This window comes from Maribacter ulvicola (assembly GCF_900155985.1).
Taxonomy (GTDB): Bacteria; Bacteroidota; Bacteroidia; order Flavobacteriales; family Flavobacteriaceae; genus Maribacter; species Maribacter ulvicola.
Window position 1 is genome coordinate 230687 of the sequence record NZ_FTMA01000001.1, and the last position, 115343, is coordinate 346029.

Here is a 115343-nt window from a genome sequence, read left to right on the forward strand (position 1 = left end):
ATTAGTTCCTCGGTAGACCCAAGGGATCTAGAACAGGTTAAAAATTATGAGCAAGTTGATACTTATATTTTAAAACCCATTACCCCAGATGATTTAACTAAAATATTAGGAGCTCCAGTAGAAAGTTAATCTAAAAACTATATTTTTAACAATGTCATTGTTAATAAAAATGAGTGTAACTTATTTTTATTAAATATTTGTTTTTAATAATTTATATACCTTAGTCATTTACAGATTTAGGCATCTAAAATCTAATTTAGATTTACTTTTGAAATAATTAAAAATGAGCATATTTTCTAGTTGTTGTATTATTGATGACGACGAATTTTTTTCGATTAGCAGTAAGAATATCCTAAAGCAGCTTAACTTTAGTGACAACATTTTATATTATTCTGGAGGTCAAGAAGCTCTTGATGGTTTAATTGGTTTACTTGTAGAAAACATCAATTTACCAGAGGTCATCTTTTTAGATTTGAATATGCCTAATAGAGACGGATGGTCTTTTTTAGAGGAATTTGAAGAACTACCTGAAGATAAAATAGGGCATATTAAAATTTATATCACCAGTTCTTTCATTAGCCCTAAGTACATGAAAAAAGCCAAAGATTACAAATTGGTCAAAGACTATATTGTAAAGCCTTTAACCCAAAATACCGTTCAAAAAATTATCGATTCGAAAGACATAACGTAATTTTATCTGACACCCGGATTAAAATCTAACGGAGCATTTTGAGGCTGGTTTATGGTACCCTCGGCACCAGTATCATTATAAATTAACCATTCAGCTGAATTAAAATCGGCATTGTTAATAGCTATTTCTAGTTTTCTTACAGCTCTACCATCTTCAAATTCGTGGTTGGTACTGCTACCATCTTCACCAATAACCCCAAAAATATCTACAACAGAATAAAAAGGGTCTACTAATACAATGGTATCATCGCCATTAGAATCTGCCGGTGAATTTGTGCCTACAGAAACATCAGGATCAAAGCCGTAAACATTTTTAAATTCTTCTACATTGGGAGAAATTATTAAGAACCCCCTGCCAGATATTTCATATTCAGACAAGTCTATTTTTGAACTTACTTCAATATTATCATTGGTGTAACGTTCCAAATTCCAACCTTTTAAAGATAAGCTTTCTTCTGATGCGTTATAAAGCTCTACAAACCGTGCGCCTGCATTATTGTCAGGGTCGGCAATCTCAGATATTAAAATTGATGAAGAAGTAAATTCGTCTATAAAATCTTCACATCGTTCTTGTTCAAATTCAAGATCATTTACACTACGAATGATTAGCTGATATTGATTATTATCTTTTGTCAATAATCCGGTAGCAGTTCCCTTTTTATCCGGTAGAATCTTAGATTGAAAATCAGCATATCCACTGTTTACCATCATCAATTCGTTATCAAAACAATCTACAAGGGTTCTTATCGTCTCCTCTTCTTTAATAGCGAAAGTCTCCCCAAGTTCTTCTTGTTTAATTTCTACATTATTTATGACGATCAAGGTATTTAACATAGCATTGCTTAATTCTGAGATAACAGCTGAAGTAGGTTCTATACCAATATTTGCTTCACAAGAGATCAACACATGGTCAAAAACAACATTTTTAGGCAGCCTACCCACACTACGGTTTCCAAAAGAGGTAAATACACCACCAATTTTATACCCCTCATTAGACTGTCCTAAATACAATCCTTTTAGTTTTATGATGATTTGTTGACCAACATCAAAGAACAAATGAGCATCTCTTAATTCCAATTCTATCTGCATACCTTCCGTAGGATTTTTTGACTCATCCTGAAAATGAATGGTATTAAAAAAATTACCTGCTTTATCTGATGATATTACATAGCCCTTAACTACTAAATCTTCATGAATCTGCCTAGTCTCGCCAGCATATAAACCTTTTAATTCCGATATACTGATGAATGTAAAATCAGAATCTGAACAACCTGTCTCCGGTGTGTCAAATTCTCTGTTCTTCACACATGAGAAAAACATGGTGATTACAGTAATTATTATAACATATTTATTTAAACTAAGATTCATACAAATTTCTTGATGCCTAAAAACTAAAGGCAAAATTTAAAAAATAGGTTCTTCCGAAACCATACCAATATTTAGGTGCAAAAGACGGATTGCCACTTAAGTTATCTTGCTTTAGCTGACCATAATTTCCATTTCTACTTTGCTCGTAGCCACCAGTTCTAAACGTGGTATCAAAAACATTATTAATACTGGCAAATACACTTATGTACTTCCCTTTCTTAAGCCAAGACTTACCGCCCACCATATTCAATGAATAAAAATTATCAAGTAGTTTTTGTCTCAAAAGCTTCTGTACATTTTCATCTGTTGCATCTGGGAATTTTAGTTGTGTCTCCGGATCAATTAAAAAACTTTGGGTTCTAGTAATTGTAGAAATATTGGCATAATTATTAGCCAAGTAATTGGCTGAAGCACTTACCCACCAATATTTAGGATCCCTATATGCTATACCTACTGCAATGGCCTTTTGCGGACCTTGCGCTAGCTTGTATCTCTTTACGGCAGACTGACCTAAAAATTTAGAACCAGATATATCTATCAAATCTTCTGCTGCACCCGCAGTGTCAAAATTAATAGTCACAAAAGGATTACTGGCATATTCATGTTTTGCCACTGAAGCAACTAATGATAAATTAACAGCGCTAGATAACTGATATTCCAAACCAAGTTCAACACCCATATGTAATTTGTCTAAATCAGTGATTACTTCTTGCACAAAATCTGAACCCACCCCAGAATCAACGAAAAAGAAATTTACATCTGTCGTATTTTGAAAACGTGTATAAAACCCAGTTAATCTACCCGTCAACTTTGGCATTCTAAGAAAATAATTAGCATCTATACTGGTAATAGTTTCGCTCTGCAAATTGGGAACAATAGCATTGTTTTCTCTAGGATTTATAAATACATTTTGTAAAACAGGTGCTTTATTGATCATGGCCGCATTAACAGCAGCCCAATGCCTACCAGTTATAGAATACAATGCACCTGATTTTACTGACCAATTTAAAAACTTAACCTGTTCGCTCTTTCCTAAAGAATTATCTACAAAGCGTTCATTCTTAAACAAGCCTTCTCTTTGATAATTAGCCATAGCATACTTTCCTGACACAAATGCCTTTACCTTATTAAAGTGGGCATTTAATTGGGTGTACATATCTGTATGGCTTCCGTTTAAATCATAATTATAATTGAAAATTTCACCTTCTAGTTTATGTACATCAGTTGAGACATCATTTAATGTTTCTGAAAACACATCTATATCTTTATGATACTCTGCCCCTACGAGGTCATCTATTTGAGCATAGTTATTAGAGTTTAGTTGGCGGTGTGTTAAACCAATGTCAATTTTTAAATGACTATCAATATTTATATTGGCCGTCGCCCTTACCGTTAATTGATTGTCTTTAGTGGTATCGTCATATAACACATAAGCCGCTTCCCCGTTCTGACTTATACTTGTATTCGCTTTATAAATGGTATTCCAGTCAAACTGTGGATGTTCAAGGAAACCTTCTTCCGCCTGTATGGCACTTTCATAATTTGCGCCAATAGGGCTGTTCAAATAAAAACTGGGTAAATATCGGTAATACGTAGGGTCTGGGTTAGGAGCATTATAATACCCTAGGCGGCTCCTTTTATATACACCGGTTTGGTAACCAATACCTGCCTTAATTTGAAGTTTGTTAGATTCGTGGTGGTAATTAATTAAGAACAATGGCTCTCTAATGTGCCTTTCCCTAGAATTTCTAATTTTTCCGTTTTGAATACCAACATAAGGGTTATACCTATTTCCTTGTATTCCTTGTACCTCTTCTGTTATTGCAGACGAGCGTCCTCTTCTATTAGACGCCATTATTACAGTTCCCAAAATTGTATTCTTTTCATTTAATAGATACTCCATTGAACCGTAGACAGAATAAGAATCATACAAGGTACCATCCATATACCCTTCTTTTGCCCACCGCCTAGAAGCAGAAATAATGTAGGCGAGTTTTTCATCTTTAACTCCAGAATTATAGGTTGCCATTAGTCTGCCCCTATACGTTCTGTTAGACAAAGAAGATGATAATCTTGTGCCAGACCGTAATCCTGATGGTCGTAAATCTATATTCGTATTTCCTAAAATGCCTCCAAAAGTAAAATCTGAAGCTTCTAAACCGTTCGCATATTGTTGATTTCTTATAACATCGTTCAATCCTCCCCAGTTATTCCATTGCGGTCTGCCGTCATACATTTTATTCATGGGCAACCCGTTCAAATGAACTTCTCCATATTGAGAATCATAACCTCTTACCCTAAAAAATGCCTGACCAAAATCAAACGCAGCTCTATTTAAAAAAATATCTCTCGTTGATTGTAATAAAGCCAGCGCATTAGAATTTATCTCATCATCTAATAACTCATCATCAGTTATATTAATTAGGTTAATTGATTTCTCTATGGTTATATCTCGATCTAAAAATATTACCCCTAAATCAATGCTGTTATTATTGAGAAATACGGGTATCCTTTTAATGTTATAATCAGTAAAAGAAATTTGAAGTATAAATTCTCCTTTATGTGAAGTGACAAGTTGAAACTCTCCTAACTCATTCGTCTTTGTGGTTATTGATTCGCCTTCCAAAACAACCATTACGCTTGTAATCAATTCCTTACCAATATTTTCTTTTACTACCCCAGATATTGTAATGGGACTTTGAGGATAAAGCAAACATATTTTAAAAAATAGGAATAAAAACAAGAAATACTTGACCATGCTATACGTAAAAGCTTATTAATGAGCTATTAAGATACTGTTTAAGAAATAATTAACGTGAAAATTCCGTATACTCGTACATTATTAAGTTAAAATGCTCTCTATAATGCGATTATTAGTCTCCATTCTCTTACTCTTTCCTATAGGTACGTTTTCACAAAACGCTAACACTTATCAAATTAGAACAGTGGCATTTTACAATCTTGAAAACTTATTTGATACTAAAAATGATTCTTTAATTTATGATGATGATAGAACTCCAGAAGGAAAAGACAACTGGACAGAAGAACGCTATTTGAAAAAAATAGAACATATGTCTAAGGTTATTTCTGAAATTGGTTCAGCGGATAATAAAACCGCACCTGACATTATTGGCGTTTGTGAAGTAGAAAACTTAGGCGTTTTAGAAGATTTAGTTCTTCATAAAAACATCGTAAAATTTAACTACGGAATTATACATTTCCAATCTCCCGATGAACGCGGTATTGATGTTGCCCTACTTTATAAGAAAAATGCATTTGTTCCTGTAAACTTCAATAGCCATAGATTACTACTTTATAACTTAGATGGGAAACGAGACTACACCAGAGACCAACTTATAGTTGAGGGACTATTAGATACTGAAAAAATATACTTTATGGTGAATCATTGGCCCTCTAGAAGTGGTGGCGAAGCAAGAAGTAGACCCTTTAGACTAGAAGCCGCTAAATTAAATAAGCGCATTATTGATTCTATTCAAAGGTTAGATATAGAAGCTAAAATTATAAGCATGGGAGATTTCAATGATGACCCCATTGATCCTAGTTTCAAAAAAATATTACAAGTTGAAAAAAATTATAAGAATTTGGACTCTTTAAGTCTTTACGGACCTATGGAAAAACTTTATAAGAAAGGAAGAGGCTCGTTAGCCTATAGAGACAAGTGGAATTTGTTTGACCAATTTTACATGACATCAACCCTTATCAACAAAGAAAAAGAAAGTTATAATTATTGGAAGGTAGGGATATTTACTTCCTCTTATTTAATAGACCCAAAAGGAAAATATAAAGGCTATCCGTTACGAACATATGCAGGAGGGAGTTATATAGGTGGTTATAGTGACCACTTTCCAGTATACCTACACCTCATTAAAAAGCAAAAGTAAAAAACCAACCAACTAAATATTTGGTTAGTTTTTTACTGCTCTTACTTTATTTAATTAAACCACTGACCCCACGGAATTCTACTTAATATTAGAAGTAGACCTATGGTGTAAAAAATGGCAATACTTTTAAACTTTTTAGCCCCATCAACAAATTTCTTATGTCTTGACCAGCCAACCGTTATTGATGCAATTGCCAATATATTAATAAACGGATGCTCAACTGCTAATAAACGCGCAGCCGAGGTTAAACCACCCATACCAAACTCTTGTATTGCGCTTAATCCGCTTGGAGAAACAAAATATAATATTAGACCCACCAAAAGTTGAATATGGCATAAAATAAGTGCAAAAAGACTTAATCTAAGGTCTTTTCCCATATTAAAGATTCGCTTACCTACAAGCCCTGAAATAGCATTAATAACAGCTAAGATCAATACAGCCAATGCTATATAAGCCAAGTATGAATGTAGCATGTGAATAGTTTCGTACATAGTTCTAATTTTAAGTTTTAAATGTACTGAATTTTAAGCATAAAAAAACCCTGACTTTGCAGTCAGGGTTTTTATTTATTATAATTAAACTCTTAGAAACTGTAACGAGCACTTACGTTAAATGTTCTTCCAAATCCAAAGAATACTTTGTTATTAGTAGAAATTCCTTCGTAAGTAGATCCATTACCATCTGCAAAAGTATTTGTCAAAGATTCAGCAATATACTCTGTATCAAAAAGGTTGTTTACGTTAGCTGCAATACTTAGTTTATTGTTCCCTCCAAATCCAAAAGTATAGTATGCACCTAAGTCAAAAAGTGTATAACTTGGTAAACGCAATGAACCTTGGTTATCAGCAGAATCAAAATCTTCAGCATTTAAGAATGCATATAATCTTGACGCATTGTAAAGATTTGCACTAATTTTAAGATCTTCAATAGGTCTAATGATCATTTCTAAGTTCGTTGTGAACTGAGCCGCATCTCCTACTTTTACACCATCTAAGAACAATGTAACATCTGGATCAATAACATTTCTGTCATCATCTAAGGCTTGACCAAATGCATTACCTGCATATTCCCAATCACCTAAAGATAACATACCTCTAAACTGTACAACATCTGATGCACGGTAATCTGCTTCAATTTCAATACCTTGGTGAATTTGCTCTACACCATTAATGTTCGCATTACCTTCATCTCCTGTTGGAGTTTCAACACCAATTCTAACGAATCTATCTTTCCAAGTAGTTCTATAAATGTTAACCTTAGCTCTAAAATCACCAAGATTAAGACCGTAACCCATTTCTAAACCTAATACTTTTTCATTAGTCAAATCAGGATTTAATTCGTTCTGAAAGTTGATATAAACTGCATCGAATTGAGGTTGTTTTGAATAATAACCAGCGTTAAAGAATACGTTGTTAGCTTCATTCAAGTTAAAGTTAGCACCACCTTTAATGTTACCACCTAAAATATTCTCCCAATCTGTTTCTTGTAATGGATCAGAATCTAAATAATTAAAATAATCGATTCTCTTAAATCCTTGATTTGAAATACCACCTTGCACAAATGCAGATACTACACCATCTGTATATTCTACTTGACCGAATGCCCCAGTCCATCTTACTAGACCGTCATTGTAATAGTCAATTTTCTCTTCATCATCAATGCTCTTAAACACATTTACAATAGAACTAAAATCAGAATCTATAGTATCACCATCACGAATAACATGAGTTGGGTTATTGATATCATCATCATCAAAATATCCGTCAGCACCTAATAGGTTATCCATTCTTCTATAGTGAATTCCTTTGTAACTTCTTAAATCCACACCAACATCATAACTCCATTTCTCATCAATCTGAGTATTTAAGTTAGCTATAACACCAAACCAGTTATGAGAGTTGATAGATGCTCTTCTAGCCAAACCATCACCAAAACTTGTTGTAATATATTCGCCATCACCATTTGGAGATAATTGGTAGTCGTTACCATCATAAAATGTAACTGCTTCTCCACCATTAAAACGAGAAATTAAATCGTAATCAACTTGTCCTGTTTCAGGTATTCTATATCTGCTAGAACTTGCAAAACCAAAGCTTGGTCCTGAACCAATATCACCAGTACCACCACCACGACCAAAAGATGCGTAAGCAGAAGTAGATAATGTTGATTTCTCAGATGCTTTCCACTCCCAAGTTAAAGAAGTAATTGGCTTGTGATAGAAATTTCTTCTCCATCCAAATTCTTCTCCGTTTAAAGTACCACCGTTGTAGTTGTATTTAGCACCATATTCTAAGTGATCAGCCAAAGTTGCTACGTTAAAGAAACTTGATGTTCTTTGATTGTGAACTTGTGGTGCACCTGTTAATACAAATTGGAAATTATGCTTTTCATTTGGTTCGTAACCTAAACCAATAAAATAATTGTAACCATCACCTGCAGTTCTACCTAATAAAACCGATGCAGCAAAACCTTTATCAGACTTACCAGTATTATAAGCAACAGTAGTTTTTAAGTAGCCGTCATTACCACCGCCTAAGGTTACTGTACCACCTTCTTCTTTTTCAGTAGACTTTGTAATTACATTAATAGTACCACCAACAGAAGAAATTGCTAATTTAGAAGAACCTAAACCTCTTTGAACTTGCATAGCAGTAGTTACATCTCCTAAACCTGCCCAGTTACTCCAGTATACAGCACCGTTTTCCATATCATTTACGGGAATACCGTTAACCATAACAGCAGTGTTTCTAGAATCAAAACCCCTTACGTTAACTCTACCATCACCAAAACCACCACCTGTTTTGGTAGCGTATATAGAAGGAGTAGATTTAAGTAACTCAGGTAATTCTTGAGAACCTAATTTTTCTTGTATCTCCGCAGCTCTAATAGTTGAGACAGCAACAGGAGTTTCTCTATCCTTTGCTATATCTAAAATTCCAGTTACAACAACACCTTCTAATTCTTCAGCATTAGGTTCTAAAACAACAGAACCAATATTACCTGAAGCAGTAAAAGCAATTTGCTTTGAATTAAAACCGATGTAAGAAACTACTAAAGTTCCAGACTCGGCACTTGTGTTAATTGTAAAATTACCATCAAAATCAGTTGATGTTCCATTAGTAGTCCCTTTTACCATTACTGTAGCACCTGGCAATGGAGTATTGGTATCGCCATCTAATACAGTACCAGTAATTGGTCCTTGTGAAAAAGCAGTTACGGTCATTAAAAATGCCGCTAATGCAAAATACATTTTTTTCATTTTCTTAGAGTATTTGTTAGTTTTTTAACTTGCTGCAAAATTCAATTATTTTTATACCTCCAACGTTAAGAGAACGTTAAATCAGCAAGACAAAAATACTTAAAAACTAAACACGATTTATGTGAAAATGAATTAGTTACCCTTTTAATAGTAACTTTAAAGTATTGAAATTTATTTCTTAAAATATTGCAAAAGTCTCAATGTTGAGCTGTCATGATCAGACATTTCTGAATTGTTAATATCATCAAGAATTGTCCCTGCAAGTTGTTTACCTAATTCTACACCCCATTGATCATAACTAAATATGTTCCAAATCACTCCTTGCACAAAAATCTTATGCTCGTACAAAGCAATTAAAGAGCCTAAACTTTTTGGAGTCAGCTTATTCATTAAAATAGTATTGGTAGGTTTATTACCTGCAAATACCTTGAATGGAGCTTGTTTATTAATTTCAGATTCTGATAAATCTTTAGCCCTTAATTCTGCGACTACTTCTTCTTTAGTTTTACCATTCATTAAAGCCTCGGTCTGTGCGAAATAATTTGCCATCAATTTATCATGATGATCTTTATCTCCATGTAAAGAATGCTTAAAACCTATGAAGTCTGTCGGTATTAATTTCGTTCCTTGGTGTATTAATTGAAAAAAGGCATGTTGCGAATTTGTACCTGGTTCTCCCCAAATAATAGTCCCTGTTTCATAACCAACAGTATTACCGGCTCTATCTACACTCTTACCATTACTTTCCATAATACCTTGCTGTAAATAAGCAGAGAATCTACTTAAATATTGTGCGTAAGGGATTATAGCTTCTGTTTCAGCGCCATAAAAATTATTGTACCAAACACTTACCAAAGCCATAATTACAGGAATGTTTTCTGAAAAATCAGTTTCCTGAAAATGTATATCGGTTTCATTGGCTCCTTCCAACAAAGCATCAAAGTTATCATAACCTACCGCCAAGGCAATTGTTAAACCTACTGCACTCCATAATGAGAATCTACCACCTACCCAGTCCCACATGGGGAATACGTTCGCAGCATCAATACCGAACTCGGCTATTTTTTCACTGTTAGTTGATACTGCGGCAAAATGCTTTGCAATATCTTCTTGCGAACCGTGTTTTAAAAACCACTTCTTTATCGTAGTGGCATTACTTAACGTTTCTTGCGTAGTAAAGGTTTTAGAAACTACTACGAATAAAGTGGTCTCTGGATCCAAAGTCTTTAAAACTTCATGTACATGATCACCATCTACATTACTAACAAAATGAACGGCTAAATGATTTTTGTAGAACTTTAATGCTTCGGTTACCATTGCCGGACCTAAATCTGATCCACCAATACCTATATTGACTACATCTGTAAAAGCTTTACCTGTATATCCTTTTAAATCTCCGTTGATTACCGAATCTGTAAATTCTTTTATATGCGCTTTTACTTCATAGATTTCTGGCATTACATTTTCGCCATCAACCAAAACTACATCATCTTTCTTAGCACGTAAAGCAGTATGAAGTACCGCCCTACCTTCTGTTTCGTTAATTAAATCTCCACCAAAATAATCTTTGATAGCTCCTTTTAAATTCACCTCATCCGCTAACTTAAACAACATTTGCATAGTCTCTTCAGAGATTCTGTTCTTGGAATAATCAAATAAAAAATCATTCCACTGTAGCGTAAATTTTTCAGCCCTTTTTACATCCGAAGAAAACAAACTTCTAAGATGCTCGCTCTTAGTTTCGTTGTAATGTGCCGTTAACTTATTCCAAATATCTGTTTGCTGTGGGTTTATTTTATCTAGTGCCATTTTCTTGATTAAGTGTTATTAAATCCTCGTCTTCTTCTTCAATTAAAACTTTGGGGTAGATTATACAATCTAACTGTTCTTTATATGTAGAAATATATGCGAAATATTCTTCCTTTAACGAATCGTGTAAAGGTTCTGCTTGTGGCAATTCTTCTTTTAAAGGGTCAACCTGCCTTCCATTTTTCCAGAAGCGATAACATACATGAGGTCCTCCTGTATTACCGGTCATACCGATCCAACCTATGACATCTCCTTGCCTAACAAATTCACCTTTTTTCACCTTTTGAGCCTTCATATGAAGATACTGGGTAGAATACGTGCCGTTGTGCCTAATTTTAACATATTTACCATTACCGCCTCTCCTTGTAGATTCTACCACAGTCCCGTCTGCAGTGGCCATAATAGGTGTTCCAATAGGTGCGGCATAGTCGGTACCTTTATGAGGTCGTAATTTATAGCCGTAATATTTTATTCTTCGTTTCAGATTATACCTAGATGATAACCTGCCATACGCTACGGGCATCCTTAAAAATGTCCTTCTTAGGTTATTTGCATTTTCGTCAAAATAATCAACCAAACTGCGCAAGGAATCGTTTTCATAGGCAAAAGCATAAATAGGCTTGCCATTATGTTCAAAATACGCTGCTTCAATAGACTCAGCCCCTGCATATACCGTATCATTTATAAATTTCTCATTATAGATAATCTTAAACTTATCATTCTTTTGTAATCTAGAAAAATCAATGGTCCATGCATATACGTTTGCTAAGTTATGCGTAACATTATAATCTACACCTTGTTCCAGTATGGCCTCAGACAAACTAGATTCTATCACCCCAGAAACCTCTCGTTGAACAAATTTAACCTTGTTCTTATCCTTATACACTTTTACACTATCTCGTAAGTCAATTACCGTATAGTTAATGGGATCGTTCTCATAAATAAACACATGAACTTGTGCGGTAGTATCTTTTGATTGTAAAATAGCATATGGTTTACCTACACGAATTTTACGTACATCAAAAGTATCTTTAAAATTTTCTGAAACCGCAAGAACTTTTGGATACTCTACTTTATTATCCTGCATTAATTCACCAAAACTATCTCCGTATCTAACAGTATCTAATTTAACATTGAATTCATCTAAATTAAAACCAAACCTCTCATTGACTTCTGGCACTTCTACCACCTTAATATCTTGAGCTATGTCTTTCTTCTCATTATCGGCGTCTTTGCATGATGCAATTACTGTTAGTGCCAATAATATCCCCCAATACTTCTGCATTATTCTACTCTTGATTTATCTGGATTCAACATATGGTCTACCCATTGCTTACCCCAATTATTTAATTCTTGTTCTGTGTACAATTCTGGAAAAAATACAATTTTCTGAAAACTAGGCGGTAAATATTCTTTCCAATTGGTACCACCTGTTGCCTCAATATCACCTGTATCTTTTCTTAGATATCTATGAGCTGAACCCATGTGCATCAATTGCCAATTTATATTAGCATTTGCATCTAAAGTCTTCAAGGCATCCACTAGTGTTGAATCTTCTCTCTGCTCTTTGGGTAAACTTAAGTATTTATGATATATTGTAGCGTTCTCTACCTGTTTTGCTATTCTTATAAGCCTAGGCGTATAACGATACTCGAACTGTTTTAAAGTCAAGGTTTTTTCTCCTGTAGCCACATCTGTAGCCCCTTTTTTCCAATAGATATGTTCGTATAATTCTTCTATTGTAGCATCTGAAGATAAGTGAGTTCTATCTGAAACATGCACCAAATTTTCTAAGGGTGTAGCATATAATTCAATCATTCTAAATTGAGCTGATTGAAAACCACTTGCCGGCAACAGCGCCATACGAAACTGCAGAAATTGTTCTTTTTCCATTCCTTTGATCATGACACCAAAAGATGATATCAAAACTTTATAGTAACTGTTGATCCGCCTAACCTTTTCTATAAAAAAATCTAGGTTGCCACTTTTATCATCTACCAATTGTTTTTGCTCATGCAAAATTAATTTAAAATACAGCTCGGTAATTTGATGATACATGATGAAAATCTCTTCATCTGGAAAATGTGTTCTTGGAACTTGTAAACTTAATAAGGTATCTAGTTGTATATAATCCCAAAAGGTAAGATACCGTTGGTGCAATAGACCATCTAAATAAGAGCTTAGATCTTGTCCTGAATCTTTGTATTTTTCTTCTAATTTAGAGATTTGGGATTTTATCCTCTCTTTATCTTCCATCTATAACTTAATCCATTATAATTTTAAACTGATGCTTAAGACCATTATACCCGTCTAAATCTGCTTTTATAGCCCCTACAGCTAAATCTGCCTTAATTCTAATTGGAATTCGATTATCATCATTCGAAACCCATAATGACAAACTTTCTTGCTCTTTGAATACACGCCCTGACTGTACCAAGGGCCTAAATTTCAAGCATTCTACCTTACCATATTTTGTATTTAAAACTTCTAAACCCAAATACCTAAGCTTAAAGTTAAAAATACCATCATCGTCATATAGCATTTTCAAGGTAATTGCTTTTCCAACTTCAAGGTCTTCTGTTTTATAATTATTCCTTAGAAAATAAAAAGCGGATATTAAATCCTGTATATTGTTCTCTAATGTAAAATTAAGCTTTTTCTTGTTTTTCTTATCATTAAGCTCTGCATTAAACGCATTATAGTCGAAGTTTATTTCAACATCTTTGGTGTAACCACCTTCATTAATTTTACGAACAAACCTATAAGGTTTGCCATCATGTTTGTCAAAATAACTTTCATAGGTATCGTCTACCTTAAAAAACCAACTTGCCACACCGGTTGTTTCTCCATGACCAACAACATGATATACAGATTTATTATCTAAAGTGGCAGAATTTACTTGAAGGGTTGCATAACTTGCGTTTAAAAACCCATAATGCATTCTAAACTTTAACCATTCTCCTGTCTTAAAAGCAGACTGAGAACTTTGACCTTGGACTCCAAAATAAGTTAAGATAAGGGCAAGTAAAAATATTTTTTTCATAGTCCGTAGTTTACCGTAAAAATAGTAATAGATAGTTCTCTATTTCTTTCATTACAATATCTTAAACAAATTTTATTCCAAAGTATTGTTGTATAAAAAAAGCCCAGCTTAAAAACTGGGCTTTTCCTAAATAACCAACCAAACTTTAAATTATGAAAAACCACTACTTAAAGTTGTAAGGGAACCACCCCTTAGCTGATGTAAATTTAAGGCTCATTATTCTACCCACAGTACGGTTTAACTTACTTTAATGATAACCTTAACAGTTATTCACACTTCCTATTGATAATTGGGAAACTATTAAGAAACCGCCTCTACTTTTAGCCACTTACCTCCCTTATTAAGCCTGTAATTATTAGAACCAGTAGCCTATACTTACAAAAAATTGAGACTCCCCCTCTTCAGGAGTCCAAGAGTACATAATATTCACAGGTCCTAAAAATGACTCTAATCCGTACCCCACTCCGTAACCTGAATATGTAGGTGCTTTGAACCAATCTCCTGTTCTAAAAAGATCATCTTCGATATTGGCAACATTTGCACTGAACATCACATGATTTTTTGGAATAAATTCATAATCTAACCTAGCATATGCCTTTACAAAACTGTTCCCGGGCAAACTAATAAAGTCATACCCAACAAACGGTACAAAGTTGTTTATGAAATCTGTTCCATAGCCTCCAAGAAGAAAATCGAACGAGGTAACATTAGATGTCCCCAATTTAAAACCCCCTTCTGTTTCTACATTTATAGAAAGATTATTAAACAAAGGTATTGCCATACCCAAACGAGCTTTAGAAACAGAAAAATCTTTAAAATTATTATTATAGTCCGACGACAACACATAATAATGCATATCACCATTAAAATACAAGCCTCTTGACGGAAAATATTTGTCGTCATAGGTATCTAACTTTAATGAACCAAAGGCGCTTATAAAATTACTACGCTCAAAATATGTTCTACCACTACCAGACCTTGTTCTAGGAACTGTATTATTTGGATTATCACCTAATGTTCTTGTACTATATTGCAAATGCTTAAATTCACCGCCAAGGGTAAACGCAAACTCTTCTTTTACTACGGTCTGTATATAAAGTTGGTTTGTAAAATCAGATACGTTTAAATTAATTCGATTTAGTGATGTTCCTGTTCCCACTTCAAAATTATCCGCTATCAATTGGAAGTCTACTTCTTGTTCAAAATCGCTGAACCTAGAATTAATCCCAAAACTCCAATAAGTACCCTTATCTACATAATATTCAAAATTATAACGAATATTATCTCCCAATATAAAATCAAAAGAGGCTACATCGTCTTTTGATAATACTCTTTTTTTTGTAATATTTATTAGTGCTGCACTTTTATATAAATCATCAAAATGAGCACCTAAACGTAAAAAGGAAGTATTCTTGGTTTCATTTAAAGGCAATATTAAGTCTTCCCCTCCATTTAAATTATCCAATAATTTATATTTGATAGTTCTAAAATTACCCGTGGCAGATAAATTACCGATTCCTTGTTGTAACTTTTTAAAATTAATAGGATCATTAGGATTAAATCTCAATTTACCTTTTACATAACCTCTGGTATGATCAGTATTACCCTCTATCAACAACCTATTTACAGTTAATTGTTTGTCTGGTTCAACAACAGAAAATGTATTTTCAATCCTTTTAACATCAGTAGCCAACGCTCTTAACTCATCAATTTTTAACTTAGCCGCATCTTCTCCCGTCTTAACTATCTCTGAAGATCTATTAAAATCTATAACCGAGTATTCCTCTATTTTCGGTTTTATATAAATATCTGTTTTAGCTGACTTCATTTTCATGTCTGCCACCGTTCTATAATTATTGATCTGCAACAAAATTTCTGTGGCAGATAATAATGCATCTCGATCAGACAAACCATGCTGCACATCTACACCTATTATAACATCGGCCCCCATTGCCCTTACTTCCTCTATGGGGTAATTATTGACCACCCCGCCATCTATTAAGACTTTATCATTGATGACCGTAGGCTCAAATAAAGACGGCAATGTTCCACTGGCCAAAATAGCTTCTGGCAAGTAGCCAGAATTTAAAATCACCTGCTTACCTGTCTCTATATCGGTTGCAATACACACAAAAGGAGTAGGCAACTTATTAAAATCATCAATATCTTTTACATGATATAATAGCCTAACAAATTCATTATATATATTTTGACCTCCAGAAATTGCAGGGGGCACAGCCACTTTAAAGTTTTTAAACGGTAATGTTAAAGCATAGCGTTCAGAATCTTCTTTCTCATAAAAAGTTTTCGCACTTCTAGGCAAATTATCCTGAATTAAAGATCCAATATTAGTAGCTTTAAACAAAGAATCCAAGGCATTGGCCCTATAACCAGCAGCATATAAAGCTCCAACAATAGCCCCCATACTTGACCCTCCAATATAATCGATTTCAACACCGGCCTCTTCAATAATTTTTAACGCACCTATATGCGCCATACCTTTTGCTCCGCCACCACTTAACACCAGCCCAATCTTAGGTCTTTTGTTTTGCTCTTTATTTTGAGCAATCAAAGAACCGGCACTTAATAAAAGTACCGACAACACCATTGACATGCTTCCCAAATTACTCTTTACGAAAAGATTCATATATCTTTTTTGCTTTAGAAACACCTATTTCTTCACTTAAGCTTTCTAAGGTTGCTTCTTTTATACGCTTTACGGATTTAAACTTTTTCAACAACTGTTGCGCCGTCTTTTCTCCTACCCCATTAATACCCACTAACTCTGAACTAATAGCTCCTTTACTCCTCTTGTTTCTGTGAAATGTAATTCCAAATCTATGAGCTTCATTTCTTAAATATTGAATTATTTTAAGACTTTCAGACTTCTTGTCCAGGTATAAAGGTATAGGGTCTTCTGGAAAGTAAATTTCCTCTAACCTTTTTGCTATTCCAATAATGGCAATTTTTCCACGCAACCCCAAAAGGTCTAAACTTTTCAAAGCCGAAGATAATTGTCCCTTACCACCATCAATGACAATTAACTGTGGTAATGGTTGCATTTCTTCTTGTAATCTTTTATACCTACGGTACACAACCTCTTCCATTGATGCAAAATCATCTGGACCAGTTACCGTCTTTATATTATAGTGTCTATATTCTTTCTTAGAAGGTTTTCCATCTCTAAATACTACACATGCCGCTACAGGATTGCTACCTTGTATATTACTGTTATCAAAACACTCTATATGTCTAGGCTCTGCAGATAAGCGAATGTCTTTTTTCATTTGTGCCATTATCCTATTCGTATGGCGATCTGGATCTATGATTTTAATTTGATTAAAACGCTCTTGCCTAAAGAATTTTGCATTACGCTCAGACAAATCTAAAATTCGTTTTTTATCTCCTAATTTTGGAACCGTAACTTTCAACCCCGGCGAAACGGCTACGTTAAAAGGTACGTAAAGTTCTTTTGAATCCGATTTAAATCTGTTTCTAATTTCAACTATTGCCAACTCTAACAAATCTTCATCTTTCTCTTCAAGCTTCTTCTTGATTTCCATAGTATGAGACCTAATTATTGAGCCATGTGCCAACTGAAGAAAATTCACATAAGCCAAAGCATTATCTGATATTATACTGAACACATCTACGTTACTGATCTTAGGATTAACAATAGTAGATTTCACCTGATAATTCTCTAAAACATCTATCTTATCTTTTATCTCTTGAGCTTCTTCAAACTTCATTTCTTGAGCCAGAGCCTTCATCTGACTTTTAAAATAAGTGATAGACGATTTAAAATTACCTTTTACAATTTCACGTATATCCGCTATTTGCCTATCATATTCCACAATAGATTGATAACCCTCACACGGTCCTTTACAGTTCCCTAAATGGTATTCTAAGCACACCTTATATTTACCTGAATTTATTTTATCGGCAGATAAATCATAATTACAAGTTCTTAACGGATAAACACTTTTAATCAAATCTAAAAGCACCCGCACCGTTTTCATACTTGTATAGGGACCAAAATATTCCGATCCATCTTTAATTACTCTTCTGGTAGGAAAAAATCTTGGAAAACGCTCGTTCTTTAAACATAACCAAGGATAAGATTTATCATCCTTTAACAGTACATTATACCGAGGTTTTAATTCCTTGATTAAATTATTTTCTAATAAAAGGGCATCTGACTCTGTTGGAACAACAATATGCTTTATAGTCCTAATCTTTTTGACCAAAACCCGCGTTTTGCCATACTCATGATTCTTATTAAAGTACGATGAAACCCGCTTTTTTAAATTCTTTGCTTTACCTACATATAATATACTATTAGTGCTGTCATAGAACTGATATACCCCCGGACTGGTAGGCAAGGCACTTAACTGTATGTTTAAAGGAATTTCTCTCATAATTTAATACTACTAAAATAGTGCATAAAAGCCACTTCTAATTAACTAACACTAGCAAACTCTTCTTATACTATTTTATGAATATCATAATCTAATGCATTATTTTTTTCATATAAATAATAGTATCATCCATAAATTACGGTATTAGCAACGCTCCAACACAAGCTAAACTTTATATACTTGATTTTCAGGTGATTATTGTTATATAATATTCATTATATCAATTAAATTGTTAATTTTATGGTAAATAAGTGCATTTCAACGATAAAAATGTGCACTTCGCAGAGGTTAAATTAATTTTTTTACCTATTTTTAACTCAACAACAACAATTATTGGCTCATTTACAAATTTAGGAACATGGATAGTTATATCATCACATTAGGTACTTACCTTATTTTAATGTTATTTTTTAAAGTATTTTTTGCCGTTGCAGGTAAAGAATAAATTAATTAATAACTGTGGTATAATCACTTCACTATGTTGAAGAAAGATTTACGCTCTAAATATTCAAAATTACGCAGCTCGCTTACACCTGATCTATTAACACGACACAGTATAGCCATTGCGAATTCAGTTTTGCAGTTACCTATATGGAGCTATCATTATTTCCATATTTTTTTACCCATAGAAAAGAAAACCGAGATAGATACCGAAGGTATCATCTCTATACTTTTAGGACTAGATAAAAACGTTGTTGTACCTAAAATTATATCCCCAACAGAGCTAGAGCATTTCCTATTAACCGATAACACAAAATTCACTAAAAACGCTCTTAATATACCAGAACCTGTAGACGGCATTTCCATTGACCCCATTAAATTAGATGTTGTGTTTATACCACTACTTGCCTTTGATGAATTGGGAAATAGAACAGGCTACGGAAAAGGCTATTACGATAGATTTCTTAACAAATGCAAAGATGACGTTATAAAAATTGGATTATCATTTTTTGAAGCTGAGTCCACTATTGACGATATAGAAGTTACAGATATACCTTTAGATTATTGTGTGACCCCATCAAAAATCTATTCTTTTACCACTTCTTGATCCTACACATTTTCTTTTACCCCTGTAGCCATCTCTTCTTCCTTACTAAATGCTCTTTTATTAAATACCAGCAGAATACCCACACCTGTGCTTATTGCAGTATCCGCAATATTGAATACAGGTTCAAAAAATCTAAAGTTTTGCCCGCCTACCATTGGCATCCATGTAGGCCAGGTAGAGTCTACCATTGGAAAATAAAGCATATCTACTACTTTACCATAAAACAATTGACCATAAGGTTCGTCAGAAAATAATGTTGCCACTTCATTATAGCTTTCATTGAAAATAGCACCATAGAAAACAGAATCTAAAATATTACCCAATGCTCCCGCAAAAATTAGAGATACCGCCCATATTAATGTATTTGATGCTTTCTTTTTAATTACATCAAAAAGCCAATACCCAATACCCAATATGGCAAATAGCCTAAAAATGGTTAGCACCAATTTTCCAACATTATCAGAAATGGGCAACACGTCGCTAAGCTTGGCTCCCCAAGCCGCACCTTCATTTTCAATAAATAAAATTTTAAACCAATTGAATACCTCAACAGATTCTCCTAGTACAAAATGGGTTTTAATATATATTTTACTCCATTGATCAATTATTAATATCAATAAAATAAATAGTACGGATTTTTTAATGTTCATGGGCTTTCTTCGTCAATGAGCGCAAAAATATAAATATTATTCGGTTTTACTAAGATCAATATTTCCAGTAATTGTTTCTAATTGATAAGTAGCTACTCCTGGGGGAATTGGATTGGAAGAAACCGTTCCAAATTTGCTGACTGCACTAATTCTTGCGGATTTTGAAATCACTTTAATATTACCGCTTTGAGACTTTATGGTAGCATTAGACCTTACATTTTTTAACAAACATGCGCCATCTGCTAAAACAACTTGTAAATCCTGATAACCTCCTTCAATTTCCACTCTAGAGTTGGTTCCAAAAACTATTAATCTTTTGTAGTTGGGCATTTTCAATTTTAACAAAATAGAAACAACCTTATGTGCGCTTAATTTATCATTAGGTTTACTGAAATTGGGAGCAAAATCGGTTTCTACAAAAAGTGTTGCTCCCTTTGTTGACACCCCTAACTCTAAATTTTGACTGTACTCTCCCTCCATTACCGCCTCAATATGTATTTCATTTCCTTTGTGTGATTGCACTTCTACATGAAAACAATTAGCGGCATCTACCTGTACAAGATCAATATGATCCGCCATAAGACTTTTAAACACCTTCTTTTGAGCAGTAAGCCCAAAGGAAAGCAGCAATAGAAAATAAGGTAAGCTTCGCATTCAAAATATCAGTTATTAAAAAACGCCCCTAAAGGCGTTTTAATTATGATTGCATATTTTTAGCTTCAATACTTAATGTAGCGTGCGGCACTAGTTTTAATCGTTCTTTATTGATCAATTTTCCCGTAACACGACATATGCCATATGTTTTGTTTTCTATACGTAAAATTGCATTTTTAAGGTCACGAATAAACTTTTCTTGTCTGATGGCTAACTGCGTGTTTGCCTCTTTACTCATGGTCTCAGAACCTTCTTCAAAAGCTTTAAAGGTAGGTGATGTGTCATCTGTACCGTTGTTACCATCGTTCATATAGGCACTTTTTAAGAGCTCCAAATGATTTTTAGCCTTTTCTATTTTATCTTCGATCAATACTTTGAATTCTGCCAAATCTTTGTCAGAATACCTCACTTTTAAATCTTCTGCCATCTCTTAATGTTTTTCTATAAACAATTTAGTATTCACCTCGTCAAAAGCAATTTCTATGCCTTTGTCCAATTCTTCAACAAAAATTAATTCAGCTGTTAAAGTCTCCGTTTTAATATACTCCAAATTATTCTTTACAGCAACTTCAACAAATCCATCTTTCACTATTTTAACCGCAATCTTATCAGTTACCTCAAAACCAGAATCTTTTCTAATGTTCTGAATTCTATTCACTAACTCTCTTGCCACTCCTTCATTTCTCAGTTCCTCATTGATTGTTACGTCTAGAGCAACGGTTAATTTACCCGATGTTGCCACCATCCATCCTTCAATATCCTGGGAAGAGATATCTACATCCTGTAACTGTAAAGTAATGCTTTTATTTTCTAACTGTACTGTTAATTCGCCATCTTGCTCAATTTTTTGGATATCTTCTTGCTCAAATTTATTCACAGCTTGAGCAATCTGCTTCATATCCTTACCAAATCTTGGACCTAAAGTCTTGAAATTAGGCTTAATACGTTTAACCAATACCCCTGAAGCATCATCTAACAGTTGAATTTCCTTAACGTTAACTTCAGATTTTATTAATTCTGAAACTGCTTCAATTTCTTCCCTATCCTTGATATCAAGTACAGGAATCATTATTTTCTGCAGTGGTTGACGCACTTTTATCTTCTCTTTTTGACGAATAGACAAAACCAAAGATGATATTACTTGCGCTTTATGCATCTTTACTTCTAAGCTTTGGTCTATAAGCGATTCATCTGCTACAGGGAAATCTGCCAAATGCACACTTTCAAACCCATCTTTTACGGTTGCTTTATTTAAATCTAAATATAAACGATCCATAAAAAACGGCGCAATTGGCGCAGAAAGCTTAGCTATTATATCTAAACAGGTATATAGGGTTTGATATGCTGCAATTTTATCAGTAGCATACTCGCCTTTCCAAAAACGCCTTCTACATAAACGAACATACCAATTGCTTAAATTTTCTTGAACAAACTCAGATATTGCTCTTGCCGCGCGGGTTGGCTCATACTCGGCATATGCGGTATCTACTACCTTTATCAATGAATTTAATTCAGAAAGGATCCAACGGTCTATTTCTGTACGTTCTGCCATTGGCACATCATTTTCAGCATACGTAAACTTATCTAAGTTCGCATATAGCCCAAAAAATGAATAGGTATTATATAAGGTCCCAAAGAATTTGCGCTTTACTTCTGCTATACCTTCTGTATCAAATTTTAGGTTATCCCAAGGGTTGGCATTACTGATCATATACCAACGTGTGGCATCTGCACCATGCTCGTTCATCGTTTCAAAAGGATCAACGGCATTGCCTAATCGCTTAGACATTTTCTTACCCTCTTTATCTAACACTAAACCGTTAGACACTACATTTTTATACGCGACAGAATCAAAGACCATGGTTGCAATTGCATGCAAGGTATAGAACCAGCCACGTGTTTGATCCACACCTTCCGCTATGAAATCTGCAGGAAATGTTGTTCCTTTATCTATCAAATCCTTATTCTCAAAAGGATAATGCCATTGTGCATATGGCATAGAACCACTGTCAAACCAAACATCTATTAAATCGCTCTCGCGCTTCATTGGTTTTCCCGATTCAGATATCAATGTAATTTGATCAACTATATTCTTATGTAAATCTATTTTATCATAGTTTTCATCAGACATATCATCAACTACGAAGTCAGCGTAGATATCTTTTTCCAAGACACCCGCTTCAACGGCCTTAGCCATTTCTGACTTTAGTTCTGCCACTGAACCTATGATTATTTCCTCTTTACCGTTTTCTGTTCTCCAGATCGGCAATGGAATACCCCAATAACGAGACCTAGAAAGATTCCAGTCATTTGCATTTGCCAACCAATTACCAAATCTACCCTCACCCGTTGCTTTTGGTTTCCAGTTGATGGTTTGGTTCAACTCAAACATTTGATCCTTTACATCCGTTACCTTAATGAACCAAGAATCTAACGGATAATATAATATTGGCTTATCTGTACGCCAACAGTTAGGATAACTGTGTACATATTTCTCTACCTTAAATGCTTTATTCTCTTCTTTTAATTTAATGGCGATTTCAACATCTATAGAACGTTCTGGCGCTTCACCATCTTCATAATATTCGTTCTTTACATACTTACCACCCAGTTCTTTTAATTCTGGTCTAAACTTACCCTGCAAATCTACAAGAGGAACCAAGTTTGCATTTTCATCTAACACCAACATTGGTGGAATTTCAGGAACTGCCTGCTTTGCTACAAGGGCATCATCTGCACCAAAAGTTGGCGCGGTATGTACAATACCAGTACCATCTTCTGTAGTTACAAAATCACCTGCAATTATTCTAAATGCATTTTCAGCATTTTCATACGGAAGTACATAATCCATTAATTGCTCATAACGAACACCCAATAAATCTTTCCCTTTAAATTCCTTTACAACATAGAATGGAATTTTTTTATCGCCGGACTTGTACTCTAACAACTCTGACTTCTCTGATACTTCTTTGAATTTACCTGAGAATTGTTTCCCTACCAAATTCTTGGCAAGCACTACATTCATAGGCTCAAAAGTGTACTGATTGTACGATTCAACCAATACATAATCAATTTTAGAACCTACGGTCAATGCCGTATTCGACGGCAATGTCCAAGGTGTTGTCGTCCAAGCCAAAAAGTATACGGTGCCCTCATTCTGTAAGCACTCTGGCAGGGTTTCTTCTACCGCTTTAAATTGAGCAGTTACCGTTGTATCAGTTACATCTTGGTATGTGCCCGGTTGATTTAGCTCATGAGAGCTCAATCCTGTACCAGCTTTTGGGGAATAAGGCTGTATGGTATACCCTTTATAAATTAAATCTTTAGAATAGATTTGTTTTAGCAACCACCATACCGTCTCCATGTATTTGGATTTGTATGTGATATAAGGGTCCTCCATATCTACCCAATACCCAACTTGCTCGGTCATTGCATTCCAAACATCGGTATATCTCATTACCGCTTTTTTACAAGCAGCATTATATTCTTCGACCGAAATCTTAACTCCAATATCTTCTTTGGTAATTCCCAATTCTTTTTCTATACCCAGTTCAATAGGAAGACCATGAGTATCCCATCCGGCTTTACGCTTTACCTGAAAACCTTTCATAGTTTTGTACCTCGGAAAGATATCTTTTATGGTACGAGCCATTACATGATGAATCCCCGGCATACCGTTTGCCGATGGCGGACCTTCATAAAAAACATAACTATCCTTACCCTCTCGAGTAGATATACTTTTTTCAAAAATGGCATTCTTTGACCAGTAGTCAAGTATTTCTTCTGCGACCTTTGGTAAATTCAATCCTTGATATTCTGTGAACTTCATACAAAATGCTTATAGTACTGGGGTTAAAAGGCTGCAAAATTATAAAATTTTGCTCAAAAATGAGTGTTAAGACCGCACTGAAATACCTATTACTCATGTATTAATGGTTTTATTGACACCTTAGAGATCTAAAAGTTAAATTTCCACGTATATTCTTGTGAACAATTAACCATTAAACCTTTTTACAAATGAAAAAAGTACTTTTAGGATTATTAACAATCTTAGCACTTAGCCTGTCTATCTCTTGTAGAGATACAGCTGATAAAGCTAAATCTGCAACAGAAGAAGCAGGAGCTGCTTTAGAAAATGCTGGTGAAGAATTAAAAGAAGCTGGACAAGATTTAGAAAAAGCAGGCGAAGCTGCAATGGATGCCGCTGAAGAAGCCAGTGAAAATGCAATGGATGCTGCAGAAGATGCTGTTAAAACAGTAAAAGAAGCTGGACAAGATGGTATGGATGCCGCCAAGAAAGCTGGTCAAGATACAATGGATGCTGCGAAAGAAGCAGGAAATGAAGCAAAAGACGCTGCTAATGACGCAGCTGACAAAGCAGCTAAAAAATCTGAAGATGTAAAAAATGCGGTTAAACACTAACCATTTTTTATAATATTAAAAGACCCGTTATTAACGGGTCTTTTTTATTTAGAAATAACACCCTATACCAAGAATTACATTCACCCCAGGCGCTACTATACCAGAAGAATATGTTCTATAACGCTGATCGGTTAAATTCTCTAAACTCGCAGTAACTTTAAAACGATTGGTAACATCAAATTGAGAACGAAAATTCAATGTATACCAAGATGGTGCAAATGGTTTACCGTGCTCATCTATTGCATATATATATTCTTTAGATCGTTCTGACATTGCAAGATCATCATATGCAATTTCACCATTGTAGTTCACAAATAAATCTGTACGTAGGCGCTGATTTTTCCACTTCACATGAAAATCTCCAAATGTTGGTGCCGCATGACGTGCGGGTGTTTCAGAACCATCATCCTCCTCTTCTACCCCCTCAGTAAATGTTAAACTAGATGATAACGACCACTGTCCTGTTAAATAAGCTTCCAGCCCAAATTCAAAACCATAGACATAGGCTCTTGCCGCATTTTGAATTGCCTGTACATTACTCAATTCTCCTCCATATTCTATTTCAGAAATACCATTATAACTAAAGTCTCTTCTCACCAACGCATCTACCAAATAGGTGTAATAAGCCGCTCCCTTTAAAATAATCTTATCATTAATATTACGTTGAATGCCTATTTCGGCATTATAGGCATATTCAGGTTCTAAATCAGGATTTGGCACTACGACCGATCCCGGTTCCGAATCAAAAATCTTACCTACATCATCTATGTTAGGAGCTCTAAACCCTGTAGAACCATTTAAGGTGACTTGAAAATTTGCTCTTGGAAACCAACTTAAACCAATACTACCCGTTAGCGCTCCCGTGCTTAAATCCGCAGACTCAAATGGGAAATCATAAAAAGTACCATCAAATACCGCATTTACCCAAACATGGCTATATCGCAAACCTGACATAAACGTTAAATTAGGTTTTGCCTTGTATTCACCATTTGCATAACCCGCCAAACTTTGCCAAGTAGCTCCATCTGGATACCTTGATGCCGCCTGTGTCTTTTCATCAGAATTGATGTTCAAGTCAACCCCGTTTGACCCCACCTTATTATAGATAAATTCTGCACCATAATAGAGCCTAAAATCGCCAATTTTCCTATTCTCTAAATCAATGTTAAAATTTACTGCATCTACTTTTTCCTTAGTGGTATTTCTTATATCATCTTGAAAATCCCTATTTATTCTACTCTCTTCAAAATGCTGATATGCCAACCCTAATTTTAAACCATCATATACTTTTCCATTGCCTTTTTTCTGTACTTGGGCATTTCCCATAAACCACTTTTGCGGACCGTAGTACCATTCTGCCGAACGTAGTCCTAAACCATTACCAGTTGGCCTGACCAACCTATCATATCTAGCATAATCTGAGGTTTCGGTATAGTACGCTCCCAAATTCAAATCCCATTTGGCATTAGGTTTATATAAGAATTTTTGCATGAAATTGATTTGATCATAACCCGTTGGCACCTGCTTTTTAGGCGAATCATTTTCTACCAATTTATCAACACTATTTACGGTTTTTACGTAAGTATTTCTTAAATAGGACTCTGGACCGTGAGACCCCATTCTTAAATCTTGAAAATTATTATATGTCAAACTCGTTAATGACGACCATCTTCTTTTACCCATATTAACATCTGCATGAACCGTATTTTCCATATTTGCCGATGCAAACCTATAATTCACATTACCGTGCACTAAAAGACTATCATTCTCAGACAACATTGGTTTTTTAGTATAAAAATTCATTACCCCGCCAATTGCATCACTGCCATAGATAACAGAACCCGGACCAAATATAACCTCTGTGTTTTTTATGGTGAAGGGATCAATAGATATTACATTTTGAACATTCCCGCCTCTAAATATGGCATTATTCATTCGTACCCCATCTACCGACAACAACAATCTATTGGTTGCAAAACCACGAATCATTGGGCTACCACCACCCATCTGACTTTTTTGAACAAAGACCTTACCACTATTTTGAAGTAAATCTGCAGCAGTCTGGGGTGTTGAAAAGGCTATAGACCTAGCATCTAGAGAAATTATTCTATTTGGAATATCTCTTTTTTGCTGCTCCCATTTAGAAACCGACATAACCACCTCATCTAATTGTTGCGCTTTCATGATTAAATAAGCTTTGTGACCTTGTTTTTGCAATAGCGATTTTGTGGTTTTAAATTCTTCATACCCCATATGTTTTAAGGTGATGCGCTCCTTACTTATAAATATCGAGGCATCAAAAACACCATTGAAGTTTGATAATGCTATCTTAGATTTGTCTTTGTTATATACCGCAACATTGGAAATCTCTTCTCCACTATCGGCATCTAAAACGATAATTTCTTGAGCGTTGCCAAAACAACAACATAATAAAAGTGTTACAAATAAATACTTATACATCTGTATTGAAAACTTCATTTAAAACGGCAAGCGACTTCGGTTTCCTAAATCCCTGTAAATGCAATTCAAAATATAGTATTAAGGATTTTAGTAATTCTTGACGATTGTTTTTTTTCATCTTTATGGTATGCATTGCATCAAAATTTGTGCCCAATAAGGTCTTGAAATAATAAATATTTTCACCCCTAAGCATAGGATTTAAAGATTCTACCGCTGCAAATTCACCCTCTAACAAATCAAAATACGGCCTATCTATCTGATATACATCAGGGTAAAAACCTAAAAAACGTGTCAGCGAAAGCAAAAAGTAAAGATGAAAATTGGCAATTTCTTTATGTATATCCAACCATTGCAATGAAGCTTCAAGAAAATGAAATAATGCTTCGTTCTTTTCCTCTTCGCGTATACTATTGCCCAATAGCTCCGCTAAAAATAAGGTCATGGCATTTTTAGCCATATCTGCATATAAAGTTTGATAATGATAGAACACCTTTGCTTCTTTCAGTGTTTCTAACGTGCCTTTGTTTTTATGATTAGCAACAATTTCTAATTGTGTTAAGGGCTGAAAATAAGCCGTCTTCAATTTTCCTTTTTTAGATGCCAAAACACCTCTTAACAGATATGATTTAATTCCGTCAGATGCGGTAAAGGCTTTAACAATTAGACTTGTATCGCCATATTTTATCGCAGAAAATACTATTGCCTTTGTTGTTACCTGCATATTAAAACCTCTATGCTAACAAATATAGTCGATTGAAACTAGGCAACGAAAGAACATAAAAAAATGCGAGGTCCTTTTCAGGACCTCGCATTACATTCTATATCTGCCAAGGCTAATTAATTTCCTAAATTACGCCTTGCGCTAGCATTGCATCGGCAACTTTTACGAAACCGGCAATATTTGCTCCTTTTACGTAGTTACAAAAACCATCTTCTTCTGTACCGTATTCAATACAAGAATCATGAATATCTTCCATAATATCCTTTAAACGCTCATCTACCTCTTCACGGGTCCAGCTAATTCTTAATGAATTCTGAGACATTTCCAATCCTGATGTTGCTACACCACCAGCATTAGAAGCTTTACCTGGTGCAAATAATATTTTCGCATTATTGAATTCATGGACAGCATCTGTATTACAAGGCATATTAGCACCTTCTGCAACACATATACAACCGTTATTCAACAGATTTTTAGCGTCTTGTTTATCTAGCTCGTTTTGGGTTGCACATGGTAATGCAACATCACATTTTACTTCCCAAGGTGTTTTACCTTTATGAAATTCTGCAGAAGAATATGTTTCTACATATTCAGAAATACGCCCTCTTCTTTTATTTTTAAGATCCATTACAAAAGCAAGTTTATCACTATCTATACCCTCCTTGTCATAGATGTATCCGCTAGAATCTGAAAGTGTTACCACTTTAGCTCCTAATGAAATTGCTTTTTCTGCGGCGTATTGTGCAACGTTACCTGATCCAGAAATTACCACAGTCTTACCTTCAAAAGTTTCTTTCTTGGTCTTCAACATACTTTGTGCAAAATACACAGTACCATAGCCTGTAGCTTCTGGTCTAATTTTAGAACCTCCCCAAGAAAGACCCTTACCTGTCAATACACCAGTAAATTCATTTTTAATCTTTTTATACATACCAAAAAGAAAACCGATCTCTCGTGCACCCACACCTATATCACCAGCAGGTACATCTGTATTAGGACCAATATGCCTGTTTAGCTCTAACATGAAGGCATGGCAAAAACGCATTACTTCATCATCAGATTTTCCTTTTGGATCAAAATCGGAACCACCTTTACCACCACCCATAGGCAATGTCGTTAGACTATTCTTAAATACTTGTTCAAAAGCTAAAAATTTAAGAATACTTGCATTTACCGTAGGGTGAAAGCGCAAGCCACCTTTATACGGTCCTATTGCAGAATTCATTTGTATTCTATATCCCCGGTTAACATGAATAATGCCATTATCGTCTACCCATGCCACTCTAAATGAAATTAATCGCTCTGGCTCAACCATTCTTAAAAGGATGCTTTTACCTTTATATATGTCGTGTTTTGCAATATATGGTATAACTGTTTCTGCAACTTCTTGCACCGCTTGAATGAATTCTGGCTCATGACCATTTCTGGCTGTAACCTCGTCCATAAATGCTTGTATTCTATTCTCCATAAAGCTATTTAAACTTATTTAATTTATTGATTTCAAAATATAACGCCAAAATTATGCTATTTATGTAATTTAAAGGTTTAATTTTTAAAAAAACGATAATCATTGTTGTTTTGACAACAGTTTACCTCCATTTACTGCATATAATTTAACATTTAAGCAATTATTCTATCGCCTGCTCTAAATCTGCTATTAAATCATCAACATCTTCAATGCCAACACTTAACCTGATAAGGGCATCTACCACTCCGATCCTAAGTCGTTCTTCCTTTGGAATACTTTCATGGGTCATACTTGCAGGGTGACCTACTAAACTCTCTACGCCCCCTAAAGATTCTGCTAAGGTAAATACCTGTAACTTCTCTACTATCTTTATTGCATTGTCATAACTACCACCTTTAGGTACAAATGAAATCATACCTCCAAAATCTTTCATCTGTTCTTTTGCGACAACATGATTAGGATGATCCCCAAAACCAGGCCAATATACCTTTTCTATTTTAGGGTTGGTTTTCAGGTATTCTGCAATTGCCTTTCCATTCTCACAATGACGTTGCATACGCACATGCAAGGTCTTTATTCCCCTTAACACCAAAAAACTATCCATAGGTCCGCAGACAGCGCCACTGGCTTTTTGTATAAAATAAAGCTTATCTGCCAATTCTTTATCTTTCACCACTAAAGCACCCACCACAGTATCACTATGACCCCCAAGATACTTAGTCGCGGAATGCATAACAATATCCGCACCCAGTTCTAAAGGCTTTTGTAGATACGGAGTAGCAAAAGTATTATCTACCGCTAACAAAATATCTGTTCCTTTAGTAAGGGCAACAACCGCTTTTATGTTTATAATATTCATCATTGGGTTCGTAGGCGTTTCTACCCAAATCAACTTTGTTTTTGAATTTATTTGCTCGCGTACAGCCTCTACCCCTTGCATACCCACAAAATGAAAGACAATACCATACTTTTCAAAAATGGTTTTAAATATTCTATACGTACCACCATAAAGGTCATTCGTTGAAATCACTTCATCACCTGGCTCTAATAGTTTAATGATAGCATCTATTGCAGCAAGACCACTACCAAAAGCCAAACCAAATTCACCGCCTTCTATACTTGCCAATGAATTTTCTAAAGCTGTTCTTGTTGGGTTGGCGCTTCTAGAATATTGATACCCTTTATGACCACCAGGTGTAGTTTGCGCGTAAGTAGACGTCTGATAGATTGGAGGTATAACCGCCCCATAGGCCTTGTCTGGTCGCTGACCACCATGTATGGTTTTGGTATTAAATTTTATATTTTTAGTAGCCATAGCAAAGTAATTATTACACAAATGTATCGTTATCTTTCGGGGAATACAATGAAGCTGTATTTTTACACCAAATCTATTTTCTCCATGAAGCTTAAGCTTACTTACATACTCTCATGTTTTTTATTTCTTGCTTGTAACGATAAAAACTCCGTTTCTTTTGAACCACTGCTAATTACTACAGATTCTTGCGAAAATTGTACTTTGGTGCGCATTGAAATTCCACAAGCTGTCCAAAAAACAAAACTTGGCAAAACTATCAACGCCGCCTTAGAAGGCGAAATTATAGCGTTATTGAATTTTGATGAAGAAAGTAATGCAGAAAACTTGGCAGAAGCTAAAGAGGCTTTTCTGTTTGATTACGAAGAACTAGCCGGAAAGTTCCCTGAAGAATCTACACCTTGGGAGGCAACTGTTGAAGGAACCATTACTTTTGAGAACAATCGTATTATCACTATTAAATTAGAATCATATATCTATACCGGCGGCGCACATGGCTACGGTACCAATAGGTTTTTAAATTTTGACAAACTTAGCGGTAAAGAATTATACCAAGAAGACTTGTTCAACAATTTGATTGAATTTAAAGGGTATGCCGAAACTGTTTTTAGAAAGCAAGAAAACATACCCATAACAGGCTCAATTAACAAAACTGGGTTTATGTTTGAAACGGAACGTTTTTATTTACCCGACAATATTGGATATACAGAGAATGGCCTACTTCTTTTTTATGAACCATACGAAATAGCGTCTTTTGCAGATGGTCCAATTATCTTGACCATACCTTACACAAAAGCAAATTCCTTTTTAAAATACCCTTCAAAGCCTTAACCCAATTGCTTTAACAATAAAGCGATCTGGCCAATATGAAGTCCTTCATGAAATAAATTAAAGGCTATAGCGTCATCTACGTTTTTAAGCGTTACATGTGCACTAGTGGTATACTCGTTAAAGGTCTTAAAAAGTGATGCTTCATAATCTTCCTTTAACCATTCTACCGTTGAGATTAAAAAATCTGCCACCATCATTATTTCTTCATCGGTAGCAGTACCCTCTGGTATAGTTCCTTTTTTGAATTTGGTCACCAAATTATCAGGCACTCGCATTTGAAGTCCGCTGAATTTATAAACTAATAGCTGTTGCGTTATTACTGTATGTGCAATATTCCAGTAGATATTATTATTAAAACCTGACGGAATTTTAAGTAATTTTTCTTTTGGTGTATTAGTTAATATTGCATGTAGGTTTTTACGGTTTTGCAACATTACTTCATATATATTGTCTGTCATCATTTTACATTTAAAGCTTTGTAAAAATAGTACAATTAATGATATTTAAGTTTCTTTGTACTCCTAAACCAAACATTCAATATTGTTCTTTTATCAATAGTTGAGTAAAAGAACAAAACATTCCTATTCATACTTATGAAAAAAATATATCATTTAAGTACTTGCTCTACTTGTCAACGTATTATCAAAGAATTACAACCGCTTACGGATTTTGAATTGCAAGACATAAAAACGGTCCCTATAACCACTTCTCAACTAGAAGAAATGCATCAACTTTCTAATAGCTTTGAAGCGCTGTTCAGCAAAAGAGCTGTTTTGTACCGAGAGCGTAACCTTAAAGCACAAAATCTTTCTGAAACTAATTTTAAGGAATTAATTCTTGAACAATACACGTTTTTAAAACGCCCTGTAATCATTGTTGATAATCAAATATTTATAGGAAATAGCAAAAAAGTGGTAGAAGCCGCTAAAATGGCCATTCACCCGTGAACAAAAGACTACTAGCTATACTTGCCGCTATAGGGGCAACTAGTATATATGCGGTAAACCATACCATTGCAAAAGGGGCTATGCCACATTATGTGCAACCTTTTGGGTTTATTCTTTTAAGAGTTTTAGGTGCCGCCATTCTTTTTTGGCTCATTTCCCCTTTAGGACCAAAAGAACGTATAGATCCTAAAGATTATCTACGATTGTTCTTTTGTGCAGTATTAGGAATGGCTTTTAACATGCTGGTCTTTTTTAAAGGCCTATCACTTTCTACACCAATAAATAGTGCCGTATTAATTACCACTACACCAATTATAGTACTTATTTTATCTGCCGTCATATTAAAGGAAAAGATTTCAGTAAGAAAAATTTTAGGTATTGCAATTGGTCTACTAGGCGCCTTGGGTTTAATATTATTTAGCACTGAAATTAGACAAGATGCCGCTAATATTCCGCTTGGTAATTTCCTGATTTTTATGAACTCCATGTTTTACGGGTCCTATTTAGTACTTGTAAAGGTGATGATCAGCAAATATCATCCGTTCACATTTATGAAATGGCTATTCTCTTTAGGTGTGCTCATATGTCTTCCGTTTGGGTATCAAGAACTTATGGAAATTTCATGGGCTACATTGCCTTTAGATGCTTATTTGAAAATTGGCTTTGTTGTCATTGGGACCACTTTTTGCACCTACCTATTCAACATTTTTGCACTAACACAACTCAAAGCTTCTACACTAAGCGCTTTTGTATATGTTCAACCCTTATTAGGCATAACCTATGCTGTTCTTACGGGAGAAGATATTATCACAACAGTAAAAATTGTTGCGGCCTGTTTTGTTCTAATAGGCGTCTACTTATCTAGCAAAAGACCTAAGAAGCAACTTCAAGAAAACTAAACATGAGACTTTTTGGTATTTTCTAAATGAAACGATATCATTTTTACCGCTTCTGCTTCATCTCTTTGGTGTATTGCTGAAATTAAATTAAGATGTTCTTGCATTATAGATTTTAACGGTCTATTTAACCCTATAAGGTCCATAAAAGGTAAAATATTAGCAGATTTAAATAGTTGGTATATGGTTCTATTTCCGCAGTTTTTTGCAATATACTCATGAAAATAGCGGTCTATTTTATAGAAAACATATCTATTTTCAGGTCCTTTCTCAAAAGGTACTAGTAAATTTCTTAAATCGTCAATTTTTGATTGAGATGCATTACGGGTAAATAGTTTTACCGTCATATTTTCAATTGCCATTCTACAATCAAACATCTCTGCTATTTCTTGGTCACACAGCTCCCTAACTGAAAGACCGTTTTCAAAATTTCCAACTAACAGATTTTCTTGTCTTAGCTGTAACAAGACTAAAGGTAAGGTGTCATCATTAATATTCAATATATGTGATAACCTACGCTCAGTGACTATTTGCCCTGGCACCAATTTTTTGGTGACAATCAATTTTTTTACCTTGCCATATGTTTCTTGAAATATTTCTTCTGGTAGGCTAACCATAAAGCGAATATGTAATTAGTGGTTATTATAAAAGTCAACGTTACCGTCTACTTTAAGTGGTTTGTTCAAAGAATTAAAAATAAACTATTTAACATTAACAATCTTATAAATTTTTAGGAACTTTCAAAAACCGTCTGGAGTCTTCCTTAGTGAGCACTTTAAAGTCGTCTCCTTTATCTATATCATTAAATTTAATAAGCAATTCATCAGGCAACCCGGTTAGCTTTCTTGCCTTTAGATCAATCCAAGCTCCCATCATCTCACACCTTGCTATATTCTCACCTTTGTGATTATAAAAATTATGATGAAATTCAAAAAATTTTCCATCTTCACTTAATCCCATAATTTCTAGAGAAACTTTAACAGGTTTTCCAAGAAAGGCTTCTTTAAAATAATATACATGCTCATAAAACACTACTGGTCCTATGTTATGAATTTCCATTGTTTTATGGTCAAAACCCCGCTCAATTAAAAAAGCCATACGGGTATGGCTCATAAAATTAATATATGCAGCGTTAGCCAGATGTCTATTAGCATCTATATCACTCCATCTAATTTCAAATTCTTTAAAGTACATATCTCTTTTTTTGCTATGCGTGCATAATACATGATAAAAATAACATAGTTTTGATATCTAAGAAACACGGAACACTGTTTTTTCTAGTTATTTTTAAATCACGTTGAATATACACACCCTTATGTCAAACAAACCTAGATTCATAAAAGAGCTATCATTGCCAGTAGTTGCCGCCCCAATGTTCTTAATTTCTGGACCAGAAATGGTAATAGCATGTTGTAAAAACGGCATTGTAGGTACATTTCCGGCACTGAACCAACGTACAAGTGAAGGTTTTGAAGAATGGCTTATTGAAATAAAGACAGCTTTAAAAATATATGAAGAAGAGACCGGTAAAAAAGCCGCTCCTTTTGGCGTTAACCTAATTGTTCACCAAACAAACCCTAGGTTAGAGGCAGATTTAAAACTCTGCGTTAAACATAAAGTACCATTGATTATTACTTCTCTAGGTGCTGTTTCGCAAGTTGTAGATGCCATACACAGCTATGGCGGATTGGTTTTTCACGACATTATAAAAAAGCGACATGCCGAGAAAGCGGTCGAAGCTGGTGTAGACGGTTTAATCCTAGTTGCTGCCGGCGCCGGTGGTCATGCAGGAACCATCAACCCTATGACCCTGGTCGCTGAAATAAAGAAATTTTTTCATAAAACTATTCTTCTCTCCGGGTGTATCAGCACCGGTAGAGATATTGCTTCTGCACTTCAAATGGGTGCAGATTTAGCGTATATGGGTACCCGTTTTATTAATACCGATGAAAGTAAAGCTACACCTGAATATCGCCAAATGATTATTGATGCCGGTGCAAGCGATGTCATTTATACGGCAGCTATTTCTGGCGTACATGCCAACTTCTTAGGCGCTAGTTTAAAGGCGGCAGGTATTACAGAAGAGGACTTGAAGAAAGATGTAAAAATAGATTTTGGTAAAGAAATGAATACCGAAACCAAAGCTTGGAAAACAATTTGGTCTGCGGGTCAAGGTGCTGCACTCATTGACGACTCTACATCTGTTACTGAATTGGTATCACACTTAAAATCTGAATTTAAAGAAGCAATTAAAGCCCAAATTAAAGCTCTAGAAACGTACCCAAAATAAACTTCTGGCTAGCCCGCAAGACAATGAATTGAAAATAAAATTAACATATCAACACCAGCGACATAACTTTAAAACACTGATTATCCATTAATTACGATTTTATAAATACATGCCTTTAGTTGACTCTACATATGATCCACCATTATTTTTTAAGAACGGACACCTTTCTACCATATATTCTGGGATAGTTAGAAAAGTAGAAGATGTTGAGCAAACACGCATACGTATTACCTTACCTGATTCTGATTTTTTAGATACCGACTGGAGCTATACTACATCTCCCTCCAGAAAATTGGTCATCATCATACATGGGCTTGAAGGAAGTTCCAAAAGGGCTTACATGAAAGGTAGCGCTAAGATTTTAATACAATCTGGCTATAACGTCTGCGCTATTAATCTAAGAGGATGCAGTGGTACTGCTAATAAATTATTTAGATCTTATCATTCTGGAGCGACAGAAGATCTGCACGCTGTAATTGAACATGTTTTGCATTTAGGTGAATACACAAGTATTTACTTACATGGTTTTAGTCTTGGTGGTAATCTTCTTTTAAAATACCTTGGCGAAGAAAGAGATCTAGTTAAGGAAATTAAAGGTGCAGTTGCCATTTCGGTGCCTTGCCAACTAGCAGATTCACTTCACCAATTACTTCAGTTCAAGAACGCATTATACGCCAAACGATTTAAGGGAAACCTCATTAAAAAATTGAAACTAAAACAAGAATTATTTCCTGACCTTGTATCCGACACTGATATCAAGAATATTAAAACCCTTAAAGATTTTGATGATTTTTATACCAGCAGAGCACACGGTTTTAACAATGCGATGGATTATTATGCAAAAAGTAGCAGTCTTCAATTTTTAAACAACATTAAAGTACCTACATTAATCATAAATGCTCTAAACGATTCTTTTTTAGGTTCTGAATGTTACCCTACGGAAATAGCAAAAGACCACAGTAACCTATTTCTAGAAATGCCTAAATATGGTGGTCATGTTGGTTTTTACGGAAACGATAACTTTACCTATACAGAGAGGCGTACCTTGGAGTTTTTAGAAAATCTTTAGATTATATTATTTAACAAATACCAAAACCTTCACCTAATTTGTTACTTCCTTTAAATTATTAGTTAAAAACTAAAATGGATACTTATTTAAATATACTTTGACCCGTAAAAATTCATATATTAGTCGCTTAATTTACTGACAACATTTAAAAGAGAGTAACGTATGCGCAAATTATTCACCTTATTAGCTCTAAGCACAATGATTATTAGTTGTGGCGAGAAGAAGGAAGAAAAAAAAGATGGTTTTGAAATGAACAGAACCAAAAAAGAGGCTAAAACAGAAAAGGCAAGTGAAGGCGTGCCTGTTGATTTAGATAATAAAGGAGTTGGTCCAATTACCAGTGTTTCTTTTGATGATGCCGTTAATGAGGAGATGGCAGCTGCAGGTAAAGAAAAATTCCAAGCAATTTGTACGGCTTGTCATATGGCTGAACAACGTATGATCGGACCGGCATTAAAGGGTGTTTACGAACGTAGAAGTCCAGAATGGGTAATGAACATGATTATCAATCCTGATAAAATGTTGAAAGAAGATCCTATAGCAAAGGCATTATTGAAAGAATATAACAATGCCATAATGCTAAATCAAAATTTAAACGAAGAAGAAGCTCGTAACTTAGCAGAGTACTTAAGAACGTTATAAGTTTAAACGCCAACCTAATACCGAAAACCCTTTCATTTATAAATGAAAGGGTTTTCTTTTTTAAATACTTTTGCATTCATATTAAATGTATGTTTTCCGTACTTTTCACGACCAATTAATAGTTAAATGATCATATATGCAAAACGATAAAATAAAAATAGATATAGTTTCTGACGTAGCTTGCCCATGGTGTTATGTAGGTAAAAAAAGGTTAGAAAAAGCAATAAAGGAGTGGGATGGGGCCGAGATAGAAATTGAATGGCATCCGTTTCAGTTAGACCCGGATATCTCTAAAGAAGGCTTGGATAGGGACACCTACCTCACCAACAAATTTGGAAACTTGGAAGGACCTCTTGAAATGACCAAACGTTTAGAAGAAAGCGGTAAGGAAGAAGGAATCAATTTTAATTTTGGCAAGAAATGGTTAGTCGTAAACACATTACCATTACATCAACTTTTACACGTAGCTGGCCAAGAAGGTTTTAAAGCCGTCCTAAAAGAGCGCCTAATGAAAGCCTACTTTGATGAAAACCTTCATTTAAACGATGTTGCCGTTCTAAGTGCTATTATGTCTGAATTTGATTGGTCCACAGAAAAAACAGAGAACATTCTAAATGACGATGCTATTGCCTATGCTGTAAAACAAGAAATTGCACATTACCAGCAACGCGGAGTCAATAGTGTGCCTTTCTTTATCATCAATGATAAATTTGGTATTAGTGGAGCACAACCACCAGCTGCATTTTTAGAAGCTTTTCAACAAGTAGCTCCATTAAAAATAATAGCTACAGGAGACAGTTGTGATCCTTCAACAGGAATTTGCTAATTTACTATTAGCTTAAAATCAGTATTCATTTAAAACATAAGATATGAAAGCTTCATTTTCAGAAATCATAAAAGGCGACACTCCGGTATTGGTAAACTTTTTTGCCGACTGGTGTGGTCCATGTAAATCGTTTGCTCCAACCTTAAAAGATGTCAAGGGAGATTTAGACGACGGTGTTAAAGTCGTTAAAATTGATGTTGATAAAAATCAAACTTTGGCAGCTCAATACCAAGTTAAGGGTGTGCCTACAACCATTCTTTTTAAAGATGGAAAACAAGTTTGGAGACAATCTGGAGTACTACCAAAGCACGAACTAATACAGATTATAAAATCTCATTAATAGAATTTTAAACATACTGGACTAGACAAATCAACTTGGCTTACAAAACTTAGAGTTCCATTCTTTGCATCTCTATTAAAAACAACAATATTGTTGCTACGTTGATTTGCCACCAGTACATACTTTCCTGTAGGATCAATGGTAAAGTTTCTTGGCCAATCTCCTTTTACGGACTCCCTACCTACTAATTCTAATTTTCCAGTAGTTTCACTTACTTTAAATATGACTACAGTATTCTCTCCCCTATTAGTGCCATATAGAAATTTACCATCTGGCGATAAATGAAGGTCGGCGCAATAACTTTCCCCTTTAAAATCTGAAGCTACCGTTTCATAGGTTGTACCAATATTATACCTGCCTTCTTCTTTCTGAAACATGGTTATGGTTGAATTCAATTCATTGATTACATAAAGAAATTCTTCATTCTTAGATGTTACAAAATGCCTAGGACCGGCACCCTCGGCAACAACCAATTCTTTTTGTTCGCTTGGAACAAAATTGCCATCAGACACTTTATATTTTTTTATTCTGTCCAGACCTAAATCAGAAACGATCAATTCTCCATTTAAGAAAGAAGACATATGCGCATGGGCGTTTCTAGTGGTATCTAAAACCTTGTGATCTATGATTTGCGGAGCCGGTTTAAGATTTCCATTTTCCAACGTATGATACACTGCCACATTACCTCCGGTGTAGTTTGCCGCAGCCACTAGCTTTCCATCATCACTAACGCCAACAAAACAGGGATGTGCACCATACGTAGATTGCTCCTCCACGTAAACCAAAGAAGTATCCTTTACGCTAAATGTGGTAATTGAACCATCGTTCTCTTTGTAATTATCAACCTCACTTACGGCATATAACGAATTTCTATCCGGAGAAAATGCTATATAAGAAGGATTTTTAATTTTCGCTGCTAATGATTTATTTGTCAATTCGCCCGTATCAAGGTTTAAATTAAATCTATATATGCCCTCGCTACCATTATCGGTATACGTTCCTACAAAAAGAACTTCTTCGTTTTTTGACTCTTCCACCTTACAACTGTTTAAAATGACCAACCCAACAATTAGAGTAAATAAACCTATTTTATTCTTCATATGTTATATGCAATATTCAAAAAATAAATCCTCAAAATTGAATAAAGGAGAATTTGTATTTTATTGATAAAAATATAAAATTATCATTCAAAAACTACGATCAATCCAACTTCTTGGAACAAAACGGTCGTTATACCTACATCTAAGAAACAAAGAACGATGGGATACGGAGGACAACCAATGAAAGTAATGAAGGCAAATAGGGCATTACTAAAAAAAGTAGAAGCATTAGAGAGCTACGTAAAGACTATTTAGATTATTCGCAAGAAACCAAATTACACTTTAAAGAACTCACCAGTGTTGAGTATAAAATTATCCGCAATACAATTAAAGCACAAGCTAAAAAAGACAGCCTACAAGAAATAGGAATCTATATTATTTCTATAGCTATAGTCTTAGGAGATTTCTACGCTATATATACCTTTGCATCATTATAAAGCCTAAAATACAAGCTGTTATAAACCCCACAATTTAAAAGGATTTTTAGTTTCTGGATCTTTATCTTTTGACTTAGAAAAAGGCTTATCTACCATAACTTTGTACGTAGGGTCTTCCATTACGTTAACATCTATAATGTCATCCGCAGCTGCCAATAAACGTATACAATCATTACTTAAATGACGTAAATGAACCTTTTTACCAACCTGGGCGTAGCGTTCTGTAATCTTGTTTAAAGCTTCTATACCGCTCATATCAGAAACACGGCTTTCTCTAAAGTCTATAATGACTTCGCTGGGATCACCTTGCACATCAAATTTTTCATTAAAAAGCGTGGTAGACCCAAAAAATAAAGGTCCGTAGATTTCATAATGCTTCACCCCATTCTCATCTATATACTTTCTAGCTCTAATTCTCTTGGCACTTTCCCAAGCAAAAACCAAAGCAGAAATTATTACCCCAATCAATACCGCTAATGCCAAATTGTGTAAGACCACAGTAATCAAAGTAACCAATATCATTACAAAAATATCTGATCTAGGCATTCTTCTTAAGGCTTTAAAACTTGCCCACTCAAATGTACCAACGGACACCATGACCATAACACCTACCAACGCAGCTATAGGCACCAACTCTATTACCGGCGCTCCAAATAAAATTATTACCAATATGGTTAACGCAGCAATAATACCCGATAAGCGTGCCCTTGAACCGGCAGACAGGTTAACCAAGGTTTGTGCAATCATTGGGCAACCGCCCATACCACCAAAGAAACCGTTCAATATATTTGCACCACCTTGCGCCAAACACTCTCTATTACTATTCCCTTTTGTATTGGTAATCTCATCTACTAAGTTTAGGGTAAGTAAACCTTCTGTTAGCCCTACCGCAGCCATTATTAACCCGTAAGGTAAAATAATTTTGAAGGCCTCTAATGTAAAAGGAATGCTTGGTATATGAAACGAAGGCAAAGACCCACTAAGCGACTTCAACTCTTCTCCAGGTAACGTATCTTGATTAATAATATCTACTACTTGTTTGGTGTCTATATTTAGAAAATAAACAACTAGAAACACTACAATAATTCCTATTAACGAAGCAGGGACCGCTTTAGTTAGTTTAGGAACAAATACAATTACGACAATGGTGAAGAGTACCAAACCTACCATCGTATATAATGTTGTTCCTGTTAACCACACTGCAGCATCTCCTACACCAATTTTAAATTGATCCATTTGCGCCATAAAAATGATAATGGCCAAACCGTTTACAAAACCGAACATTACGGGCTGAGGCACTAAACGGATAAATTTACCCAACTTTAAAAGACCTACCACCAATTGAAACACGCCCGCCAAGGCAACTGCCGCAAAAACATATTCTAAACCGTGAGAGTTCATTAATGCCATTAGCACAACAACTGTTGCTCCTGCTCCACCAGAAATCAGTCCAGGCCTTCCCCCAAATATTGCTGTCACCAAGCCCATGATAAAAGCACCATATAAACCCACTAGCGGTGAAAATCCTGCAAGAATAGCAAACATCAATGATTCTGGAATCATTGTCATTGCAACCGTTAATCCCGCTAAAATTTCATTTTTATAATCTACCTTCTGATTGAAATCGAATATATTGAGGTACTTCTGCATGTACTTAAATTTAAAGGGCGCAAAAATAAGTCATATTTACCGGCCTTACCACAAACAAGCTAATTATTACCAATTTATCTGTTTTCCAGAGCATTAATCCTAATAATTTCTCTCCTAGCGGTTATAATTTAGCAGTATCATATTGGACTTGGAACCATTTAGGCGAATTACCCTGAAATACGTAATCTCCTGGTGCAATTCTATTCTTCTAAGCGTTAAATCTCCACTTGTAGTTTCTCAATTTCCCGGCTCCGCTGACATCATTGAAATGTGCTGAACCCTACTAACCTTGCCCCTTTACGTATTACACCTAATACCGTGTGCTTCTCTGATAATAAAAATCAACAAATCACCAGCCTTCTTTTTACCATTAGTTTTTTTGTATGCGTTATCGTAAAAATAAATTAAGTCCTAGTTGTTTATAAAACTCCTGAGCGCTAGTAATTTGTACTGCCGTAACATTAACTAAAATTTGAACAATATTGATTATAATTAATCCTTAAACTAAAATTATACGCAATTTTGTTACATTTAGCTTATGAAAATTGAGTTAGAAACTATTGAACCAGCTAGCAAAAGTCCGTTTCGTTTACTTCACGACCCCAAGCTTAGTCATCTCTTTTATTGGCATTTTCACCCGGAATATGAAATTGTTTATATTGAAGGAGCAAACGGCACCAGACATGTTGGTGATCATATTTCTGAATATGAAGAATCTGATTTGGTTCTTATAGGTGCTAACATACCACATCTAAATTTTGACTACGGTGTAAAAACGACGTACCGTGAAGAAGTCTTGCATATTAAACCTTCTTTTAAAAGTACTTTTGTAGACCCTATTCCAGAATTGAAAAACTTAAATAGATTATTAGATCTATCAAGATACGGAATTGCTTTTCATGGGGAAACTAAAAAAGTGGTGGGTCAATTATTAAAAGAGCTCCACACCCTAAAACCTTTTGAGTATTTTATGGCGATTATGAATATTCTTAAAAGACTTTCTCAAAGCAACGAGTTTAAATTGCTGCATAAAAAACCCTATAAAAATAGATACAGTAAAAAGGAGCAAAGTAGAATTCGTGATATTTATGCCTTAATAGATAAACGCTACCAAGGAAAAATCTCAGTTGATGAAGTTGCTCAATTTTGCAACCTGACCAAACCCGCTTTTTGCCGTTACTTTAAAAAAGCAACGGGCAGTACTTTTGTTGAGTTCTTAAATCAATATCGCATCAGTCAATCTAAAAGATTACTACTGTCCGGAAAGAACGTTAGCGAAACCTGTTTTGAATGCGGATTTGAAAGTCTGTCGTACTTCAACAGAACATTTAAGAAAGTAACGGGAGAAAATCCTTCGGCATTTAAGAAAAGGTTACAGAGCAATTAAATGAACAAGCATTCTACGCAAAAGAGGAAACAAGTAAAGTAAGTCCCTGTTATTTTTAGAAAAAATACATTACTACCCTATATTCTTATTATAAAAGGGTGAAGTATAAATTCTAAAACTTAACTATGGAAATATTTGACCCACTATCACTTAAAACCGTTTTGCAAATATGTGTTGCTGCGATCTTCATCTATTTATATATGATGTTCATTACTCGTGTAACCGGTAAAAGAACGTTTGCCAAAATGACCAGTTTTGATTTTGCCGTAACTATAGCTATGGGTTCTATTTTAGCCGATGCGGTCAACAAACCTGTTTCAAGTTTAATGCCCGCTATGGTGTCTATAGCTTTGCTTGCAGGTTTACAGGCTTTATTTGCCAAGCTATTATCATCTTCTGATGCCGCCCAGAAGGTAATGACAAATACTCCTATTTTATTAATGGAAAATGGAACTATCCTTAAAGAGAACTTGAAAAAAGCATTGGTAAGCCAGGCAGATTTAATGGGTAAATTACGTGAAGCAAATGTTTTACAGCTATCTCAAGTAAAAGCTGTCATATTTGAAACCACAGGGGATATCTCTGTTCTACATACCAATGAACAATTGGATATAGATTCCATAATCATGGAAGACATTAAAACTGAAGCATAAAAAATGCCCCAATCTTAACGGTTAGGGCACTCTTGAGACAATCAACCTAAAAACTATTTTGCCTTCTTCCGTTCTACATTCATCGTAGGATTAGAAGCTTTAATTCTTTTCTTACTTTCAGAACCTTTACTAGATTTTAAATACTCTTGGTATCCCCTACCTCTAAACTCATATGTTGTTCCACTATCTGGATGATACAATTCTATGGTACTATCATTAATTACGTATAACTCAAAGTAATCATCACCCATAAAATCATAGTCTAACGTCAAAGTTTTTAAAGAATTATCACCCGGAATATCATACACTTGATAATCACCTTCAAAATCCCACTGTAAATTGGCATAGCTTGTATTTGGTGCATCTATAGAAGACCTGAAGAAATTTGGCAAAAACTGCAGGTAATTTTCATTATCAAAGTCATTTAACGCTCCAGCTTCACTGGTATAGATCTTCTCCCAAGCATCATATTCTTGTATGAAGTAGTTGATATTGTCATAGAATACGGTATCATAATCAAAATTATTAATCTGATATCCTTTCAAATAATATGAAGTATCTGAACCGGCATCATACAACTCTATGGTATTATTGTTTACCGCATACACTTCTAAATACCAAGATCCATCCACATCATGATCAATATCTACCGTTCCGCTTAGCGTTCCGTAAGTACCTACATCAATACCATAACCACCACCTGTTTTACCAATGCCAACAATATTGTTATTGGCTAATAATACTCCACGATCAAAAGAAACCGTAAATGCTCTCTGTAAAAAGGGCACTTCACCATTACCACGCGTTGCATTAATATCCACATACCATAGATCATAACTCTGTAAAACTTGATCGGTATTGAAAGCCGACTCTTCTATAAAATCATCTTCAATAATTACTTCTGCATAACAAGAAACCATCAAAGTGGCCAATAAGAAATATCCTGTAAGTAGTTTAATTGTTTTCATATGATTTTATTTAATTGATGATTAACCAATAAACAATCTCTATGCCAAAAATTATTAAAGACTGATACTAATCATATTATGAGCATATAAATTATTGGTAAATTTACACCATGAACAAGGATGCGAAATTTGCGGTTTTAGGAGGAGGAAGTTGGGCTACGGCTATTGTAAAAATGCTAACCAACAATCAAGAAGAAATTGGTTGGTATATGCGCAATACTGATGCTATTGCCCATATTAAAACCCAAAAACACAACCCAAACTATCTTACTTCGGTAGAATTTAAACCTGAGCAATTATTCTTGACTGCTGACATTAACGAGGCTGTTAATTATGCCGATGTTTTAATTTTTGCAATTCCTTCTGCTTTTTTGGTGGGAGAGTTGGAAAAACTAACGGTTTCGTTAGAGAATAAAATTATCTTTTCAGCCATAAAAGGTATCGTACCAGAATCTGGATTAATAGTGGGCGAGCATTTTCATAATACCTATGAAATACCTTTTGAAAATATTGGTGTTATTACCGGTCCTTGCCATGCAGAAGAAGTAGCCATGGAGCGCCTTTCATATTTAACCATTGCCTGCGCAGATACAGAAAAGGCAGAATTGATAGCTAACAATTTATCTAGTAATTACATTAAGACTAGCATAAGTAAAGATATTATTGGCACTGAATATGCCGCCATGCTTAAGAATATTTACGCCATTGCAGCGGGTATTGCCCACGGATTGGGTTATGGTGACAATTTTCAGAGTGTATTAATGAGTAATGCCATTCGTGAAATGAAAAGGTATACTAAGCGTATTCACAAATTAGACCGTAACATTAACAAGTCTGCTTATTTAGGTGATTTATTGGTTACCGGTTATTCTATTTTTAGCCGCAATAGAATGTTTGGTAATATGATCGGAAAAGGGTACACCGTTAAAAGTGCACAAATGGAAATGAGCATGATTGCCGAAGGATATTACGCTGCTAAAAGCGCTTATAACATAAAAGAGAACTTTACAAAAAAGGTCAAAACTCCAATTATTGACGCTGTTTATAAAGTTCTATATGAGAATAAAAATCCTAAAAAGGTATTTCTTGATTTGACTGATAAGCTAGATTAACGTCTCTCTAATGAAAAATCTGAATGCTCTTTCAATTCCGCATTTAAGATTGTTCTCCATTCTTCAACTACGGCATCTGTAACCTTAAACCTCATTTGAAATTCTTTCATCAAAGGCTCCATTAAAGTTCTAATACTATCAATATTAAAATATAGCCTACCAGTTCTTCTAATGAAGAAATCCATAGGGGTCTGTACCATTTCAAAATCAATGCCGAAAGCTAATTCTGCCTTGGCCATACGTACATATTTATCCGCTTCTACAATACCTTTATAATTTTCAAGAATAGTCTCTGTTTGCTTACCATAGTTGGTTACTAAAAACCAAGCATCATGTTTTGTAAAACCATCTTCCTTGATTTTACCATATACCTCATCTATGTATTTTTTTACATGCTTAAATTTCTTGAAATTCACATTTCCACATAAAAATATTTTCTCTGTGTAACATTCTTTTAATTCAGTATCATGTTCTTCTTCCATTTTCTTGGCAATACGATCCACCACTCTTTCTGCCATTTTTCTATAGCCAGTTAGCTTACCGCCCGCAATACTGATCAAGCCGGTATCCGAAACAAAAATTTCATCTTTTCTAGATAGTTCTGAAGCAGATTTACCTTCTTCATGAATTAACGGACGCAGACCAGCCCACGAAGAAACAATATCTTCTAATTCAAGATTAATATCAGGAAACATATTATTAACCGCAGAAATTAAATAAATAGCATCTGCTAAATCTGTTCTTACATTGTCTTTGTTATCATTAAAGTTGGTATCTGTTGTACCTACATAAGTTATTTTACCTCTTGGAATGGCAAACATCATTCTGCCATCTGGTATATCAAAATAACACGATTGCTTCACAGGTAATTTCTCATACGGAAAAACTAGGTGTACCCCTTTGGTCAAATGAAGCTGTTTTCCTTTTTTAGAATTATTAAGGCTTCTCAACTCATCTACCCACGGACCAGCTGCACTGATCACATATTTAGACTTAATGGCAAATTCTTTACCGGTAACCGTATCTACCGCTTTAACACCGGCAATCTTTTCATTATCGTAAATAAACGCATTCACCTTGGCATAGTTCAATGCCCTAGCACCGAACAAAAGGCTAGTCTTTATATTTTCAATGGTTAAACGAGCATCATCCGTTCTATATTCCGCATAATACCCTGCTCCGTTCAAAATCTTTTTTGGTAGTAAAGGCTCCAATTTCATGGCTTCCTTTTTTTCTAGCATTTTTCGCTTATCATCTCCTGAAACCTGAGCTAGAATATCATATACTTTAAGACCAATAGATGTTAACCACTTACCGTAAGACCCATTTTCTATTAATGGTAACAACATCTTTTCTGGCAATACTAAATGAGGTGCCAATTTATGTACGATTGCACGCTCGGACCCTACTTCTTTCACCAACCAAAAATCGAACTGTTTTAAGTAACGGAGTCCGCCATGTATCAGTTTGGTTGATTTACTACTGGTCCCAGAAGCAAAATCTCCTTTTTCCAATACGGCTACTTTTAACCCACGTGATGCTGCATCTAAAGCAATACCGCCTCCGGTAATTCCTCCTCCTATAACCACTAAATCAAAATCTTCAGATTCTAAATGATCTATCGTTTTTTGACGTTCTAAATTGGTGAATTTTATATTTTTCATGGTAGATATCTATTTGATTTACAAATTAGTGCATAGCATTGATTATCAACAAAACACAACTATATAGGTCAAAGATAGCGTTAGCCATATGCTCTTCTATGCTCTAAAAAATTAATTAATTGTAAAATTGTCGCTTATTTACTCTTCATCTTCCCATCCTTTTGATCGTTCTACCGCTTTTTGCCATTTTTTGTACAAACGTTTTCTCTTTACACGATCAAATGTGGGCTTAAAAATTCGGTCCATCGGTCTACTTTCCTGAATGTCTGATTGTTTCCAAAAACCCACTTGTATTCCTGCAAGAAATGCAGCACCCATAGCTGTAGATTCAATAATCTCTGGACGATGTACTTCTGAATCTAGAATATCGGCCTGAAACTGCATCAAATGATTGTTTGCACATGCACCACCATCTACTCTTAAGTTCTTTAATTGAATACCGGAGTCATCTTCCATTGCCTTTAAAATATCTTTGGTTTGATATGCCAACGCCTCTAAAGTTGCCTTGGCCAAATGAGCTTTACCGGTGTCTCTGGTTAAACCAAATACTGCACCCCTAGCATACATATCCCAATAGGGTGCACCCAAACCTGCAAAAGCTGGAACCACATAAACAGGATTTTCACCTTCAATAGAATTGGCTAATTCTTCAGTTTCTTTTGCATCTTCTATTAACTCCAAACCATCTCTTAACCATTGTATGGCGGCACCTGCTATAAAAATGCTGCCTTCCAATGCGTAATGCACTTTGCCATCTAAACCATAAGCTATTGTAGTTAACAGGCCGTTTTTAGAAAATTGCGGCTTTTCTCCTGTATTCATTAACATAAAACAACCGGTACCGTAGGTGTTTTTTGCCGAACCTTTCTTAAAACAGGCCTGCCCAAATAATGCCGCTTGCTGATCACCGGCAATACCCGAAATAGGAATTTTAATCCCATCTATCTCATAATCGCCAAAATGGGCGGATGATGGTTTTACTTCTGGTAACATGGTTTTAGGTATACCTAAGGCATTTAACATTTTGTCATCCCATTTTAGATCTACAATATCATAAATCATAGTCCTTGATGCGTTGGTATAATCGGTTACATGATTATGTTTATTGGTCAAATTCCAAACCAACCACGTATCAATTGTTCCCATCAGTAAATCTCCATTTTGGGCTTTCTTTTTGGCACCCGGGACATTATCCAATATCCATTTTACTTTAGTACCAGAAAAATAAGAGTCTATAACCAAGCCGGTAGTTTTCTTTACGTGTTCTGTGAGCCCAATTTTCTTTAGGTGTTCGCAAATATCTGCCGTACGTTTATCTTGCCAAACAATGGCGTTATATACCGGCTCTCCTGTTTTCTTATCCCAAACCACAGTGGTTTCCCTTTGGTTGGTAATTCCAATACCAACAATCTCATTTGGTTTTACTTTTTCCTTTTCAAGCAGCTCTTTTAAAACAGCCATTTGTGAAGATAAAATTTCTTTAGGGTCATGTTCTACCCAACCCGATTTAGGAAAGATCTGTTTAAATTCTTTCTGAACCATACCTTGTATGGCACCATCATGGTCTACCAACAAAGCCCTAGAGCTTGTTGTTCCCTGATCTAATGATATGATATATTTCCTAGACATATGCTTAAAGTTATTTCCTTAAATATAGCGGAATTAAAGCTGATGCCAAAGTGAAGAAGATATAGGAACTTGGGGTTTATGTGTTTTTATTAAAATTATATTCTCGTTCTACCAAGCAAATACGAACGGTGTAAGAATTGTACCAGTCGGTAATACCTTTTTTTTGGGCCAATACATGATCAGCCTGTTGTTTCCAATCATGAATTGCACTTAAGCTTTCCCAATAGCTTACCGTAATTCCTGTTTTTTCTCGTGCACTTTCAATACCTATAAACCCGGGTTGCTTTTTAGCCAATAGCTCCATAAACTCAGCCATTTTACCATACCCTTTATCACCTGTTGTTCTAGTAGACGTAAAAATAACAGCGTAATAGGGCTTGTGCATCAACTTACTGAATAAATTCTTTTTCTATAAAATATGTTACAATCGCTTCTTTCATCAGTACCGTTTGTTCCCCGGCTTTTAAAGAAGGTAATTCTTCTAACACCTTGTAATGTGGCCAACCATCTTCATCAAAGAAACTAAATTCATAGAATCCGTAAGGTTCCAAAAGACGACAAATAGCTATATGCATTAAATCTAATTTATCGTCTTTCTTATATTTTCTGTGGTACTGTCCTAATTCTTGAATGCCCACCAAATAAATGATTGCATCCAACTCTAATGGATCTCCGTCAGAAAACTTTGTTGAAAGCTTTTCTACCAAATAATCCCATCGTTCTTTTAATTGTATATCTCTAGCCATATATCTTCTTTCAACTGTAGTACAATACAGACCTTGCAAAGGTACAAATCAAAGTTCTATATTTGTTAAAACACTTTACGAATGGGGCTTTTAGATATTTTACTTGGACTACCCTTAATATGGGGTCTATGGAAGGGTTATAAAAATGGACTTTTCATGGAAATAGCTTCTATTGTTGCACTTGTTGCCGGTATTTTCGGAGCCATTCATTTTTCATACATTACAGGTGCATATTTATCTGAGCACTTAAATTGGGATGAACGCAATATGAGCATCATTGCTTTTATAATAACATTCGTACTTATTATTATTATCGTTAATTTAGTTGGAAAGCTATTGACTAAGGTTGCCAATTTTGCCATGCTTGGTTCTTTGAACAAAATTGCAGGTGGTATTTTCGGTTTATTAAAGGTTGCTATTCTACTTGGTGCCGCTTTTGTATTTTTTGACCGAATAGACACTACCTTAAATTTAATTACCGATGAAACCAAAGAGAAATCCATTTTATATCAGCCTATTAAAGATATTGGTGCTTTAATTTTTGATACGGTCCTTATAAATAAAGATTCACCCGGTCAGGTATCTGATGATTCTATCAGTATTTAAATACATTGTCTGCTAGTCTTACTTTTTAAACACTTTATCGAATAAGCATTCTTGCCACCTCTCTACATTTAATTTTTCTATAATATTACGTCATCGATACCCCAAATCGATATAGAGAATTTTAAAAATTCTCGTTTTTCTTACCTACTTCGCTACGCCGAGAGGCTATTTAATTAAAAGACACTTATTATGAAAATGAGATTGCTTTATGCGGTCACTGTCTTTTTATTACTTTTTCTTGGTTCTTGCACAAGCGACTCTATTGACGATACGCCTGTACTTGAAGCTGAAAATGTTTTAACTATAGAGCAGGACCTTCTAGACCTTATTAATGCGCACAGATTAAGTCTACACACTAATACATTGGACTTTAGTGACGTGGCCTATAAATACGCCAACCTTCATACAGACTACATGATTTCAAAAGGTAGCATTAGTCATGATAACTTTAGCTCAAGAGCATCGAACATTAACTCTGAAATTGCAGTGGAAATGGTTGCCGAAAATGTAGCCAAAGATTATCAAACAGCTTTAGAGGCTTTTGAAGGATGGTACACTAGTCGCAACCACAAAAAAACAATGGAGGGAGATTTTACCCATACCGGCATCAGTGTTAAGAAAGATGAGTTAGGCAACTACTATTTTACACAACTTTTTTACAAGCAATAACCCACAAACCCTACTTGGATTTAACTCAAATAGGTTGACTTGTCCCCTTATGTAGATAAAGTAGGAAAAATCATATTAAATGCATTTTTTATCGATGTAATTATCTGTGTATTTTATCGATGAGCATCCATATTATAAATAGGTGTAGCTGAACGAGTTTTTTATCCTATCCATAGATGTTTTTCTTTTTATCATAGCCACCAGAACTACTTTTGACACTCATTAGAAACAAAATAGCACCTCCACTATGAAAGTAATTTTACCTTATTTAATGTTAATAGTTATCTTAATTACATCATGTTCAAAATATGAAAATTTTGCAGGTTATGAAGATACTTCTGAAGATGAACTTTCTCCACTTACTTTAGCTTCATCTAAAACGCATAGCACAATAGAAGCAGATCTTTTTGAAATTATAAATGATCACAGGGCTAGTATAGGTTTAAATAAAATGAAATTTGAAGATACCTCCTATTATTATGCAAATCTTCATACATCTTATATGATATCTCAAGAAAATATCAGTCATGATAAATTTACCAACCGTGCAGAAAATATAGTCAAAAGAACTGGCGCCCTTTTTGTAGCTGAAAATGTAGCAAGAAACTATGAAACCATTAATGACGCTTTCAATGGTTGGATGAATAGTTCAGGACATAAAAAAAATATAGAAGGAGATTTTAATTATTCAGCTATAAGCATTATTGAAAATGCCAATGGTGATTTATACTTTACCCAGATATTTGTAAAATCATAAAAACATCAAATTATATTACACCAAAGCCTTTGTTATCAAGGGCTTTTTTTATGCGTAACTTTTAGGTGAGTAATAACAGTTTCTTTAACTTTCACTTAAATTTACACAAATGAGTATACAAGCACCTTTTAACCTCAATAATTGGATAGAAGAAAACAGAGCTTTACTTAAGCCGCCTGTTGGAAATAAGAACTTATACAAAGACGCAGGCGATTACATAGTAATGATCGTTGCTGGACCAAATGCCAGAAAAGATTATCATTACAACGAAACCGAAGAGTTGTTTTATCAACTTGAAGGACATATAGAAGTTCATATTCAGGACGAAGGTAAAAAACGAACCATGCAATTAGGTCCTGGAGACATGTATTTGCACCCTGCCAAAGTACCGCATTCCCCTGTGCGTAAAGAAGGTTCTATTGGTCTAGTTATAGAACGTAAGCGTGACCAAATGAACATAGACGACGGTCTATTATGGTTCTGCGATAATTGCAACCACAAATTGTATGAAGCCTATTTTACCCTTCATGATATAGAAAAAGATTTCTTATCTCACTTTAAGCATTTCTATAGCTCGGAAAAATTAAGAACTTGTGATAATTGCGGAACTGTTATGCCAGTTGATAAACGTTTTATAGCAAAAGAATAATGATAGTCGCAGCAAAGATTATTACTGCTTTTATAGCCCTCATCCACCTCTATATTCTTTGGCTAGAAATGTTTGCTTGGACAACAACAGGAAGAAAGGTTTTTAGAAAATTTCCAAAAGATTTATTTGAACCCACCAAAGCAATGGCGGCCAACCAAGGGCTATATAATGGTTTTTTAGCCGCAGGTTTGATTTGGTCATTTTTCATCACCAACGTACTATGGTCTGCAAACGTCGCACTCTTCTTCTTAAGCTGTGTTGCAATTGCCGGTATTTACGGTGCTATTTCCGTTAGTAAAAAGATTTTCATAATTCAAAGTATACCTGCATTAATTGGAATCATTTTTTGGTCTATCCTTAAATTCTCATAACTAGTATTTGTTCTTTCTAAGGATAAAATTCTTTGTATTTTTGAAATACATCTAACATTAATTACGCAAAAAGTTATAAAATGTCAAAAATAGCAGCAGATTTCGGAATACAGGATGCTCTCAAAGCATTAGGAATTAAAGATGTTAATGAGGGAACCTCTACCGGATCAATTCATTTTTCATCAGGGGAGCTAATTTCATCATACTCTCCAGTAGACGGTTCATTAATTGCCAAGGTCAAAACCACGACTAAAACAGATTATGAAAAAGTATTGACCACTGCAACGACAGCTTTTAAGGAATGGAGAACAAAACCCGCACCACAACGTGGAGAAATTGTTAGGCAGTTCGGTGACAAGCTTAGGGAACTTAAAGAACCGTTAGGTAAACTTGTTTCCTTTGAAATGGGCAAGAGCTATCAAGAGGGTCTAGGAGAAGTTCAAGAAATGATAGATATTTGCGATTTTGCAGTTGGGTTATCCCGTCAGTTACACGGTTTAACTATGCACTCTGAAAGACCTGGCCATAGAATGTATGAGCAATATCATTCTTTAGGTGTTGTGGGTATTATCTCTGCTTTTAACTTTCCGGTTGCCGTTTGGGCCTGGAACACGGCACTTGCCTGGATCTGTGGTGATGTTTGCGTTTGGAAACCATCTGAAAAAACTCCTTTGTGCGGTATAGCATGTCAAAACATAGCTGCCGCGGTAATGAAAGATAACAATCTACCTGAAGGTATTTCTTGCTTAATAAATGGCGATTATAAGATAGGTGAATTAATGACCCAAGATAATAGAATTCCTTTAGTATCTGCAACGGGATCTATTAGAATGGGAAAAATTGTGGCTCAAGCTGTAGCAGCCAGACTTGGTAAATCTTTACTTGAACTTGGAGGAAACAACGCTATTATTGTTACGCCAGACGCTGATTTAAAAATGACGGTAATTGGTGCCGTATTCGGTGCTGTGGGTACTGCCGGGCAACGTTGCACTTCTACTAGAAGATTGATCATTCATGAATCTATGTACGATAAGGTTAAAGATGCTATTGTTGCGGCATATCAACAATTAAGAATTGGCAACCCTCTAGATGAAAAAAACCATGTTGGTCCATTGATCGATACAGATGCGGTAGCCAACTACAACAAGGCTTTAGAAAAAGTTGTTAAAGAAGGTGGTAAATTAATTGTAGAAGGAGGCGTATTAGAAGGCGAAGGTTACGAAAGTGGTTGCTATGTTAAGCCTGCAATCGCAGAGGCTGAAAACAGTTTTGAAATTGTACAACATGAAACTTTTGCACCCGTTCTTTACCTATTAAAGTATTCTGGAGACGTTGATAATGCCATTGCTATTCAAAACGGTGTTGTACAAGGTCTATCTTCAGCAATTATGACAAACAATTTACGTGAAGCTGAACACTTTCTTTCTGCTTGGGGTAGTGATTGTGGTATTGCCAATGTAAATATAGGCACCTCTGGTGCTGAAATAGGTGGCGCCTTTGGTGGTGAAAAAGAAACTGGTGGTGGCCGTGAAAGTGGCTCCGATGCATGGAAAATATATATGAGAAGGCAAACCAATACCATTAATTATACCACGGAACTACCATTAGCACAGGGGATAAAATTTGATTTATAATCAAATTAACTCATAATTTCCTTTGCATGTTAACTACAAGGTTTGGCTGCTTTTGAATTGGTTGGCTCATTTGACCAACTACCATGAAGTAAAGCTTGTATACCCAGAACAACAAACATGCAAAGGAAATTTATAATACCTTTTATTTTTTTCTTCATTTTATAGTGAAATTAGCTTTGCAATAATCTAATAACTTACCATTTTCAATTCAACAACTTCTGTACCGGTTTATACAAATATTGTATAAATGGATTTTAGATTTCTATATTTTAAGTCGTAGATAAAACTATCCACCATGGACAACTAGTTTTATTTAACCTATTCATTCAAAACTCAAATAAGTATATTCAATGACCAATCTTCATTGAAATATACACCTATTAAATACGGACCTAAACTATAGCTCGTATTCCTATTGCCCCACACTATTTCTTTTTCTAAATCTTAGATGCTAAATACTACAAAACATTATACCCCTCACCTCACATAATCATTGATTATTAGGTAATTAGACCTACCTCTTTTAACATTTTTAAGATTTTTTTAATAAATTGTGCGCTAAACACTAAACATTATTTACAATGACAAAAACAACCACGTATTTATTATGGATGTTGATTACCATTGTAGTTGGTACTTTCATCTTTTATAACTACTGTAGCGAATGCGCTACTAATGTTGCAAATACAGAGCCCGCTACTGAAAAGGTAATCGTAAAAGAGCCCACGGCAACATCGTACCCATTCGCAATTGACCAAAACGGATTTGCTTACAACACCAATGACAATTATAATTTTAACATTTCATCTCAAGACATTCTTATGCCTTTGAGCGCTGAATTGATTAAGGGAGTTTCTAGCCTACAAAGTCACTTAGAAGCCAATGACAATAATGTTATTAATGTAACAGGATACTACACCATTGAAGAGGAGAACCATACAGCCTTCCCTAATTTAGGTCTTGCCAGAGCAAATTCCATTAAAAACGATTTAGCTTTTAAAGGGTACTCTACCGCTCAAATTAACACAGAGGGGAAACTTATGAACGAAATGATTCCAAAAGAGGGTACTTATTGGGGTGCAGCTTCATTTGTACTGGTAGAAAAATCTGCTACTGCAGAAGAGGATCTTAAAGCTTTGTATGACAAAATAAATACTGATCCGTTAATTCTTTACTTCAACACTGCAGAAGCATCAATTCACTTAGATGCCGCGCAAAGACAAAAAGTTGCTGATATCTCTAGATATTTAGATAAGGTTTCTGATGCTACCGCAAGCGTTGTTGGGCATACAGACGCAACTGGGCAAGCAAATATAAATATAAACCTAGGTCAAGACAGGGCAGAATTTGCTAAGAATTACTTAATGCAAAACGGAATAGCGGCAGATAAAATAGTTGCTACATCTAAAGGACAAACGCAACCAATTGCAGATAATACCACTGAAGAAGGCAGAGTAAAAAATAGACGAACAGTTATTACATTAAATTAAAACATACACTAATCTTATAAATAAGTAAAATCATGAATTTTGAAAATATGAATATTTGGTGCTGGCTAATTCCAGCTTTAGTGGGTCTTATTTGCGGTATATTAGGTTACCTTCTAGGAAAAGGTTCTGCCAAGGAAATAGACAACTCTGCTGAAATCAATAGTCTTACCGCTAGTAATACAAAGCTTAAAGGCGAATTGTCAGATTTAAATAACCTTAAAGCCAGCCACAGCAAATTAAAAGCAGATCTTGATGCATGTAACCAAAAGGTAATCGCTGCAAGTAAGGTTGCAAAATCTTCTACTGCGGCGCCAAGTGCTCCAAACACTAACTTAGATGCTTCTGCTGCCTCATTTGCTACCGGTGCCGCTACAAATAGCGCTATAGCTTTTGATGGCGCCGCTGCTAAGGCAGCATTTGGAAAAACCATTAAGCAAGACGATTTAAAACTTGTGGAAGGTATTGGTCCAAAAATTGAAGGTATGTTCAAAGACCACGGCATTAAGACTTGGAAAGAGCTTTCTGAAGCTAGTTTAGAAGCCTGCCAAAAAATATTGGATACCGGCGGTACACGATACAAGATTCACGACCCAGCTTCTTGGCCGTTACAAGCAAAAATGTGCTATGAAGGTAAATGGGCAGCACTTGTTAAATGGCAAGAAGAACACAAACACGGTAAACTATAATTTACCGTTCAATAAAGGCAAAAAAAAATCCCGATCAATACTGATCGGGATTTTTGATTTTATAATGCTCCGTTTGCCTCTACCCACTTAAAGTGATATTGATCTTGCGGAAATTTCATACGTTCCGCAATTCTTTCTAATCTAGAAGGTAACTTAATTAAGTAGTCACGCGCCTTTTCAGCTTCTTCATTTAAAGAACGAACAGAGTCCAGTTCCCAATACGCATTTAGCTTACTTAGAATGTCTACATAATCTTGTGCGGTGTAAACACCTAAACGTTGTGCACAGTTAGAGAAGTTCTCAAAAGCCGAACCTATTGTACCACCAGACTCACGTAAAAAGTGTGCCGGCATTACAATCTTCTTTTTCATCATATCGGCAAAGGCTATCATCATCCCAGATGGGTCTTCTCCTAAAATAGTTTTCACGAATTCTCTGTACGCCAAATGGTGTCTCATTTCATCACCGGCAATGATTGTACACATTTTACCCAACAACGCATTTCCTTTTTTCTTTGCCATTTGCCCAACACGCTTATGAGAAATATTGGTAGCTAATTCTTGAAATGAGGTATATACAAAATTTTTATATGGATCGCGATCAGTACCAATATCAAAACCATCAGAAATTAAATGTTGGGTAGTAATTTCTATCTCTTTCATATTGACTCTGCCGGATAAATAAAGATATTTATTCAATACATCTCCGTGTCTATTTTCTTCAGCCGTCCAAGCACGGACCCATTTTGCCCAACCATTTGTTTTATGATCACCATGTTGATCAACACCAACTACATCCATTAACCACGATTCATAAGTTGGTAAGGCTTCTTCGGTTATGGTATCTGCCACCATAGTTACCCAAAAATCATATCCTAAATCTTTAGATTCTTCACGAATATCCTTTACCTCTTCCAAGAAAGTATCTTTTTGAGAATCTGGTAAAAAATCTGTTGGTTGCCATATATCCTCCGGTTTTATAAGGAAAGAATCCATGAAACTTTCTACTTTAGGCTCTAAAGCCTGCATCACTTCTAATCTTATATTTTTAGTAGACATTTTTTAATTTTTAATGAAGATCGTTAATTAAACAATCATATTTTTAGTAAAGTTAACGGTTTTCTTAGTTTCTGCCCGTTTCATTAGGATAAAAGGTATATACAGGGTCGCTCTGCCAATATTCTTTTGTATCCGTATTAAATATAGTCAATGGTCCTTTAAAGGCTGCACCCGTATCAATATTCCAAACATTTGCTGCTTTCTGCGGAGTAGTTTTCCCAATACGTGTAACCGGAGTATGACCAATGTAAATTTCGGAATAATTCTTTAATCGCTGCGGATAATGAAGATGATCTTCATCTAAATCTGTATTCAACGAAAGTGCCAATTCCCATAAAGTACGATCCCAATAAAGCGTCTTATTAAAATATTCATGCGCTATACCCTTTAAGTTAGTGAAACCTGCATGTAAGAACAATCTGTTTTCTGAATCTAAATAATAGTTCTCCAAGCTTTCATAAAACTCTAGATGAATATCTTTAGTTTCTTTAGAAGCATTACCATACGAAATTGTAGTTGCTTCTCCTCCATGCATAAACCACGTTGGGTTGTCTGCCTTACAGGTCAACCATTCATAACAAAGCTCATCATGATTTCCTCTAAGGTATATACAATTATACTTTTCTTTTAATTTCAAAAGGTAATTTACGGTTTCTACAGCCTCGCTCCATCCATCAATATAATCTCCTAAAAAGATTATAGTATCTTCTTTAGTTATAGCTGCTTTCTCAAGTACCTGCTTTAATGCTTGTAATCCTGAATGAATATCACCTACAACCAGTGTTCGTTTTGTATTCATTTAGCAAAAATCGCAATTATGGTTATTATAGCAAGGATAAAAATTACTAAAAAAAATATTTTCCAAAATGAATAGGGTCTATTTCCACTTAGTACCCCTGTTTGGCCATTTATGTAAAAGTTAAAATCTTTTCCATCATACCTATATGAACTTAGGTAAATAGGCAATAATATATGCTTAAACTTTTCATCTGTCAACCTAATATCTGCATTTGCTATTCTTTGCGTATCACCTCCCATATCTCGTCTGATCCAGTTGTAAGCAATGGATTTAGCTTCTTGAAATGACTTGCGATGCCCTTCCTTTAGAGAAACCGTATACTTTTCCGTTACAAAACCAGATAAGTACTTAGAGTTAAAAACCACTAGATCTTTCAAATTCCAAAAAGCGACTGTAGACGGAATCTCTATGCGTTTCTTTTCTGATGCACTTATTAAAATATCATCTACAAAACCATTTACTTTACCTGAAGCATATGTCCATCTTGTTTTGCGTACTCTTCTAGTTCTTTTTCCTTTATTACTATTATAGGTTTGGGTTTCATAATAGTAATCTCCCCTTTGCCCTTGGTACGATGCAAAAAGATTGGCATCAAAAGTCCAATACGGCATATATAATCCATGCAGCCCTTCTGGAACTAGAGCCGCTTTTTTCAGCTTATTAGGTGCAAACCAAATTTTACCTACCCATTCTTTAAATATTGCTTGCGCCCTATTAGCATCCAATTGAAATGGCACCAAAGCACCAGGTAATATCCAGCCTTCTTTCTCTATATCTTCTCGTATAAGAGGTTCACTACAATACACGCAGTTGAGTGATTTATAGTTTTCCTCTACATGTTGGTTGGCTCCGCAGTTTTTACAATGTAACAGCTCAATAGTTTCGGTATAGGCATTTTCACCAACAATTTTTAAGTAGTGTTCCAGCTCTAACTCTTCAAAACTAGTTTTAGATGCCTCAATAAACTCCTCATACCCGCAGTACTCACATGCCAGTTGATGTGAACCCGGCTTAAACTTTAACTCTGCTCCACAATTGGCACATGCTTTTTTATATTCCGATTGTTGAATATCATCCATAGAAAGTATCCCTTATCTTAAAAAGATAATGCTTAAAAATTATGCAGTTGGCAATGGTGGTGGCGTATTACCGCCCAAAAAAGATTTTAATTCCTCTACCTCTTTTAACGCAGTCCAACTGGGCATACCTTGTTTCCAGATCAATGAATCTCTATTTATGGTTCTGCTCGCAAATAATTCTTTGAGCTTATCAAAACCAACAGGACCTAATTGCTGCCCACTTACCGCATAGAAATATGTTATTTGTGCAGGTATTGGTGGTGGCGCTTGTGGCTGCTGTACAGTTTGCCCCCCTAAAGGTTGCACTGCAGGCTGCCCCATTAAGCCTCCCATTTGTTGTGCCAAAACAAACCCCATGCCCATGCCCATACCGGCACCGGCTGTTCCGCCTTCATTTTTAGCAGCCAATTCCATTGCTTTGGCCGCTTTGAACTGTGCCAACTTGCCCATGTCCAATTTATCCAATCGGCTGTATTCGAAAATTTCTTTCTTAAGTTCTTCTGGCATGGATACATTTTCAATATAGAATTTCTCTAGCTCTATACCTACCCTATTAAATTCTGGCTGCATTACTTCTTGGCAAGTTTCAGATAGTTCACTTGTATTTGCCGCGTATAACTCTATTGGCAAATTGGCTTCACCTACCGTATCTGTAAAACGGGTTACAATTAAGCTTTTTAAATGCTCATTTACCTCATAGCTGGTAAAATTACCATCGGTACCTACCACATCTACAACAAACTTACCTGGATCATTGATTCTAAAACTATAGGTACCAAAAGCACGTATTTCTACCAATCCAAATCTGTCATCACTTAACATGAACGGGTTTTTAGTACCCCATTTTTCATCTGTGAACAAACGGGTATTCACAAAATAGACCTCAGCTTTGAACGGACTATCAAATCCATATTTCCAACCTTTCAAGGTCGTTAAAATTGGCAGGTTCTGCGTATTTAAAGTATATGTGCCCGGTTTAAACACATCTGCCAATTGGCCTTCATTGATAAAAACTGCTGTTTGCCCTTCTCTAACGATCAATTGTGCATTGTTCTTAATTTCATTTTGGTAACGCTCAAAACGATAAACTATAGTATCGTTCGTAGTATCTAGCCATTCAACAATGTCAATAAACTCGTGGCTCAGCTTTTTCTTAATTTCATCAAATATGCTCATGGCTAGAATGTGTTTTTAAAATGGATAATTCAAGATATGCAATTCAGGAATAGACCCAAAATACGAAAGGAATTAAATTCATAAAATGACCTATAAATCACCGTATATTATTATTTACTTAGCTATTTTTAGGGAATAGGTGGTTTTTCTAACTAACTTAGACTTCCTAATTTTCTTTTTAGACGTATGAAAAAGGTATTCTGTATTGGAGAATTGCTTATAGATTTTGTTGCCGAAAACCAAGGTAAAGATTTATCAAAAGCAAAAGAGTTTTCTAAAAAAGCAGGTGGTGCACCAGCTAATGTTGCTTGTACAATAAGTAAACTTGGCGGCAACAGTTTTTTTATTGGTGCCGTTGGTGATGACCCCTTTGGTACCTTTTTACTGCGCATTCTTGAAAATGAAAAAGTAGATATCTCTTTGGCACAGAAATGTGAAACATTTACCACCTTGGCCTTTGTTTCTATTGATGCCGATGGTGAGCGCGATTTTGTTTTTAACCGTGGCGCCGATAAAGAACTGACTTATGACGCTACGCTAAAATCTAAATTTGAAGGTAACATCTTACACTTTGGTGCCGCGACCGCTTTACTGGGTGGTTCTTTAGAAGAGACCTATAGCAGATACTTGTTTGACGGGTTAACAAAAAATGCTTTTATTAGTTTTGACCCTAATTTCAGGATTGATCTATGGAAAAACAAAGAAGATATTTTTATACGCAAGTGCCATACTTTCATTGAAAAGTCTCATTTATGCAAATTTAGTCTAGAGGAAGCGCAACTTCTTTCTGGCAAAGATAACCTTAAGGAGGCCTGCCAGTTTTTTCATGACATGGGAACCCAAATTATAGTGGTCACCTTAGGAAGCGAAGGTACACTACTTAGCACTAAAGATATTTACAAAACGATACCGAGTATAAAAGTGACACCTAAAGATACTACTGGTGCCGGAGATGCTTTTATTGGCTGCCTTTTACAGCAGCTTGCCGAACATTCCAAAATAGAAGATGTTCTAACAAACGATTATCTACTTTCAAATATGGTTTCCAGAGCTAATAAAGCTGGGGCCATTACAACAGAAAATTTTGGGGCTATACAATCGTTACCTACATCACAACAATTAGACGCCTAAATGAACCAAGCTGAATTACACCGGTTATTGGCCTTAAAAAGTCAAAAGAAAAAAGGCGGAGTACCGTTAACGGTCTTATTTGAACAAAGATTAGCCACCAATCTTTCTCTCATAAAAACACAGTTTTTTTCATTATACCAAGAAAAGGAACACCGCCCATATTTTTTTACTCTTTTAGATAAGCTTGAGTGGTTATTTAAGAACAGACCAACAGAATTAAAAAAACAAGATTTGGCTCGTTTAAATTCCGGTAACTGGTACCAAAGTGAGCAAATGGTGGGGATGCAATTGTATGTTGACCGTTTTAACAAAGACATAAACGGACTCAAAGAAAAGCTTCCTTATTTTGAAGACCTAGGTATTAATTTTCTTCACCTTATGCCCATTACCACAAGACCGGCAGGTGAAAACGATGGTGGGTATGCCGTAAACAGCTATCATGAAATTGACCCTAAATACGGTACAAAAGCCGATTTTATGGCTTTCAGCAAAAAGGCACGTGAGAATAATATGTTCTTAATGCTTGATTTTGTTGTTAATCACACATCAGACGAATTTGAATGGGCGAAGAAAGCAAAAGAAGGCGACCTTCATTATCAAAATTATTACTACACCTATTCTGACCGTCATATCCCTGATGAGTTTGAAAAGACACTACCAGAAATATTTCCGCAGTCGGCTCCAGGAAACTTTACTTATAATGCAGAAATGGAAAAATGGGTCATGACCTGTTTTAATAATTACCAGTGGGATTTGAATTATAGAAATCCTGAGGTATTCATTGAAATGCTAGGTAATTTAATAGCACTTGCAAATTTAGGTGTTGATGTTATCCGTTTTGATGCATTGGCTTTTCTGTGGAAAAAACTAGGAACGCTATCTCAAAACCTGCCCGAAGCACACACACTTATTTCTCTTTTTAGAATGTGCCTGCAAGTAATTGCACCTGGTGTAATTCTATTGGCGGAAGCTATTGTTGCGCCTAGAAATATCATTAAATATTTTGGCGAAGATACTGCCGAAGGTAATGAGTGCGAAGTGGCATATAATGCTTCGTTAATGGCATTGCTATGGAATTCAATTGCCACTAAAAAGGCATCGTTAATGGTGAAGAGCGTTACAGAAGTTCCGTCTAAACCTAATGATGCTACATGGATCAATTACATACGCTGCCATGATGATATTGGTCTTGGCTATGACGATGATTTTGTACGTGCCATGAGCTACGACCCTACTGCCCACAAACAGTTTATTTTGAATTATTACTGTGGAAAATTAGCTTGGTCGCCAGCAAAAGGATTGATGTTCATGTATAATCCTAAGAATGGCGATGGTAGAATTACCGGTAGCGCCGCTTCTTTATTAGGTTTAGAAACTGCCTTGCAGCAAAATAATAAGAACATTATAAATTACGCCATAACTAAAATTTTGATGATGCATGGCATTATTTTGACCTACGGTGGTATTCCTATGATATATGCCGGAGATGAAATTGCTACCTTAAACGATTACTCTTACGAACAAAACAAAGATCATGTAAATGATAATAGATGGGTAAACAGACCAATGCAGAATTGGGATGCCGTATCTAAATTGAAAAAAGAAAAAGACAGCCCATCTACCATTATATATAACGGATTAAAAAATATGATTCGTTTACGAAAAGAGCACAACGTATTTGCCGACACAAACAATATTACGGTTCATGGCTGCCCCAATGAGCATATATTTGTTTATCAAAGAACGCATGAAAGTGGAAGTATTTGGGTGTTGTCTAATTTTAATGAGGTTACAGAAACATTAAATATTGGCTGGCTGCTTTCCATTGGTATTTATGCTGGCAAAAACGCTGTTGATTTACTTAGCGGAAATTCTTTAGAACTCATCCATAATGAAATGCCATTGAAGCCTTACGAGCAACTGTGGATTAAGAATATTTAACCTTTCTGATTACACGAAGCGCTTCTTTCAGCGAATCATTTATCCCTGGGTACTTAGGCTTTAAAATTTGTCTAGCTCTTTCCATGCGCTCTTTTGCTTCTTCAAAACCGTTGAGAAAGCATATTAAATATGAATCTGCCAAGTATTTCAATTGCTTCACTTCGGCAATACTCAATTCTGCATTTATTTTTACCTTTGCTACCAAAGCATTATTGTTTTTATATATCCTGTCTAGCTCTTCTTTATCATGTATAGGTGGATCAAAAAGTAGATCGCTCGTAATTTGATAGGTACCATTTTCACTGAAATTGATGACCACTTTTTCTAACGGATAATACCTTTGTTTGAATCCCAAACCTAGCTGAACAAACTCAATGGTAGTAAATGAATCATTGTTATAGGTAATGGTTACCTCATCTAAATTAGAGTAGAACAATTTTACCTGCTCATTGATCAATTCAATATCTACCCTGTAGAAATATGTTTCTCCATTGACCATTTTCTTATTACCGGCCCAGCAGACTACAAACTGTTCTTTAAAAACTTTATAATCACTTTCTAAATCTTTATGTCGGTGATTTAAAAAATCAATAACCCCATCAAGTGTAAGCTCTATATTATTCTTGGCATGTTGTTCAATGGTAGCCACAGCTTCTGAATTGACATCTTTTAACTCAATATCAAATACTTTTGGCAAGCTAATACTGCCTTCCCTAAAAAAAACGGACCCTCCATAATACTTCCAAATGTTCTTTCTCAACGAACATATTTTTCCAATAGATTTTATGGTCACTAAACCTACAACCTTACCTTCTGGCAAATGTGGAAAAGGTATGTTCTCGTATGAAATTAAAGGCGGATTGTCTAAATAGGCATTCACCAAGTTCTGTATCTTACTATCATCAAAGAAATCAACTCCTACAATCTTGTTATCCTCATCTTCAACCCCAATTACAATAAAAGAATTATTAGCCGGATTGCTATTTGCCAATGCACAAACGTGTTTTAAAAACTTACCCTTGCCTTCTTTTTCACCAATAGCAATAAATCGCTTTTTATCGTAAAAACTGTTCTCGTCATTATGTGCGAGCAAGTTTTTTACCAATAGGCGTTTATTGATCATAAGTTATAATTTTGACTTTTGACTTTTGGCTTTAAAGATTTTATACTAAAACCTTTTCATAGTATCAATTTTTATCTACAATTGTTGAAGAAGCTTGTGCTGTTGGCATGACCACCAAATCTGCAATATTTACATGATACGGTCTAGTTACTACAAAGTGAATAATATCTGCAATATCTTCTGATTTCAAAGGCTGAAAGCCTTTGTATACATCATCAGCCCTATTCTCATCTCCCTTAAAACGTACATTACTAAACTCTGTCTCTACCAATCCGGGATTCACCGCACCTACGCGAACACCTGTTCCATTTAAATCTATGCGCATTCCTTGGTTAATGGCATCAACAGCATGTTTACTGGCACAATATACGTTGCCCTTTGGGTACACTTCTTTACCTGCAGTAGACCCTATGTTAATAATATGGCCAGATTTTCGTGCTACCATCTGAGGTATTATCGCCTTAGAAACATAAAGCAATCCTTTGACATTAATATCCAACATAGCATCCCAATCATCTACATTACCCTCTTGTATCGTATCTAGACCGTGGGCATTACCGGCATTGTTAATTAAAATATCTATTTCAGAAAACTCTTTAGGCAAAGAAGCTATTGCAACTTGCACGGCTTCTTTACTACGAATATCAAAATTTAAAGTGTGTACTTGTACTTCTTTTCCCAGTTCCTTTTGTAAGGCGTCCAAACGGTCTTGTCTTCTACCACACAACACCAAATTTATTCCCTTAAGTGCAAAATGAATTGCCGTAGATTTCCCTATTCCGCTTGTAGCGCCTGTAATAAATGCTGTTTTTGTCATCTCTTTATTGTTATGCAACTTCGTGCCCCTCGTTAGCCTCAAGTAAAATAAACCAATCTTGCAGTTCCAAATCAATAGCAACGGCCTCCATTCCCAATTTCAAACGCTTTGGCGTTGCTGTACCCACTACCGGATGAATTTTAGATGGATGCTTTAAAATCCAAGCCAATAATAACTGGTCTTCTGTTGCACCATACTTTTTAGCAAGATCGCCCAACACTGTTTTTATTCTTGTGTTTGCCTTAGATTCTTCTCTAAAATAATTACCTAAAGGACTCCAGCTCATTGCAAGTCTATTATACGTAATGCAATCATCTAAAGTGCCGTCGTTCATTACTCCGTTTGAAGAAAGCGAAAACTCTACCTGATTTGCTTCTACCTGTATATCTTTTTCTATGAGTTGAATTTGAGAAGGCGTAAAATTCGATACTCCAAATTGTCTGATTTTTCCGGACTTCTTAAGCTCATCTATTGCCTCAGCAATTTCTGAAGGATCCATTAAAGGACTAGGTCTATGCAACAGCAATACATCTAAATATTCTGTTTGCAGCATTTTCAATGATCGTTCTACAGATGAAATAATATAGTCTTTGCCGTAATCATAATGCTTTACCCTATTGGATCGTTCCTTAACATTAAACTGTATTCCGCATTTGCTAATGAACTGAATATCTTCTCTTTTTATACCACTTTTTCCAAAAGCTTTACCAAAATCAGCTTCGGTAGTATAGTCGCCATAAATATCGGCATGATCAAATGTGGTAATATTATTTTCCACACAATGATTCATAAGTGCTATCATTTCATTGGTAGCAAGTTGTTTTCCCCATTTGCCCCAGGTCATAGTTCCTGCAATTATTCTCGAATATTTCAATATATTGTAATTTGATTAATGAAATTAAAAAGAAATCCCTTAAAACCTTCATAAAAATAAGGGGTTTTCCAATTTTTTAACCTATCATTAACAGCGACTGAGTGAATAAATTTTCAATTTGCGTAAGTGTTAAAAGTAGAAGCCTTAACAATCAATAATATATAGTTTTAAATGGAAGAAAATACTTCAATTGACATTAGTGCTGTTAATGAAAAAATAGCAAAAGAAAGCGCTTTTATCGATTTACTGATGCTTGAAATGAATAAAGTAATCGTTGGCCAAAAATATATGGTAGAACGGTTATTAATCGGACTTTTAGGACAAGGTCATATATTACTGGAAGGTGTACCTGGCTTGGCAAAAACTTTAGCAATTAACACCCTTTCAAAAGCTGTTAAAGGTAGTTTTAGCAGAATTCAGTTTACACCAGATTTATTACCTGCAGATGTTGTAGGTACGTTGATCTATAACATGAAGCTAAACGATTTTTCTATTAAGAAGGGTCCTATTTTCGCAAACTTTGTTCTTGCAGATGAGATTAACCGTGCTCCCGCCAAAGTACAGTCGGCACTTTTAGAGGCCATGCAGGAAAAGCAAGTGACCATTGGTGACGAAACTTTTATTCTTGACAAACCTTTCTTGGTCATGGCAACGCAAAACCCGGTTGAGCAAGAAGGAACCTACCCATTACCTGAAGCACAAGTGGATCGTTTTATGTTGAAAACGGTTATCGACTATCCAAAAATAAACGAAGAGCAGTTGATCATGCGCCAAAATTTAAAGGGTAGCTATGAAACTGTAAACGCCGTTGTATCCATAGAACAAATACTAAGTGCACAGAAAGCCGTTCGTGAAGTTTATATGGACGAAAAAATTGAGAAATATATTCTTGATCTTGTATTTGCTACAAGATATCCTGAAAAATATAACCTAGAAAGCTTAAAACCTTTGATCAGTTTTGGTGCATCTCCAAGGGGTAGTATTAACTTAGGTACCGCTGCCAAATGTTATGCTTTCATAAAAAGAAGAGGTTATGTTGTGCCAGAAGATGTACGTGCCGTTGTACTTGATGTGCTAAGACACAGAATTGGTATTACATACGAGGCAGAAGCAGAGAATATTACTTCTGTTGATATCATCAACAAAATTGTAAACGAGATAGAAGTGCCATAACCCAGTTATTACTATTCAGCAACCTGAAATTATTGTTTTGATTACTTGATTGTAGAATACCTAATACTGAAAAGGATACTGTAAACTGTTTACTTAAAAATGGATACCAAAGAGCTACTCAAAAAAGTACGGAAAATTGAAATAAAGACTAGACGTCTTTCTGACCATATATTTGGTGGGGAATACCACTCTACCTTTAAAGGTCGTGGTATGACGTTTAGCGAAGTTCGGCAGTATCAATTTGGCGATGATGTAAGAAATATTGACTGGAACGTTACCGCACGCTACAATGAACCATACATAAAGGTTTTTGAAGAGGAACGAGAATTGACCATGATGCTCATGGTAGATATTAGTGGGTCAGAATTATTTGGAACCACCAATCAATTTAAAAATGAAATCGTAACAGAAATATCGGCCACGTTAGCATTTAGCGCACTTCAGAACAACGACAAAGTTGGTATTATTTTATTCTCTGATCAAATAGAGCTTTTTATTCCTCCTAAAAAAGGAAAGACCCATGTTCTGCGTATAATTAGAGAATTATTAGAATTTAAACCAAAAAGTAATAAGACAGATATTGCCCAAGCTTTGAAATTCTTGAGTAGTGTTATGAAGAAGAAAGCCATTGTTTTTGTGCTTTCTGATTTTATGGATGACGGATATGATAAAACTTTAAAAATCACTGGTAGCAAGCATGATTTAACCGGAATTCGTGTTTATGACGAACGTGAAGAATCTATACCAAATATTGGAATGGTACAGGTAGAAGATGCTGAGACCGGAAAATTACAATTGGTGAATACCAAGTCTAAGAAAGTACGTAACGCCTATGCTGAATTTCATAGCAATCGTGTAACCTACTTTAAAGAGTCTTTCACAAAATCTGGTTGTGGTGTTCTTGATTGTAGGGTTGATGAAAGCTATGTAAAAAAATTATTGGGCTATTTTAAAAGAAGAGGTTGATACAGATGATTATAACAAATAGAACTTTTATAAACGGTGTTTCGCGGTTAAAGCGAATCTCCCCTTTATTTGTATGCCTACTGTTCATATATGAGCTATCTGCTCAAGAACCCCCTACCATTAAAACAGAAGTAGATACTACTTTTATAAAAATTGGAGAGCAGGTGCAATGGAAAGTTACCATAGATATCGACTCTACAGATTTTGTAATATTCCCTGAGGGACAAACATTTTCTCCCTTAGAAACCGTAGAAGCTTTTGCAACAGATACCACTAGAAAAAAAGACAGACTAACACTTCAAAAAATATACGCCCTAACCCAATTTGATTCAGGCGCTTACAAATTACCTGCCCAACGAATTGATATTAACGGCGTTGGTTTTATGACCGATTCTTCCCTGATTAATGTCGCTACTATTCCCGTAGACACCTTAAATCAGAAAATGTACGATATTAAACCACTAATCAATGTTGAAAAGAGCAACTACGCTTTTTGGAAATACTTGCTGATTGGTTTACTTGTATTATTGATCTTAGGCGGATTATTGTATTGGTTCGTATTCCGTAAAAAACCACTGACTGAAGAAGAAAAAGTGGCACTTTTACCTCCATATGACAGAGCCTTACTTGAACTTAAACAGTTAGAAAATTCTAAGTATTTAATACAAGATGAATATAAAGAGTACTATTCTGAATTAACCACAATTGTGCGCTCTTACCTAGAAGAAGATGCCCATGTCACGGCCATGGAAAGTACAACGGGACAATTAATTGAAAAACTAGAGCTTTTAAGAGATGCCGGTGAATTGAATTTGGAAGACGATACCATCAAACAATTTAAACAAATATTACAAACGGCAGATTTAGTAAAATTCGCCAAGAACAAACCTTCTACATCGGTTGCCGAGCAAGATAGAAAACTTGTAGAGCAAATTGTCGTAAAAACACATGATGCACTGCCAGAACCTACAGAAGAAGAATTATTAGAGCAGGCAGAATACCAAGAAGAACTGGAACGCAGGGCTAAAAAGAAAAAAATAAAGATTGCGGCAATTTCAGCTGTTGCAGTAATTTTAATTGGCATTACCGTTGCTGGGGTAAAATTTGGATTCGGCTATTTAAAAGACACCGTTTTAGGCCACCCTACTAAAGAACTTTTAGAGGGAGAATGGGTACGCAGTAGCTATGGTTTTCCACCAATAGAATTAGAGACTCCACAAGTTCTTGTACGCCAAAAAATAAAATTACCTGCAGAAGCAAAAGCTGAAATCGCAGATATTCAAGCTTTTGAGTTTAGTAATCCTGCCGGGTTATTTACCGTAGGTACAACCTCGGTCACCTTGGCACAACAGGATGTAGAGCCCGATTTTGAAAAAACAATTGAACAAATTTTAGCCAATTTTGAAAGTCAGGGCGCCAAGAACATCATTACCAAACAAGAAGCTTTCTACACCATAAGTGGCGTAAAGGGCTTAAAAGTATTTGGCAACGGCGAGTTCACCGTACCTGGTTCAGATGAATTAATAGAAGGTGAATATAGCGTTATACTTTTTGGAGGCAAAGGCTTTCAACAATACATCATACTAACTTGGCTGGAGGATGATACGTACGCACAAGAAACAGTAGACCGCATTTTAGCATCGGTAGAAGTAAAAACAGAAGTATAAATGTTAGAGAATATATCATTTGCAAATCCTGATTTCTTTTGGCTGTTCCTATTACTGCCATTAGCAATTGTGTGGTATATATTTAAACAAAAAGAGCAAACCGCATCATTACGCATATCTAGTATAAAAGGGTTTAGTTATCGTAGTATTTTACCTAAATTAAAACCTGCGTTGTTTATGCTACGCTTATTGGCATTAAGTGCAATCATCGTAGCCCTGGCAAGACCACAGACAGAAGATATTTCTACACGTTCAAAAACCACAAAGGGTATAGATATCGTCATGGCAATAGATGTTTCATCTAGTATGTTGGCAAGAGATTTAAAACCAAATAGGCTTTCTGCACTTAAAGATGTAGCAGCAGATTTTATTAAAAATAGGCCTAATGACCGTATCGGTATTGTTGCATATGCCGGGGAAGGATATACTAAAACACCTATAACTACAGACAAGGCCATTGTACTTAACGCACTTTCAGAAATTTCATACGGGCAATTAGAAGACGGTACCGCTATAGGTATGGGGCTTGCAACTTCTGTAAACCGTTTAAAGGATAGTAAGGCAAAAAGTAAAATTATCATCTTATTGACCGATGGTGTCAATAACTCTGGTTTTATTGAACCACAAACTGCATCTGACCTAGCGCTAGAATTCGGAATTAAAACGTACACCATTGGCCTTGGCACTAATGGTAACGCCCTGACACCGGTTTCTTACAATGCGGATGGTTCTTTCAGATTTGGCATGCGCCAGGTAGAAATAGACGAAGATTTGTTAAAAAGTATTGCAACTACAACCGGCGGTAGGTATTTTAGAGCAACGGACAACGAATCTCTAGAAGAAATCTATGATGAAATCAACAAACTAGAAAAAACCGAAGTAGAGGAATTTAAATACTACCGCTACGAAGAGAAATTTAGATTTTGGGTATTATTGGCTGGAGGATTGCTTTTACTTGAATGGATTTTAAGAAACACGCTTTTTAGAAGCTTTGTATAATATGATACAGTACGACGAAAAAATATATTTTTATTTACTCTTTATCATTCCGGTGATAATAGTGCTGTTCCTTTTGTTATTGGTATGGAAAAAGAGAACACAAAAGAAATTTGCAGATGCTGAACTTTTAAAAAGGCTAACACCCAACCGTTCTTATAATAAAGGAGGGCTGAAATTGGTGGTTTTTATACTAGCCCTGGCTTTTTTGATTATAGGTTTGGTCAACCCAAAAATTGGAACAAAATTAGAAACGGTAAAGCGAGAAGGAGTTGATATCGTATTTGCGGTAGATGTTAGCAAGAGTATGCTAGCGGAAGACATTGCACCTAATAGAATTGAGAAAGCTAAAAGATTGGTTTCTGAAATCATTAATCAATTGGCAAGTGACCGCATTGGTATTATTGCCTACGCAGGTCAAGCATATCCACAATTACCTATTACTACAGATTACGGTGCTGCAAAAATGTTCTTACAAGGTATGAATACAGACATGCTTACGTCTCAAGGTACCGCTATTGATCAAGCCATTGAATTGGCTTCTACATATTATGACGATGTAGATCAGACCAACCGTGTGCTGTTCATAATCTCTGACGGCGAAGATCATTCTGAAGGTTCTACGCTAGACGCTGTAGAAGATGCCGTTGATGAAGGTATCATTATTTATACAATTGGTGTTGGTAAAGAAAAAGGCGCCCCTATACCGATCAAAAGAAACGGAATTTTAGAAAGTCTGAAAAAAGACAGCCAAGGTGAAACCGTTATCACAAAATTAAACGAGAGTGTTCTGGTAGATATTGCAAGTGAGGGTAATGGGCAATATATAGATGGTTCTAACACAGATAACGCCGTAGAATTTATAAAAGAAGAATTGTTGAAAATGGACAAAAAGGAATTTGAAGCCAAACAATTCGCTGAATATAAAGATCAGTTTCAGTGGTTTATTGGAGCAGCATTGTTGCTTCTCTTTTTAGATATTTTTATCTTGGACCGCAAGACCAGCTGGTTAAAAAAACTCAATTTGTTCAATGAGAAAAGAAATGAATAAAATAAGCACAGTAGCACTATTGTTTTTTGTTTGCTTGTCATCTTTTGCTCAAGAAGTTGATAAAAAAGAAAAAGAAAAGGCATTAAGGTCTTCTACAAACTATACTTGGGATGCCAATAAAGCATTATCAGAAGATAATTTTATTGCTGCAGAGGTAGATTATAGAAAGGCAATTTCTAAAAGCTCGGATAATAGCGCGGCACCTTATAATTTAGGTAACGCCTATTACAAAAATGAAACCTATAACGAAGCTTTTGGTAGGTTTAAAGAAGCAGGAGAAGTTTCTACCTCTAAAGCTGACAAGCATAAAGCTTACCACAATATGGGTAATGTTTTTATGAAGCGTAAAGATTATGCAAAAGCGGTTGAAACTTATAAAGAAGCTCTACGTAATGATCCTTCCGATGAAGAAACCCGTTATAATTTAGCTTTGGCCAAAGAACTTTTGAAAAAAGATCAAGACGAGAACAAGCAAGACCAAGACGATAAGGACAAGGACAAAGACGACAAGGAAGAAAACAAAGACCAAGATCAAAAGGACGAAGGCGACAACGAGGACAAGAAAGATCAAGGCGAAGACGGTGATAAAGGCGACGAAGGCGATAAGGACGAAGAAAAGAAGGATCAAAACAAGGATGGCGAAGGGGACAATGAAGCTGATCAAAAGAAAAAACCGGAACAAGGAGAAGGTGATAACGAGCAGAATCAGCAACAACCTAAACCAAATCAGCTTTCTAAGCAACAGGTAGAAAATCTATTAAGAGCTATGCAAAATGCAGAGAAGAAAGTTCAAGATAAAATAGATGCCAAAAAGGTAAAAGGCGCTAAAATTAAAACCGAAAAAGATTGGTAGACTTTAAATCCATAACAAAGCTTGGGTTCTTATTAACCGTTTTTCTCTCATCGTTATTGATGCTGGGGCAGGATGATAATGCTGTTACTTTTGAAATGAAGCTGAGCAAACCAAAGCTTGGTCTAAACGAAAGGTTACGAGTAGATTTTATCATGAACCGAGATGGCGATAATTTTAACCCACCAGATTTTGCCGGATTTAAAGTGATAATGGGCCCTTCTCAATCTATTAGTTCTTCTTGGATCAACGGTGTTAGAAGCTATTCCAAATCTTATTCATATACATTATCACCTACTGCAAAGGGTACATTTACCATAAAACAAGCTTCCATAGTTATTAACGGTGAAACGTATAAATCAATAGCACAAGATATTGAAGTTACGTCCGCTGTAGATAAACCTAGCGATCAAATGACCGCAGATGATGTGGCAGATGAAAATTTACATTTAGTTGCCGAGATTTCAAAAACAAATCCGTATTTAAACGAGGCTATAACCGTAATTTACAAGTTATATGTTAGTCCTAATATTAGCGTATCCAACTATCAACCTTTAGACAATCCTACCTACAATAACTTCTGGAGTCAAGATATTAAGGTAAACGGACTAAGTGCACAAAATGGCACATATAAAGGCAAGCCTTACCGTTATGCTATTTTAAAACGTGTTGTCCTTTACCCTCAAAAATCAGGAAAATTAGATATTGAGCCTCTTTCTCTTGATGTTACCGTAGATGTACCTACTGGCAGACGAGATTTTTTTGGCCAGAGAATGTATGCCCAAACAAACAAAACAGTATCTGCAGGTAAAAGAACAATCCATGTAAAACCTTTACCACTAGATAATCAACCTGCTAATTTTAATGGTGCCGTTGGAGATTTTGATTTTACCGTTACTACGAGCAAGACTAGCTTGAACGCATCAGAATCTTTACAAGCCACTATAGAGGTCAGTGGCAAAGGAAATTTAAAACTCTTTAAACTTCCTGAACTTGAATTACCTAGTGCGTTAGAAGTTTATGAACCGGAGTTTACAGAAGGTGTAAGAACTACTTTAGCTGGTATGCAAGGTAAGGTTAGCAATCAATACACCATTGTACCTTCGTTCAGGGGTAAATACCCAATAGCCCCTATCAGCTTTAGTTATTTTAACCCATCCACCGGAAAATATACCACTGTAACATCCAATGAAATAGTGATCAATGTTTTAGAAGGCCCATTGAGTGCATCATCCAACGCTAATACAACTCTAAATAGCAACAAACAATCTGTAGTAAGTAGCGGTAACGAATTTAATTTTTTAAAACTGAACCCTAACTTAACAAACAAATCTGTTTCTTATTTTTTTGGTTCCACATCATTTTACTTGTGGTTATTATGTCCGCTTTTGTTAATTCCTTTAGCTATTGTTTTTAGAAAGAAGAGAGATGCAATTGCTGGTGATATTGTTGGTAATAAAATTAGAAAAGCCAATAAACTTGCCCGTAAATATTTATCTGCTGCAAGAAAACAACTTGGTAACAAAGAGTCTTTCTATGTTGCTCTTGAACGAGCACTTCATAACTATTTAAAAGCAAAATTAAAGATCGAGACTTCTGAATTTAGCAAGGATAAAATTACAGAACTGCTAAAAGAAAGAGCAATTGACGATAGTACCATAGATAACTTTATAGCACTTCTTAAGAACTGTGAAGCAGCACGATACAGCCCATTCTCTGACGTACAAATGCAGACCGATTATGATAAAGCGAGTGAGGTAATTTCTATAATGGATAAACAATTATAAGTATGTTCAAAAAGCTAGCAACCATAATTAGCCTTTTTACGGTTCTTACTAGTACCGCTCAGAACACCAAATTGTTTGAGCAGGCCACAGTAGCCTATAATGCCGGTGAATATGATAAAGCAATTACCTTTTATAATGATATACTTGACAAAGGAGAACATTCTTCCGCTTTGTATTATAACTTAGGTAATTCTTACTACAAGATTAATAAAATTGCCGAAAGCATTTACTTTTACGAAAAGGCATTATTACTATCGCCTAACGATAAAGAAATTAAAACAAACCTTAGCTATGCTCAGAATATGACCATAGATGCCATTGATATTATGCCAGAAACGGGTTTATCAAAATTATACAAAAACATAACGGGTAAATTAACTTTTGATGAATGGGCATATGTAGCCATTGGTTTTATGTTACTTTTTGTTCTTTTGTATATCTTATTTTATAATTCTAACTATGCTACAAGAAAACGATTATCTTTCATAGGAAGTCTATTAGCTTTGTTCTTTTCTGTAATATCTTTACTATTTGCATACATTCAACGTAAAGATTTTATTGAACACCAACCCGCAATAATCTTTGCAGAGGAAAGCAGTATTAAATCTGAACCTAACAATACCGGCGCCGAAGCTTTTATCATACATGCAGGTACTAAAGTAAATGTACTTGATCACCTTAATCAATGGAATAAAATTAAATTAGCAGATGGAAAAACAGGTTGGATTAAAAAAAATGACCTGAAACTGTTAAAAGATTTTTAGCCATTTGTTAACAGTTTTTTACCGTATCCATAGTATCTTTATCGGCAGATTTCAATTTATGAAAATTTTGACACGTATTATTTTATTGTTGTTATGGCTTTTTGCAGTGACTGCACCTAGCATTATAACCTTATGCGATGTCGATAACCCTATTGTTATTTCCAATTTAAATGAAGAGGAGCAAGAATCTGGAAAAAAATCAATTGGAGAGGAAAAATTTGTTAGAGAAAAAACTTTAGACTTTTCTCTTGTTGCAATCTTTGAAAATTCTATGGCCAATAAATTCAATATGGTAGGTTATCAAAACTTAACATTAGATGTCTTATCTCCGCCGCCTGATTTATTCAGTTAATTTATTTCTTCTTGAAAATTGTTTTCTATATCTAGAACAATATTTAAGATAATTACCATAGAAGATAAATAAAGCTATAATACCAACAGAGTTGTTGAACTTAACTAGCTACACCGTATCTCGTTCACGTCACCTATTCGTTACTTGATAGCTTAATATTTTATGAATATTTCTGCTATCGTTTTAAGAATTACAAGAGCTATAGCGTAGTAGATTTTATAATTTTCAACTAGCAATCCTATTATTTTTTAAAATGACCCCACATTCAAATACCCTAATCATTTTTTACCATGAACCAATAAATCTGAAATGAATAAAAATGTAAAACTCTTAGGGTGTATTATTTGTTCAAGGTTTTAGAATTCTAGTTCCTAATTCTTACGCTATACGTAGCAAGTAAATATAAATTAACAACTCTATATCAAAAATCGCAATAACTCTTTATACGTCGTTCAACACAACCTTTCTATGAATTTTTTAGATGAAACACTAGATACTATTACGCCTAAATCATAAAGAAATACAAGTAACATATCGATTAAAAAAACATAAATCACTAACACTACATATTAATAAGAAAATTTATGAAAGCACATACAAAAGAAACCCAAGCAACAATGACTCCTTCAAAATCATTAGATTTTTTAAAGGAAGGAAATCAAAGATTTCAAAATAACCTAAAAGCCAATAGAAACCTTTTAGAACAAGTTAACGATACCAGTGAAGGTCAATTTCCATTTGCAACCATCCTAAGCTGTATTGACTCTAGAGTATCTGCTGAATTAGTTTTTGACCAAGGTCTTGGCGATATTTTCAGTATTAGAATTGCTGGTAACTTCGTAAATGAAGATATCTTGGGCAGTATGGAATTTGGATGTAAACTTGCAGGCACAAAACTTATTGTCGTTTTAGGCCATACCAGTTGTGGTGCCATTAAAGGTGCGTGCGACCATGCAAGATTAGGAAACTTAACGGCTCTAATTAATAAAATAGAACCAGCTGTAGATGCAGTGAAAGAACCTAAAGATGAGAGTCTAAGAAATTCTAAAAACTTAGAATTCGTTGATAATGTATCTGCTGAAAATGTACTATTGACCATTGCCAATATTAGAGCTCAAAGCCCTGTATTGGCTGAAATGGAAAATAATGGAGAGGTAATGATAGTAGGTGCCATGTACGACATATCAACAGGTTCTGTTGAGTTTTATAATTAAAATTACCTAAGAATAGTTAATAAAACCGATGGTTAACCATCGGTTTTACATAAAATTAAATGCATTAACTATTCTTGACCAACAAACAAGTTAATTCAGCGCGAATAGCATCAATAAATAACAATTGATTTTATAACGTAGTAAATAAGTATTTTAAGAGTATGAAGAATCTATTTTCAAATTTTAGGGGAGATTTATTTGGCGGTATTACTGCCGGTATTGTTGCTTTACCTTTAGCACTAGCTTTTGGTGTTAGCTCTGGCATGGGTCCAAGTGCCGGATTGTATGGTGCCATTTTTATTAGTTTTTTCGCTGCACTTTTTGGTGGAACAAATACACAGATCTCTGGACCAACTGCACCAATGACAGCCGTAAGTATGGTCGTCATAGCCGGTATAGTTGCAATGAACGATGGCAGCATGGAAAAAGCACTACCTGCAATATTAATAGTTTTCCTTTTAGCAGGATTAATGCAGATCGGGCTGGGCCTAATAGGAATAGGCAAGTATATTAGATACATTCCCTACCCTGTAGTATCTGGCTTTATGACCGCAATTGGTGTTATTATCCTTGTAACCCAAATTTTACCAGCAATAGGTTATTATCCAAAAGAGGACACAGAGTTTGTCAATAATTTCAAACCTATGGCAGAAGAAATTATATTGGATAATATCTTAAAAGAAGAGGCTGGCGAAGGCATTCTAGTTCTGGAAAACTTCAAGGAAACCATATCGCGGGCAGAAAAAATCACTGAGGCAGATATGATGAAAGAGGCACAAACCTTGGCAAAATCTGAAGCATCAGGAGTAATTGGTGCCATTAAAGTTTTACCGAGAGCCTTAAAAAATATTAATTGGCTAGAGCTTATTCTAGCACTCTCTACCATTATAATCATATATGGTTTCAAAAAAATTACGACCACAATTCCAAGTGCGCTAGTAGCTCTAATTGCCGTGTCTGGTGTTGCCTATGGTTTCGGTTTAGATTATAGACCTATTGAACAAATACCTAGTGGTTTTCCTATGCCTAATCTTGGGATTTTCACCCAATTTGAACTTGGCTCTGTAACACCTTATGTTTTTACCGCACTTACACTAGCATTACTAGGTGCCATAGATTCACTCTTAACATCTGTTGTTGCAGACAATATGACCAAAACAAAACATAAACCCAATAAAGAATTAGTAGGTCAAGGTATTGGTAATAGTATTGCTGCCATTTTTGGTGGTATACCAGGTGCAGGTGCTACCATACGTACCGTTGTCAATATTAATGCCGGTGGTAAAACAAAATTATCTGGTATGGTTGCCGGTATTCTTCTTCTAGTAATACTTTTAGCTCTTGGCCCTGTGGCATCTCAAATACCAGCGGCAGTTTTAGCAGGTATATTAGTAACCGTAGGTATTGGGGTTATGGACTACAAAGGATTAAAAGCTATTCCTAGTTTACCAAAAGATATGAGTTTAGGTCCTATAAAATTCAGTTCAGAAGTTATCATTATGATAGTAGTTCTTGTACTTTCTTCTGTATGGAATTTGGTATATGCAGTAGGTGTAGGTCTCGTAATTGCCTCATTAATGTTCATGAAAAAAATGGGTGACTTAACCGCCGAAAGATCAGATGTAAAATCTTTGGAGAAAGAAGTTAATTGGCCTGATGAAGCCGATTTTCCTTTGACTTTACAGGAAGAGGTATTTATCAAGCACTTAAAAGGGCCTTTATTCTTTGGCTCTACAAGTGAGTTTCAACAAATGGCAGACCAAATTCCAGAAACAGCATCTACCGTAATCATCAGAATGGGTAGAATGCAATATATGGATCAATCTGGTTTGTACACCTTAGAAGATGTTTTAATCGGACTTAGAAAATCGGGTATAAACATTCTCTTTGTTGAAGTATTGAAACAACCTAGATATATGATGGAACGCGTTGGTGTTATACCAGACTTAATCCCTAATGAGCATATTTTCGATTCTTTTGATGAGTGTTTAACTTGGGTAAAGTCTAATGTGAAAGACAAATTCCCTACTATCTAAGCTATCAAAACCTAGAAAAACATAACATACCTCTTTTAAAAGTTTTAACTTTGCCACTTTAATCAACATTCATGATTGATAAGATAAAAGTAGAAATTTCTGAAGTAGCATCTTTTACAGCTGACAATATAGAAGCTGTTGAAGCGTTTCGTATTAAATATTTAGGTAAGAAAGGCATTCTTAACGACTTCTTTGCGGAGTTTAAGAATATACCTAATGATCAGAAAAAAGAGTTCGGTCAAACCATTAACGAACTTAAACAAGCTGCTACGGCAAAGGTAGAATCTTTAAAAGAGGTTTTAGAAAGTAAACAAACAGACCAACAGGTGTATGGCGATTTGACAAGACCTGGAAATCCAATAGAAATAGGTGCACGGCATCCTATTTCAATAGTTAAAAATAAAATTATTGATATTTTCTCTAGAATTGGTTTCAATGTTTCTGAAGGTCCTGAAATTGAGGATGATTGGCACAATTTTACTGCATTAAACTTACCAGAATACCATCCGGCAAGAGATATGCAAGATACGTTCTTCATACAAACCGATCCAGACATCCTTTTACGTACACATACCTCATCGGTACAAGTACGTTATATGGAAAACAACCAACCCCCTATACGTACAATATCTCCGGGTAGAGTATATAGAAACGAAGCTATTTCAGCACGATCTCACTGTTTTTTTCACCAAATAGAAGGTTTATATATTGATAAAGATGTTTCTTTTGCAGATTTAAAGCAAACTCTACAGTACTTTACTACCGAGCTTTTTGGAAAGTCTAAAATAAGGTTAAGACCTTCTTATTTTCCGTTTACCGAACCAAGCGCAGAAGTTGATGTATATTGGGGACTAGAAACTGAATCTGATTATAAAATTACAAAAGGTACCGGTTGGTTAGAAATTGGTGGCTGTGGTATGGTAGATCCTAACGTACTTACAAACTGCGGGCTTGATCCTGAAATTTATTCTGGTTTCGCTTTTGGTGTTGGTATAGATCGCATTGCTATGCTGCTACACCAAATAACAGATATCCGCTTATTAAGCGAGAATGATTTACGTTTTTTAGAGCAATTTAGAAGCGCCTTATAAAATCATTTCGTGAAAAAAGATATTGAAATACCTGTTGTTAAAGATGTTTATGTTGCCATTATCTGTGAATGGAACGAAGAATTCTTAAACAAGGATTGGAATGTTTATCTAATAAATGACCAAGATACTGCTATTGAAATGACCATGGCCGTATCTAAAGGCTATGACGGTGATCGCAAAACTTCAATTATGAGACATGGTATCGGCATGCTGGCCGCTAAGTCATTTAAGAAAATTGAAGTAGTTCAAGAAGATGTCTTAAGCTTGAACAATGAATTTTTTGTCACCTTCTATACAGATAGTAAGTTATACGAGAAACGTTTTGTCTTCGAAAAAAATACAGTAACAGAAACTAATCTCACCATGATACCTCTAATAGAAAAAGAGGGTATTTACGCAAAATAATCTGTTTCTCTAATTGACAGACAGCATTACAGGTTAGGCTTTAGAGTTTCTTTAAAAAGTGATACATTCACCTAATGCACATACCCTATATATTGTGCTATTTATCATATTTTGGGTTTGTTATTCTATTTTAACTAGTCTTTTCAACTTTTTAACAAATTTTAAGTTCTTTTAGTTTGCTTACTACCGAACTAACCTTAAATTTGTGCCTTGAAATTAAGTTTCTATGAATAAAGAAGAAAGCAAACAAGTATTAATAGAAGAGCTTGGCGTTTATTTTGAAACGGAATACGATTTACCGCCACTGGCTGCTAGAATCTTTGCAAACTTGGTAGTAACCGATGAAGACGGATTGACGTTTGAGGACTGTCTTGAAAAAAGAGGTGCCAGTAAAAGTTCCATTTCAACATCTTTGAATCTATTACAACAGATTGGTTTTATAAATTATTTCACTAAAGCTGGTGATCGTAAACGTTACTTCAAAGTATCTGAAAAAGATGCTTTTTTTATTAACAAACTAAAACAATCCTTAAAAAAGCTAGAAGCAGAATGCAAAATAATAGATAAAGTAGGAGAATATAATGCCCTTCACAACCCCGCTAAATATATAGAAAACAAAGAAAAGAAAGAAGTGTATTTAAAATGTTTAGAACAAACTAGAGATATTTATAAAAAGACAATTAATAATCTCAAAAATCTACACGAGTAATTTTTTTGAATCACAAGTTCGTTTTATACCGAACTTACTGAATTAACAAAACCTTAACAAGCATACAACAATTACTAAAAAAGTAAACATCCAATTAAAATGAAAAAGTTATCCATCATAGGTATATTAAGTGCAACACTTGTTTTGAGTTCCTGTTTTGGAACATCAGAAAATCCAGCACCAGGCGCATCCGCTCCACCACCACCAAGTTTAGAGGTTGGTACACTTAAACCTGAAACAATTACCATTTACAATGAATTTTCTACTACACTAGAAGGTAAGCAAAATGTTGAAATTAGACCAAAAGTTTCTGGCTTTGTACAAGAGGTTTACGTTGAAGAAGGACAGAAAATAAAAAAAGGACAACTTCTTTTTAAATTAGAAACCCAAACATTAACACAAGATGCCAATGCTGCCAAAGCTTCAGTAAACGTTGCGCAGGTTGAAGTAAACAAACTTAAACCACTGGTTGATAAAGGAATAATAAGTAAAGTTCAATTAGAAACAGCCAAAGCCCAGTTAGCACAAGCCAAGGCAGGATACGAAAGTGTAGCTTCTAACATTGGTTATTCTCGTATTACGAGTCCGGTTGATGGTTATATTGGTGAAATACCTTTTAAGGTGGGTGCATTAGTAAGTTCAAATATGACCATGCCCCTAACCACAGTATCAGATATTAGTGAAGTACGTGCATACTTTTCTTTAAACGAAAAAGAGCTCCTAAAGTTCAAAGAGTCCATGCCTAGAAATGAAAATAACCAAATGGACTTAGAGAAAGCACCAAAAGTAACTCTTGTTATGATCAACGGCGAAGAATACGATAAGCCGGGTAAAATTGCCATGATCAACACAATAATCAACAGTTCTACCGGCAGTGTTACGGCAAGAGCAGATTTTGAGAATAAGAACAATTTGCTCAGCAGCGGTAGTACTGGAAAAATAAAATTACCCACAGTTTACGAAAATGTATTTGAAATACCACAAACTGCTACTATTGATCTACAAGGAAAAAAACTGGTGTACATCTTAAAACCCGATAACACAGTAAGTACTATACCTATTAAAATTACTGCAAATACACAGAAAGGATTTCTTGTACAAAATGGACTAGAGCCAGGAACATCTATTGTTCTCGAAGGGGTATCTAAACTTAAAGACGGAATGACCATAAATCCGGTAAAAAAGTAATCCAAAATTCAAAATAACATATAAATAAAGAACAATGTTTCAAAGATTTATAGATCGTCCCGTACTTTCTACGGTTATTTCGATCATTATAGTTATACTCGGTATTTTAGGCTTAACAACCTTACCGGTAGAAGAATATCCAGAAATTGCACCACCAACCGTACAGGTCACCAGTACCTATACCGGTGCAAACGCAGAAACCGTACTTAACAGCGTTGTAATCCCATTAGAGGAACAAATAAATGGTGTTGAAGACATGTTGTACATGACTTCAAGCGCAAGTAATGATGGCGCATCTACCATAAATGTATTTTTTAAACTTGGCACGGATCCAGATATTGCTACCGTAAACGTACAGAACAGAGTTGCAAGAGCAAACAGTGTACTACCACAAACGGTAGTACAAACTGGTGTAATTACACAAAAATCCCAAACCAGTGCTTTATTATTCTTCTCTTTGTTTTCAGATAATGATGAATATGATGCAACCTTTGTAGAAAACTATGCTAGAATTAACATAGTTCCCAAGTTACAACGTATTGAGGGTGTAGGTAACGTAACTGTTTTTGGTGCCAAGGATTATTCTATGCGTATTTGGCTGAACCCAGAAAAAATGGCAGCATATAAACTAATGCCTTCTGATATACAAGCCGCTCTTAGAGAACAAAACCTGGAAGCTGCAACTGGAAAAATTGGTGAAAATGCGGACGGAGTTTATGAATATGTATTGAAGTATAAAGGCCGTTTATCTGAAGAGGCAGAGTATGAAGATATCATTATTAGAGCTCAAGAAAATGGTCAGTTTTTACGTCTTAAAGATGTTGCCGAAGTAGAATTAGGAGCTTTTAATTATGGTACCAAAAACGAAGGTATGGGTAAACCCGGTACTGCAGTTGGTATTTTTCAAACTTCGGGCTCTAATGCAAATGCTATAATTGATGAAATACAAGTTATCCTTGACGAAAGTAAAGCCGATTTCCCTAAAGGATTAGACTACGTAATTCCTTACAACACTAAAGATTTCTTAAGTGCATCTATTGACCACGTTATACAGACTTTAATAGAGGCTTTCTTATTGGTTTTCTTAGTGGTATTTATCTTTTTACAAGATTTACGATCAACCTTAATTCCTGCTATTGCAGTTCCAGTGGCAATTATCGGTACCTTTTTCTTTCTATCATTATTTGGGTACTCTATAAACATGCTTACTTTATTTGCAATGATCCTTGCCATAGGTATTGTTGTTGATGATGCCATTGTGGTCGTTGAAGCGGTTCATGCAAAAATGGAAGAAGGTGCCACCAATGCCAAGAAAGCTACGAAATCTGCTATGTCAGAAATATCTGGGGCTATTATTTCTATTACCTTGGTCATGTCTGCTGTATTTATACCAGTATCATTCATTAGCGGGTCGTCTGGTGTATTCTATCAACAATTTGGTATAACATTGGCAATCGCCATTCTTATTTCTGCGGTTAACGCTTTAACCTTGAGTCCGGCATTGGCAGCTCTTCTACTGAAACCCCATAATGCATCGGAAGAACATAAAAAAAGCATTACAAAACGTTTCTTTTCTGCCTTTAACACTGGTTTTGATGCAGTAACAGATAAATATATTGGTTCGGTAAAATTCATTGCAAAAAGAAAATGGATCACATGGGTTTCTCTTGCCGTATTTGGCGTGATTACCTTCTTTTTATTTAAGTCCACACCAACCGGATTTATTCCCAATGAAGACAAAGCAATTGTGTTTGCCGATGTTACTATGCCTCCCGGCACTACTTTGGAGCAGACGCAGAAAACGGTCAAAAAATTAGACTCTATTTATCAATCTATGGATATTATAGAAGCTAGGATGAATGTTACAGGTTTTAGTATTTTAAATAGTGTAAATGGTGGGTCTTACGGTTTTTCCGTACTTCGCCTTAAAGATTGGAGCGAACGTAAAGGTGAAGGGCAGTCAGTACAAGAAGTAGTTGGCAGCTTGTTTGCACAAACAGCAGGACTTAAAGATGCAAAAATATTCTTCTTTACTCCTCCAAGTGTTCGTGGTTTTGGTAACTCTACCGGTTTTGAAATGAACTTACAGAGTAAAGATGCTGATGATTGGCAAACGGTGAATAAAGTAACCAACAACTTCTTGGCCGCTATAAATGCTAGACCTGAAGTAAAATATGCCATTACAAACTTCAATGCTAATTTTCCTCAATATGAATTAGAAGTAGATGCGGAAAAAACAAAAATGGCAGGCTTAGCGGTAACCGACATATTCAGCGCAATGCAAGGTTATTATGGTGGGCTATATACTACTGACTTCAATAAGTTTGGTAAACAATACCGTGTTATGATCCAAGCAAAACCTGAAGATAGAGCCGATGAAAACTCTTTAAATCATATTTTTGTAACCAATGCAAAAGGGGAATCTGTTGCCGTATCTCAATTTGTATCATTGAATAAAATTTATGGTCCTGAGGTAGTGAGTAGATTTAACCTGTTGAGTTCCGTAAAAATTAATGGTGCTATGAACCCCGGGTATTCTACAGGTAACGCCATTAAAGCTATAGAAGAAGTAGCCGCAGAGGTATTACCTAACAATTACACTTATGAATACTCTGGTTTAACCAAAGAGGAAAATAGTGCAGGTAGCCAAACCATCATCATTTTTATTTTGAGTTTGGTATTTGTGTACTTCCTGTTAAGTGCACAATATGAATCTTATATTTTACCATTATCGATATTATTATCATTACCGGTTGGTATCGCTGGTGCCATAGGCTTTGTAACTTTAGCAGGATTGGAAAATAACATCTATTTCCAAATTGCATTGATCATGCTTATTGGCCTGTTGTCTAAAAATGCCATTCTTATTGTAGAGTTTGCACTGCAACGTAGAAAGCAGGGGATGACTATTATAGACTCTGCAATTGACGGTGCAAAAGCCAGACTTAGACCTATTTTAATGACTTCTTTTGCCTTTATCCTTGGTCTTATGCCCTTGGCGTTATCTTCCGGAATTGGCGCAGTAGGTAATAGATCTATTGGTATGAGTGCCGTTGGTGGTATGTTAATAGGTACCATATTCGGGGTATTCGTTATTCCGGCATTGTATGTCATTTTCCAAACCATTCAAGAGCGTATTACTGGTGCTCCACAAGAAGTTATTGAAGAATAAAAGAACTATAAAATCATGAATAAATTAATCACTAATAAACTTATACTGGTAGCAATACTTCCGCTCTTGCTGCAGTCTTGTTTTACGGCAAAAACGTATGAACGCCCCAGTGTAGCAACAGAAAATCTGTATAGAACGGATCACCTACCAAAAGACAGTATCTCTTTTGGGTCGGTTTCCTATAAAGATCTTTTTACAGATGCTTACTTAAAAACTTATATTGAAAGAGGGTTGCAAAACAATCTGGATATAAGAATTGCATTACAAAATATTGCTGCTGCAGAAGCATATGTAAAACAAGGTAAGGCAGGTTATCTGCCTACTTTGAACGCTGCAGCTAACGCAACAAGAACGGCAAGAAATAGCGAAAACGGACAGTTTGGTGCACTTTTTACACAACCTTACAATCAATTTGAAATGTCTGGCACCGTTTCTTGGGAAGCTGATATTTGGGGCAAAATAAGAAGTACGAAACGTGCAAGTGATGCCAGCTACTTACAAACGGTAGCTGCACATAGAGCGGTAAAAACAAGTTTAGTTGCACAAATTGCCACTACCTATTATCAATTGTTGGCTTTAGATAAACAGATTGCCGTAACCAAAGAAACTATTGAAACCCGTTCTAAAAGTTTAGAGACCATTACGGCTCTTAAAGAAGCAGGTCAAGAAAACCAAGTTGGTGTAGATCAAACTGCAGCACAATTATATAGTGCTCAAAGTCAATTATTAGATCTTAATAATTTACAATATCAGGCTGAAAACACCTTAAGTATTCTGTTAAGCGAAGCACCACAAAATTATGCCCGTAGCTCATTGGATGAGCAATCATTATCTAGTAAGATGCAACTTGGTGTTCCCGCACTTTTATTACGCAACAGACCAGATATTATGCAAGCGGAATATGGCTTAGTAAACAATTTTGAGCTGACCAACGTGGCAAGAAGTAACTTTTATCCTTCTATTACGCTATCTGCCAAAGGTGGTCTGCAGAGTTTAGAAATTGATAACTGGATAGATTCTAGTTCTATTTTTGCAAACCTGATCGGCGGACTTACACAACCTATATTCAACGGCAGAAAAATTAGAACAGCTTATGAGGTTGCCAAAGCACAACAAGAACAATCATTATTAAACTTTAAACAAGCACTTTTAACCGCCGGAAAGGAAGTTTCGGAAGCTTTGTACGATTACAATATAGCTGTTGAAAAAGAGGTATTTGTTAGCAAGCAGGTAGTTGCTCTAAAAAGAGCTGAAACCAATTCTGAAGAATTATTGAATAGCGGATACCTCACCTATTTAGACCTGTTAACGGCAAGAGAAAATTCATTGAACGCAGAACTAAATTTAGTCAACAACAAGTTTGCACAACTATCTGCCACCGTAGAGCTATATCGTTCTCTTGGTGGTGGATGGCAGTAGGTTGATGCTCATTTAAAATGAAGAAAAAAAATGAATATATAGAGCAAGCACTTGAGCTTTTCTCTAATTATGGATGCAAAAGGGTCGGAATGGACGATGTGGCTGAGACCCTTGGCATCTCTAAAAAAACATTATACGGGTTATTTATAAACAAGGACACTTTAGTGCAAGAAAGTGTTTCCCTGTTACTTCAGCGTACGCATGAGAAAATGAGTAATTTTTTTCAAACCTCTAAAGTAGCATCGAATCCTTTTGATAGAATTATACACATTTACCGTGTTGGTCTTAAAGAATTAAGAAACTTGAGTCCTACTTTTTTATTTGGTCTAAAAAAGTACTACCCTGAAGCTTATAAATTATATGATAATTTTGTCCAAACCCTGGTCTGGACCTATGTGTTAGATTTACTCAACGAGGCAAAAAGACAGAATTTATTAAAAGAGCATATCAACATTAAGCTTATCTGTGAGTTGTTCCTACTAAGAATTGATAAAATAATACTACCCAATAGAGAGTTCTTCGATGGTTACAGCACTGATGAATTGTTAGAACATTTAATAATAGTGCCGTTACATGGAATTAGGAAAATGCCTTAATCACTCCATTCTTTAAACGGATTTTTACTTAATTGAGAATTATAATACTTCACGGCTCCAGTAACCTCAATACCTAACCAAGCAGGTTTTTGAAAAGATTCATTTTCATCGTCCAGTTCTATTTCTGCAATGGTCAAACCTTCATTCTGATCAAAAAATTCATCAACTTCAAAGACATGTTTTCCTTTAGGAATTTCATATCTGCATTTATCTAAAATACCTTTTTCGCATAATTTTAAAAGAGCATCGGCTTCTTCTACAGTAATTTTCTTCTCCCATTCAAATCTAGAAATACCAGATGTGTTAGATTTACCTTTTACGGTAATGTAGCCTGTATCACCCTTAATCCTTACTCTAACTGTCCTGTTGGGGTCCGTATTTAAAAATCCCTGAACAATTCTTGTTTTAGACCTTGCCTCTGATTTGTATTTATCATTTTTTACTAAAAACTTACGCTCTATTTCTATCATATAAGTGGTTAAAACTACTATCCAAAAAACTAAGATAAGTCTTAAATTTGCTTATGTCCAATGAAATAACTCATCGAAAAATTATTCATGTTGATATGGATGCTTTTTATGCATCCGTAGAAGAATTGGACAACCCTGATCTAAAGGGAAAACCATTGGCTGTGGGTGGAAGCGAAAAAAGAGGCGTAGTTTCTGCCGCCAACTATGAAGCCCGAAAATTTGGTGTACGCAGCGCTATGAGCGGATTTCAAGCAAGAAAAAACTGCCCGCAGCTAACCTTTGTAAAACCACGTTTTGAACGATACAAAGAAATCTCAAAACAAATACGGGCCATTTTCTTTGAATATACAGATTTGGTAGAACCGCTGTCCCTTGATGAAGCATATTTGGATGTAACGATTAATAAAAAAGGGAATCCCTCTGCAACAATGCTTGCCACTGAAATACGACAACGCATATTAGCGAAAACTGGTTTAAATGCATCTGCAGGAATATCAATCAATAAATTTATTGCTAAAGTTGCCAGCGATATTAACAAGCCTAACGGTCAAAAAACGGTTAATCCAGAAGCTGTTATTCCATTTTTAGAAGAATTAGATATTCGAAAATTTTACGGTGTAGGCAAAGTAACCGCAGAGAAAATGTACAAACTGGGTATTTTTACAGGGAAGGACCTAAAGAACAAATCTATTGAGTTTCTCGCAGAGCACTTTGGCAAAAGCGGACCTTATTATTACCACGTAGTTCGTGGCATTCATAATAGCGAAGTAAAGCCGCACCGTATACCTAAATCCGTAGGTGCAGAACGTACGTTCAATGAAAACCTAAGTAGTGAGGTTTTTATGTTAGAACGTTTAGATCATATTGCTCAAGAACTAGAAAGAAGGTTGACGAAATCTAAAATTGCTGGTAAAACTATTACCCTGAAAATAAAATACAGTGATTTTACGTTAAACACAAGAAGTAAAACAATGCCCTATTTTATTGCCGACAAGGACCTTATCTTAGAAACCGCTAAAGACCTTTTGTACCAAACCGAGCTACAAAACTCGGTCCGTCTTCTTGGTATCTCACTATCTAATTTAAATACAGAAGATAAGAAGACGACAGAAGTCTTAGACAAATCAATTTTAGTGCAATTAAAATTCGATTTCTAAATATTGTTTTCGCAAAACATAAATGAGACGTGGTTTCTTTTGTACTGTTTTTTGAAATTAAATTGATTAAATCTTTCACCTAAACTTAATACAAAACAACAATGTCAAGCTATTTTCTTCTACATATTTATCCTCATATTTACAACTTATCAAGTTAAAATTTAGGTACTCAATCACTCTTTCATTTCTCGTATTTACTTTTAACTATTATATTTTCAATGAAACTATGTTTATTAATGTTCAACCTTTTTAATGCCTTTTTCACATATAAGCACGGAACAGTTAAACACTACTACAAATCCTTTATTAAAATTATAACGATTATCAATATTTTTATAGCTTTATAGCAAATTGCTATGAAAAATAAATTTTAATTACCGCTCTAAACTACACATAATGACAGACTTAAAGGATTACGATAATGCCGTAATCAAGTTTAGAAAAAGCTTGAACTTTACTATGTTACCTGTTCTTTCTTGGGACTTTTATGCTTCTAATTATGAAGAAATAAAAAAAACCGAAGAAGATACCGTTGCACTCTTAAGTTTGGTTTCTGCCAATTCTTGGAACATTGACACCAACCTTTTAGATGAAAAGTTAAAAGCACAGAAGAATGTTGTTGTAGTTACCGATACTCAATTGAACATTGTTTTTGCCACAAAGAATATGTGGAACATGAGTCAGTATCATCCGGAAGAAATTATAGGCAAAACTCCTAAAATGTTTCAAGGTAATTTGACAAATGCTTCTACCTTGAAAATTGTTTCTAATGCCGTAAAAGAAAAAGAATCTTTTGAGGTTACCGTAGTCAATTACAAAAAAGATGGATCTACCTATAACTGTTGTATTCAAGGTCTACCTGTTTTTGACCACAAAGGTGCTCTAGTTAATTTTATAGCCTTTGAGAAAGAGGTTGCTTAACTATGACAGTGTAGACATAAAAAAAAGGGTCGCAAAATAGCGACCCTTTTTTGTAAAATGTATACTGAAACCTGACTATATATCGCCTGACTCTATTTCGCTTACTCTTAACGTATTTACCATGCCTTTAGCTTTAATAGGCATTGCTGCAAGGCTAATGATCATATCACCTACCTGAAGAAATCCTTTATTGAATGCAATACGGTTTACATCATCAACAGTATCATCTGTTGAGACAAATTTATCATAGTAAAAAGCTTTTACACCCCACAAGAGGTTTAACTGTGTAAGTATTCTTCTATTTGATGTAAACACAAGAATATGAGCACTAGGTCTCCAAGCAGAAATTTGAAAAGCGGTATATCCACTATTTGTTAAAGTAGAAATTGCTTTTGCTTTAATATCGGTGGCCATTGTAGCTGCATGGTAACAAATAGATTTAGTGATAAATCTCTTGGTACGAATATGTGGTGGATCATGAGGTACATGAATTAAATCTGAACCTTCTACACTTTCCAAAATGCTTGACATTTTTTCAATAACCTGAACAGGGTAATTACCAACAGAAGTTTCTCCAGATAACATAACCGCATCTGCACCATCCATAACAGAGTTGGCAACATCGTTTACCTCAGCTCTAGTAGGGGTTAAACTTGTAATCATGGTCTCCATCATTTGAGTTGCAATAATTACAGGTATTCTAGCTTTCTTAGCTCTTAAAACTAATTGCTTTTGAATTAATGGTACCTCATGTGCCGGAACTTCAACACCTAAATCTCCACGAGCAACCATTAACCCGTCACAGTAGGCTACAATTTTATCAATATTCTCAACAGCTTCTGGCTTTTCAATTTTTGCAATGATTGGAATTTTATGCTCAGAATGTTTATTGATGATGTTCTGAAGATCAATTAAATCTTGGCTAAAACGAACAAAAGAAAGTGCGATCCAATCTACTTCTAAAGAAATAGCGAATTCAGCATCTTTAATATCCTTTGTTGTAAGTGCCGGTAAAGAGATATTCGTATTCGGTAAATTAACGCCTTTCTTAGACTTTAGTGGTCCACCTTGTATAACCTTGGCTAAAACCTCATCATTACCATTGGTCTTGACAACCTCGAACATTAATTTACCATCATCTAAAAGAATACGCTCCCCAGCTTTTACATCTCTAGGAAATTCTTTGTAGTTCATGTAAACGCGTTCAGCAGAACCTTCAAAAGGCTCACCTGTTACAAAGGTAATTTCATCACCTGGGCTTACTACAACATCGCCTGCCATTACGCCTACACGTAATTTAGGTCCTTGTAAATCTGCTAAAATAGATGTATTGGTATCCATTTCATCATTTAACTCACGTATCATGTCTACGCGTTCTTTTACATCATTGTAATCTGCATGAGAAAAATTTATTCTGAATACATCTACTCCTGCATCAATCATGCTCCTGAGTACCTCTTTCTTGCTAGTTGCAGGCCCTAGGGTCGCTACAATTTTCGTCTTTTTTACAGTTGGCATATTTAAAAAATTAGATTGTTCTTTGATTTTAGTTTGTCTGTACTTATTTCGTATGCTGCCATAACTTTGGGCAACATTAATATCTTCTTAATTAAAGCGTTTATATCAAAACCCTTTTCTGTTTCTATTTTTAATAGATAATCAACATCTTTATACTCAGGCAAAAGCCTAGGCATCTTATATGTTGTTTCATCCTTAAACAAATCGTCATGTACTATGAGTTCTTTTTCAGTACTATGATTGGCAATTAACACCCAAAACATATCGTTATATTCATCTTCCCATTCAAAAATAGGAAACGATTTATTTTGATCAAGAATAAAATTCTTTCTTGCTCTTACAAATTTTGCCTTAATACTTTCATTTAAGCCGTAGGCTAATGCAAAATCTTCTAAGGTAGTGTGTAAAGCGATAAGGCTAAAAGATTCATCATAAAAATCATCATTTATTTTATAAGTCGTAGCCATATTTCAACAAAACGGTAAATATAGAACTTCTAAGCTATAAAGCCTAGTGAGATAAATTGATAAAAACACATTAAAAGTTATTAAAACGTTAGCTTTCTATCTTTAGAATAAATGATTAATTCTCCATCTTATCTTGCAAAGCAAAAAAAGCTCTTTTCGAGGCTCTTTCTTCAGCCTTCTTTTTTGATGTAGCCCTAGCCTTGGCCACGACATTACCTCCTATTGAAAGTTTAACCGCAAAATGTTTTAAAGGATCATTGCCCGTATCTTCATAAACGTCAAAATCAAAAGATTTCTTTTTCTTCTGACACCATTCTATTACTAGACTCTTATAACTTATGACCCTACCTTCTAATTGTTCAATATCAACATAGGGTTCTATAACCTGCTTATAAATAAACTTTTCACAATATTTATAACCACGATCCAGATAAATTGCTCCCACAAGTGCTTCAAACACATTACCGTGTATATTTTGACCAAAGTGCGATTTTGGTATTCTACTTTCTACAAAATTAATTAGTCCAAAATCTTTCCCTAACTCATTTAAATGCTCCCTGCTAACAATTTTTGATCGCATTTTGGTTAGGTAACCTTCATCCCCTTCTGGTACTTCTCTATAAAGATGCTTAGAAATTATGGTTCCTAACATGGAATCTCCTAAGAATTCTAGCCGTTCATAATTCATGGCATTACCCTTATCATCCTTCAAATTCATTGATCTGTGAAGAAATGCTTTTTTATATAATGATAATGTTTTAGGCTTAAAACCTAGAATTTTAGTTATTCCCCAAAAAAAATCCCCATCCTCTTTTGGATGGGAATTAAATAAGTTTGTGGGAAACGACATAAAAACTAATTAATCGATTTTTTTAAAAACCACACATGCATTATGGCCTCCAAAACCAAATGTGTTACTCATGGCAACTTTTACATCTCGTTTTTGAGCTTTGTTCAATGTAAGGTTTAAACTAGGATCTATATTCTCATCTACCGTAGTATGGTTTATGGTTGGCGGTACTACGCCATGCTCCATGGCCAATATTGAAGCAATTGCTTCAATGGCCCCTGCCGCTCCTAATAAGTGACCGGTCATGGACTTGGTAGAATTGATATTTATAGCTTTGGCATGTTCTCCAAATACTTGAGTTATTGCCTTAAGCTCTGCTACATCACCTAAGGGAGTAGAAGTACCATGTGTATTTATGGCATCTACATCTTCAATAGATAATCCCGCATCTCTCAAACAATTTTCCATTACCCTTACAACACCTATACCATCTGGATGCGGTGCGGTCATATGGTAAGCATCACTGGACATTCCGCCACCAGCTACTTCTGCATATATTTTTGCACCTCTAGCCACTGCATGTTCATATTCTTCAAGAACCAAAGCTCCCGCTCCTTCTCCTAGAACAAAACCATCACGGGTTGCATCAAAAGGTCTTGAAGCCGTTTCTGGATCATCGTTCCTTGTTGACAATGCGTGCATTGCTCCAAAACCACCCATACCTGCAATAGTTACGGCCGCCTCGCTACCACCTGTTACAATAACGTCACAATGGCCCAAACGTATATAGTTCAAGGCATCTATCATAGCGTTTGCCGATGAGGCACAAGCAGAAACTGTTGTATAATTAGGCCCCATAAAACCATGTTTTATAGATATGTTTCCCGGTGCTATGTCAGCAATCATCTTTGGTATAAAGAATGGATTGAATCTTGGCGTACCATCACCATTGGCAAAATTCATGACTTCGTTCTGAAAAGTTTCCAATCCACCAATTCCTGCTCCCCAAATTACGCCAACGCGAAATTTATCGATTTTTTCCAAATCTAATTTAGAATCAAGAATGGCTTCGTCAGAAGAGACTAGCGCATACTGCGCAAACCTATCTAACTTACGTCCTTCTTTTCTTTCAAAGTAATCCTCTGTGCTGTAATTCTTTAGCTCACATGCAAATTTTACTTTAAATTTTTCTGTATCGTAATAAGTTATTGGTGCTGATCCACTTTTTCCGTTGACCAAGGAATTCCAATACTCTTCTATATTATTACCTATTGGGGTAAGCGCCCCCAAACCTGTAACTACAACTCGCTTTAACTGCATTTAACTTTTTATTTGTTTAAATCTAAACCAAGCGTAAATTAAAAAAAATTATCCATGCGGAGCATTTACCACATGGATAATTTGAATTCTATTTAAGAAAACATCTTTACTTCGCTTCTTCTATATAGCTGATCGCTTGACCAACAGTTGCGATATTCTCAGCTTGATCGTCTGGAATTTGGATATCAAATTCTTTTTCGAACTCCATTATCAACTCTACTGTGTCTAATGAATCTGCGCCTAAATCGTTAGTAAAGCTAGCCTCGGTTACCACTTCGTTTTCATCAACTCCTAATTTATCAACGATGATAGCTTTAACTCTTGATGCAATGTCTGACATAATAATATTTGTTTTAAAAATTTAAATTGAAGGCAAAAATAAAAAACTTTGGTTTAATTACACTAATTGTCATTAAAATGTATGGTAATTTAATAAAATTAAAGACATGTGATGTAATTTTACCGTATTAATATTTTGTTTCAGTAACGGTAATTAAAGGTATTAAAAAGTAGTAAGGAAATTAGAACGGTAATTGTTATTCGTTTTTCTAAATTCTGACATGCTTTAAATTTACTCTATTTGCCAATTTTAAATTCATTGTTCGCTCTCTTAAAAAGACCACTTATATTGAAAACCAAAAAAATCATTCTTTTTGCCTCAGGCTCCGGATCTAATGTTGAAAACATTGCCAACTATTTTAAACTCCGCAAAGACGTTACTATATGCTGTGTTCTAACCAACAAAAGAGATGCCAAAGTCATAGACAGATGTAACAGACTTGAAATAACTGCTTTGTCTTTTAACAGACAAGCGTTCTCTAAAAGCGATTTTATTCTTAACATGCTACAGTCTTTAGAACCTGACCTTATAGTATTAGCCGGCTTTTTATGGAAGATTCCTGAAACCATAACCAATGCATTCCCAAAACAAATTGTAAACATTCACCCCGCACTGCTACCAAAATATGGCGGTAAAGGTATGTACGGCATGAACGTGCATAACGCAGTAAAAAAGCACAAAGAAACCGAAACCGGTATAACCATACACTACGTAAATGCGCATTATGACGAAGGGACAATTATTAAACAGGCAAAAGCGCAATTGACCAAAGTAGATTCTGCTGAAGACATTGCTGCAAAAGTGCACCAATTAGAATATGAATACTTCCCAAAAGTAATTGACGAAATTTTACTGAAACAATAATGGCTAATAAGGAAAAGTTCTATGTTGTCTGGAAAGGTAAAAAACCGGGCATTTACAATTCTTGGAAGGAATGTAAGAAGTCTATTGCCAACTATGCCGGTGCAGAATATAAATCTTTTGAGTCTTTTGATACCGCAAAAAAAGCCTACAATGGCAATTATGCCGATTTTAAAGGGAAGAAAAAAACAACGCCTTCCTTATCTAAAGCAGAATTAGCACGAATAGGCCAGCCAAATTATCATTCTATCTCTGTTGATGCGGCTTCTAGCGGAAATCCCGGTGTTATGGAATACCAAGGCGTAGACACTAAAACAGGTAAAAAACTATTTAGACAAGGTCCTTTTCCGCAGGGCACCAATAATATTGGAGAATTCTTAGCCCTGGTTCACGGACTAGCGTTTTTAAAAGAGCGCAATAGCGACCGTGTTATCTATACAGATTCCAGAACCGCCATGAGTTGGGTACGTAAAAAGAAATGCAACACCAAACTAACCGTGTCTGGCAAAAACAAAAATCTCTTCGACCTCATAGACAGAGCTGAAGACTGGTTGAAAAAAAATAAATACCATACTATTATCGTAAAATGGGAAACAAAGGCCTGGGGAGAAATTCCCGCAGACTTTGGCAGAAAATAATTATCACCCCCCTGCCTCAAATTATAGTTGACAACTATTACCATTTGTATTTAATAAACCCTTTTTAATTAGCCCTCCAAAATCGTATATTTGCAGCTTAAATTTTTACAATTTTATGGGCAAGCTCTTAATAGTAGGTACTGTCGCTTTTGACGCCATCGAAACTCCTTTTGGCAAAACAGATAAGATTTTAGGCGGTGCAGCTACCTATATTGGTTTAGCAGCATCTCAATTTGATGTTGATTCAGCCATCATATCTATAGTTGGCGATGATTTACCACAAGAATATTTAGACCTATTAACAAACAGAAAAATCGACATTTCTGCTTTAGAGATCGTTAAAGGTGGTAAAACTTTTTTCTGGAAAGGTAAATACCACAATGATTTAAACTCTAGAGATACTTTAGCTACAGAACTAAACACTTTAGAAGACTTCAACCCCGTTGTTCCTGAAAATTACAATGATGCCGATGTAGTAATGCTTGGTAATCTTCACCCAATTGTTCAATTAGGTGTAATTAATCAAATGAAAAAGCGACCAAAGTTAATCATATTGGACACCATGAATTTTTGGATGGACAATGCGCTGAACGATTTAACGGAAGTTATTAAACATATAGATGTCTTAACAATTAATGACGAGGAAGCCAGACAATTAACTAACGAATACTCATTGGTAAAAGCAGCACAAAAAATATTTACCATGGGCCCTAAATATGTGGTAATCAAAAAAGGAGAACACGGTGCTTTATTATTTCATGAAGAGCAAATTTTCTTTGCCCCCGCATTACCTTTAGAAGAAGTATTTGACCCAACGGGAGCTGGTGATACCTTTGCCGGTGGATTTTCAGGATTCTTGGCGGCCACCAATGACCATTCCTTTGAAAACATGAAAAAAGCTATTATTCATGGATCCAACTTAGCTTCATTTAGCGTTGAGAAATTTGGCACAGAAAGAATGATCCAACTAGAACGTAAAGAAATTAGAGAAAGACTGCAACAGTTCAAAAGACTGACCCAGTTTGATATAGAATTACAATAATCCCCCTAGCCCCAAAATATTTTGGGGTTTTTTTAATTCCAAAAACAATGAGTGACGCAATTAAGCATGAGTGCGGTATTTCGGTAATACGGTTGTTAAAACCCTTAGAGTATTACAAAGAAAAGTATGGAACAGCATTTTATGGTGTAAATAAAATGTACCTAATGATGGAAAAACAGCATAACCGCGGTCAAGACGGTGCTGGTTTTGCTAGTATAAAATTAGATGTAAAAGCAGGGGAACGCTACATGAGTCGCGTGCGTTCTTGCCAACAACAACCCATACAAGATATTTTTGCCCAAATCAACGACCGTATAAATTCAGAACTTAAAGAGCATCCAGAATATGAGGATGATGTGGCATTGCAAAAAAAGCATATACCTTATATAGGTGAATTGCTTTTAGGGCATGTGCGTTACGGAACTTTCGGCAAAAACAGTATTGAAAGTGTACATCCCTTCCTAAGACAGAATAACTGGATGCACCGTAACCTTATTGTTGCAGGTAATTTCAACATGACCAATGTCCATGAACTTTTTGACAACCTTATTCAGCTAGGCCAACACCCAAAAGAAATGGCAGATACGGTTACCGTTATGGAAAAAATAGGTCATTTTCTTGATGATGCGGTAGCTAAATTATACAAGCAAATTAAAAAGGAAGGCTACACAAAGCAAGAAGCCTCTCCGCTTATCGCTGAACGTTTAAAAGTGTACAAAATATTAAGAAGGGCCGCTAAAAATTTTGATGGAGGATATGCCATGGCCGGCTTATTAGGACATGGTGACGCCTTTGTTCTAAGAGATCCCAGCGGAATAAGACCTGCCTATTACTATAGAGATGACGAAGTTGTTGTAGTAGCATCGGAGAGACCGGCAATACAAACGGTATTCAATGTACCTTATGACGAAGTAAAAGAATTAGACCCAGGCGCCGCTATCATTATTAAAAAGAACGGCACCAGCGCTATTAAGCAAATACAAGAACCAAAAGAACGTAAAGCATGTTCTTTTGAACGCATCTATTTCTCTAGAGGTAGCGACAAAGAAATCTACCAAGAGCGTAAAGCTTTAGGTAAGCTGGTATTCCCTCAGATATTGGAATCTATCAATGAGGATATTAAGAATACTGTTTTCTCATATATACCTAATACGGCCGAAACTTCTTTCTATGGTATGGTGAAAGAAGCGCAAAATTATCTGAACAAGAAAAAAGAAGAACAGATACTAGCTTTAGGCACTGGTATTACCGGGGAACAACTACATGAAATTTTAGATGTACGCCCAAGAATAGAAAAAGTTGCCATTAAAGATGCAAAGCTTAGAACATTCATTACCCAAGATAGTAGTAGAGATGATCTTGTAGCACATGTTTATGACATCTCATACGGTTCTGTAAAGAAGGGAGACAATCTTGTCATTATAGACGATAGTATTGTTCGCGGTACTACACTTAAAAAGAGTATCCTTAGAATTTTAGACAGGTTATCACCAAAGAAAATTGTAGTAGTATCCTCTGCACCTCAAATAAGATACCCTGATTGTTATGGTATTGATATGGCAAAATTAGAGGATTTTATTGCATTCAAAGCAGCATTAGCATTGCATCAAGATAATAACTCTATGCACGTTGTAGATGATATTTATCAAAAATGTTTAGCACAGGTTGACAGTCATGATAGTGAAGTAATTAATTACGTTAAAGAGTTCTATGCTCCATTTACAGCAAAGCAGATTTCAAAGAAAACAGGAGAATTGCTAAGTCCTGATGGAATAAACGCAGAGGTTTCTATCATATACCAGAATATAGAAAACCTACATGAAGCTTGCCCTAAGAATTTAGGTGATTGGTATTTTACAGGAAACTACCCAACACCTGGTGGAAATAGGGTTGTAAATAGAGCATTTATAAACTTTTACGAAGGAAACAACCAACGTGCTTATTAAATAATATTTCGATGAAATACACTTAATTTATGTACTTCACCGACGAATAAAGCATTTGAACGACTGAATAACCTTATTGACGTAACCAGTTTTACTTTTAAAGCTACCATAGCATAAGTAGGTTAAGTTCATGGTAAGATTTGGGGCAAAAAAGGTGGGGTTTTCTCCACCTTTTTTATTTACCATTATGTACTACGTTAAACTCTTGTCATCCATTTCTTCATAATATACCCTTTAACGTTTTTACGAGACGTTTAGCCAATACCTTTAATATTCATTAAGAAGCCTATTATCTTTACAGCACCATAGCATAAGTAGGTTAAGTTCATGGTAAGATTTGGGGAAAAAGGCGGAGCAATGCTCCGCCTTTTTATTTTTTACCATTCTAGCCTACACTATATAAAAACCATTTAAATCTTTAATTTCAGCAATACAACCTAACTATATGAAGTACAACGAATAGCTTTTATAACATTTGTATCTATTTATATCTTTACAGCACCATAGCATAAGTAGGTTAAGTTCATGGTAAGATTTGGGGAAAAGGCGGAGCAATGCTCCGCCTTTTTATTTTGCGTCAATTTCACTATAAACCAACCAGTTACACCGTACTAATTACCCATTAACAAGTGTCTTTAGCTAAAGAAAAGATAATTTTTTTCTTAAAAATCCTTTTTTTATTTACTCAATACCAGTAATTTAGTATCGCCATAGCATAAGTAGGTTAAGTTTATGGTAAGATTTGGGACGAAAAGGGTGGAGACTTCTCCGCCCTTTTCTATTTTAAAACCAAAAAAAACCACTCATGAAAATTTCATAAGTGGTTTCTTACAAGATAGTTAAGACTATTTCTACTCTTACTTATTTATTACTTGCGTATCTTTTTGATACCTCTTCCCAGTTAATGATATTAAAAAATGCTTCAATATATTCCGGTCTCTTGTTTTGATAATTTAAATAATATGCATGCTCCCATACATCCAATCCTAAAATTGGTTGACCTCCACATTCCACTCCTGGCATTAATGGGTTGTCTTGGTTTGGTGTAGAACATACTTCCACTTTGCCACCTTCATGAACACATAACCATGCCCAACCAGAACCAAATCTAGTACCTGCAGCTGTTGTGAACTTATTTTTGAATTCTTCAAAAGAACCAAAGGCGCTATCAATTGCATCTGCTAATTCACCACTTGGCTTTCCGCCACCATTTGGCGACAAGATTGTCCAGAACAAAGAGTGATTGTAAAATCCGCCACCATTATTTCTAACAGCACCGTTGCTCATATCCAATCCGGTTAAAATATCTTCTATAGATTTTCCATCAAGGTCAGTGCCTTCTATAGCAGCATTTAATTTAGTTGTATATCCGTTATGATGTTTTGTATGATGTATTTCCATTGTCCTTGCATCAATATGAGGCTCAAGAGCATCATAAGCGTAAGGCAATTTAGGTAGTTCAAAAGCCATAATTTATGTATTTTAAGGTTAATATTAATTCTATTCCAAAGTTACGGATTTTAACATTTATATTCACGTAATTATTTGTTAAGAACTGTACAGGAATCCTTAATTTGCAGTAAAAATCCGTGTCTAGTAATTCCTTTACCATATACAACGCTTCTGCAGGATCTGGCAAAACCTATGCCCTTGCCAAGGTATACTTAAAAATTATACTGGCTTCGCCACAAAATTTCAGAAAAATATTGGCCATCACATTTACCAACAAAGCGGTAAATGAAATGAAACACAGAATATTGAACAGCTTGTTCGATTTTTCAAAAACCACTTCGCTTGAAGATGCCAATCCGTTATTCCAGGACATACTAAATGAAACTAGTTACACTTTTGAAGAATTACCGGCATTAAGCAAGCTTCGATTAAAACAAATTTTACATAACTACGCTTTTTTTGATATTTCTACCATAGATAAGTTTACACACAGACTTATAAGAACTTTTGCCAAAGATTTAAAGATTCCACAAAACTTTGAAGTTGTTCTAGATGTAGACCTACTTTTACAAGAAGCCGTGGAACGCGTAATCAGTAAAGCAGGCGAAGATCCTGAATTCACCAAAGTACTGCTAGATTTTGCCCTGGAAAAAATTGAAGATGACCGTAGTTGGGATATTGGCTTTGACCTATTAAAAATTGGCAAACTAATATTCGACGAAAATAATGCCGAACATTTAAAGCAGTTAAAATCTGTTGAACTTGGCGACTTCTTAAAATTACAAAGCCATCTTAAAAAACAGACCAAAAATCTAGAGAAGCATATTATTGAACTTGGCTCTGCCGCTATAGAAACTATCACCGCATCAGGATTAGACCTTAAAGATTTCCCTAGGGAAACATTGCCTAATCACTTTAAAAAAATAATTGCCGGCAACTTTACGCCCACCCAGCTATACAATAATAAACTAGAGGATAACTTAATTGAGGGCAAAATTGTAAAAGCTACCGTTAAAAATACACCAGAGGATCTAGCCCCCCAATTACTTCATCATTATCAAGCTATAAAACAGCTTATTTACAAAAGGGGATTGTATGCCAATATCAATAGAAACATAATTCCTTTTGCGCTTCTAAATGCCATACAAAAAGAGCTAAAGATCATTCAAGAAGAAAAAGACCAATTGTCTATTTCAGAATTCAATACCTTAATTGCCAAAGAGGTCAAAGACCAACCTGCTCCGTTTATTTATGAAAGACTTGGGGAAAAATACCGTCATTACTTTATTGACGAATTTCAAGATACTTCACAAATGCAATGGGAAAACCTCATTCCATTAATTGGTAGCGCTATGGAAGGTGAAGATGAACTGGGAAGTACAGGGTCTTTATTTTTGGTGGGCGACCCTAAGCAAGCTATTTACAGATGGCGCGGTGGTAAAGCAGAACAGTTTCTAGAATTGGCAACGCACCAAACGCATCCGTTCACCATACAGTCTGATCTGGTTACCTTACCTAAAAACTACAGAAGTTACGCAGAAGTCATCAACTTCAACAATAACTTCTTTCAAAGTATTAGTCCGTTCTTAGAAAATGATATTTACCAAGAATTCTTTAAAATGGGCAATACACAAGAAACCAATCATAAAGAAGGTGGCTATGTTCATATCTCATTATTAGAAGAAGATACCGATGAGGAATATGCAGCCAATACATTGACAACTATTCAACAATGTTTGGATCAAGGGTATACGTATAGTGATATTTGTATTATCATCAGAAAGAAAAAACATGGTCTGCTACTGGCAGATTTTTTAATGCAACATAAAATACCCGTTGTTTCTTCAGACTCCTTACTTCTTAGTGAGAGTGCCAAAGCTATTTTCTTGGTACAACTTATTAGATATATGGTACAGCCTACGGAACAAGAGATACAATATGAGCTTTTAAATTTTCTGTCCGAAGGAAAAAATGATAAACACGCCTATATCTATGAGAATTTAGGAAAGCTAGATGCCCATCTTTTAGAAACCTATGGTTTTGATGCTTCTCAACTTAGACAGACATCCGTGTTTGACGGATTGGCTTATGCCATAAGAACATTCGACTTAATACCTACTTCAGACGCTCACCTATCTGCCTTTATGGACCTTGTTTTTGATGTAGAGCAGAAATACGGCTCAGATATGCAGTCCTTTTTAGATTATTGGGACAAGAAAGGAACTTCAGCGAGCATTAGCACACCAGAAAATATGGAATCTGTGCAGATCATGACCATTCATAAATCTAAAGGGCTAGAGTTTCCTGTTGTTATTTTCCCTTATGCCGATTCTAATGTTTTTGAAGAAATTGACCCAAAATTATGGCTTCCGGTAAACAAAGAGGAATTCCTTGGTTTTTCAGAAGTACTCATCAATAAAAAGCAAGAAGTACAAGAATACGGTGAATTAGAATCTCTGCTCTATAAAGTAGACCATCAAAAATTACAGCTAGATGCCTTCAACCTTTTATACGTAGTACTTACCAGAGCGGTAAATGCCCTATTTATTATAAGCGCCAACAAACTAGATAAAAAAGGAGAACACAATACCAATTACTATTCTGGGCTATTCATTCACTTTTTAAAGAACATTGGTGCATATCAACCAGATAAACTATCGTACCATTTTGGCGAATTGTTACCACAATCCTCTAAAAAAAACACCAGTACCGATCAACTAACCATACCTTATATATATACCAATAAAAACAGACCTGATTTCAAGATACTTGCCTTGGCCGGAACTTTGTGGGATGAAGGTTTAGATGTTGCCATTAATCAAGGAAATGTTATACATTATATATTAGGGTCCATCTTTACAACATCAGATCTAAACAGAGCCGTACAAATGGCAGTACAAAAAGGCCTGATCAAAGAGCAAGAAGTAAATGAAATAAAGGAAATTGTAAAAAAGGTCATCTTTCACAAAGATTTGATGCAATTTTACCAAAATGACGTAGAAGTACTTAATGAACGGGACCTGTTACTAGCAGACGGCACTATTCAAAGACCAGACAGGGTAGTGTTAAAAGGAAGGCACGCTACGATCATTGATTATAAAACAGGAGAACAAAACCCCAAATATCATCATCAAATAAACACCTATGCCCAAAGTTTTTCTAACATGGGCTACACAATAGACAATAAGATTATTGTGTACATTAATACAGAAATAGAATTAGATTATATATAAAGACGTATGTACGGAAAAATTAAAGAACACTTACAGCAAGAAATTGAGAACATTAAAAATGACGGACTCTTTAAAGAGGAAAGAATTATTGTTTCTCCACAAGATGCAGTCATAAAAATTAACACCGGACAAGAGGTGATAAATTTTTGTGCCAATAATTATCTAGGGCTTTCTTCTCACCCAGAGGTTATACAAGCCGCTAAAGACGCTATGGATACACATGGTTTTGGAATGTCATCTGTACGCTTTATTTGTGGTACACAAGATATTCATAAAACCTTAGAGCAAAAGATAGCACATTTTTATGGCACAGAAGACACTATATTATACGCCGCTGCTTTTGATGCGAATGGCGGGGTGTTTGAACCCTTACTTACGGCAGAAGATGCTATCATCTCTGATTCCCTAAACCACGCCTCTATTATTGACGGAGTTCGTTTATGTAAAGCAAAGCGCTACCGCTATGCGAATAGTGACATGGCCGATCTAGAAACGCAACTTATAAAAGCGAACGAAGACGGAGCTCGTTTTAAGATTATTGTTACGGATGGCGTGTTCTCTATGGATGGTATTGTAGCTCCGTTAGATAAAATATGTGACCTAGCCGACAAGTACGATGCATTAGTAATGATCGATGAATGCCATGCCACCGGGTTTATAGGTGAAAAAGGTAAAGGAACGCTAGAGGAAAAGGGGGTTATGGGCAGAATTGACATAATTACCGGAACCTTAGGCAAGGCACTAGGTGGCGCCATGGGCGGTTATACCACCGGTAAAAAAGAAATTATCACCTTATTAAGGCAACGCTCCAGACCTTATCTGTTTTCAAATTCTTTAGCACCTGCAATTGTAGGCGCATCTATTAAGGTGTTTGATATGCTAGAAAACGACACTTCTTTACGAGATAAATTGCAAGAAAATACGGCATACTTTAAAAAAGGTATTAAAGACGCAGGTTTTGACATAATAGATGGCGATTCTGCTATTGTGCCCGTCATGTTATATGATGCAAAATTATCCCAAGACATGGCCAATAAATTATTGGAAAGAGGTATTTATGTCATAGGCTTTTTCTACCCGGTAGTACCAAAGGGCAAGGCAAGGATTAGGGTTCAATTATCGGCAGCACATACCAAAGAACATTTAGACGCCGCAATCAAAGCATTTACGGAGGTCGGAAAAGAAATGAAAATCGTTTAAATGCAGCATTTTATCTATTAAATGCGCTAAAAAAAATAGGAAATTGATTTTGTTAATAACCTTTAACAAGTTACATTTGCAGCTAATAAACACTTAAACTTAAAATTTAATACATGAAACATCTTAGCAAATTATTGGCGGTTGCCCTACTTGTAGTAGGTATCAACAGCATACAAGCGCAAGACGAGAATAACCCTTGGCAAGTGCAATTTGGGGTTAATGCCATTGACGTATATCCAACTTCGGATGTAAGTTCTTTCGGTAACGAATTCTTCAATGTGAACGATCACTGGAATATTTTACCTTCTATCTCTTATGTAGGAGTATCTAAGTCAATTGGAGATGGTTTCTCTATTGGTGCAAGAGGTTCTCTTAACAAAATTAGCAAATTAGGTGATACTAGCGTTGACGATTTGTCTCACTACGCTATAGATGGTACAATAAAATATGATATCATAAAAAGACAAACTGTTCTTGATCCGTTCATCGAAATAGGTGGTGGTTATACTTGGATCGATGAAATTGGTGCTGGTACTGCAAATGGTGGTATTGGTGTTAATATCTGGTTTACTGAAAACCTAGGTCTTACATTACAATCTTCTTATAAGCATGCTTTCGAAGATTACTTAGCTCCACATTTTCAACACTTAGCTGGTATCTCAGTTAAATTTGGTGGTACTGATACTGATGGTGATGGTGTCTATGATAAAGATGATGCTTGTCCAGAAGTTGCTGGTCTTGAAGCATTCAACGGTTGTCCTGATGCTGATGGCGATGGAATTGAAGACAGCAAAGATGCTTGTCCTAACGAAGCTGGTTCTAAAGAAATGAACGGATGTCCTGATGCTGACGGTGACGGTGTTGCTGATAAAGATGATGCTTGTCCTAACGAAGCTGGTCTTCCTGCTTTAGCTGGTTGTCCTGATGCTGATGGTGACGGTGTTGCTGATAAAGATGATGCTTGTCCTTCTGAAGCTGGTCCTGCTGAAAACAAAGGTTGTCCTTGGCCTGATACTGACGGTGACGGTGTATTAGACAAAGATGATCAATGTCCTGAGATTGCTGGTACAGTAGCTAACGCTGGTTGTCCTGAAGTAACTGAAGAAGTTCAAAAGCAATTGAACGATTACGCTAGAACTATCTTATTTGATACTGGTAAATCTTCTATCAAAGCTGAGTCTACTTCTGTAATGGTTGACATTATCACAATCCTTAAAGAATATCCTAACGCTAAGTTTACTGTTGAAGGTCATACTGACAGTGTAGGTAGCGAAAAATTAAATCAAAGCCTTTCTGAGTCAAGAGCTCTTTCTGTAAAAGAATTCTTAGTAGACAAAGGAATCGAAGAGTTTAGATTATCTGCTGTAGGTTACGGTGAGTCTAAGCCAATGGCTACAAACAATACAAGAGCTGGTAGAGCTCAAAACAGAAGGGTAGAAATTAACTTAGTAAAATAAGTTTAATAAAAACCTAAGTGTTTTAATAACTAAAAGCTCCGCAATATTGCGGAGCTTTTTTATTTTTACACTATGCAGAGCTTTATAAAAGATATAGTACAAGAAGTAGTAAAGAATAATCCAGATACTGGTAACGTAGTTTTTATTCTACCCAGTAAACGTGCCGGTGTTTTTCTAAAAAAAATACTATCACAATCTCTTACACAAACAGTACTTGCACCAGAAATCTATAGTATAGAAGATTTCATTGAAAAGGTTTCAAATCTAGTTACCGCAAATACTACCACACAATTATTTGAACTTTATAACGCCTATTTGAAAGTGGGTGATTATGAAAAGGAATCTTTCGATGCTTTCTTGAAATGGGGACAAATACTCTTACAAGATTTTAATGAGGTAGATCGTTACTTAGTTGACGCTTCTACCCTATACCAAAATGTTGCCGCTATACAAGAGGTCAATCATTGGTCCTTGAATCCTGATAATTCTGAGATGATTGAAAACTACCTTCATTTCTGGAGGTACCTAGAAGATATATACCACCAATTTAATAACCGATTGCTTGAACAAGGACTTGGCCACCAGGGACTTATTTACAAAACATCGGTATCTCAATTGCCTAACTACCTCAGTAACACCAAGAAAAAACATATCTTTTTGGGCTTTAACGCCCTCAATACCGCAGAGAGCATACTAATACAAACAATTCTTGAAAAAACAGATGCCTCCATATATTGGGACATTGATCCTTATTTTCTTCAAGATAATATACACGATGCAGGTTTTTTTATACGGAATTATAAAAGCACCTGGAATGTGTTAAAAGACAAACCCCTTACGGGACTCACCAATTACTACAATACTAAAAAGAACATTGAGATTATTGGTGTTCCTAAAAACATCTCTCAGGTAAATTATGTGGGCGATCTGTTGTATAAAATTCAGAATAAATCTCCAGAGGCTTTACGCAATGCTGCCATTGTTCTTGGTAATGAAGAGTTATTGAATCCGTTGCTGAATTCTATTCCTGACAATATTCCTGCAACGAACATTACTATGGGGCAAAAGCTAGAATCTACAACATTGGCTAGCTTTTTCACCAACCTCATTGAGTTCCATGAACAAAAGACCGAAAAAGGATGGTTCTATAAGCATTTATTGAATCTATTGACACATTCCTATTCCGTACTATTATTTGATGCTAACGAAGTCTCTACAGAACGATTGGTTTCAAAAATTAAAACAAATAACTGGTCTTATATCACCAGTACACAATTACATGAACTGCTGCCTGAAAATCCAGCAGTTCATTTACTTTTTGAAGATGTAAAGAACAACCCAAATGGATTAATAGAAAATTTCTTGGCACTTATTAATGCCATTAGAACCATTGAAACGGTAAAGGAGAATTCTCTATTGCTAGAGCAACTCTACAAGTTCTTTACCTTATTTAATCAGCTAAAAGATCTTTGTACCAGTTTTACTTACATCAATAATCTTAAAAGTTTAAAACATCTCTTTAGCCAATTATTAAGTTCAGAAACTTTACATTTTCAAGGAAACCCAATTGAAGGTATTCAGATAATGGGGATGCTAGAAAGTAGATTGTTAGATTTTGAAACTATTATTATTACTTCTGTAAACGAGGGTGTACTACCTTCCGGGAAATCTAATAATTCATTTATTCCGTTCGATTTAAAAATTAAAAACGGATTACCTACCTATAAAGAAAAAGATGCGGTCTACACCTATCACTTTTACCGCTTATTGCAACGTGCCAAAAATGTGTATATACTTTACAACACTGAACCCGATGCTCTTGAAGGCGGAGAACGAAGCAGATTAATTACCCAGCTATTGACCGACGATAACAGAACCGATATTACATCTTTTATAGCTACACCAACTATTCAACCTACAACCAAACCAATAGAACAGGTAGAAAAGACAAAAAGCTTAATGGATCTAATACGTGAGAAAGCCAGAAAGGGCTTCTCTCCCAGTTCATTGAGTAATTACATTAGAAATCCAATAGATTTTTACAAGCAAAATTTATTGAATATTAACGAGGTAATGCAGGTTGAAGAAACATTGGCTCCCAACACCTTTGGTACCATTGTACATGACAGTTTAGAGGAACTATACACTCCCCTCATTGGCAAAACCCTAACTGAAGAATCACTGAACGGCATTCGTAAAGACATATCTTCATCCGTAGCCCGAAATTTTGAGAAAACGTATAAAGAAGGAAATATTAGCTCAGGTAAAAACTATATTTCCTTTCATGTCATTCTAAAATACATACAAACGTTTATAGATGCTGAAATAACGGCTATAAAAGATCATAGCATCAAAATTATTGCGTTAGAACAAGCATTATCAGTACCAATTACGGTACCCGGTTTAGATTTCCCCATTATTTTAAAAGGAAAATTAGACCGCGTAGATGAATATGATGGCATAACACGCATCATAGATTACAAAACAGGAAAAGTAGAACGCCGTAATGTAGAACTAATGGATTGGGAAATACTGACCGATGAGTATCAGTTCAGTAAAGCTTTTCAATTGTTATGCTACGGATTGATGTTTTTTAAAACCCATCCCGCAGAAAATCTAACTATACAAGCAGGTATTATTTCGCTGAAAAACTTTGCAGCAGGAACCTTGCTATTCGCACAAAAAGAATCTGCCCGAGGCGCCAAAAATCACATCATAAACAATGAAGTAATTTCCGATTTCGAGCAGATACTTGGTCAGTTGATAACAGAAATCTGTAACGCTGACATTCCGTTTACTGAAAAAGAAATATAAACTATTTCTTGTCAGGTCTTGTAGGCCTTACCTCAATTTTACTAGGTAAGGTTCTTTCGTTCATTTGCAAAAGATCCAATACCAATTCACCAATATCCTCTGGCTGAATTTTCCATGCGTCTTTTTCATTTGGCTCGTTGTTATTAAAATGTGTAGACACCGATCCTGGCATAATGGTAGACACCTTAATATCATACTGTCTTAAATCTAACATTGCCGCCTGGGTAAAACCGACAACTCCAAATTTAGAGGCATTATACCCTGCTCCTTTTGCAAAGAAATTAGTTCCTGCTAAGCTCGCTAATGTTATATAATACCCTTTAGATTTCTTTAAGGCTTCAACAGATGCTTTTAAAGAGTGAAACGCTCCACTTAAGTTGGTATCTATCATTTGATGCCATTGCTCATCTGTCATCTCGTCTACAGGAGCAAAATTACCAACACCCGCGTTCGCCAACACAACATCTACCTGACCCCATTTATCCATAATTTTAGCTACAGCATCTTTCTCATCAGACATTTTGGCTACGTTAGATACAATACCCAAAACCGCATCATTGTCAAAATCCTTCAAAGCTTTATCAACACTTTCTTGTGATCGACCGCTAACGGCAACTTTCATCCCCTGATCTAATAATGTTTGTGCAACTGCAAACCCAATACCTTTGGTGCCTCCTGTTATATAAGCTACTTTATTCTTTAAATCTTTCATAGTTCAATTTTTAAATTATCACAAGTTACCAATTCTTTGATTTTTTTCTTGTCCTTATAGATTAAGATTTAACGGTTTTCATTTGTTATATTTAACTACAACTTAATACTCCACAATGAACAGGATTATCGTTTGGTCTATCACCGTAGCACTTGCAGGATTTTTATTTGGGTTTGATACCGTAGTTATATCAGGTGCTAACGAACCCATAAAACAATTGTGGAACACCTCGCCTCTATTTCACGGTACTTTTATCATGAGCATGGCACTTTGGGGAACGGTAATAGGCTCTCTATTTGGAGGGATACCCACCAAAAATCTAGGGCGAAAGAAAACCCTGTTATGGGTGGGTATTTTATTTTTAGTGTCCGCTTTAGGTTCTGCTTTGGCACAAGACCCTTATTCATTCTCTGTATTTCGTTTTATTGGCGGAGTTGGTGTTGGCATTTCTTCGGTTGCCGCTCCTATTTATATATCTGAAATTACTTCCAAAGAAAATCGTGGTAAGCTAGGCGGACTCTATCAGTTCTGGTTAGTATTCGGTATTTTAATGGCCTTTGTTTCTAATTGGTTATTGAAAGGTTTTGATGGTGTGAATGACTGGCGCTGGATGTTGGGCGTTGAAGCCATACCTGCATTTATATATACTGCTATGGTACTTACCGTACCAGAAAGCCCACGATGGTTGGCACTACACAAAAAAGACGATGCCGGTGCTTTAAAAATATTGGAGATTATACACCCCAAAGAAAAAGCAGCACAGCAATTACTAGAGATAAAGACCGATTTACAACATAGCAAAAAAAGTGAAAGCCTTTTTCAAAGAAAATATTCTAAAGTACTTTGGCTTGCGTTCTTTATAGCATTCTTTAATCAATTATCAGGTATTAACTTTGTGCTGTACTATGCTCCTGAAATTTTAGAACAAGCAGGTTTAGGCGGTAAAGAATCGCTATTTAACTCTATTGCCATTGGTATCGTAAATCTTGTTTTCACCTTCATTGGTATTCGTTTATTGGATAAACTTGGTAGACGACAACTGATCATCATTGGTTCTATAGGCTATATTATTAGTTTAATTATGGTGGGACTTTGTTTTCAGATGGATTTAGGATCTACACTTACCATTACCTTCATCTGTACCTTTGTTGCCTCTCATGCCATTGGGCAAGGTGCAGTAATTTGGGTATTTATCTCAGAAATATTCCCTAACAGTGTTCGTGCATATGGGCAATCTTGGGGCGTTAGCGTACATTGGGTATTTGCTGCAATCATTACCTTGATTACGCCGTTTTTCTTAGATGCTTCTGAAGGAATCTTTAAAGACCAAGTTTGGTTTATCTACTATTTCTTCTGTGCTATGATGATATTACAGCTCATTTGGGCTATCACAAAAATGCCGGAAACCAAAGGGATTTCTTTAGAGGAATTGAGCAAGGAGTTGGTGAAGGAGTAATTTTAGGCAAAAGCTATTTATACTTTTTTTGGGTTACTATTGCAGGCTATTAATCTTTCATTTCCTAATGATTAATTTTTTCATTTCCAGTAACTTAACAAGGTAGTTTTGCTTTAGAATTTCTTCTTATACAATTCTCCGATGGGTACAACCTAACAAATCAAAATTCAATTTTATGACCAGTAGTTAGAGAATGATTTAATTATTTCTGATGTTATTTACTTAATGCCTTCAAAATGCGCTCTTCATTAATTATAATATCTCTAAATAACACATGGGGAAACTCCGTGTAATTTGACCCTTTAAAAGATTCCAATATGTTAGACAATGTTGATGCGGTTAAAAGCGATAAGTTCATTTCTGTATCCATTTCGCAATCTGTGACAAAATCGTCACTGAATTCTGGCGCTACCAATAAAATCTTTATTATACGAAGATTATTTTTTAAAGCTAATTTTTGATACGATTTTAATTGTCTTGAAACCGTACTGAATTTATTATAACCTCTTTCTTTACTCGTCTTACATTCAACAATAATAATCTCATCGTTTCCTAAATTTAAAAGAATATCTATCATATCCTTTTGGGTATTTATTATACCCTTCAGTGTTTCATCTACATTAAAACCTAATCCTTTAAAAATCACTTTAGTTAATTCCTCAAACTTAGTCCCTAATTCACTTTCTTTTATAGTGATGCCATTTTCCTTCAAAAGATTTAAATCCCTATAAGCAACATTTGAATAATTTTCCAAGTAAAGATTTTCAACATCCTTGTAGTGTTCCAAAATATTTAAAATATCATCCCCTCTTTGTTTTATTCCATTGTCCTTAATGAATTTGGTTAAATCGGACTTAATAATTAAGTCAAGAATATCTCTGGGTTTAATGTTATAGTCCAATAAGTAATCCCCCTTTAAAACAAATTCATCTTGAAACTCAAATTGAACCCTAATCTCCTTATTCAATTTTGGTAGCGATTGATTTAGTTCCACTAGTAGCTTATCAAAGCCATCTAATGATATTCCTACTTTTTCATCACGTTCAACATTCTCAAAATGTTGAATTAAACTACCTATTTTATCTTCTAACACACTTCCTTTAAGGTTTTCAATATTTAATCCTTTCTCACATAATTCATTCAGAGTTTTTTTCTTTTCTGTTAATGTACTTCCTGGTTTATATATATCTTCCATTAGTAAATTGGTGAAAGAAACACCCTCTTTTATTATTTCTTCCACTTTTTGTGAAGAAGATAGCTTCCTATCAATATTATGATCTCTTGCAATTTGATTTATTATAGGATCTCTAAGTAATTTTAAAGTTCTTCTATAGAACTTGGTAGCAACTTCTTTTTTCCTAACAGTTCTTAATAATCGAACCATTTCATCTGCTACATAAATTGTATTCTCTTTATTTGAATAGAATATTACACCGATATTTTTTAGACTTTTAATTACCTCTTGTATGTCCAATTTCTTTATTGGAATAATAGAGTAATTTATAAGTTTAACCTCTTCTTGAGAAAGCCCCAATTGCCTTCCAAGAGTTAAAATTATAGAAAGTTCATCTGAAGTAATTTTTGCATCTCTATTATTCTCGATATCATTTTGATAGGCCGTATGTAAACAGGATTTATATATTTTATAGTCTCTTTTTCTAACTGCGCTTAAGTCAGATTTCTCTTCTTCAAAATCAGCATTGAGACCTTTAATTTTACTATTTAGATTTTTTATTTCTATTTCATACAATCTTGAGAACCAGTCTTGCTTCATTATACAGTTACCATCACGTATGATTATATCTATTAAAATATCTAACTGTGATGTTATTTCTTGAAACTCACATCTTATATAACTTTTAAATTCATCGGATATTAAGTTGAATATTCTGGAAATATTTTGATTATCGACTGATTTTAAACCTTTATCTGACGAACTTAGGATGTTGTCAATCTCTTTAGCACTTTTTGTTTTTTTTGATATGATATTATCTATAATCTTAATAAATGAATTCTTTTCAATGGACCCTAACCTATCAAGTATATTCTCTAGTTTCATATGATTACTTACTTTGTGTTGTTAATCCTAAATAGAAAATTCTAGCAATATAATATTGCCTCTAAAACGGCAGGGGAGAGTAGTGTTTTAGAATCAACTAGAAAGGTAGTATTTTTCTTTAATGTAGCATTACGGTAATCCGTAAAAGAGATGGAAAAAAGCACGAGACACAAATCATAAGATGTTAATTATTAAGCATTAAGAGTTAATTAAAAAGTGATTGGCTGCTTGTATCTTAACTTCCAATGCACGGGATACTACTTCTTTTCCGCCTCAATGAGTCTGTCAATTTTTTAATTTTCTATTTGCAATTGTATCGTTATGGCTCTTGATGATGGCGGACTCATGCATTTGCCTTGCTGTATTTAAAAGGTAGTTTTCTTCTACATAGTAATGCGGGGAACCGTAAAAAAATGGGTATGGGCTGTACAGTTCATAAAAGATAAAAAGATAAACCCAGAAAAAGCTTCTGGGTTTAATATTAATACTAAAGGTTTATCTATTATTCCGTAGGAGGTTGTAGCGTGTAGCCCATAGACGTCATTACGTTTAATTGATCGTAATAATGTGCCATCATCGTAATTTTACCATCTTTAACAACACACGTAACTTGTGCAGGAATAGCAATTTCTTGACCGGTTTTCTTATTTGAAATGGTGTCTGTAGTCCAAACCATGACCCACTCTCCCTCATTTATGCCACCAGTTACTTTTATGGGTGCATAAGACGTATTTGAGTCAATTGAATGTGTAGCAGTTTCAAAACTATCTTTATAATATTCGG

Annotated in this window: 100 protein-coding genes (2 of these 100 running past the window's edge); 55 read left to right on the top strand and 45 right to left on the bottom strand. The window is 35.3% G+C overall.

The features are described from left to right. Nucleotides 1-129 carry the 3' portion of a response regulator gene (locus tag BW936_RS00995; RefSeq protein ID WP_076546462.1) on the top strand. It extends 279 nt beyond the left edge of the window, so only the last 129 of its 408 coding nucleotides appear in the window; the start codon falls outside the window, past its left edge; it ends in the stop codon at nucleotides 127-129. Between the two features lie 154 nt (nucleotides 130-283). Then, on the top strand, nucleotides 284-691 hold the full coding sequence (locus BW936_RS01000; RefSeq protein ID WP_076546463.1) for a response regulator: 408 nt from the start codon (nucleotides 284-286) through the stop codon (nucleotides 689-691). A 2-nt stretch (nucleotides 692-693) separates the two neighbouring features. Here BW936_RS01000 and BW936_RS01005 read toward each other — a convergent pair whose 3' ends face one another. Both BW936_RS01005 and BW936_RS01010 read right to left on the bottom strand, forming a co-directional pair. Then, nucleotides 694-2058, bottom strand: a complete 1365-nt coding sequence (locus BW936_RS01005; protein ID WP_076546464.1) for a DUF5689 domain-containing protein — start codon at nucleotides 2056-2058, stop codon at nucleotides 694-696. 16 nt (nucleotides 2059-2074) lie between these two features. Then, nucleotides 2075-4771 carry a carboxypeptidase-like regulatory domain-containing protein gene (locus BW936_RS01010; protein WP_244156152.1) on the bottom strand — a complete coding sequence of 899 codons (2697 nt, stop codon included), beginning with the start codon at nucleotides 4769-4771 and terminating at the stop codon, nucleotides 2075-2077. 139 nt (nucleotides 4772-4910) lie between these two features. Here BW936_RS01010 and BW936_RS01015 point away from each other — a divergent pair, with 139 nt between their 5' ends. Next, nucleotides 4911-5960 (top strand): endonuclease/exonuclease/phosphatase family protein, encoded by a 1050-nt coding sequence (locus tag BW936_RS01015; protein ID WP_084181946.1) that lies wholly within the window; start codon nucleotides 4911-4913, stop codon nucleotides 5958-5960. 50 nt (nucleotides 5961-6010) lie between these two features. On the opposite strand, the gene BW936_RS01020 is transcribed toward BW936_RS01015, so the two are convergent. The 8 genes from BW936_RS01020 to uvrC form a co-directional block, all read right to left on the bottom strand. Further along, on the bottom strand, nucleotides 6011-6451 hold the full coding sequence (locus BW936_RS01020) for a hypothetical protein (protein WP_076546467.1): 441 nt from the start codon (nucleotides 6449-6451) through the stop codon (nucleotides 6011-6013). 92 nt (nucleotides 6452-6543) lie between these two features. Then, entirely contained in the window at nucleotides 6544-9219 is a 2676-nt protein-coding gene (locus tag BW936_RS01025) for a TonB-dependent receptor (RefSeq protein WP_076546468.1), read from the bottom strand. 171 nt (nucleotides 9220-9390) lie between these two features. Further along, nucleotides 9391-11028 (bottom strand): glucose-6-phosphate isomerase, encoded by a 1638-nt coding sequence (gene pgi, locus BW936_RS01030; protein ID WP_076546469.1) that lies wholly within the window; start codon nucleotides 11026-11028, stop codon nucleotides 9391-9393. After that, complete coding sequence (locus BW936_RS01035) at nucleotides 11015-12313, bottom strand: peptidoglycan DD-metalloendopeptidase family protein (protein WP_076546470.1); 1299 nt, start codon at nucleotides 12311-12313, stop codon at nucleotides 11015-11017. The genes pgi and BW936_RS01035 overlap by 14 nt, the downstream gene beginning before the upstream one ends. After that, nucleotides 12313-13284: a tryptophan 2,3-dioxygenase family protein gene (locus BW936_RS01040; RefSeq protein WP_076546471.1), complete on the bottom strand. Its 972-nt coding sequence runs from the start codon at nucleotides 13282-13284 to the stop codon at nucleotides 12313-12315. The genes BW936_RS01035 and BW936_RS01040 overlap by 1 nt, the downstream gene beginning before the upstream one ends. 7 nt (nucleotides 13285-13291) lie before the next feature. Next, nucleotides 13292-14071: a DUF3108 domain-containing protein gene (locus tag BW936_RS01045; protein ID WP_076546472.1), complete on the bottom strand. Its 780-nt coding sequence runs from the start codon at nucleotides 14069-14071 to the stop codon at nucleotides 13292-13294. Nucleotides 14072-14426: 355 nt separating this feature from the next. Next, a complete protein-coding gene (locus tag BW936_RS01050) occupies nucleotides 14427-16718 on the bottom strand; it encodes a patatin-like phospholipase family protein (RefSeq protein WP_244156153.1) in 2292 nt (763 codons plus the stop codon). Next, complete coding sequence (gene uvrC / locus BW936_RS01055; RefSeq protein WP_076546474.1) at nucleotides 16696-18489, bottom strand: excinuclease ABC subunit UvrC; 1794 nt, start codon at nucleotides 18487-18489, stop codon at nucleotides 16696-16698. Before uvrC ends, BW936_RS01050 begins: the two co-directional genes overlap by 23 nt. 478 nt (nucleotides 18490-18967) lie before the next feature. Between uvrC and BW936_RS01060 the strand changes: the two genes are divergently transcribed. Then, nucleotides 18968-19537, top strand: coding sequence for a 5-formyltetrahydrofolate cyclo-ligase (locus BW936_RS01060; RefSeq protein WP_076546475.1), 570 nt, complete (start codon nucleotides 18968-18970; stop codon nucleotides 19535-19537). A gap of 2 nt (nucleotides 19538-19539) precedes the next feature. Here the strand turns inward: BW936_RS01060 and BW936_RS01065 are convergent, their stop codons facing one another. Genes BW936_RS01065 through ileS form a run of 4 tightly spaced genes read right to left on the bottom strand, consistent with a single transcriptional unit; the run spans nucleotide 19540 to nucleotide 24670 of the window. Beyond that, entirely contained in the window at nucleotides 19540-20187 is a 648-nt protein-coding gene (locus BW936_RS01065) for a lipoprotein signal peptidase (protein ID WP_076546476.1), read from the bottom strand. 36 nt (nucleotides 20188-20223) lie between these two features. Then, the gene (locus BW936_RS01070) at nucleotides 20224-20841 is read right to left on the bottom strand and encodes a DUF4097 family beta strand repeat-containing protein (protein WP_076546477.1); all 618 of its coding nucleotides are present in this window, start codon (nucleotides 20839-20841) and stop codon (nucleotides 20224-20226) included. Nucleotides 20842-20884: 43 nt separating this feature from the next. Further along, entirely contained in the window at nucleotides 20885-21268 is a 384-nt protein-coding gene (locus BW936_RS01075) for a TraR/DksA family transcriptional regulator (RefSeq protein WP_076546478.1), read from the bottom strand. A gap of 3 nt (nucleotides 21269-21271) precedes the next feature. Continuing rightward, nucleotides 21272-24670, bottom strand: coding sequence for an isoleucine--tRNA ligase (gene ileS, locus BW936_RS01080; protein ID WP_076546479.1), 3399 nt, complete (start codon nucleotides 24668-24670; stop codon nucleotides 21272-21274). Nucleotides 24671-24858: 188 nt separating this feature from the next. On the opposite strand from ileS, the gene BW936_RS01085 reads away from it, so the two are divergent. Then, nucleotides 24859-25263 (top strand): hypothetical protein, encoded by a 405-nt coding sequence (locus BW936_RS01085; protein WP_076546480.1) that lies wholly within the window; start codon nucleotides 24859-24861, stop codon nucleotides 25261-25263. Between the two features lie 48 nt (nucleotides 25264-25311). Here the strand turns inward: BW936_RS01085 and BW936_RS01090 are convergent, their stop codons facing one another. The 4 genes from BW936_RS01090 to BW936_RS01105 all read right to left on the bottom strand — a co-directional run bounded on the left by BW936_RS01090 (nucleotide 25312) and on the right by BW936_RS01105 (nucleotide 31227). After that, nucleotides 25312-27723, bottom strand: a complete 2412-nt coding sequence (locus BW936_RS01090; protein ID WP_076546481.1) for a TonB-dependent receptor plug domain-containing protein — start codon at nucleotides 27721-27723, stop codon at nucleotides 25312-25314. Further along, nucleotides 27716-28444, bottom strand: a complete 729-nt coding sequence (gene recO, locus BW936_RS01095; RefSeq protein ID WP_076546482.1) for a DNA repair protein RecO — start codon at nucleotides 28442-28444, stop codon at nucleotides 27716-27718. The genes BW936_RS01090 and recO overlap by 8 nt, the downstream gene beginning before the upstream one ends. Nucleotides 28445-28568: 124 nt before the next feature. Continuing rightward, entirely contained in the window at nucleotides 28569-29912 is a 1344-nt protein-coding gene (gdhA, locus tag BW936_RS01100; protein ID WP_076546483.1) for an NADP-specific glutamate dehydrogenase, read from the bottom strand. A gap of 160 nt (nucleotides 29913-30072) precedes the next feature. Then, the gene (locus tag BW936_RS01105; protein ID WP_076546484.1) at nucleotides 30073-31227 is read right to left on the bottom strand and encodes a cystathionine gamma-synthase; all 1155 of its coding nucleotides are present in this window, start codon (nucleotides 31225-31227) and stop codon (nucleotides 30073-30075) included. Nucleotides 31228-31311: 84 nt separating this feature from the next. Between BW936_RS01105 and BW936_RS01110 the strand changes: the two genes are divergently transcribed. Next, nucleotides 31312-32055 carry a DUF3298 and DUF4163 domain-containing protein gene (locus BW936_RS01110; protein ID WP_076547924.1) on the top strand — a complete coding sequence of 248 codons (744 nt, stop codon included), beginning with the start codon at nucleotides 31312-31314 and terminating at the stop codon, nucleotides 32053-32055. On the opposite strand, the gene BW936_RS01115 is transcribed toward BW936_RS01110, so the two are convergent. Next, nucleotides 32052-32513: a DinB family protein gene (locus BW936_RS01115; protein WP_084181950.1), complete on the bottom strand. Its 462-nt coding sequence runs from the start codon at nucleotides 32511-32513 to the stop codon at nucleotides 32052-32054. The genes BW936_RS01110 and BW936_RS01115 overlap by 4 nt on opposite strands. Before the next feature lie 135 nt (nucleotides 32514-32648). Between BW936_RS01115 and BW936_RS01120 the strand changes: the two genes are divergently transcribed. Continuing rightward, nucleotides 32649-33002 carry an arsenate reductase family protein gene (locus BW936_RS01120; protein ID WP_076546486.1) on the top strand — a complete coding sequence of 118 codons (354 nt, stop codon included), beginning with the start codon at nucleotides 32649-32651 and terminating at the stop codon, nucleotides 33000-33002. After that, the gene (locus BW936_RS01125; RefSeq protein ID WP_076546487.1) at nucleotides 32999-33901 is read left to right on the top strand and encodes a DMT family transporter; all 903 of its coding nucleotides are present in this window, start codon (nucleotides 32999-33001) and stop codon (nucleotides 33899-33901) included. Before BW936_RS01120 ends, BW936_RS01125 begins: the two co-directional genes overlap by 4 nt. Here the strand turns inward: BW936_RS01125 and BW936_RS01130 are convergent. Further along, a complete protein-coding gene (locus BW936_RS01130; RefSeq protein WP_076546488.1) occupies nucleotides 33898-34515 on the bottom strand; it encodes a GntR family transcriptional regulator in 618 nt (205 codons plus the stop codon). The genes BW936_RS01125 and BW936_RS01130 overlap by 4 nt on opposite strands. Before the next feature lie 103 nt (nucleotides 34516-34618). Continuing rightward, a complete protein-coding gene (locus tag BW936_RS01135) occupies nucleotides 34619-35092 on the bottom strand; it encodes an acyl-CoA thioesterase (RefSeq protein ID WP_076546489.1) in 474 nt (157 codons plus the stop codon). Nucleotides 35093-35213: 121 nt separating this feature from the next. Here BW936_RS01135 and BW936_RS01140 point away from each other — a divergent pair, with 121 nt between their 5' ends. From BW936_RS01140 to trxA, 5 genes are all read left to right on the top strand, one after another. After that, nucleotides 35214-36188, top strand: a complete 975-nt coding sequence (locus BW936_RS01140) for an NAD(P)H-dependent flavin oxidoreductase (protein ID WP_076546490.1) — start codon at nucleotides 35214-35216, stop codon at nucleotides 36186-36188. Between the two features lie 109 nt (nucleotides 36189-36297). Beyond that, nucleotides 36298-37257, top strand: a complete 960-nt coding sequence (locus tag BW936_RS01145) for a YheT family hydrolase (protein ID WP_076546491.1) — start codon at nucleotides 36298-36300, stop codon at nucleotides 37255-37257. A gap of 162 nt (nucleotides 37258-37419) precedes the next feature. Next, nucleotides 37420-37899, top strand: coding sequence for a c-type cytochrome (locus BW936_RS01150; RefSeq protein WP_076546492.1), 480 nt, complete (start codon nucleotides 37420-37422; stop codon nucleotides 37897-37899). 136 nt (nucleotides 37900-38035) lie between these two features. Then, nucleotides 38036-38725: a DsbA family oxidoreductase gene (locus BW936_RS01155; protein ID WP_076546493.1), complete on the top strand. Its 690-nt coding sequence runs from the start codon at nucleotides 38036-38038 to the stop codon at nucleotides 38723-38725. 43 nt (nucleotides 38726-38768) lie between these two features. Further along, nucleotides 38769-39065 carry a thioredoxin gene (gene trxA / locus BW936_RS01160; protein WP_076546494.1) on the top strand — a complete coding sequence of 99 codons (297 nt, stop codon included), beginning with the start codon at nucleotides 38769-38771 and terminating at the stop codon, nucleotides 39063-39065. Here the strand turns inward: trxA and BW936_RS01165 are convergent. Together BW936_RS01165 and BW936_RS01170 are read right to left on the bottom strand one after the other, a co-directional pair. After that, a complete protein-coding gene (locus BW936_RS01165) occupies nucleotides 39062-40165 on the bottom strand; it encodes a lactonase family protein (protein WP_076546495.1) in 1104 nt (367 codons plus the stop codon). The two genes, trxA and BW936_RS01165, sit on opposite strands and share 4 nt — an antisense overlap. Nucleotides 40166-40620: 455 nt before the next feature. Then, nucleotides 40621-42252: a SulP family inorganic anion transporter gene (locus BW936_RS01170; protein WP_244156154.1), complete on the bottom strand. Its 1632-nt coding sequence runs from the start codon at nucleotides 42250-42252 to the stop codon at nucleotides 40621-40623. A 538-nt stretch (nucleotides 42253-42790) separates the two neighbouring features. Here BW936_RS01170 and BW936_RS01175 point away from each other — a divergent pair. Further along, on the top strand, nucleotides 42791-43639 hold the full coding sequence (locus tag BW936_RS01175) for a helix-turn-helix domain-containing protein (protein ID WP_076546496.1): 849 nt from the start codon (nucleotides 42791-42793) through the stop codon (nucleotides 43637-43639). A 125-nt stretch (nucleotides 43640-43764) separates the two neighbouring features. After that, nucleotides 43765-44292: a DUF421 domain-containing protein gene (locus BW936_RS01180; protein ID WP_076546497.1), complete on the top strand. Its 528-nt coding sequence runs from the start codon at nucleotides 43765-43767 to the stop codon at nucleotides 44290-44292. Nucleotides 44293-44345: 53 nt separating this feature from the next. On the opposite strand, the gene BW936_RS01185 is transcribed toward BW936_RS01180, so the two are convergent. Continuing rightward, on the bottom strand, nucleotides 44346-45260 hold the full coding sequence (locus BW936_RS01185) for a nicotinic acid mononucleotide adenyltransferase (RefSeq protein WP_076546498.1): 915 nt from the start codon (nucleotides 45258-45260) through the stop codon (nucleotides 44346-44348). A 110-nt stretch (nucleotides 45261-45370) separates the two neighbouring features. On the opposite strand from BW936_RS01185, the gene BW936_RS01190 reads away from it, so the two are divergent. Then, complete coding sequence (locus BW936_RS01190) at nucleotides 45371-46372, top strand: NAD(P)H-dependent glycerol-3-phosphate dehydrogenase (RefSeq protein ID WP_076546499.1); 1002 nt, start codon at nucleotides 45371-45373, stop codon at nucleotides 46370-46372. Here the strand turns inward: BW936_RS01190 and BW936_RS01195 are convergent. The 4 genes from BW936_RS01195 to BW936_RS01210 form a co-directional block, all read right to left on the bottom strand. After that, nucleotides 46369-48036: a glycerol-3-phosphate dehydrogenase/oxidase gene (locus BW936_RS01195; RefSeq protein ID WP_076546500.1), complete on the bottom strand. Its 1668-nt coding sequence runs from the start codon at nucleotides 48034-48036 to the stop codon at nucleotides 46369-46371. The two genes, BW936_RS01190 and BW936_RS01195, sit on opposite strands and share 4 nt — an antisense overlap. Before the next feature lie 138 nt (nucleotides 48037-48174). Then, the gene (gene glpK / locus BW936_RS01200) at nucleotides 48175-49665 is read right to left on the bottom strand and encodes a glycerol kinase GlpK (protein WP_076546501.1); all 1491 of its coding nucleotides are present in this window, start codon (nucleotides 49663-49665) and stop codon (nucleotides 48175-48177) included. A 76-nt stretch (nucleotides 49666-49741) separates the two neighbouring features. Then, the gene (locus tag BW936_RS01205; protein WP_076546502.1) at nucleotides 49742-50050 is read right to left on the bottom strand and encodes an antibiotic biosynthesis monooxygenase family protein; all 309 of its coding nucleotides are present in this window, start codon (nucleotides 50048-50050) and stop codon (nucleotides 49742-49744) included. Between the two features lie 4 nt (nucleotides 50051-50054). After that, nucleotides 50055-50411 carry a hypothetical protein gene (locus BW936_RS01210; protein WP_076546503.1) on the bottom strand — a complete coding sequence of 119 codons (357 nt, stop codon included), beginning with the start codon at nucleotides 50409-50411 and terminating at the stop codon, nucleotides 50055-50057. Between the two features lie 81 nt (nucleotides 50412-50492). Between BW936_RS01210 and BW936_RS01215 the strand changes: the two genes are divergently transcribed. From BW936_RS01215 to BW936_RS01250, 8 genes are all read left to right on the top strand, one after another. Continuing rightward, nucleotides 50493-51017 (top strand): CvpA family protein, encoded by a 525-nt coding sequence (locus BW936_RS01215; protein ID WP_076546504.1) that lies wholly within the window; start codon nucleotides 50493-50495, stop codon nucleotides 51015-51017. Between the two features lie 189 nt (nucleotides 51018-51206). Then, the gene (locus BW936_RS01220) at nucleotides 51207-51686 is read left to right on the top strand and encodes a CAP domain-containing protein (RefSeq protein WP_076546505.1); all 480 of its coding nucleotides are present in this window, start codon (nucleotides 51207-51209) and stop codon (nucleotides 51684-51686) included. A 247-nt stretch (nucleotides 51687-51933) separates the two neighbouring features. Continuing rightward, nucleotides 51934-52443, top strand: coding sequence for a CAP domain-containing protein (locus BW936_RS01225; RefSeq protein ID WP_076546506.1), 510 nt, complete (start codon nucleotides 51934-51936; stop codon nucleotides 52441-52443). A 109-nt stretch (nucleotides 52444-52552) separates the two neighbouring features. After that, nucleotides 52553-53092 (top strand): 3-hydroxyanthranilate 3,4-dioxygenase, encoded by a 540-nt coding sequence (locus BW936_RS01230; protein ID WP_076546507.1) that lies wholly within the window; start codon nucleotides 52553-52555, stop codon nucleotides 53090-53092. Continuing rightward, the gene (locus tag BW936_RS01235; protein WP_076546508.1) at nucleotides 53092-53463 is read left to right on the top strand and encodes a DUF1304 domain-containing protein; all 372 of its coding nucleotides are present in this window, start codon (nucleotides 53092-53094) and stop codon (nucleotides 53461-53463) included. Before BW936_RS01230 ends, BW936_RS01235 begins: the two co-directional genes overlap by 1 nt. Before the next feature lie 80 nt (nucleotides 53464-53543). Next, nucleotides 53544-55097 (top strand): L-piperidine-6-carboxylate dehydrogenase, encoded by a 1554-nt coding sequence (gene amaB, locus BW936_RS01240; RefSeq protein WP_076546509.1) that lies wholly within the window; start codon nucleotides 53544-53546, stop codon nucleotides 55095-55097. Between the two features lie 581 nt (nucleotides 55098-55678). Further along, nucleotides 55679-56587 (top strand): OmpA family protein, encoded by a 909-nt coding sequence (locus BW936_RS01245; protein WP_076546510.1) that lies wholly within the window; start codon nucleotides 55679-55681, stop codon nucleotides 56585-56587. 32 nt (nucleotides 56588-56619) lie between these two features. Continuing rightward, nucleotides 56620-57273, top strand: a complete 654-nt coding sequence (locus BW936_RS01250; protein WP_076546511.1) for a hypothetical protein — start codon at nucleotides 56620-56622, stop codon at nucleotides 57271-57273. A gap of 59 nt (nucleotides 57274-57332) precedes the next feature. Here BW936_RS01250 and BW936_RS01255 read toward each other — a convergent pair whose 3' ends face one another. From BW936_RS01255 to BW936_RS01270, 4 genes are all read right to left on the bottom strand, one after another. Next, nucleotides 57333-58331 (bottom strand): acyl-ACP desaturase, encoded by a 999-nt coding sequence (locus BW936_RS01255; protein WP_076546512.1) that lies wholly within the window; start codon nucleotides 58329-58331, stop codon nucleotides 57333-57335. A 64-nt stretch (nucleotides 58332-58395) separates the two neighbouring features. Further along, a complete protein-coding gene (locus BW936_RS01260) occupies nucleotides 58396-59130 on the bottom strand; it encodes a metallophosphoesterase family protein (RefSeq protein WP_076546513.1) in 735 nt (244 codons plus the stop codon). Further along, complete coding sequence (locus BW936_RS01265; RefSeq protein ID WP_076546514.1) at nucleotides 59127-60209, bottom strand: TFIIB-type zinc ribbon-containing protein; 1083 nt, start codon at nucleotides 60207-60209, stop codon at nucleotides 59127-59129. The genes BW936_RS01260 and BW936_RS01265 overlap by 4 nt, the downstream gene beginning before the upstream one ends. A 39-nt stretch (nucleotides 60210-60248) precedes the next feature. Next, nucleotides 60249-61385, bottom strand: coding sequence for an SPFH domain-containing protein (locus BW936_RS01270; RefSeq protein WP_076546515.1), 1137 nt, complete (start codon nucleotides 61383-61385; stop codon nucleotides 60249-60251). 186 nt (nucleotides 61386-61571) lie between these two features. On the opposite strand from BW936_RS01270, the gene BW936_RS01275 reads away from it, so the two are divergent. Together BW936_RS01275 and BW936_RS01280 are read left to right on the top strand one after the other, a co-directional pair. Continuing rightward, a complete protein-coding gene (locus BW936_RS01275; RefSeq protein ID WP_076546516.1) occupies nucleotides 61572-62516 on the top strand; it encodes a carbohydrate kinase family protein in 945 nt (314 codons plus the stop codon). Further along, nucleotides 62517-64457: an alpha-amylase family protein gene (locus BW936_RS01280; protein WP_076546517.1), complete on the top strand. Its 1941-nt coding sequence runs from the start codon at nucleotides 62517-62519 to the stop codon at nucleotides 64455-64457. It begins immediately after the preceding gene. Here BW936_RS01280 and BW936_RS01285 read toward each other — a convergent pair. The 3 genes from BW936_RS01285 to BW936_RS01295 form a co-directional block, all read right to left on the bottom strand. Continuing rightward, nucleotides 64444-65580, bottom strand: a complete 1137-nt coding sequence (locus BW936_RS01285) for an ATP-binding protein (RefSeq protein ID WP_076546518.1) — start codon at nucleotides 65578-65580, stop codon at nucleotides 64444-64446. The genes BW936_RS01280 and BW936_RS01285 overlap by 14 nt on opposite strands. 64 nt (nucleotides 65581-65644) lie before the next feature. After that, on the bottom strand, nucleotides 65645-66397 hold the full coding sequence (locus BW936_RS01290; RefSeq protein ID WP_076547925.1) for an SDR family NAD(P)-dependent oxidoreductase: 753 nt from the start codon (nucleotides 66395-66397) through the stop codon (nucleotides 65645-65647). A gap of 10 nt (nucleotides 66398-66407) precedes the next feature. Next, nucleotides 66408-67271 (bottom strand): aldo/keto reductase, encoded by an 864-nt coding sequence (locus tag BW936_RS01295; RefSeq protein ID WP_076546519.1) that lies wholly within the window; start codon nucleotides 67269-67271, stop codon nucleotides 66408-66410. A 171-nt stretch (nucleotides 67272-67442) separates the two neighbouring features. Here BW936_RS01295 and BW936_RS01300 point away from each other — a divergent pair, with 171 nt between their 5' ends. From BW936_RS01300 to BW936_RS01385, 18 genes are all read left to right on the top strand, one after another. Beyond that, on the top strand, nucleotides 67443-68444 hold the full coding sequence (locus BW936_RS01300; protein WP_036157390.1) for an AAA family ATPase: 1002 nt from the start codon (nucleotides 67443-67445) through the stop codon (nucleotides 68442-68444). Between the two features lie 99 nt (nucleotides 68445-68543). Then, nucleotides 68544-69410 (top strand): DUF58 domain-containing protein, encoded by an 867-nt coding sequence (locus tag BW936_RS01305; RefSeq protein WP_076546520.1) that lies wholly within the window; start codon nucleotides 68544-68546, stop codon nucleotides 69408-69410. Nucleotides 69411-69415: 5 nt separating this feature from the next. Then, nucleotides 69416-71077 carry a hypothetical protein gene (locus BW936_RS01310; RefSeq protein ID WP_076546521.1) on the top strand — a complete coding sequence of 554 codons (1662 nt, stop codon included), beginning with the start codon at nucleotides 69416-69418 and terminating at the stop codon, nucleotides 71075-71077. Further along, nucleotides 71078-72076: a vWA domain-containing protein gene (locus tag BW936_RS01315; RefSeq protein ID WP_076546522.1), complete on the top strand. Its 999-nt coding sequence runs from the start codon at nucleotides 71078-71080 to the stop codon at nucleotides 72074-72076. Between the two features lies 1 nt (nucleotide 72077). Next, complete coding sequence (locus tag BW936_RS01320) at nucleotides 72078-73124, top strand: VWA domain-containing protein (RefSeq protein ID WP_076546523.1); 1047 nt, start codon at nucleotides 72078-72080, stop codon at nucleotides 73122-73124. Beyond that, nucleotides 73117-73977 carry a tetratricopeptide repeat protein gene (locus BW936_RS01325; protein ID WP_084182021.1) on the top strand — a complete coding sequence of 287 codons (861 nt, stop codon included), beginning with the start codon at nucleotides 73117-73119 and terminating at the stop codon, nucleotides 73975-73977. The genes BW936_RS01320 and BW936_RS01325 overlap by 8 nt, the downstream gene beginning before the upstream one ends. 59 nt (nucleotides 73978-74036) lie before the next feature. Next, nucleotides 74037-75761, top strand: a complete 1725-nt coding sequence (locus tag BW936_RS01330; RefSeq protein WP_076546525.1) for a BatD family protein — start codon at nucleotides 74037-74039, stop codon at nucleotides 75759-75761. 2 nt (nucleotides 75762-75763) lie between these two features. Further along, nucleotides 75764-76525: a tetratricopeptide repeat protein gene (locus BW936_RS01335; RefSeq protein ID WP_076546526.1), complete on the top strand. Its 762-nt coding sequence runs from the start codon at nucleotides 75764-75766 to the stop codon at nucleotides 76523-76525. Nucleotides 76526-76583: 58 nt separating this feature from the next. After that, complete coding sequence (locus tag BW936_RS01340) at nucleotides 76584-76877, top strand: hypothetical protein (protein WP_076546527.1); 294 nt, start codon at nucleotides 76584-76586, stop codon at nucleotides 76875-76877. Between the two features lie 584 nt (nucleotides 76878-77461). After that, nucleotides 77462-78091, top strand: a complete 630-nt coding sequence (locus BW936_RS01345) for a carbonic anhydrase family protein (RefSeq protein WP_076546528.1) — start codon at nucleotides 77462-77464, stop codon at nucleotides 78089-78091. Between the two features lie 161 nt (nucleotides 78092-78252). Further along, nucleotides 78253-80127, top strand: coding sequence for a SulP family inorganic anion transporter (locus tag BW936_RS01350; RefSeq protein WP_076546529.1), 1875 nt, complete (start codon nucleotides 78253-78255; stop codon nucleotides 80125-80127). 71 nt (nucleotides 80128-80198) lie between these two features. Beyond that, complete coding sequence (gene pheS / locus BW936_RS01355) at nucleotides 80199-81218, top strand: phenylalanine--tRNA ligase subunit alpha (protein ID WP_076546530.1); 1020 nt, start codon at nucleotides 80199-80201, stop codon at nucleotides 81216-81218. A 9-nt stretch (nucleotides 81219-81227) separates the two neighbouring features. Then, nucleotides 81228-81623, top strand: coding sequence for a hypothetical protein (locus BW936_RS01360; protein WP_076546531.1), 396 nt, complete (start codon nucleotides 81228-81230; stop codon nucleotides 81621-81623). A gap of 226 nt (nucleotides 81624-81849) precedes the next feature. Then, complete coding sequence (locus tag BW936_RS01365) at nucleotides 81850-82332, top strand: GbsR/MarR family transcriptional regulator (protein WP_076546532.1); 483 nt, start codon at nucleotides 81850-81852, stop codon at nucleotides 82330-82332. Nucleotides 82333-82431: 99 nt separating this feature from the next. Continuing rightward, entirely contained in the window at nucleotides 82432-83520 is a 1089-nt protein-coding gene (locus tag BW936_RS01370; protein WP_076546533.1) for an efflux RND transporter periplasmic adaptor subunit, read from the top strand. Between the two features lie 34 nt (nucleotides 83521-83554). Beyond that, nucleotides 83555-86692 (top strand): efflux RND transporter permease subunit, encoded by a 3138-nt coding sequence (locus tag BW936_RS01375; RefSeq protein ID WP_076546534.1) that lies wholly within the window; start codon nucleotides 83555-83557, stop codon nucleotides 86690-86692. 15 nt (nucleotides 86693-86707) lie between these two features. Further along, entirely contained in the window at nucleotides 86708-88111 is a 1404-nt protein-coding gene (locus BW936_RS01380) for a TolC family protein (RefSeq protein ID WP_076546535.1), read from the top strand. 17 nt (nucleotides 88112-88128) lie between these two features. After that, nucleotides 88129-88707 (top strand): TetR/AcrR family transcriptional regulator, encoded by a 579-nt coding sequence (locus BW936_RS01385; RefSeq protein ID WP_076546536.1) that lies wholly within the window; start codon nucleotides 88129-88131, stop codon nucleotides 88705-88707. On the opposite strand, the gene BW936_RS01390 is transcribed toward BW936_RS01385, so the two are convergent. After that, nucleotides 88704-89177 carry a CYTH domain-containing protein gene (locus BW936_RS01390; protein WP_076546537.1) on the bottom strand — a complete coding sequence of 158 codons (474 nt, stop codon included), beginning with the start codon at nucleotides 89175-89177 and terminating at the stop codon, nucleotides 88704-88706. The two genes, BW936_RS01385 and BW936_RS01390, sit on opposite strands and share 4 nt — an antisense overlap. 53 nt (nucleotides 89178-89230) lie before the next feature. Here BW936_RS01390 and dinB point away from each other — a divergent pair, with 53 nt between their 5' ends. Next, complete coding sequence (gene dinB / locus BW936_RS01395; protein WP_076546538.1) at nucleotides 89231-90334, top strand: DNA polymerase IV; 1104 nt, start codon at nucleotides 89231-89233, stop codon at nucleotides 90332-90334. Between the two features lie 396 nt (nucleotides 90335-90730). Then, a complete protein-coding gene (locus tag BW936_RS01400) occupies nucleotides 90731-91255 on the top strand; it encodes a PAS domain-containing protein (RefSeq protein ID WP_076546539.1) in 525 nt (174 codons plus the stop codon). A gap of 75 nt (nucleotides 91256-91330) precedes the next feature. Here the strand turns inward: BW936_RS01400 and pyk are convergent, their stop codons facing one another. The 5 genes from pyk to BW936_RS01425 form a co-directional block, all read right to left on the bottom strand. Then, nucleotides 91331-92773, bottom strand: coding sequence for a pyruvate kinase (gene pyk, locus BW936_RS01405; protein ID WP_076546540.1), 1443 nt, complete (start codon nucleotides 92771-92773; stop codon nucleotides 91331-91333). A gap of 2 nt (nucleotides 92774-92775) precedes the next feature. Then, nucleotides 92776-93240 carry an IPExxxVDY family protein gene (locus tag BW936_RS01410; RefSeq protein WP_076546541.1) on the bottom strand — a complete coding sequence of 155 codons (465 nt, stop codon included), beginning with the start codon at nucleotides 93238-93240 and terminating at the stop codon, nucleotides 92776-92778. A gap of 115 nt (nucleotides 93241-93355) precedes the next feature. Then, on the bottom strand, nucleotides 93356-94090 hold the full coding sequence (gene rnc, locus BW936_RS01415; RefSeq protein ID WP_076546542.1) for a ribonuclease III: 735 nt from the start codon (nucleotides 94088-94090) through the stop codon (nucleotides 93356-93358). Nucleotides 94091-94099: 9 nt separating this feature from the next. Next, entirely contained in the window at nucleotides 94100-95350 is a 1251-nt protein-coding gene (gene fabF, locus BW936_RS01420) for a beta-ketoacyl-ACP synthase II (protein WP_076546543.1), read from the bottom strand. A 106-nt stretch (nucleotides 95351-95456) separates the two neighbouring features. Continuing rightward, entirely contained in the window at nucleotides 95457-95690 is a 234-nt protein-coding gene (locus BW936_RS01425; protein WP_008269813.1) for an acyl carrier protein, read from the bottom strand. A 288-nt stretch (nucleotides 95691-95978) separates the two neighbouring features. Between BW936_RS01425 and purN the strand changes: the two genes are divergently transcribed. From purN to BW936_RS01445, 4 genes are all read left to right on the top strand, one after another. After that, nucleotides 95979-96554, top strand: coding sequence for a phosphoribosylglycinamide formyltransferase (purN, locus tag BW936_RS01430; protein ID WP_076546544.1), 576 nt, complete (start codon nucleotides 95979-95981; stop codon nucleotides 96552-96554). After that, the gene (locus tag BW936_RS01435) at nucleotides 96554-97189 is read left to right on the top strand and encodes a ribonuclease H1 domain-containing protein (protein ID WP_076546545.1); all 636 of its coding nucleotides are present in this window, start codon (nucleotides 96554-96556) and stop codon (nucleotides 97187-97189) included. The genes purN and BW936_RS01435 overlap by 1 nt, the downstream gene beginning before the upstream one ends. Before the next feature lie 115 nt (nucleotides 97190-97304). After that, a complete protein-coding gene (locus BW936_RS01440) occupies nucleotides 97305-98231 on the top strand; it encodes a PfkB family carbohydrate kinase (protein ID WP_076546546.1) in 927 nt (308 codons plus the stop codon). A gap of 47 nt (nucleotides 98232-98278) precedes the next feature. Further along, nucleotides 98279-100177 (top strand): amidophosphoribosyltransferase, encoded by a 1899-nt coding sequence (locus BW936_RS01445; protein WP_076546547.1) that lies wholly within the window; start codon nucleotides 98279-98281, stop codon nucleotides 100175-100177. An 861-nt stretch (nucleotides 100178-101038) separates the two neighbouring features. Here the strand turns inward: BW936_RS01445 and BW936_RS01450 are convergent. Then, nucleotides 101039-101647: a superoxide dismutase gene (locus BW936_RS01450; RefSeq protein WP_076546548.1), complete on the bottom strand. Its 609-nt coding sequence runs from the start codon at nucleotides 101645-101647 to the stop codon at nucleotides 101039-101041. A 119-nt stretch (nucleotides 101648-101766) separates the two neighbouring features. Here BW936_RS01450 and BW936_RS01455 point away from each other — a divergent pair, with 119 nt between their 5' ends. The 4 genes from BW936_RS01455 (at nucleotide 101767) to BW936_RS01470 (ending at nucleotide 110333) form a co-directional block, all read left to right on the top strand. After that, nucleotides 101767-104862: a UvrD-helicase domain-containing protein gene (locus BW936_RS01455; protein ID WP_076546549.1), complete on the top strand. Its 3096-nt coding sequence runs from the start codon at nucleotides 101767-101769 to the stop codon at nucleotides 104860-104862. Nucleotides 104863-104868: 6 nt separating this feature from the next. Then, nucleotides 104869-106062: a glycine C-acetyltransferase gene (kbl, locus tag BW936_RS01460; protein WP_076546550.1), complete on the top strand. Its 1194-nt coding sequence runs from the start codon at nucleotides 104869-104871 to the stop codon at nucleotides 106060-106062. Nucleotides 106063-106175: 113 nt separating this feature from the next. Further along, nucleotides 106176-107519: an OmpA family protein gene (locus BW936_RS01465; protein WP_076546551.1), complete on the top strand. Its 1344-nt coding sequence runs from the start codon at nucleotides 106176-106178 to the stop codon at nucleotides 107517-107519. A 72-nt stretch (nucleotides 107520-107591) separates the two neighbouring features. Continuing rightward, a complete protein-coding gene (locus tag BW936_RS01470; protein WP_076546552.1) occupies nucleotides 107592-110333 on the top strand; it encodes a PD-(D/E)XK nuclease family protein in 2742 nt (913 codons plus the stop codon). A 1-nt stretch (nucleotide 110334) separates the two neighbouring features. Here BW936_RS01470 and BW936_RS01475 read toward each other — a convergent pair whose 3' ends face one another. Continuing rightward, a complete protein-coding gene (locus BW936_RS01475) occupies nucleotides 110335-111045 on the bottom strand; it encodes an SDR family oxidoreductase (protein ID WP_076546553.1) in 711 nt (236 codons plus the stop codon). Between the two features lie 115 nt (nucleotides 111046-111160). Between BW936_RS01475 and BW936_RS01480 the strand changes: the two genes are divergently transcribed. Further along, nucleotides 111161-112501 (top strand): sugar porter family MFS transporter, encoded by a 1341-nt coding sequence (locus BW936_RS01480; RefSeq protein WP_076546554.1) that lies wholly within the window; start codon nucleotides 111161-111163, stop codon nucleotides 112499-112501. A 214-nt stretch (nucleotides 112502-112715) separates the two neighbouring features. On the opposite strand, the gene BW936_RS01485 is transcribed toward BW936_RS01480, so the two are convergent. Together BW936_RS01485 and BW936_RS01490 are read right to left on the bottom strand one after the other, a co-directional pair. Beyond that, nucleotides 112716-114560 carry a hypothetical protein gene (locus BW936_RS01485; protein WP_076546555.1) on the bottom strand — a complete coding sequence of 615 codons (1845 nt, stop codon included), beginning with the start codon at nucleotides 114558-114560 and terminating at the stop codon, nucleotides 112716-112718. Nucleotides 114561-115062: 502 nt separating this feature from the next. After that, nucleotides 115063-115343 carry the 3' portion of a nuclear transport factor 2 family protein gene (locus BW936_RS01490; RefSeq protein WP_076546556.1) on the bottom strand. Its footprint extends 250 nt past the window's final position, so the window shows 281 of its 531 coding nt (coding positions 251-531); its start codon lies beyond the right edge, outside the window; its stop codon occupies nucleotides 115063-115065.

Coding starts and splice junctions, on each gene's coding strand:
- BW936_RS01000 (WP_076546463.1), top strand. CDS start 284: ATGAGCATATTTTCTAGTTGTTGTATTATTGATGACGACGAATTTTTT.
- BW936_RS01005 (WP_076546464.1), bottom strand. CDS start 2,058: ATGAATCTTAGTTTAAATAAATATGTTATAATAATTACTGTAATCACC.
- BW936_RS01015 (WP_084181946.1), top strand. CDS start 4,911: ATGCTCTCTATAATGCGATTATTAGTCTCCATTCTCTTACTCTTTCCT.
- BW936_RS01020 (WP_076546467.1), bottom strand. CDS start 6,451: ATGTACGAAACTATTCACATGCTACATTCATACTTGGCTTATATAGCA.
- BW936_RS01025 (WP_076546468.1), bottom strand. CDS start 9,219: ATGAAAAAAATGTATTTTGCATTAGCGGCATTTTTAATGACCGTAACT.
- pgi (WP_076546469.1), bottom strand. CDS start 11,028: ATGGCACTAGATAAAATAAACCCACAGCAAACAGATATTTGGAATAAG.
- BW936_RS01035 (WP_076546470.1), bottom strand. CDS start 12,313: ATGCAGAAGTATTGGGGGATATTATTGGCACTAACAGTAATTGCATCA.
- BW936_RS01040 (WP_076546471.1), bottom strand. CDS start 13,284: ATGGAAGATAAAGAGAGGATAAAATCCCAAATCTCTAAATTAGAAGAA.
- BW936_RS01045 (WP_076546472.1), bottom strand. CDS start 14,071: ATGAAAAAAATATTTTTACTTGCCCTTATCTTAACTTATTTTGGAGTC.
- BW936_RS01050 (WP_244156153.1), bottom strand. CDS start 16,718: ATGAATCTTTTCGTAAAGAGTAATTTGGGAAGCATGTCAATGGTGTTG.
- uvrC (WP_076546474.1), bottom strand. CDS start 18,489: ATGAGAGAAATTCCTTTAAACATACAGTTAAGTGCCTTGCCTACCAGT.
- BW936_RS01060 (WP_076546475.1), top strand. CDS start 18,968: ATGTTGAAGAAAGATTTACGCTCTAAATATTCAAAATTACGCAGCTCG.
- BW936_RS01065 (WP_076546476.1), bottom strand. CDS start 20,187: ATGAACATTAAAAAATCCGTACTATTTATTTTATTGATATTAATAATT.
- BW936_RS01070 (WP_076546477.1), bottom strand. CDS start 20,841: ATGCGAAGCTTACCTTATTTTCTATTGCTGCTTTCCTTTGGGCTTACT.
- BW936_RS01075 (WP_076546478.1), bottom strand. CDS start 21,268: ATGGCAGAAGATTTAAAAGTGAGGTATTCTGACAAAGATTTGGCAGAA.
- ileS (WP_076546479.1), bottom strand. CDS start 24,670: ATGAAGTTCACAGAATATCAAGGATTGAATTTACCAAAGGTCGCAGAA.
- BW936_RS01085 (WP_076546480.1), top strand. CDS start 24,859: ATGAAAAAAGTACTTTTAGGATTATTAACAATCTTAGCACTTAGCCTG.
- BW936_RS01090 (WP_076546481.1), bottom strand. CDS start 27,723: ATGTATAAGTATTTATTTGTAACACTTTTATTATGTTGTTGTTTTGGC.
- recO (WP_076546482.1), bottom strand. CDS start 28,444: ATGCAGGTAACAACAAAGGCAATAGTATTTTCTGCGATAAAATATGGC.
- gdhA (WP_076546483.1), bottom strand. CDS start 29,912: ATGGAGAATAGAATACAAGCATTTATGGACGAGGTTACAGCCAGAAAT.
- BW936_RS01105 (WP_076546484.1), bottom strand. CDS start 31,227: ATGGCTACTAAAAATATAAAATTTAATACCAAAACCATACATGGTGGT.
- BW936_RS01110 (WP_076547924.1), top strand. CDS start 31,312: ATGAAGCTTAAGCTTACTTACATACTCTCATGTTTTTTATTTCTTGCT.
- BW936_RS01115 (WP_084181950.1), bottom strand. CDS start 32,513: ATGACAGACAATATATATGAAGTAATGTTGCAAAACCGTAAAAACCTA.
- BW936_RS01120 (WP_076546486.1), top strand. CDS start 32,649: ATGAAAAAAATATATCATTTAAGTACTTGCTCTACTTGTCAACGTATT.
- BW936_RS01130 (WP_076546488.1), bottom strand. CDS start 34,515: ATGGTTAGCCTACCAGAAGAAATATTTCAAGAAACATATGGCAAGGTA.
- BW936_RS01135 (WP_076546489.1), bottom strand. CDS start 35,092: ATGTACTTTAAAGAATTTGAAATTAGATGGAGTGATATAGATGCTAAT.
- BW936_RS01140 (WP_076546490.1), top strand. CDS start 35,214: ATGTCAAACAAACCTAGATTCATAAAAGAGCTATCATTGCCAGTAGTT.
- BW936_RS01145 (WP_076546491.1), top strand. CDS start 36,298: ATGCCTTTAGTTGACTCTACATATGATCCACCATTATTTTTTAAGAAC.
- BW936_RS01150 (WP_076546492.1), top strand. CDS start 37,420: ATGCGCAAATTATTCACCTTATTAGCTCTAAGCACAATGATTATTAGT.
- BW936_RS01155 (WP_076546493.1), top strand. CDS start 38,036: ATGCAAAACGATAAAATAAAAATAGATATAGTTTCTGACGTAGCTTGC.
- trxA (WP_076546494.1), top strand. CDS start 38,769: ATGAAAGCTTCATTTTCAGAAATCATAAAAGGCGACACTCCGGTATTG.
- BW936_RS01165 (WP_076546495.1), bottom strand. CDS start 40,165: ATGAAGAATAAAATAGGTTTATTTACTCTAATTGTTGGGTTGGTCATT.
- BW936_RS01170 (WP_244156154.1), bottom strand. CDS start 42,252: ATGCAGAAGTACCTCAATATATTCGATTTCAATCAGAAGGTAGATTAT.
- BW936_RS01175 (WP_076546496.1), top strand. CDS start 42,791: ATGAAAATTGAGTTAGAAACTATTGAACCAGCTAGCAAAAGTCCGTTT.
- BW936_RS01180 (WP_076546497.1), top strand. CDS start 43,765: ATGGAAATATTTGACCCACTATCACTTAAAACCGTTTTGCAAATATGT.
- BW936_RS01185 (WP_076546498.1), bottom strand. CDS start 45,260: ATGAAAACAATTAAACTACTTACAGGATATTTCTTATTGGCCACTTTG.
- BW936_RS01190 (WP_076546499.1), top strand. CDS start 45,371: ATGAACAAGGATGCGAAATTTGCGGTTTTAGGAGGAGGAAGTTGGGCT.
- BW936_RS01195 (WP_076546500.1), bottom strand. CDS start 48,036: ATGAAAAATATAAAATTCACCAATTTAGAACGTCAAAAAACGATAGAT.
- glpK (WP_076546501.1), bottom strand. CDS start 49,665: ATGTCTAGGAAATATATCATATCATTAGATCAGGGAACAACAAGCTCT.
- BW936_RS01205 (WP_076546502.1), bottom strand. CDS start 50,050: ATGCACAAGCCCTATTACGCTGTTATTTTTACGTCTACTAGAACAACA.
- BW936_RS01210 (WP_076546503.1), bottom strand. CDS start 50,411: ATGGCTAGAGATATACAATTAAAAGAACGATGGGATTATTTGGTAGAA.
- BW936_RS01215 (WP_076546504.1), top strand. CDS start 50,493: ATGGGGCTTTTAGATATTTTACTTGGACTACCCTTAATATGGGGTCTA.
- BW936_RS01220 (WP_076546505.1), top strand. CDS start 51,207: ATGAAAATGAGATTGCTTTATGCGGTCACTGTCTTTTTATTACTTTTT.
- BW936_RS01225 (WP_076546506.1), top strand. CDS start 51,934: ATGAAAGTAATTTTACCTTATTTAATGTTAATAGTTATCTTAATTACA.
- BW936_RS01230 (WP_076546507.1), top strand. CDS start 52,553: ATGAGTATACAAGCACCTTTTAACCTCAATAATTGGATAGAAGAAAAC.
- BW936_RS01235 (WP_076546508.1), top strand. CDS start 53,092: ATGATAGTCGCAGCAAAGATTATTACTGCTTTTATAGCCCTCATCCAC.
- amaB (WP_076546509.1), top strand. CDS start 53,544: ATGTCAAAAATAGCAGCAGATTTCGGAATACAGGATGCTCTCAAAGCA.
- BW936_RS01245 (WP_076546510.1), top strand. CDS start 55,679: ATGACAAAAACAACCACGTATTTATTATGGATGTTGATTACCATTGTA.
- BW936_RS01250 (WP_076546511.1), top strand. CDS start 56,620: ATGAATTTTGAAAATATGAATATTTGGTGCTGGCTAATTCCAGCTTTA.
- BW936_RS01255 (WP_076546512.1), bottom strand. CDS start 58,331: ATGTCTACTAAAAATATAAGATTAGAAGTGATGCAGGCTTTAGAGCCT.
- BW936_RS01260 (WP_076546513.1), bottom strand. CDS start 59,130: ATGAATACAAAACGAACACTGGTTGTAGGTGATATTCATTCAGGATTA.
- BW936_RS01265 (WP_076546514.1), bottom strand. CDS start 60,209: ATGGATGATATTCAACAATCGGAATATAAAAAAGCATGTGCCAATTGT.
- BW936_RS01270 (WP_076546515.1), bottom strand. CDS start 61,385: ATGAGCATATTTGATGAAATTAAGAAAAAGCTGAGCCACGAGTTTATT.
- BW936_RS01275 (WP_076546516.1), top strand. CDS start 61,572: ATGAAAAAGGTATTCTGTATTGGAGAATTGCTTATAGATTTTGTTGCC.
- BW936_RS01280 (WP_076546517.1), top strand. CDS start 62,517: ATGAACCAAGCTGAATTACACCGGTTATTGGCCTTAAAAAGTCAAAAG.
- BW936_RS01285 (WP_076546518.1), bottom strand. CDS start 65,580: ATGATCAATAAACGCCTATTGGTAAAAAACTTGCTCGCACATAATGAC.
- BW936_RS01290 (WP_076547925.1), bottom strand. CDS start 66,397: ATGACAAAAACAGCATTTATTACAGGCGCTACAAGCGGAATAGGGAAA.
- BW936_RS01300 (WP_036157390.1), top strand. CDS start 67,443: ATGGAAGAAAATACTTCAATTGACATTAGTGCTGTTAATGAAAAAATA.
- BW936_RS01305 (WP_076546520.1), top strand. CDS start 68,544: ATGGATACCAAAGAGCTACTCAAAAAAGTACGGAAAATTGAAATAAAG.
- BW936_RS01310 (WP_076546521.1), top strand. CDS start 69,416: ATGATTATAACAAATAGAACTTTTATAAACGGTGTTTCGCGGTTAAAG.
- BW936_RS01315 (WP_076546522.1), top strand. CDS start 71,078: ATGTTAGAGAATATATCATTTGCAAATCCTGATTTCTTTTGGCTGTTC.
- BW936_RS01320 (WP_076546523.1), top strand. CDS start 72,078: ATGATACAGTACGACGAAAAAATATATTTTTATTTACTCTTTATCATT.
- BW936_RS01325 (WP_084182021.1), top strand. CDS start 73,117: ATGAATAAAATAAGCACAGTAGCACTATTGTTTTTTGTTTGCTTGTCA.
- BW936_RS01330 (WP_076546525.1), top strand. CDS start 74,037: ATGCTGGGGCAGGATGATAATGCTGTTACTTTTGAAATGAAGCTGAGC.
- BW936_RS01335 (WP_076546526.1), top strand. CDS start 75,764: ATGTTCAAAAAGCTAGCAACCATAATTAGCCTTTTTACGGTTCTTACT.
- BW936_RS01340 (WP_076546527.1), top strand. CDS start 76,584: ATGAAAATTTTGACACGTATTATTTTATTGTTGTTATGGCTTTTTGCA.
- BW936_RS01345 (WP_076546528.1), top strand. CDS start 77,462: ATGAAAGCACATACAAAAGAAACCCAAGCAACAATGACTCCTTCAAAA.
- BW936_RS01350 (WP_076546529.1), top strand. CDS start 78,253: ATGAAGAATCTATTTTCAAATTTTAGGGGAGATTTATTTGGCGGTATT.
- pheS (WP_076546530.1), top strand. CDS start 80,199: ATGATTGATAAGATAAAAGTAGAAATTTCTGAAGTAGCATCTTTTACA.
- BW936_RS01365 (WP_076546532.1), top strand. CDS start 81,850: ATGAATAAAGAAGAAAGCAAACAAGTATTAATAGAAGAGCTTGGCGTT.
- BW936_RS01370 (WP_076546533.1), top strand. CDS start 82,432: ATGAAAAAGTTATCCATCATAGGTATATTAAGTGCAACACTTGTTTTG.
- BW936_RS01375 (WP_076546534.1), top strand. CDS start 83,555: ATGTTTCAAAGATTTATAGATCGTCCCGTACTTTCTACGGTTATTTCG.
- BW936_RS01380 (WP_076546535.1), top strand. CDS start 86,708: ATGAATAAATTAATCACTAATAAACTTATACTGGTAGCAATACTTCCG.
- BW936_RS01385 (WP_076546536.1), top strand. CDS start 88,129: ATGAAGAAAAAAAATGAATATATAGAGCAAGCACTTGAGCTTTTCTCT.
- BW936_RS01390 (WP_076546537.1), bottom strand. CDS start 89,177: ATGATAGAAATAGAGCGTAAGTTTTTAGTAAAAAATGATAAATACAAA.
- dinB (WP_076546538.1), top strand. CDS start 89,231: ATGTCCAATGAAATAACTCATCGAAAAATTATTCATGTTGATATGGAT.
- BW936_RS01400 (WP_076546539.1), top strand. CDS start 90,731: ATGACAGACTTAAAGGATTACGATAATGCCGTAATCAAGTTTAGAAAA.
- pyk (WP_076546540.1), bottom strand. CDS start 92,773: ATGCCAACTGTAAAAAAGACGAAAATTGTAGCGACCCTAGGGCCTGCA.
- BW936_RS01410 (WP_076546541.1), bottom strand. CDS start 93,240: ATGGCTACGACTTATAAAATAAATGATGATTTTTATGATGAATCTTTT.
- rnc (WP_076546542.1), bottom strand. CDS start 94,090: ATGTCGTTTCCCACAAACTTATTTAATTCCCATCCAAAAGAGGATGGG.
- fabF (WP_076546543.1), bottom strand. CDS start 95,350: ATGCAGTTAAAGCGAGTTGTAGTTACAGGTTTGGGGGCGCTTACCCCA.
- BW936_RS01425 (WP_008269813.1), bottom strand. CDS start 95,690: ATGTCAGACATTGCATCAAGAGTTAAAGCTATCATCGTTGATAAATTA.
- BW936_RS01435 (WP_076546545.1), top strand. CDS start 96,554: ATGGCTAATAAGGAAAAGTTCTATGTTGTCTGGAAAGGTAAAAAACCG.
- BW936_RS01440 (WP_076546546.1), top strand. CDS start 97,305: ATGGGCAAGCTCTTAATAGTAGGTACTGTCGCTTTTGACGCCATCGAA.
- BW936_RS01445 (WP_076546547.1), top strand. CDS start 98,279: ATGAGTGACGCAATTAAGCATGAGTGCGGTATTTCGGTAATACGGTTG.
- BW936_RS01450 (WP_076546548.1), bottom strand. CDS start 101,647: ATGGCTTTTGAACTACCTAAATTGCCTTACGCTTATGATGCTCTTGAG.
- kbl (WP_076546550.1), top strand. CDS start 104,869: ATGTACGGAAAAATTAAAGAACACTTACAGCAAGAAATTGAGAACATT.
- BW936_RS01465 (WP_076546551.1), top strand. CDS start 106,176: ATGAAACATCTTAGCAAATTATTGGCGGTTGCCCTACTTGTAGTAGGT.
- BW936_RS01470 (WP_076546552.1), top strand. CDS start 107,592: ATGCAGAGCTTTATAAAAGATATAGTACAAGAAGTAGTAAAGAATAAT.
- BW936_RS01475 (WP_076546553.1), bottom strand. CDS start 111,045: ATGAAAGATTTAAAGAATAAAGTAGCTTATATAACAGGAGGCACCAAA.
- BW936_RS01480 (WP_076546554.1), top strand. CDS start 111,161: ATGAACAGGATTATCGTTTGGTCTATCACCGTAGCACTTGCAGGATTT.
- BW936_RS01485 (WP_076546555.1), bottom strand. CDS start 114,560: ATGAAACTAGAGAATATACTTGATAGGTTAGGGTCCATTGAAAAGAAT.